We start from the raw sequence: 113,208 nt of genomic DNA on the forward strand, positions 1-113,208 counted from the left end.
TCTTCTGGAACGTCGGCCAGGGCGTCTGAGCTCACCCATCATCTTTGGAGGTCCGTGATGGGTGTGTGCGATGTTCCCGTCATCTCAACCGTCTGCGATACCGCGGGCGAAGCCGCTGCCAGCCTCATCTCGGCACCGTTCGACTGGCTCGCCCAGGCGATGGGCGAAGCGGCGGCGTGGCTGTTCGAGTCGGTCTGGACGGTGTTCGACACCACGACTCTGGTCGACGTCCAGCGCCCGGAGTACGTCGAGGTCTACAACCTCGTGTTCGGGATCGCCGCCTTTTTGATGCTGCTGTTCTTCTGCTTCCAGCTCATCACCGCCATGATCCGCCGAGAACCTGGTGGCCTGTCCCGCGCGGCCCTTGGGCTGGCGAAATCGGTGCTCGGGTCGTTCGTGGTGATCACGGTGACCGCGTTGGCCCTGGAGATTGTCGACCAGCTCTGTGTCGGGATCATCCAGGCCGCCGGAGAGACCACCGAGTCCCTGGGCGACAAGATCGCCGCGCTCGTCGTCGGCCTGACCGCGCTGAACATGGGCGCTCCGGGAGTCGCCGCGATCCTGACCATCTTCCTGGCCGGCCTGGCGATCGCGGCGGCCGCGATCGTGTGGCTGAGCCTGTTGGTGCGCAAAGCCTTGCTGCTGGTGACGATCGCCTTGGCCCCGTTGGCGTTCTCCGGCGCGTCCTGGGATGCCAGTCGCGGATGGATCAGCAAGTGGGCGATGTTCGTCATCGCCCTGGTGCTGTCCAAGCTCGTGTTGGTCGTGATCCTGTTGGTTGCGGTCACCCAGGTTGCCGCCCCTATCGACGGTGATCTGGCCTCGGTGAGCGATCCGCTGGCTGGGATCGTGCTGATGGCGATCGCCGGGTTCGCGCCCTACATGACCTATAAGTTCCTCTCCTTCATGGGCTTCGACCTGTATCACGCGATGGGCGCCGAGCAGGAGGCCAAGCAGGCACTCAACCGGCCCGTCCCGACGCCCGGCAAGCCCGGCGGCGATCAGCCCAAGAAGGTCCTCGACGGCGGCAAGGACGGCGGCGGCCCCGGCGACGGCGGAGGCGGTGGTGGTGGGGGTGGTGGTGGGCCCAAGCAGAGCCCGACCCCGGCGAAACCACCCGCGGGTACTCCCACCGGATCGAGCACCGCGACCGCCGGCACCAGCGGAGGCGCCACGGGTGGCACCGCGGCAGCAGCGGGCCCCGCCGCGGCGGTGGTCATCGGCGCGGAGGTCGCCAAGAAGGCCGCCACCGCGGGACCGAAGGCCGGCCAGGCCGTGGCCGGGCAGGCCGAGAGCGCCTCCGATGGCGCCGACCAGAACGGCCAGAACAACCAGGGCGGCCAGCCCCCGGCCTCCCAGCCGCCGTCCTCGCAGCCTCCAGCGCCCCAGCCGCCGCTGCCGACCAATCCGACTCCGCCGGCTGGCGGCGGATCGGCTCAGACGCCCTCGGGGAAGGAGTAGGCCATGTCCGCGAGTGATGACAGCTCGACGCCGGGCACCGAGCTGGTCCCGGTGAAGTTCTCCCGGTTGACGCGCAGGGGTGTCCTGCTGGGCCTGTCGGTCTCCCAGCTCGTCGCCCTGGGCATCGGCGGAGCCTCGCTGGTGTGGGCGTTCTACGCCGGTGGTGGCCTGCTGATCGCGATGACCGCGCCGATCTGGCTGGTCGCCGCGGCCATCACCTGGGTGCCCGTGGCCGGCCGGCCCCTGGTGGAGTGGCTGCCCGTCGTCATCTGGTGGGCCTGGCGCACGACCATCGGGCAGCTGGCCTACCGTCGCCGGATCGTCGTGCCGCGCCCGGAGGGCACGCTCGCCCTGCCCGGTGACATGGCCCGACTGCGCGAGTACGTCGACCCCGAGACCGGGGCGGGCATGATCCATGACCCGCACCAGTCCACGTTGACCGCGATCGTCGAGGTCACCCATCCAGCGTTCGTGCTCCTCGACCCGGCCGAGCAACAGCGCCGGGTCACCAGCTGGGGGCGGGCGCTGGCCACGGTCTGCCGCTCCGGACGGGTGGCGACGGTGCAGGTGCTGGAGCGCACCCTGCCCGACGCCGGGCAGGGGCTGGCCGAATGGTGGTCCGAACACGGCACCGATGACGGGTCCTGGCCGGCGAGGACCTACGCCGAGCTCATCGACCGGGCCGGACCCGCCGGTGAGCGGCACGCCTCGACGATCAGCCTGAGCCTGGACATGAAGGCCGCCGCCCGCCAGATACGCACCGCCGGCGGCGGTATCCGCGGGGCCGCTGCCGTGCTGCGCCAAGAGATGACCACCGTGACCGCGGCACTGCGGGCGGCGGACCTGAACCCCGGCGACTGGCTCGGCACCGGGCAGATCGCCGTCGTCCTGCGCTCGGCCTACGATCCGGCGATCGCAGCGACCCTGGAACGCCACGGCGAGCTCGGCCACGACCTGGCCACGGCCGGGCCGGTCGCGGTCACCGAGACCTGGACGCGGCTGCGGACCGACTCGGCCCACCACGCCGTGCTGTGGATCAGCGAATGGCCACGCTCGCAGGTGTATCCGGGCACGTTCCTGGCGCCGCTGCTGCTGACGACGGGCATCCAACGCTCGTTCTCGCTGATCTGCACGCCGATGCGCACCGACCAGGCCGTCCGCGACATCCGCAAGAAGAAGGTCGAATACGTCTCCGACGCCTCCCAGCGAGCCCGGATCGGACAGATCGAGGACGCCGGGCAAACCGCCGAATACCAGGACGTGCTGCGCCAGGAAAGCGACCTGACCGCAGGACACGGCGTGCTGCGCTACACGGGCCTGGTCTCGGTCTCCGCCGAGACCGTCGACGAGCTCGAAGCCGCCGTCTCCGCGATCGAGCAGGCCGCGATCCAGTCCTCCTGCGAGACCCGCCGCCTGGTCGGTCAGCAGGCCGTGGCGTTCACCGCCGCCGCGCTGCCGCTGTGCCGGCGCGTATGACACCCCACTCGTTCGTGGTCGCGGCACCGGGCCGTGACCGTCCCCACCACCGATCCCAGAAAGGGCCCATCATGCCGACGTTCTATGATCCCGCCGCCGACTCCACCGAGGCCGCCGAGGCCCTACGGGGGCTGGCGCACGCCTCCCGCCACTTCGACTACCCCCGCGACCTGCACCCGGTGATCGGCGACCTGCTGGCCAGCACACGCTCACTGCGCCAGACCCTCGACCAGCTCGCCGCCGCGCACATCGACCACCGCTCCCGCGCCCACGACGACGCCGGTGATCACCTCACCGGCGCTCACGACGCGCTGGCCGCCGCCGATGAGCTGCACCAGGCCGGCACCCTGCTCGACGACGTCACCGAGCGACTGGACGCCGGCTCCCAGGCCACCAGCCGCATCGCCTGGCACGATCCCCTCGGCCACGAAGCAGCCCAGACGCTGCCGCCGGTGCGCGAAGATCCCACCCACCAGGGGCCTGCTCACCGGTGGGTCAGCGTCGCGTTCCTCCAGGGCGAGGACGCCGACACGGTGCTCGACGTGATCGACCGCGACGGTGTCGAGGCAGGTCTGGACCACATGACCGGCTTCGACTACGGCACCGAGACCACCGACGCCGCGTTGGAGAACGGGCACGTCTACGACGATCCGCCCAGCGGGATGCTCGATCGTGAGGCCGACCGCGGCGACTACCGGATGGTCTACAACCCGCAGGCCGGGCACGTCGCCCTCTACCGCCAGCACACCATCGACCCGGCCGACCAGCTCCCGCCCGAACCGGGGCTCGGGACCCGCGAGCTGCTGAGCAGGCCAGCAGGTTCTGCTGGCGGCCCGGCAGTCGGGCAGGCTGGACTGGGCCGTGGGGCGGCTGCCTCGGCGTTCGCCCGTGAGAGCACGCACAAGACCACGACCGATCGCGGAGCCAGTGGACGGGACGGCTCATGGTTCGCCCATCGCGGTGTCGCCGCGGTCAAGCGCGATCGAGGGCTGGGACTGTGAACCGCGAGGAGCGTCTGCACACCGCGGTCCTGGTCGCCCCGGCCAGCGAGCGACGCAAGACCCGCAAGCAGCGCCGGGCCGCCGCGGCCCGGATCGCCGCCGAGCAACGAGAAGCCGACCGCGAGACTGCCCGGCAGGAGGCCCGCCAGCAGCGGGCCGAGCAGAAGGCCACCATCACCTTGCCCACGGCCGGGCAGCCCGGCCCGGCGGACCTGCGCACGCCGGGTCGGTTCCGGTTGCCGCGCCACCAGGACACCAGCGCCACCCTCGCGGCGAGCTATCCCTTCCTCGCCGAAGGCGGTCTGGGGCCACAGGGAGTGTTCGTGGGCCAAGACCTCTACAGCGGAGGATCATTCGTGTTCGACCCGTGGGTGCTCTACGCCCGCGGGATCATCACCGCCCCCAACGTCATCGTCGCCGGCATCGTCGGATCGGGAAAGTCCTCCTTGGCCAAGAGCTTGTATACGCGCAGTCTGCCGTTCGGGCGCCGCGTCTACATCCCGTGTGACCCCAAAGGGGAGCACACGCGAGTCGCCCGCGCGGTTGGCGGCAAGGCCATCGAGCTCGGCCACGGGATGCCCAGCCGGCTCAATCCGCTCGACGAGGGCTACCGGGCATCGACCATCTCCGATGAGGAATGGGCCGTGCAGGTCGCCTCACGCCGCCGTGACTTGATCGGGGCGCTGGCCGCGACCGTGCTGGAGCGGGCGCTGACGCCGCTGGAACACACCTGCGTCGACACCGCCCTGGCCGCGGCGGTGCGCGAGAACTCCACGCCGATCCTGCCGCAGGTGGTCGATCGCATCCTCGCCCCGTCCGACGACCCGGACGGGCGGCTGGCCGAGGACGGCCGCATGGTCGGCCACGGGCTGCGCAGACTCGTCGGCGGCGACCTCTCCGGGTTATTCGACGGGCCGAGCACCGAGACCTTCGACCCCACGTTGCCGATGATCAGTCTCGACCTGAGCCGGGTCACCGAGAACAGCACCTTGATCAGCGTGCTGATGACCTGCACGAGCGCGTGGATGGAAGCGGCCTTGCAGGACCCGGCCGGCGGGCAGCGGTGGGTCATCTACGACGAGGCCTGGCGTCTGATGAGCCATCCCGCCCTGCTCAAACGCATGGACTCCCATTGGAGGCTCGCCCGCCATTACGGCCTGGCCAACATGTTGATCTTCCACAAGCTCTCCGACTTGGAGACCGTTGGCGATGCAGGCTCAGCGGCCCGAGCCCTGGCGACCAGCCTGCTCGCCAACGCCGAGTGCCGCATCATCTACCGCCAGGAATCCGACCAGCTCGGCAGCACCGCCAAGACGTTGGGGCTGACGGGCACTGAGCGTCAACTGCTGCCCACGCTCTCGGTCGGGCAGGGGCTGTGGCGGATCAAGGAAAGAGCCTTCCTTTCTCAGCACCAACTCCATCCTGCCGAGCTTGAGCTGTTCGATACGAGCTCTCGGGCAGCAGCACGCGACTGACCCACGAGCCGTGATGGCAGGCTGGGCGCACCTTCGGCTCATGACGAGCAGCCATGAGAACCGCCGCCACCATCGGCGCCAGACCACCAGCCCGAAACCTCACCGCCAGGACCGTGAGGACGCGCCGCCGGTGCGTCTGCCGCACGTCGTGGTCACCGTCGACGAACCTGGCACGCTGAGGGTCACTGTCGATGGCATCGACCTCCCGGCACCCGAGGACGAGCAGTCGTGGACCCGTGCCCGGTTCGCCGACATGCTCGATCTGGTCACCGACGACCGCCGTGTCGCCGTGCGCGTCGAGGTCCACGAGAGCGACGGCAGCACCTTCACCGACCTCATCCACGCCATCCGCCGTCCGGCACCCGACCCCCTCGTCGAACTGGCGACTGAGGCGCCGGCACCAGGCGAGACACCGATGGAACCGGCCACGCCCGAAGGACCGGTGGAGGTCACGGCCGACGGTTTCACCGCCGGAGAAGAGATCACCGTCGCCCTGGCCATCGCCACCACCGCCGCTACTGCCGATGGTCGCGCCCGTGCCCAGGTCGACCCGTCCCAGACCGGTGCCGGCGAGGTCCTGCTGGTCGGGCGGGTCTCGGGCACCATCGCGGCAAGAGGCCTGTCATGAGCACCTCGCAAGGACGTCAGACCGGCGGATTCGGTGACGAGCTGACCAACGCGCTGATGATCGGACTGGTCGGGGTATTCGCCCTCGCGCTGATCTTGCGGGCGGCCGGGTCGGTGACGGCGTTCGTGACCGGTGCCGCGCAACCGGCGGCCGGGCCAGCAGCCGGAGCGCTGGTGCTGTTCGCCCCGAACGATCCCGGCCGAGTCCTGGAGGCCGAGGGGTTGAACCCGGTCGTGTACTGGATCGTCACGGTCGTTCTCCTGGCGGCGCTGACCGCCGCGATCGCCTGGGTGTGGACGCGGATGCGCCGCCACACCCGCAAGACCGAGACCGATCCGCGCCGCCTGGCCGGTGTCGCGACCCGGCACGAGGTCGCCCAGGCCGCCTCGGAGACGGCACTGATGCGCCGCGGCGGCAACCTGCGCCCGTCGCTGGAACACCCGAAGCCCGCCGACATCGGCTACCGGCTGGGCCGCTCACGCGGCCAGCAGGTCTGGGCCAGCGTCGAGGACTCGATGCTGTTGCTCGGCCCTCCTCGCAGCGGCAAGGGCCTGCATGTGGTCATCCCGTTCATCGTGGACGCACCGGGCGCGGTCGTGACCACCAGCACTCGCCCGGACAACCTGACCGCGACCCTGCGGGCTCGCGAACGGGTCGGCCCCGTCGCGGTCTTCGATCCGCAGCACCTGGCAGAGGGCGTGCCGGCGGGTATGCGCTGGTCACCGATCCGAGGATGCCAGTCGCCCCTGACGGCGATGATCCGCGCCACCGGCCTGGCCTCGGCGACGGGCCTGAGCGCTGGAGGTGTGGAGTCCGGAGGATTCTGGGAAGGCAAGACCCGTGCCGCGCTTCAAGCGCTCTTACACGCTGCCGCGCTCGACTCTCGTCCGCCTTCTGAGCTGTTCCGCTGGACACTGGACCCCACCGCCGCCAGCGACGCGGTGGCGATCCTGACCAACAGTCCGGACGCGGCCGCCGGGTGGGCCGAGTCGCTGGAGTCGATGATCGACGCCGACCCGCGCACCCGCGACTCGATCTGGCAGGGCGTGAGCCTGTCGCTGGCCGCACTGGCCGACCCTCGCGTCCTCGATGCCGTCTCACCGGACCAGGGTGAGGACTTCGACCCCGAAACGTTCATCCGCGACCGCGGCACCCTCTACCTGCTCGCGACCGGCGCCGGAGCAGGCGCATCGGCGGCGCTGGTGGCCGCGCTGGTGGAGGACCTGATCGAGACCGCCCGCCAGATGGCCGCCCGTTCACCGGGCGCGAGGCTCGACCCGCCCATGCTGCTCGCGCTGGATGAGATCGCCAATCTCAGTCCACTGCCGTCATTGCCGGTGCTCATGGCTGAGGGAGGCGGCACCGGGATCACCACCCTGCCGGTCTTGCAATCGTTGGCGCAGGCCCGCGACAAGTGGAACGAGAACCAGGCGAACGCGCTGTGGGATGCCGCGATCGTCAAGCTCATCCTCGGTGGCGCCTCCAACAGCAAGGATCTCCAAGACCTCAGCAGTCTCATCGGGGAGCGCGACGAGTACACCGACAGCGTCACCCTCGGAGACCACGGCACCCGCTCGAACCAGCGCTCGGTGCGCCGAATCGCTGTCCTGCCCCCGGACCGGATCAGGACGCTGCCGTTTGGCACCGCCGTGACCCTGCTGCGGTCGGCACCACCGATCATCACCGATCTGGCCGCCTGGCCCGATCGGCCCGACGGCGATCGGCTACGGGCCGACCGGACCGAGGTCGAGGCGCTGCTGCGCCGGCGCGATACGCCGTGATGCCGCGCCCGCGCACCTGACTGCACCAGCGGCCATCACCGGGGTGGTCGCGCGAGCAGGAGCACGTCGATGAGCACCGAAACCCCGACCGGCTTAGAGGTCAAGGACAGCATGTACGCCTTCGTGGCCTCCAAGCCGCGCCTGACCTACACCGAGAACGGCGACCCGCGCCTGTACTTCAAGGCCGGGCAGCGCCACCGCCACTACGACCCGGACAACGGGTGGACGAACTCGCCGACGACGTTCCACGACGTCGTGGCCTACAAGGGCGCTGCCAAGTTCGGGATCGAGAACCTGCGCGAGAAGGACCGCTTCATGGCCCAGGGCACCGTCGCGCCCTACGTCAACAAGCGGACCGGAGAAGCCGAGGAACAGTTCGAGGCCAGCCGCTTCCTCATCGCCAGGGCAACACCGAACACCACCACGGGCCGGGCCCCGGCCAGGAACCTCGGCCACGACGCCCAAGCCCAGGACGCCACCGGCCGCGCGGCCGCCGGCCCCAAACGCGCCGAACCGGCCCAGCCGGCCAGACGAGGTCTGCCGCAGTTCGACAACAGCGGCCCGCGACAGCAGCAGGCCAGCGGCCACTCGATGGGCCTGTAAGAGACGAGGAGGAGACCACCATGGACGAGTTCACGCCCGGCGAGCAGGCCCCCGACCCCGATGGCGAGGAGGCGCCCGCGTTTGATGAGGCCGATATGCACGCCGTGCCGCGACCGATCAACTGGAACCTGCTGAGCTCCGATGATCTGGAAGCCGAACTGCTCGCACTGAACGAGTGGGTCACCTGGCTACGGCGGACCTACGGGTTGCCCGCCTCGATCATCCCGCCGTACTGGCACCGCCACGAGGAGCTGATCTGGGAGCTCAGCGGGTTGCATCTGCACTGGCTGGGCGCCTACGACCCCGAGCAGGACGCATCAGCGCCGCTGGGCTGGCATCGAGACTTCGCCGATGCCCGCCAGCGGCTGCGCGAGTGGGTCTCCACCAGCGGCACCCGCCTGGATCGCGACCGGCCGACCCGGCAGACGACCTGGCCCGGCGAGGAGCCAGCCGCCCCGGTCGAGGACACCATCATCACCGACCGCGACGCGGACTTCGTGCAGTACGTCCTCGACGAGGTCGCGACCCGGCGTGAAGCCGAGGAAGCGTTCTTCGCCGGCATCGATCTGGACACTGGAGAACTGCGATGACCAGCAACACCAACAACCTGCCACCGCAGCGGATGCGCGACTACCGCATCGAGGCCGAGCTGCGAGACAGCCCCGATCTGCACAAGCTCGCCCAGGTCTTCATCGGCATGGCCCAGGCCCGCGCCGCCAACGAGCACCGCGCCCACACCGCACCGCAGAACCCGCCCGCTGTCGACGACGCTGATCACGACGTAGAATCGTAGACGTACCAAGCCAGTGGTCGCCCGCAACGGCGACCGTGGTGCGTTGTCTTATCTACTAGCCCTTCGTGGCCTACCCAGCCCGCCCCTCGCGGACGGCACGGGTCGTGTTCCTTTCCTACCTCGCACCGCACGAGCAGCCGCCCGTGCTGTCTCGTGTTGGCCCCACCTCTGTTGGGGAAGGAACGCGACCCATGACAACCACCAACGCGCCCGCTTCGCTGCACCGCAGCGCCACCCAGACCCGCACGGCCGGCTGCACCGAGCTCGATCAGGCACCCGAGCCCTCATCAGGATCGGCGTTCGGGCTGGACCAGATCGGGGAGACCACCACGCTGGCGGTCTCCTACCTGCGCGTCTCGACCAAGGAGCAGGCATCCAAGGGCGGCCGGGACGAAGGCTTCTCGATCCCCGCCCAGCGCGAGGCGAACCTGCGCAAAGCCCAGGGCCTGAACGCGATCATCATCGAGGAGTTCGTCGACGCGGGCGAGTCCGCCCGCAAGGCCGACCGTCCCGCGCTGATGGAGCTGATCGAGTACGTCAAGACCCACCCGGTCGCCTACTGCATCGTCCACAAGGTCGACCGGCTGGCTCGCAACCGCGCTGACGACGTGGCCATCCACCTCGCTCTCAAAGAGGCCGGGGTGTTGTTGGTCTCGGCCACGGAGAACATCGACGAGACCCCCTCCGGGATGCTCCTGCACGGCATCATGTCCACGATCGCGGAGTTCTACTCCCGCAACCTCGCCAACGAGGTCTCTAAGGGCATGACGCAGAAAGCCATCACGGGCGGCACCAACGGCAAGGCCCCGATGGGCTACCTCAACGTCACCCGCCGTGACGAGCTCGGCCGCGAGCTGCGCACCATTGAGGTCGACCCGCACCGCGGCCCGCTCATCCGCTGGGCATTCGAGGCCTACGCCACCGGCAACTACTCCACCGCCACCCTGCGCGAAGAACTCATCGACCGCGGGCTGACCACGGTGGCAACGCCGAAACGCCCCGCACGGCCACCGGCGCTGTCCTCGATCCAGCGGATGCTGTCCAGCCCGTACTACAAGGGCAACGTGCTGTTCAAAGGCGCCACCTACGACGGCCTGCACGAGCCCCTCGTCGCCCCGGAAATCTGGTATCGAGTCCAGACCGTGCTCGCCGCGCACCAGGTCTCCGGGGAGAAGACCCAGGCCCACGACCACTACTTGAAAGGGTCGGTGTTCTGCGGCATCTGCGGGTCCCGGCTGATCCTGACCAACGCCAAGAGCCGCCGCGGGGTGATCTACCCGTACTTCATCTGCTCGGGCCGGCACAAGAAGCGCACCAACTGCAACCGCAAGGCCATGTTCGTGCCCGATGTCGAGGCCGCCGTGGAGGACTACTACCGCACCGTGCAGATCCCCGCACACATCATCGGGCCTCTGCGCGAACTGATCCATGCCGAGTTCGACCGGCTCCACGCCACGGCCAAGACCGAGCGCAAGGCCCAGATCGCCGAACGCGACCGGCTCTACGACGAACGCCACAAACTGCTCCAGGCCCACTACGCCGGAGCCGTACCCCTTGACCTCTTGAAGTCCGAGCAGGACCGCATCGGCCGTCAGGTCGCGTTCCTCGACTCACGGATCGAGGCCAGCGAGGTCGAGTACGACCAAGCACGAGCCCACCTCGATGACTGCCTGGCGCTAGCCGGTGACGCGCACACGATCTACATGAGCCTGGACGACTCGCTGCGCCGGATCGCGAACCAGGCCTTCTTCAACCGGCTCGTCGTCACCGACGGCGACGTCGTTGAAGGGGAACCCGGAGTGCCGTTCAACATCTTCTTCGACCCCGGCGTACAAGCAACCGCCCTCGCCCGACAGGGCGAGGGCGGAAACGAGGCGGGTAAAACCGGAAACGTCGGTGGTTTGAACAACGACGCTCTGGTGGGCCCCGTGGGGATCGAACCCACGACCCGCGGATTAAAAGTCCGATGCTCTGCCGACTGAGCTAGAGGCCCGTGCCCGCCGAGCGGGCCCGTCCATCCTAGCCGGGAGAGAGCACAGCGGCCCCGCACCGAGCCGGTGCGGGGCCGCTGCTGTCGCGGGAACAGGCGCGTCAGGCGTTCTTGGCCTTGCTGCGGCCGACGAAGTACAGAATCAGCCCGATCACGAGCAGCACGAAGCCGAGCGTGCCGCCGAGGATGCCGAGAATGATCCCGCCGGCGGCGGCGAAGGCGCTGCCGATCGCGACAGGGGGCGCCACCATGATCTGCGCGTCGCTGGGCGTGCAGCTGATGGTGTACTCCTGCGTGGAACTGGAGGCGAAGCTCTGGAACGACACCCAGTTCTGCCCGTTCCACCCCACCGTGCTGCTCTGGCCGGTGCCGACCGTCGGCGAGAGTCCGTCGGCCCCCACCACCTCGCACGTCGGGACGCTCTGGCCCTCGAGAGCGTAGAGCTGGATGACGTTGCCGCTCTCCACCGTGACCGATGAGGTGCCGGAGAAGTACGTCGCCTCATCCACATCGCTGATAACCTTCCCGAAACCGACCACCGACAGGATGATCCCGCCGATCACGCTGAGCGCGAGGATGATCGCACCGAGGATCGAGAGGATCTTGCCCCACTTCCGCAGTCCCTTGCCGGCCTCGGGGTTCGACGGCGGGCTGTAGCTCCCGGGCGCGTGACTGCCCGAGCTCGGGAACGCGGAGGCGGCGGGTTCGAAACGGGGGGTCTCGTGGGAGGCGGGGGGCTGGGACGGGGTGCTCATGGGGTCTCCTTCGGCGGGGATGATGCCTGCAACGCTATCCCAGCGCCTGCGCCCGCTCAGCGCGCGTTCCTACACTGGCCTGCATGGCCGCGCACCCCGATCCCGTCGCGCGCACCCCGCGAGCGCCGGTGCTGACGCTGGCCGCGCCGATGGAGCACGAGCTGATCGAGCGGAAGTCCCGCTTCCTCGCTGCCCTGCACCCGGTCCGAAGCGTTGCGGAGGCCGACGCCGCCCTGCGCGCGATCCGCTCCGCCCACCCCGGTGCCCGCCACCACTGCACGGCGCTCGTGCTCGCCGAGCACATCCCCGGTGCGGGCGACCCTGCGGGCAGCGCCGTCACCCCTGCCCTGCACCGCTCGAGCGATGACGGGGAGCCGTCGGGAACAGCCGGGATGCCGATGCTGCAGTCGCTGCTGCGAGCGGATCTCGTCGACGTGGTCGCGGTCGTCACCCGGTACTTCGGGGGCGTGAAGCTCGGGGCGGGCGGCCTGCTGCGCGCCTACACCGCCGCGGTGGAGGAGGCGATCGCCGCCGCCGGCAGCGCCGGCCTGCTGCGCGAGCGCGTGGAGCTCGAGGAGTGGCAGATCGAGGTGCCCCTCGCCGAGTCCGGGATCGCGGAGAACGCGGTGCGGCGCTTCGCGGAGTCAGCCGGGCCCGACGGACGCGCAGAGGTGCTCCCCACCTCCTACTCGAGCACGTCCGCCCAGCTCGCCGTGCTGCTGTCTCCCCAGCTCGCAGCCCCTTTCGCGGCCGACGTCGCCGCCTGGTCGCAGGGGCGCGCGATGCCCGTCCAAGGCCCCTCCCGCTCTCGCGATCTGCCCGTTATCAGGTGAATTCTCGGTGACGAGGGATTCCTGGGTTGGGCGGGAGCCCGGCGGGGGCGCATGATTCCACCGTGACCGCTGAAATGATCATCCTGATCCTGCTGGTCGTGACCGCCGTCGGCTTCGACTTCACCAACGGCTTCCACGACACCGGCAACGCCATGGCGACTTCCATCGCCACCGGGGCCCTCAAGCCCAAGACCGCTGTCGCGCTGTCCGCGATCCTCAACCTCATCGGCGGATTCCTGTCGGTCGAGGTCGCGCTGACGGTGACGACATCGGTGCTCAACATCCAGGACCACGACTCGGGCGCGCTGCTGCCCGGCCTCGACGCCCAGACGGCGATGTTCATCATCTTCGCGGGGCTCGTCGGCGGCATCCTGTGGAACCTCCTCACCTGGCTGTTCGGCATCCCCTCGAGCTCCTCCCACGCCCTGTTCGGCGGACTGGTCGGAGCGGGCCTCGCCGCGCTCGGCACCTCCGGGATCAACTGGAACGGCCTCACCGGGAAGGTCATCATCCCGGCCCTGCTCTCCCCGTTCATCGCCGGCGCGATCGCGGCCGTGGGCGTGTGGCTCGTGTTCCGCGTGACGCGCGGGGTGAACGAGAAGCACCGCGAGAGCGGGTTCCGGGCCGGTCAGATCGCGACCGCCTCGCTCGTCTCCCTCGCCCACGGCACGGGCGATGCGCAGAAGACGATGGGCGTGATCGCGCTCGGCCTCATCGCCCACGGCACCCTCACCTCGCAGAGCATCGAGGAGAACGGCCTGCCGGTCTGGATCATCGTGGTCTGCGCAGGCGCGATCGGACTGGGCACCTACATGGGCGGCTGGCGCGTGATCCGTACCCTCGGCAAGGGCCTCGTGGAGCTCGACGCTCCCCAGGGCATGGCAGCCGAGGCCTCCTCGGCCGCCATCATCCTCACCTCCAGCCACCTCGGGATGGCCCTGTCCACCACGCATGTCGCGACCGGATCGATCATCGGCTCCGGCGTCGGGCGGCCCGGCGCGAAGGTCCGTTGGAACGTCGCCGGGCGCCTCGTCGTCGGCTGGGTGCTGACCCTGCCCGCCGCGGCGATCGTCGGCGCTCTGACGTACCTGCTGGGCGCCGGGATCGGCGGCATCGGCGGAGCCGTCGCCGTGTTCATCGTCCTCCTGGCCCTGGCCGGTTTCATCTACTACCGCTCGCAGCTGCAGAAGGTGCATGCGGGCAACGTCAACGAGGAGTGGGAGGGCGCCGACGCCGAGCTCACCCCCGCGAGCGATTCCCCCTCCCAGACCCGCCTCGAGAACGGAGCGAGCCGATGAGCATCGACCTGGCAGAGATCGCACTGAACACCGTCAAGGTCCTGGTGGTCGGGCTGCTGCTCGGCGCCGGGCTCCCCCTGCTCTTCTCGCTGGGGATCCGCCTGCAGGACATCGGCCACGGGGGCACCGGCCCCGACGGCGTCGCGCGCGCCCCGCAGCCCGCGGCGAAGGCCGGAGCCTGGGTGATCTTCGCGGCGGTGGGGCTCGTGGTCCTCTACGGGCTCCTGTTCATCACCAAGAAGTCGATCGCCCACTACCTGGGCATCGAGCTCCCGATCTGAGGCGGCCATGAGCAACCCGATCTCGGCAGTGCTGGGCTGGCTCCGCGCCGGCTACCCCGACGGCGTCCCGCCGAAGGACTTCTTCCCCCTGCTCGCGCTGCTCGAGAGCACGCTCAGCGAGGAGGAGCTGCGCAGCGTCACCGCGACGCTGATCCGCGAGAACCCCGAGGGCGAGATCCGCGAGGAGGACGTCTGGGAGGCGATCGCCCGCCGGACCGACTCCCCCGTCTCGTCGGCCGACGTCCGCGATGTCGCCTCCCGGCTCGCCGCCGCCGGCTGGCCCCTCAGCACCCTGCCCGACGCCGACGCTCCTCCGCACAGCGCCTCCGACGCCGGGGATGCCCCCGCGGAGAGCAGTGCGTTGGACGCCGACGGGGACGGAAGCGGAGAGGGCGAGGAGACGGACTCCCGCCGCATCCTCCAGCGGATCGTCGACTGGCTCGCCGTCGGCTACCCGCAGGGAGTGCCCCCGACCGACCGCGTGCCCCTGGTGGCGCTCCTGGGCCGGGCTCTCAGCGAGCAGGAGGCCGAGGAGATCGCCGCGATGCTCGTGCACCAGGCGCAGCGCGAGGGCGAGAGCATCGCACCGGCTGATGCAGGAGCCCTGATCACGCAGTTCATCGACCAGGATCCCTCCAAGGAGGACCTCGAGCGGGTCTCCGCCCGCCTCGCCGCGAAGGGCTGGCCCCTGCAGCGGTGATCGCGCCCCGACAATCCCCGGCATGACGAACGCGCCGCCTCCCCGAGGGGAGACGGCGCGTTCGCGCTGGTGCGGGGCGGATGCGCCCCGCGGCGTGGACTCAGACGCGCGAGTTGCGGGTCACGAGGCCGTAGATCGCCATGACGACGATGGCGCCGATGACGGACAGCACGATGGTGCCGAGGCTCCACGGGTTGTTGATGATGCCGTTGACGCCGGAGCCGCCGAAGAGGCCGCCGATGAAACCGCCGACGATCGCGCCGACGATGCCGAGGATGATCGTCATGCCCCAGGTCATAGCCTGGTTGCCCGGCATGATGGCGCGGGCGATGAGGCCGACGAGGGCGCCGATGATGATCCAGGAGATGATTGCCCAGAGAAGGCCCATGATGTGCTCCTTGTTGCTATCAGGTGGTGCGGACAGCGCGGATGCGCCATACCTCCATTTAACACTCAATCATCACAGCATCTGCACAAGGGCGCGCCGAACGTGGCCCATCCCACCAGATGGGCACGACTTGAAACCTCGCATGCCTGGTGCATCCCGACACTCGGGATGCCGCCGGGCATGCGCCGGGCAGGGCCCAGGAGCCCTCGAGGCTCAGAAATCCCAGTCGTCGTCCTGGGTGTCGACGGCCTTGCCCATGACGTAGCTCGAGCCGGAGCCCGAGAAGAAGTCATGGTTCTCATCCGCGTTCGGGGAGAGCGAGGCGAGGATCGCGGGGTTCACCTCGGTCTGGTCCTGCGGGAACAGGGGCTCGTAGCCCAGGTTCATAAGGGCCTTGTTCGCGTTGTACCGCAGGAACATCTTGACGTCCTCGGTCCAGCCGACCGGGTCGTAGAGGTCCTCGGTGTACTCCTCCTCGTTGTCGTACAGGTCGAGCAGGAGGGACATCGTGTAGTCCTTCATCTCGGCCTGGCGCTCGGGGGAGGCCTTCTCCATGGCCTTCTGGAACTTGTACCCGATGTAGTAGCCGTGCACGGCCTCGTCGCGGATGATCAGGCGGATCACGTCGGCGGTGTTGGTCAGCTCGCCGTGGCTGGACCAGTACATCGGCAGGTAGAAGCCCGAGTAGAAGAGGAAGGACTCCAGCAGCGTGGAGGCGACCTTGCGCTTCTCGGGGTCATCGCCCTGGTAGTAGCCCATGACGATCTGGGCCTTCTTCTGCAGCGCCTCGTTGTGCTCGCTCCAGCGGAACGCCTCGTCGATCTGCTTCGTGGTCGACAGCGTCGAGAAGATCTGCGAGTAGGACTTCGCGTGCACCGACTCCATGAAGGCGATGTTCGTGTAGACCGCCTCCTCGTGGGGGGTGATCGAATCCGGGATCAGGGAGACGGCGCCGACGGTCCCCTGCACGGTGTCCAGGAGCGTCAGGCCCGTGAACACGCGCATGGTGAGGGTCTGCTCGAGCTCGCTGAGGCGCCCCCAGGAGGGGATGTCGTTGGAGAGCGGCACCTTCTCGGGGAGCCAGAAGTTCCCGGTCAGGCGGTCCCAGACCTCGAGGTCCTTGGGGTCGGGGATCCGGTTCCAGTTGATGGCCTGGACCGATGTCTTCAGGTGCTCGGAGTTCACCGCTGCCTCGCGCTTTCACTGGGGATGAGTCGCTCGCCAGTCTAGCCAGCGCCCCGCGACCCCTGCCCGCTGGTGAGGTCTCTATCTCCCCTGCCCCGCGCGCCACTCCCGCACCCAGCTCCGCTCCGCCTGCCGCTCTTCGCGGAGCCAGCGAGGATAGAGCGGGGTCATGAGCAGGTTCACCCGCCCGGGGACGATGACCGGCGAGAACCGCGATGCGAGATGCAGGGCGGCGAGGAGGAGGATCGCGATCAGCCCACCGCCGAGGGCGAGAACCGCATCCAGGTTCGCGGGCCCGATCCCGCACAGCATCAGTACGGCCCCGATCCCCACTGCGCCGAGCCAGGCCCCGAGCACAGGCCACCAGAGCAAGAAGAAGGGCTCTGCATCCACTCGCCGGCGCGGCTGCTGAGCAGTCCAATCCCGCACCCAGAATCGTGATCGCGGCGACCTGCCCCGGCGCATCCAGAGCGCGAGCGCGAGCGCAGCGGCGCCGAGGGGCAGCGCGAGCGTCTCGAGCACGAGGTGCGGCGAGTCGGGCATGTCAGCTCCTGACGCATGAGGACCGGGCAGTTCGAGTATCGCGCACTGCAGCGCATCGACTGCGGGCGGCCGTACGCTTGCCGCGATGAGCACTCCCCCGTCCCTCCATCCCGGCGCCGTCGCCGCCGCTGCACCTCTCTTCGCGCGCTTCGACGACGCGCGCGGCGGGACGTCTCTCCGCTTCGGCGCACCGCAGCGCTGGATCATCGCCGAGACAGCCGCGGAGGTCGCTCCCGCCCTCGCCGCCATCGAAGCGGCTGTCGCGGGCGGGGCCTGGGCCGCAGGGATGATCACCTACGAAGCCGCCGCCGGGCTCGACCCCGATGCCCGCACGCACTCCCCGCTCCCGGGGCTGCCGCTGCTCGCGTTCGGGATCTGCGCCGCGCCCGTTCACGAGGAGAGCGCCGACTCCGCTGCCGAGCGCTCCCCCTCCGGCCCGGCCGCCGTCGTCGCCCGCCCCTACGACTGCGCTCCCTGGCGCATCGACTGGAGCCCATCCGAACACGCGCGGCGCGTAGAAGCAGTGCGGGCCGCGATCGCCGAGGGATTCACCTACCAGGCGAATCTCACCACGCGCCTGCGCAGCAGCATCACGGGCGACCTCGACGCCTGCTACGAGGACCTCATCGCCGCGCAGGACGGCGCCTTCGGCGCCTCTCTCGATCTCGGGCGCTGGCGGATCCTCTCGGCGAGCCCCGAGGCGTTCCTGGAGTGGGACGGGCGGCAGGTGCGGAGCCGACCGATGAAGGGGACCGCCCCGCGCGACCCCTCGGCTCCGCTGGCCGGTCGCGGGGCGCTGCTCGCGAGCGAGAAGGACCGCGCCGAGAACATCATGATCACGGATCTGCTGCGCAACGATCTCGCGCGCATCGCCGTGCCCGGGAGTGTCGGCGTCTCCGATCTGCTGCGCGCCGAGGAGTACCCGACGCTGTGGACCCTCACCTCGACCGTCTCGGCGGCCCCGCGCCCGGGCCTCACCCTCGCGGAGCTGCTCGCAGCGACCTTCCCCTGCGGCTCGATCACCGGCGCCCCGAAGCTCTCCACCATGGAGATCATCGAGAGCCTCGAGGACGACGCTCGCGGGATCTACTGCGGGGCGATCGGCTTCTTCGCCCCGGCCGGCGCAGTCGGCGCGAGCGCGCGGCTGAGCCTCAGCGTCGCGATCCGCACGATCCTCGTGGACACGGTCGACGGCTCAGCGACCTACGGCGTCGGCGGCGGGATCACGTGGGCATCGGATCCGGCGGCCGAGTACGCCGAGCTGCTGACGAAGGCGCGGATCCTCGATGCGATCACGGAGGAGCGCCCTGCGCTGCAGCCCCGGCCGGACGCACTTCCGATCGAGACGTTCGCGGTACGGGCCGGGGTGCCGCAGCACCTCGAGCTGCACCTGGACCGTCTGGAGCGGACGGCGCGGGAGCTGCTGCTGTCCTGGGACCGCGAACAGGTCCGCCGCGCGATCCTCGAGAGGCTGCCTGTCGCGCTCAGCGTGGTCGAGGGCGGCGGGGCCGACGCGATCATCCGGCTGACGCTGCAGGTGGACGGCACGATCGACCTCGCGGCCCGGCCCCTGCCGCCCGCCTCCCCCGGTCCCGTGCGCCTCGCGATCGACACGGTCCCGGTCTTCGCCGATGACCCCGCGCTGCGGCGGAAGACCACCGATCGGGCGCTCTACGAGGCGGCGCGCGCCCGCCATCCGGAGGCCGACGACGTCGTGCTCGTGAACTCTCGCGGGCACGTCACCGAGACCGCGATCGCGAACCTCCTGGTGAAGATCGACGGCCGGTGGTGGACTCCCCCGCTGGCGGACGGGCTCCTGCCGGGCGTCGGCCGCCGTCTCGCGCTCGCTGCCGGAGACGCCCGGGAGCGATCGATCACCGTGGCCGAGCTGCGGGCCGCGCAGGAGCTCGCTCTGGTCAGCTCCGTGCGCGGCCGCAGGCCCGCGATACTGCTGGACTGATCAGAAGCCGACTGCGCTCGCGAGCGCCCAGAGGCCGAGCGACAGGATGAAGCCGATGATCGCCATCGCGCCCTGGATCAGGGTCCAGGAGGCGAGGGTCTGCTTCATGCTGAGGCCGAAGAAGCGGCTCACGAGCCAGAAGCCCGAGTCGTTCACGTGCGAGAAGCCCACCGAGCCCGCGCTCATCGCCATCACCAGCGCGACGACCTGGAAATCCGTGTAGTGGCCGGCGGAGACGACCGCGACCATCAGGGAGGCGGCGGTGGTCAGGGCGACCGTGGCGGAGCCCTGGGCCAGGCGCACGATCTGCGCGATGAGGAACGCCGCGACGATCACGGGCAGGCCGATGTCGGACATCGAGTCGGCCACGGCCGTGCCGATGCCGGTCACGCGCAGCACGCCGCCGAACATGCCGCCCGCGCCGGTCACGAGGACCACCGAGCAGATCGGGCCGAGGGCAGAGTCGTTGATCTTCTCGATCAGGGTGCCGCGCTTGCCGGCGCCCCAGCCGAGCACGAACATCGAGACGAACACGGTGATGAGCAGCGCGATCGGCGTCTCGCCGAGGGCGCGCAGGATCATCACCCAGGTCTGGGACTTGAAGGCGTCAGCGTCGCCCGAGGCGGCGGCGAAGGTGTTCAGGCCGGTGTTCAGCAGGATCAGCACCAGCGGCAGGAGCAGCAGCATGATGATCGTGGAGACCTTCGGCGTGGACTCGAAGCCTGACTCCTCGCGCGTGGTGTCGAGGATCTCGGGCACGGGCACGTCGATGCGCGGGCCGATGATGCGGGCTGCGAGGGGCGCGACCACGGCCCAGATGATGATGGCGAACACGAGGCCCACCAGGAGCACCTGGCCGACGTCGGCGCCGAGCGTCGCGGAGGCGGCGACGGGGCCGGGGTGCGGCGGGGAGAAGATGTGCATCGCGGAGAACGCGATCGCCGAGGGCAGCGCGATCGAGAGGAACGATCCGCCCACCCGGCGGGCGACGGCGTAGATGATCGGCATCATGACCACGAGGCCGGCGTCGAAGAAGATCGGGAAGCCCATCATGAGGCTCGCGACGGAGAGCGCGAGTCCCGCGCGCTTCTCGCCGAAGATCCCGATCATGCGGTTCGCGAGGATCTGCGCGCCGCCCGAGGCCTCGATCATGCGGCCCAGCATCGCGCCGAGCGCGACGAGCAGCATGACGTTGCCGAGGGTCGGGTAGAAGCCGAAGCCGAGGGACTCGACCAGGCGGTTCGCGGGGATGCCGGCGACGAGCGCCGTGAGGATGCTGGTGACCATCAGGGCCAGGAACGCATGGACCTTGAAGGCCATGATGAGGACCAGGAGGAACGCCACCGCGGCGGTCGCCAGGATCAGCAGCCCTCCGGTGCCGAGCTCCCAGTTGAGAACGAGATCTTCCATGGCTGCGCCTTCGATCGGGGATTGGCGGCCGGTGCCGGCCGCGAGCGGGGAGGAGGGGGACGTGAAGTCGAAGTGACCTGGGTCATCTTACGTCCGCGTCGCGTCGGCCGGGCGACCTGCCCGCCGACGAGCGCGCCCGGGAACCCGAAGAGCCCCTCGCGCGTCCCAGGAGTGGGAGCGCGAGGGGCTCTTCGGATCTCGGCCGGTGGGCCGACGGGCTCAGGTCAGAGCATGCAGCTGACGCAGCCCTCGACCTCGGTGCCCTCGATCGCCATCTGCCGCAGGCGGATGTAGTAGAGGGTCTTGATGCCCTTGCGGAAGGCGTAGATCTGCGCCTTGTTGACGTCGCGCGTGGTCGCGGTGTCCGGGAAGAACAGCGTCAGCGACAGGCCCTGATCCACGTGCTGCGTGGCCTCGGCATAGGTGTCGATGATCTTCTCGTAGCCGATCTCGTACGCATCCTGGTAGTACTCCAGGTTGTCGTTGTCCATGAAGGGCGCCGGGTAGTAGACGCGTCCGATCTTGCCCTCCTTGCGGATCTCGATCTTGGAGACGATCGGGTGGATCGAGGACGTCGAGTGGTTGATGTAGGAGATCGAGCCGGTCGGCGGGACGGCCTGCAGGTACGCGTTGTACATGCCGTGCTCCTTCACCTCCGCGCGCAGCTCCTCCCAGTCCGAGCGGGTCGGCAGGTGCACCGAGGAGGCGGCGAACAGATCGCGCACCTTCTGGGTGCGCGGCTCCCACGTGCCGTCGATGTACTTGTCGAAGTACTCGCCGGTGCCGTACTTCGAGTTCTCGAAGTCGTAGAAGGTCTCCCCGCGCTCCTTCGCGATCGCTACCGAAGCCCTGATGGCCTGGTAGGTGACCGCGTAGAAGTACATGTTCGTGAAGTCCAGGCCCTCGTCGGACCCGTAGAACACGCGCTCGCGCGCCAGGTAGCCGTGCAGGTTCATCTGCCCCAGGCCGATCGCGTGCGAGCGGCGGTTGCCCTCGGCGATCGTCGGCACCGACTCGATGTCGGAGGTGTCCGAGACCGCGGTGAGGCCGCGGATCGCGGTCTCGATGGTGCGGCCGAAGTCCGGGGAGTCCATCGCCTTGGCGATGTTGAGCGAGCCCAGGTTGCAGGAGATGTCCCGGCCGAGGGTGTCGTAGGAGAGGTCCTGGTTCATGACCGACGGGGTCGCGACCTGCAGGATCTCCGAGCACAGGTTCGAGTGGGTGACCTTGCCGGCGATGGGGTTCGCGCGGTTCACCGTGTCCTCGAACATGATGTACGGGTAGCCCGACTCGAACTGGATCTCCGCGAGGGTCTGGAAGAACTCGCGCGCCTTGATCTTCTTCTTCGCGATGCGCGGGTTGTCGACCATGTCGCGGTAGTGCTCGGTCACCGAGATGTCGGCGTAGGGCTTGCCGTACTCGCGCTCGACGTCGTACGGCGAGAACAGGTACATCGGCTCGTTGTTCTTCGCGAGCTCGAAGGTGATGTCGGGGATGACCACGCCGAGCGAGAGGGTCTTGATCCGGATCTTCTCGTCGGCGTTCTCGCGCTTGGTGTCGAGGAAGCGCAGGATGTCCGGGTGGTGCGCGTGCAGGTACACGGCGCCCGCGCCCTGTCGCGCGCCGAGCTGGTTCGCGTAGGAGAAGGAGTCCTCGAGCAGCTTCATCACGGGGATGACGCCGCTGGACTGGTTCTCGATCTGCTTGATCGGGGCGCCGTACTCGCGCAGGTTGCTCAGCAGCAGGGCGACGCCGCCGCCGCGCTTGGACAGCTGCAGGGCGGAGTTGATGCCGCGGCCGATGGACTCCATGTTGTCCTCGATGCGCAGCAGGAAGCATGAGACGAGCTCGCCGCGCTGGGCCTTGCCGGCGTTGAGGAACGTGGGGGTCGCGGGCTGGAAGCGGCCGTCGAGGATCTCCTCCACGAGGTTCCGGGCGAGGTCCTCGTCGCCGCGGGCGAGGGTCAGCGCGGTCATCACCACGCGGTCCTCGAACCGCTCGAGGTAGCGCTTCCCGTCGAAGGTCTTCAGCGTGTACGAGGTGTAGTACTTGAACGCGCCGAGGAAGGTCGGGAAGCGGAACTTCTTGTCGTAGGCGCGCTCGGACAGGGCCTTCACGAACTCGAAGTCGTACTGGTCCAGGACCTCGGCCTCGTAGTACTGGTTCTCCACCAGGTAGTCGAGCTTCTCGCGCAGCGAGTGGAAGAACACCGTGTTGGGGTTCACGTGCTGCAGGAAGTACTCGCGGGCGGCGAGGCGGTCCTTGTCGAACTGGATCGACCCGTCGGGCCCGTAGAGGTTCAGCATCGCGTTCAGCGCGTGATAGTCCAGCTGCTTGTGATGCTCCAGCGGAGGCATCTCGGTCAGTGTTGCCACAGCGACTCCAATCCGTCATGCACCTGCTGCACGTCTCGCGGCGTGCCCAGGAGCTCGAATCTGTACATGTGCGGGACGCGGCACTTGGCGGAGATGATGTCCCCCGCCAGTCCGTACGCCTCGCCGAAGTTGGTGTTCCCCGCGCTGATCACGCCGCGGATGAGCCGGCGGTTGCGCTCGTCGTTGAGGAACTTGATGACCTGCTTGGGCACCGCCCCCCGCCCGTTGCCCCCGCCGTAGGTGGGGACGAGGAGCACGTACTCCTCGTCCACGACGAGGGGCTCCTCCTTGGGGAGGAGGGGGATGCGGGCGGCCGGCAGACCCAGCTTCTGGACGAAGCGGTGGGTGGTGCCGGAGGCAGAGGAGAAGTAGACGAGGATCCCCATCTCTATCGCCTCCTGCGGCGGATCAGACGGCTGCGGACTGCCGCACGGTCGCGCCGGCGGCGACGAGCGCCTTGATCTTGTCGGGGCGGAAGCCGGACCAGTGGTCCTCGCCGGCGATGACGACGGGGGCCTGCACGTAGCCGAGGGACTTCACGCGCTCGAGCGCGGCGGCGTCCTCGGTGATGTCGACGAGGTCGTACGCGATGCCGGCCTTGTTCATGGCGCGCTTGGTCGCGTCGCACTGGACGCACATGGGCTTCGAGTACACGGTGATAGCCATCGTCGGCGGGGCCTTTCTGCAGCTCGCGGCGCAGGGCGCAGCGAGGGTGTTCAGGGATGCTTCTGCGGTGTGATCAGGGGGTCTGCGGGGCAGCTCCCGGGGACCGGGGCCCGATCTGCGACGCTCTCGCGCCGGCTCCGCCAACACTACACCTAGTGGTCCACCCATCGGAGCACCACAAGATGTACTGACTTACACGAGTGTCATCCACATCGATGTGTGCAATGGGTGTGGACGAACCGCGCCCGCTGGGGACGAATGGCCGCCGCCTGCTGGGATGCTGTGGACAAGCCGGTGGACGGGCCCGCCGGACCGCATCCGGGCGGTGGATCCAGCACCGCCGAGAAGGGTGCGGGTGGCAAGGATCTCGCCCGGAATCCGTGCCGAGGACCTCTGCCGCCGGGCGTGTCGCCGGGCCCCGGAACGCACGAGCGCGGCGCCGCCCGGAGGCTGCGCCGCGCTGCGACGGGGCCCGGAGGATCCGGGCGGAGGGGGTTCAGTCCTCGCGCTCGGCGCGGGTCGAGCCGCCTGCGGGCTCTGCCGGCGCAGGGGGCGGGGCGGGCAGATCGTCTTCGGCGAGCTCCTCGGGGGTCAGCGGAGTCACCGTGCTGTCGCCCTGCACCTCGAACGACCAGGCGTCGGAAGCCGCGACCGCGAGGGACGGGTCGATCTCGAGGGGATCGAGATCGGCGAGCGCATTCGGCTCCGACGGCGTGCCGACGGGCTCGTCGGCGCTCGCGGCGGTCGTGCCGGCTGCGTCCCTTACGGGCGCGGACGGCGCGCTCGCCTCGGCAGCATCCGCCTGCGCGGCCGCCGGGCTCAGCGCGGGGTCAGCGGCCGGGACGCCCTCCGTGCTCGTCTCGCTCTCCCCCTCGGTCTCGCCCTCGGCGTCGTCGGCCGGCTCCGGGTCCAGCGAGCGCCCGTCGGCCCCGACGATCGCGGCGAGGACCTCGCGCAGCAGCGCGACCTCCGCCGCAGCCTCGGCCGCGCCCGACAGGGGCGCCTCTCCCTTGTCGACGAAGGCGTGGAAGGCCTCCCACATCGCCTCCGCGGCTCCGAGCGCGGAGCTGTGGGAGGTGGTGAGGATCTGGCCGTGGGACTTCTCGCGCACCGCCATGCTGGAGCGGGCGTCGAGGAACGAGGGCGGGGCGAGCTCGAGGTCGATGCGCTTGCGGGCCGAGAGCACCTCGTAGCGCTCCGAGTACTGCGGGGCGAAGGGCAGGTAGTGCCAGACCAGGCGCACGGGCTCTCCGCCCTCTAGCTCGCCGAGCAGCTCGATGGATCCCGGGATGACGCCCTTGGGCCAATGGCGCACCGCTTCGATGCGGGTGATCGGACCGTAGATCCGCTCGGTCACCGCGAGCTGGTGCGCGATGCCCGTCAGCAGGCCCTTCACGTAGAGATCGCGGTCGCGCTGGGTGGCGGCCTCCCCGGATCCCGCGATGACGGCATCCTGCAGGCCCTGGCGGCGCTCCGCGCGCGCCTCGGCGGGGAGGTCGTAGGCGGCGGCGGTGACATGGGAATGGCCGAACAGCGGCGCCGCCGCCGGCATCAGGATCTCGTGGTCGATCATGCGCACATCGCGCGCCCGCACCTCGCCTGCCACCTCTGAGACGACCTCGTCGTACTGCTGGGGGTAGGCCATCATCACCAGGCGCCGGCCCATCACGCGCTCGAAGGCGGTGATCCGCTCGACCTCCGCGCCCGAGTATCCCAGCGGCGGCTCGACGAGCGTAGGGATCCCCCGCTTCATCAGCGCCAGCAGGTCGTCGACGTGCAGGCCGTCGGTCGCGAGCACGGCGGCGTCCACCTTCACGGTCTTCGCGCGCACCCCGGCGATGAGATCGCCGACGGTCTCGAAGCGCTGCTCCTCGCCGATCCCCCAGACCTCGGCCGACTCCCGGCGGCGGCGCGGCGAGTGGTCCACGAGCGCCGTCACCGCGAAGCGGTCCCAGCGGCGCTTCAGCAGCGGCAGGTGGATCGACTGGGCCATCGTTCCGGCACCGATGACGGCGATGTTCAGGATGCTCGGCATCAGGGAGACTCTCCTCGCAGGGCTCGCAGGCGGGCGCGCCCGCAGGCACGTGGCTTGTTCTACCACACGGCGCTGATCTGCCCGGATGCTCGCTATCGTAGGGGCGTGCCCACGTTCTACTCTGCAGTCCGCACCACCGCGACCCCGCTGGTCCGCCTCATCTGGAGGCCCCGCGTGACCGGTCTCGAGCACTTCCCCCGCAGCGGCGGGGTCATCGTCGCCTCGAACCATCTGGCGAACGTCGACTCGTTCCTGATCCCGGTGATCGCCCCGCGGCACGTTCGCTTCGTCTCCAAGGACGACTTCTGGAAGCAGCCGGGCCTCAAGGGCCGCGCCCAGAAGTGGTTCATGAACACCGTGGGCACCATCCCGCTCGACCGCGCCACCATGAGCTCCGGCCAGGGCGTGCTGAAGGTGGCCCTGGAGGTGCTGAAGAGCGGCGAGGTGTTCGGCATCTACCCCGAGGGCCACCGCTCGAAGGACGGCCTGCTGCACAAGGGCCTGCCCGGTGCGGCCTGGCTCGCCCACGAGTCCGGTTGCCCCGTGATCCCGCTGGGCCTGAAGGGCACCGACAAGCTCTTCCGCGACGGCAGCATCCTGCCGTCGGCCCATCGCGCCGAAGCGCACTTCGGCGCACCCGTCGACTTCTCCGACATCCCCGCGGATCTTCCCGTCGGCGCGCGTCGGCGCCTGATGACCGAGCGGATCATGCAGGAGATCCAGAAGCTCTCCGGCCAGGAGCGCGCGCAGTCCTGAGCGCGCCGCGTAGCATGGAGCGGTCCGCATCCTGCCCGCGAGGAGGAACCATGGCCGTCGTCGTCGGCTTCATCCCCACCCCCGTGGGCTTCGAGGCGCTCGACGCCGCCCTCGCGGAGGCGACCCAGCGCGGCGGCCCCCTGATCGTGGTGAACGTTATCCGCCCTGGCGACGAGGCCGATCCGCGCCACGCGCACCCGGGCGATCTCGATGCCGCGGCCGACCGCCTGCGCGGCGCACCGGTGCGCGTGGACATCCGCCAGGAGCAGGCGCAGCACGACATCTCCGAGGTGCTCCTGGACCTGGTGGAGACCGAGCGCGCCGAGCTGCTCGTGCTCGGCATCCGGCGCGGCCGCGATCTCGGCGCGCACCTGCTGGGCATCACCTCGCAGAAGCTTCTGCTCTCGGTGCCCTGCGACGTGCTGGTCGTCTGACCGCACCCCCGCAGAGCACGACGGGCCGCCCACCGCGATGGTGGGCGGCCCGTCGGCCGTTCCCGGGGCCTCACGGCCCCGGGAGCCTCAGATCACTCGGCGATGGGGTCCGCTCCGGGGACCTGCTCGCCGGACTGCTCGCGGTACGAGCGCTCGATCGCCTCGCCGACCTCCTGGTCGATGTTCTTCCAGTACTGGAAGACATTCGAGAGCACGGGCTCCTCGACGCTGCCGAGCAGGGTGCCCGTCACGGTCTCCACGAGGCGCTCGCGGGCGGCCTCGTCCATGACCTCGCGCACCAGCGTGTGGGCCTGGCCGAAGTCGTCGTCCTCGGCGTGGAGGGTGTAGGCGGCGCGCACGAGCGTGCCGTCGGCCTCCCAGCCGTTGTCGACCCTCCCCTGCTCGTCCTGGTAGGCGCGGCCGTAGGAGTTCGGCGCGTACACCGGGGCGTCGCCCGTGTGGAAGAAGCTCATCGCCCCTTCCTTGTCGTACGAGTTGGTGTCGATGATCGGGCGGTTCACCGGCAGCTGGTTGTAGTTCGTGCCGAGACGGTTGCGCTGCGCATCCGGGTAGGAGAACACGCGGCCGATGAGCATCTTGTCGGGCGAGATGCCGGTGCCGGGCACCGTGTTCGCCGGCGAGAACGCCGCCTGCTCGATCTGCGCGAAGTGGTTGACCGGGTTCTGGTTCAGCGTGAAGCGGCCGACCTTGTGGCGCGGGTAGTCCTTCTTCGAGATCGTCTTGGTGAGATCGAAGGGGTTGAAGCGGTAGCCCTTCGCATCCTCGTAGGGCATGACCTGCACCTCGACGCTCCACGAGGGGAAGTCGCCGCCCGCGATCGCATCGAACAGGTCGCGGCGGTGGTGGTCCGCGTCCTTCCCGGCGAGCGCCTCGGCCTCATCGTTCGTCAGGAACTCGACGCCCTGCTCGGAGATGAAGTGGTACTTGACCCAGAACTTCTCCCCGGCCTCGTTGACCCACATGTAGGTGTGCGAGCCGTAGCCGTTCATGTGGCGCCAGGTCTTCGGCAGGCCGCGGTCGCCCATGAGGTAGGCGACCTGGTGGGCGCTCTCCGGGGAGAGGGTCCAGAAGTCCCACTGCATGTTGTTGTTGCGCAGGCCCGAATCGGGGGTGCGCTTCTGGCTGTGGATGAAGTCGGGGAACTTCATGGGGTCGCGCACGAAGAAGATCGGCGTGTTGTTGCCGACGATGTCGAAGTTCCCCTCCTGCGTATAGAACTTCAGCGAGAAGCCGCGCACGTCGCGCCAGGTGTCGGGCGAGCCCAGCTCGCCGGCGACGGTCGAGAACCGCGCGAGCATCGGGGTCTTCGCGCCCTTCTGGAAGACGCCGGCCTTGGTCCACTGCGAGACGTCCTCGGTGATCTCGAGCTCGCCGAAAGCGCCCGAGCCCTTGGCGTGGGGGCTGCGCTCCGGGATGCGCTCGCGGTCGAAGCGGGCGAGCTTCTCGACGAGCGCCACGTCGTGCAGCATCAGCGGGCCGTCGGCGCCGAGGCTCAGGGAGTTCGCGTCGCTCTCGCGGCGCGCGCCGGCCTCGGTGGTCGAGGGCTTGGTGGAGTCGTGGCCGGGAACGGCCGTGCGATCGAAGTCAGTCATTGTTCCTCCTGGGCGAATAGGGCGGATGGACGGGACGGGTCAACTCATGGGGCCGGGCTGGCGTGGGCCCGATCCGCGGGGGATCCGGCCTGCCGGCCCTGGCACGCGGGGCAGAGACCGCGGTAGATCACCTCGGCCTGGTCGATGGCGAAGCCGTGGCGGCCGACGGCGGGCGAGTCGAGGCAGGGGGCAGAGCCCTCTGCGCACGGCGCGTCCTCGAACCGGCCGCAGCCGCGGCACACCAGGTGGTGGTGGTTGTCGTGCTGCTCGAGCTCGAACAGGGCGCGCCTGCCGTCGAGGCTGATCGAGCGCACGAGGCCCGCGCCGACGAGCGCGCGCAGGGCGTCGTACACCCCCTGGCGCGAGACGCTGCCGAGCTGGGCGCGCACCGCTGCGATCACGCTCTCGGCGTCGAGGTGCCCGTGGCCGGCGAGCGCATCGAGCGTCGCGGCGCGCGATGCGGTGACCCGCAGACCGGCGCCGCGCAGGAGGGCGACGGAGTCCGGCCGGACCCCGCTCTCCTGAACCTGACGCTGCGTCATCATGGCTCCACCGTACTCACCTTTCCTGGACTGAGTCCAAGAAAGGTGGGCCGTACTGGGCGCGGAGGGGGACGGGGTGCGGGAGTGCGGGGCTGGGCGCGAGGAGTGCGCGGCGCGTCGGCCGACGGAAAATCGCTCGCCCTCCCTCGGCCGCCCCCGTAGCGTCGGCCCTCCGCCGCAATCGCGGCGACCGGCCGCGCGCCGGCATCACGGAAGGAATCTCCATGCCCACCCAGATCGCCCAGGGCCTGCTGTCCTGGGCCAGCATCCTCGATGAGAAGACCCGCGAGCAGGCCATCACCACCGCCTCGCTCCCCTTCATCCACCCGCACCTCGCCCTGATGCCCGACGCGCACCTCGGCAAGGGAGCGACGGTCGGCTCGGTGATCCCGACGCTCGGCACGATCATCCCCGCCGCCGTCGGCGTCGACATCGGCTGCGGGATGATCGCCGTGCGCACCCAGTTCGTCGCGAGCGACCTCCCTGCCGACCGCGCCGCTGTGCGCGAGCAGATCGAGCGGGCGGTGCCGCTGTCGGCCGGGGCGTACAACAAGAAGATCGTCGCGACCGCCGAGCCCCGCATCGCGGACCTCGAGGAGCGCGCAGAGCGGATCGGCCTGGATCCCGGCAGCTACGCGGGCAACTGGCGCCACCAGCTGGGCTCGCTCGGCTCCGGCAACCACTTCATCGAGATCTCCCTGGACGAGCAGGATCGGGTGTGGGCGTTCCTGCACTCGGGCTCGCGCGGGGTGGGCAACAAGATCGCCCAGCACCACATCAGGGTCGCTGCGCAGTACGCGAAGCGGAACTGGATCGCGCTGCCCGATCCCGATCTCGCGTACCTCGTGGAGGGCACGAGGGAGTTCACGGAGTACATCCGGGAGCTGCGCTGGGCCCAGCACTTCGCCCTGCTGAACCGCGAGGAGATGATGGATCGCGTGCTGCGGCAGATCTCCGAGTGGGTCGGCACGAGGGTCGAGGAGCAGGAGCGGATCAACTGCCACCACAACTTCACCGAGTCCGAGAAGCACGCGGGCAAGCAGGTGTGGGTCTCGCGGAAGGGAGCGATCCGCGCCGGCGAGGGCGAGATGGGGCTGATCCCCGGCTCCATGGGCACCGCCTCCTACATCGTGGAGGGCAAGGGCGACCGGGCCTCTCTCGAGTCCGCTCCGCACGGCGCGGGCAGGGTGCACTCGCGCTCCTCCGCGCGGCGCACCTTCACCCGGGAGCAGCTGCGCGCGGCGATGGAGGGCATCGAGTACCGCGACACCGACGCGTTCCTCGACGAGATCCCCGCGGCGTACAAGGACATCGACCAGGTCATGGCCGACGCCGCCGACCTGGTGCAGATCCGGCACACGCTGCGCCAGATCGTGAACGTGAAGGGCGACTGAGCGGGCCACGGAAGGCCATCCACCCGCCAACACCGTGCACGGACGCGCTCTCGGAGCGGAAGCGAGATGCGTCAGGTGAGACGAGACCACCCGGTCTCGTCTCGCCTGACGCGATTCGCGAGGCGGGGGGCATCGCTGCGTGGACGCGTACCGGGAGGGGGTTGCGCACTACCCGGGTTCTATGGTTAGTTACTCAAGTAATTAACCAGGGAGGCTCGATGGACTTCTCGTCCGACTCACCGATCTACCTCCAGATCGCCCAGGACGTGCGCACGCGCATCACCGACGGCGACCTGGGCCCAGGAGACCAGCTCATGTCCACCACCCAGTACGCGACCACCTATCGGATCAACCCCGCCACCGCGAACAAGGCCTTCGCCGCCCTCGTGCAGGAGGGACTCGTGGAGAAGCGGCGCGGCATCGGCATGTTCGTCACCGAGGACGCCCCCGAGATCCTGCGGGCGAGCGGGCGCTCCCGCTACCTCGACGACGTGCTCGGCCCCGCCATCCGGCGCGGACTGAGCCTCGGCCTCGCCCCATCCGCCATCCGCGACCACGTCGACTCGATCCTGGAGGACTCATGACCGCCGCCCACGACGCAGCCCCGACGGCCGGGAAGACCGGCTGGGGCGCGAGCATCCGCGACCTCGACTACGACTACCACCGACCGCTCTCCTCCCGCTCCCCCGCCCTGCGCTCACTCTCCGCGCAGATCCGACCGGGCACCATCACGGGCCTCCTCGGCCGCAACGGCGCCGGGAAGAGCACGCTCGCGAAGATCCTCGCCGGCCAGCTCCGCCCGACGCGCGGGACCGTGGAAGTGGACGGCTCCGCCCCCTGGGAGGACGCCGCGCGCATGGCCGGGACGGCCTACGTCGCCTCCGGCATGGGCTCCGGGGCCTCCATGAGGATCTACGACAGCGAGCCGCTGCGCAGCACGCTCGAGCTGTGGGAGGAGACCCGCGCCTGGGACGGCGAACTGGCCGACCGGCTCCTGCGCCTGTGGGAGCTCGATGCCGACAAGGACACCCCGGACAGCCTCTCCCAGGGCCAGCTCTCAGCGTTCTGCGCCGTGCTCGGCCTCGCCTCGGGCGCTCCGCTGACGATCTTCGACGAGGTCCATCTCGGGATGGACGCCGTCGTGCGGCGGCAGTTCTACGACGAGCTGCTGGCGGAGTACACGCGCACATCGCGCACCTTCGTGCTCTCCAGCCACCTGATCGAGGAGATCTCCGACCTCCTCGAGGACGTCATCTACGTGCATCGCGGCACCGTCGTCGAGCACGGCGACGTGGACGAGATCCGCGAGCGCCACCGGACGGGCGATTCCCTGCCCAGCCTGACCGACATCATGATCCGCATCGCAGAGGAGGCATCATGACCACCCGCACCAGCACCCTGACCAGCAGCACCCGCGCCTGGTGGCGCGAGATCCGCATGCTGATCCTCATCGGCCTGGCCGTCATCGCCATCGCCTACGCGATCCGCTACGCCCTCGTGCACATCGATGCCCTCGCCCGCCTGGTCGAGCAGGGCGAGCCCGGGCAGGACGGCACCGGGTGGAACGTCGGCCCGCTCTCGTCGACCTCCCTGTGGCGGGTGCCGCTCGGGCTGAGCGGGGCGGCCGCCGTCGCCGCGCTCGTCTACGGCATCGTCATCGGCAGCTCGAGCCGGGTATCGATCGCCGCCGGCATGACCCGCCGCGCCATCGTGCGCGCCGACGCGACGTTCCTCGGCACGGTGGTCCTCGCGCTGACCGCACTGATGGTGGTGGCCGTGCTGCCCGCGCTGATCCTCGAGCCCGCCCCTGAGCTGCGCGAGGGCTTCCTGCATCCCGCTGTCGCGCCGCTGCGCGTCCTCGTGACCGCCGCCGCGGCGGCGATGCTCGGGCAGATGATCGCGCTGATCTTCCTCCGCTTCCCGTGGTTCGTGGGGGTGCTGGTCTGCGTCGTGCTCCTCGGGCTGACGAACCTCTCGGGCCGCTTCGATGCGCTGCCGGCGCTCGCCGAGCTGCTGGTCAGCATCGGGATCGCCGCCCTGGTCGCCGCCCTGGCGCACTCGATCACCCGCCGCGTCGCTGCGGGACTGGAGGTCTGACACGCGCCTGGCGGAGCGAGTCGCATGAGGGGACCCGAGATCACCCGATCTCGGGTCCCCTCATGCGACTGACCGGAGGGACGGCGTGCGCGCGCAATCCGAATGGGTATCCAGATGTGCGTCCCGCACCCCGTCAACCCCCTCGCTCGGCAGTCTGTGCCATGCAAGAAGGCCCCTCACCACCGGGTGAGAGGCCTTCTGTGCTGCGGAGCCGCCTACCAGAATCGAACTGGTGACCTAATCATTACGAGTGATTCGCTCTACCGACTGAGCTAAGGCGGCACGCCTGCCCGCTAGGGCAGGCCGGTCCACTCTACGAGATCCCAGGCCGGGGGCGCAAAGCGAGCCGGTGAGCGGCTCGTCACTCTCAGCAGGTCAGCAGGTCAACAGGTCAGCACCTCAGCAGCTCAGCAGGTGAGCCCATCGGCAGGGGCGGTCCCCTGCAGGAAGTAGGCGTCGACCGCCGCCTCGATGCAGCCGCCGGAGCGGCCGTAGGCGGTGTGGCCGTCGCCCTCGAACGTCAGCAGCACGGAGTTGTCGAGCTGCGCATCCAGGCTCTGCGCCCACTGGTACGGCGTGGCAGGGTCGCCCGTGGTGCCGATGACGACGATCAGATCGCTGCCGGGGGCGTGGATCTCGGCCGGGGCCCGCAGCGGCTTCACGGGCCACTGGTCGCACATGGTCTGGCTGTAGGCGGTGATGCCGGCGGCCGGGTACTTCTCGAGCAGCCGCTCGGTCTCCTTCTGCTGCCACGCGAAGTCGGCGATGCCCGGATGGTCGAGGCAGTTCACGGCCAGGATCGAATACAGGGCGTTGCCGGTGTAGGTGCCGTCGTCGCTGCGCTCGGCGCCGAGGTCGGCGAACATCAGCAGCAGGGTGCCGTCACCGTTCGCGGCGGCGTTCAGTCCGGTGACGCCGAAGCTCCAGTTCTCGTCGCCGTACAGCAGCAGCGACAGTCCTGCGGAGGCGAGCGCGCCCGTGAGGGGGCGATCCGGGTCGGAGGTCTGGATCGGGTTCTCGGCGATCGAGTCCATGAGCGCCTCGAGCTGCTCCACGCCCTCCTCGACGCTCGGCCCGCGCAGGGCGCACTCCTGCTGCTCGAGGCAGAAGCCCACGAACTGCTCGATCGCATGCTGGAAGCCGCCGGCCTGGCCCTCCGTGAGCTCATCGCCCGTGATCGACGGGTCCATCACGCCGTCGAGCACGAAGCGGCCCACGCGCTCGGGGTAGAGATCGGCGAACGAGGAGCCGAGATAGGTGCCGTAGGAGTAGCCCAGGTAGTCGAGCTTCTCGGAGCCCACCGCGGAGCGCAGCACGTCCATGTCGCGCGCAGCGGAGTACGTGTCGAGATACGGGAGGACCGCCCCGGAGTGCTCCTCGCAGGCCGCCGCGATCTTCTTCATCCACTCGACCGAGCGCGCGAGCCCCTCGTCGGTGGAGCCGTCGTAGGTGTCGGCGCGGTACTCGTCGGTCTGGGCGTCATCGAGGCACTCGATGCCCGCGGAGCGGGAGATGCCGCGCGGGTCGAAGCCGATGATGTCGAACTCCTGCCGCATGGGCTGGCTGAAGATGTACGAGGCGTTCTGGGCGACGAAGTCGACGCCCGAGGCGCCGGGACCGCCCGGGTTCACGAACAGCGATCCCTTCGCCTCGCCTCCCGCCGCCACCCGCACGACGGCGAGATCGATGGTCTGGCCGGAGGGGTCGTTCCAGGCGAGCGGCACGCGCACCGTCCCGCACTCGACGGCCTGGCTCGCGTCGGCGGTGACGTCCGCCTCGCAGGGTCCCCACTGGACCCGCTGGGAGTAGAACGCCTCGTAGGCGGGGTCCGTCGCGGGATCCGTCGGCAGATCCATCGCGGCCGACGTTCCCAGCTCCGCGAGCGGCAGGTCGCTGCCGGAGCCGCCCGGGCTCGCGGTCGCGCTGGACGAGGCGGAGCCGCCGTCGGATGCGCCGTCGTCGCCCCCGCTCACGGGCAGCAGGTCGCAGCCCGCCAGCAGGAGCGCTCCGGCGATCGCGGCGGTCATCGCGCGCAGCGCGGCCCGTCCGTGAGATCGACGGTTTCGGGTGACAGGGCGCATGGCATCTCCTGGGGTCCTGGGCCGCCCGGGAGGGCGGGGCGGTGCGGATCGTGCAGGACTGTCGGCGCCGGGCGCCGGGCTCCTCATCCTAGGTGCCCGCCGCCCGCCGCGGGCGGCGGCTCAGCCCAGCTCGCGCCGGCTCCACCGCCAGGCTCCGATGGCCGACGGCACCACGAGCAGCAGCAGCACCGCGCCGAGGGCGGAGGGCTCCGCGCGGCCGGCGGCGAGGTCCCTCGCGGCCTGCGGGAGGTCGACCCACGCGACGGCGGAGACCAGCGACTCCACCCCGACGGCCGCGGCGATGCTCGCGATCAGCGGCACCATGAACGGCACCGAGATCGCGACCACGCAGGCCAGAGCCGTGCTCTGGAGCAGGATGGCGCAGGCGATCCCGAACAGCGCTCCCGCCAGCAGGTGCGCGCTGGAGGCGAGCAGGGTCTGCGCCCCGCCCTCCCAGCTCGGCGCGATGCGAGCGACCGCGGCGGTCAGCGCGGTGGCCCCCGCGGTGAGCAGAGCAGCCGCCGCGATGATCGCGGCGCTGAGGACCAGCGCGGCCAGCACCTTCGAGACGAGCACCCCGCCGCGGCGGGGCCGCTGCAGGAGCGTGGACTGCATGGCCCCGCTGCTCCACTCCCCGGCCACCGCCATCGCGGTGATGACCGCGAGCAGCACCGACAGCGGCAGGCTCAGCAGGGTGAGCGTGAGCGAGAAGTCGGCGATCGGGTCCGGGAGGAGAGTGACCTGCAGGACGGACGAGAGGGCGATGACGGCGAGCATGATCGCGGCGGTCACCAGCAGCACGGCCCGCATCGCGCGGGTGTCGACGCACTGGCGCAGGTCCAGCAGGGGCCGCAGGGAGCGGGTGGGCCGCACGGCGGAGGGTCGAGGGCCTGCGGAGGGCAGCGACGCGGAGTGCGGGGCGGCGGGGCGGGCGAGGGCAGTGCTCATGGGTCAGACCTCCAGGAGGGACGGGGCGGCGGGAGCGCCGACGGGAGAGCCGGCGTCACCGCGGGCGCCGTCGGTCAGGGTGAAGAAGACGTCCTCCAGGGAGCCGTCCTCGACGGGGTGCAGCGCGGTGAGGACGAGCTGGTGGTGCAGGGCCAGCCGGCCGACGTCGGCCGCATCGAGGGCCACGTCGAGTGCGCCGTCCCCATGGGGCGTGCACGCGGCGCCGACCGCGTCGATCGCCTGCCGCAGCCGCACGGGATCCGTGGCGGCCACGCGCGTGCCGCCGCCGGCGGTGACCTCGGCGAGCGCGCCCTCGCGCACGAGGCGTCCGCCCGCGATCACGAGCACGCGATCCGCGGTGGCCTGCACCTCGGAGAGCTGGTGGCTCGAGAGCAGCACGGTCCCGCCCGCGTCGGCGAAGGAGCGCAGCAGGCGGCGCATCCAGCGGATGCCGTCGGGATCCAGGCCGTTGGCGGGCTCGTCGAGGACGAGCGCGGCGGGGTCGCCGATCAGGGCGACGCCGATGCCGAGGCGCTGGCGCATCCCGTAGGAGTAGCCGCCCACCCGCTTGCGGCCGGCGCCCTCGAGGCCGACGAGCGCCAGCACCTCGTCGGCGCGGCCCCTGGGCATGCCCGCGGCGATCGCGGCCAGGCGCAGGGTCTCCAAGCCCGTGCGGCCGCTGTGCAGGGCGCGCGCGTCGAGCATCACGCCGATGCGGCGCCCGGGGGCGGGCAGATCCCGGTAGCGCACGCCGTCGATGAGCGCCTGCCCGCCGCTCGGCTCCGCGAGGCCGGTGAGGATGCGCAGAGTGGTCGACTTCCCCGCGCCGTTCGGGCCGAGGAACCCGGTCACGGTCCCCGGCTCGCAGGTGAAGCTCAGGCCCTCGACGGCGCGGTGCTCGCCGTAGCGCTTGCTGAGGTCGCGCACTTCGATGCGCACGGGGGCGGCCGCAGAGGGCGGCGCCGGGGTCACGGATGGGTTCTCGCTCATGCCATCACCCTCTCGCCCGCTCCGTCGCCCGGGGATCCGGCGCAGGTTCCGTCCCGGCGCGACTTTCGTCGGCTCCGCTGATCCCCCGGATCCGACGTTCGCCCGGATCCGCGGCGCCGAGGGTCGGCAGGTCCCGCTGCGGCCCCGGGCGCGCGAGTGCGCTGGATACAGTGGACGGCATGGAGCACAGCGCCGCACCGCCCCGCCGGCTCTGGGCCGAGATCGCCATCGCGATCGCCGCCGTGCTCGACGCGCTCCTCTCCTTCTGGGCCGCCGACTACTCCCCCGCGAGCCGGCTGCTGCCCGCCGCGATCGGTCTGTGGGTGACCCCGGTCGCGGGGCTCGCGTGCGGGCTCGCCCTCCTGCTGCGGCATCGGCACTGGCGCTGGCTGCTGCCGGCGCTCCTGGTCCTGAACGCGATCGGGTTCTCCTTCGTGGTGCTGACGGTCGCGACGTACGCCTTCGCCGATCGCGCGCGCTCGCGCGCGGCGATCTGGTCGGTCACCGCGCTCGGCGCCCTCAGCCTCGCACTGCCGACCCTGCTCCCGGCGAAGAGTGACCGGCTCCTCATCGGCTCGATCATCGTGGTGGCGGCGTTCTGCGCGACTGCGCTCGGCCTCTATGCACGGGCGCGCCGCGAGCTGCTCACCGAACTGCGCAATCGCGCGGAGGACGCCGAGCAGCATCGGGCCTCGGCCGAGGAGGCGGCGCGGCGCGAGGAGCGCACCCGCATCGCGCGCGAGATGCACGACATCGTCGCGCACAAGATCTCGCTGGTGGCCCTGCAGGCCGGTGCGCTCGAGGTCAATCCGCACCTGGCGCGCGAGGACGTCGTGCGCGCGGCGGGGCTCATCCGCTCCACCGCGGCCGATGCCCTGGCCGAGCTGCGCGAGGTGCTCGGCGTGCTGCGGGGCGACGGCGAGCAGGCTCCCCTGACACCCCAGCCCACCTGGGAGGACGTCCGCTCGCTCGTCGCGAGCAGCCGGGAGGCGGGGATCCAGGTGGAGCTGTTCGACTTCATCGACGCTCCCGTCCCCGACGCCCTGGCCCGCACGGCGTTCCGGGTCGTGCAGGAGGGGCTGACGAACGTCCACAAGCACGCGCGCCACACGAAGGCGCGGGTCGCGCTGATCGGCGAGCCGGGCGATGACCTGCTGGTGGAGATCAGCAATATGCTTCCCAAGGGGTACGCGAGCGATCTGCCCGGCGCCCGCATGGGGCTGTCGGGGATCGAAGCCCGCGTGACCCACACCGGAGGGACGATCACCTCCGGGCCGACCGACGATGGACGATTCACAGTGAGAGCGGTGATCCCGTGGCCGAAGCCGAGCGCATGAAGCGCATCGCCCTGATCGACGACGACTCCCTGGTGCGCGCGGGGCTCGCGATGATCCTCGGCGCCGACCCCGGGATCGAGGTGGTCGGGGAGGCGGCCGACGGCGCCGACGCCGTCACGCTGGTGCAGAAGCACCGCCCCGACGTGCTCCTCATGGATGTGCGGATGCCCCGGCTCGACGGCATCGCCGCGACCCGTGCGGTCGTGGCCGAGCCGAACCCGCCGAAGATCATCATGCTCACGACGTTCGACATGGACGAGTACGTCTTCCAGGCGCTCGAGGCGGGGGCGAGCGGGTTCCTGCTGAAGGACACTCCCCCGCAGGATCTGATCCGCGCCGTGCACGTGGTCGCGGGCGGCGATGCGATGCTCGCGCCGACGGTCACCCGCCGCATGCTCTCCCACTTCTCGAGCGCGAACCCCGGTGCGCGCGGCGGCGAGCACCCCGGCATCGCCCTGCTCACCGAGCGCGAGCGGGAGGTGCTCGCGAGCGTGGGGGGCGGGTTCTCCAACGCCCAGATCGGCCAGCGCCTGTTCATGAGCGAGGCCACCGTGAAGGCGCACATCTCGAAGATCTTCGCGAAGCTCGATTGCAGCAACCGCGTGCAGATCGCGATCATCGCGCACGAGGCCGGGCTCGCCGACAAGGACGACCCGGTTCTCTGAGGGGGCCCGGCGGAGCTGCCGGGAAGAGCTCAGCCCCAGCCGAGCTCGTGCAGCCGCGACTCCTCGATGCCGAACAGGTGCCCGAGCTCGTGCAGGACCGTCACGCGGATCTCCCGCACCAGGTGCTCCCTGCTCGTGGCGAGGCGCTGCAGGGGCCCGCGGAAGACGAGGATCCGGTCGGGCTCGGCGAAGCCGTCGAAGACGCTCCGCTGGTCGAGCGGGATGCCGTGGTAGACGCCGAGCAGCTCGGTCCCGCCCGGCAGGCCGGCGCCGTCGGCCTGCGGATCCGGCTCCTCCTGGACGAGGATCACGACGTTCGACTCGGCGATCGCCCGGGCGACCTCATCCGGGAGCGAGTCCAGGGCGTCATCGACCGCCTCCTCGAACTCGGCGGGGCTGATGGAGATCATGCGCCGGTCTCCCCCTCGGCGAGCGCGGCCAGGACCTCGCGGCCGCGCTCGGTCTCGCCGAAGCCCTCGATCAGCTCCCGCAGCGGGCCGGCGGCGGTCGCCGCCCCGAAGGCGCTGCTGAAGGGCTGCAGTCGCACCCCTTCGCGCAGCTCCCCGATGGGGAGCGCATCGAAGCCCATCTCCTCGACGAGGGCCGAGGCGACCTCCACCGCGCCGGCGGGGCCGGCGAGCGCGATCGCGAGGCGCTCGGGGTGCCCTGCGGGCCGACCCTTCTCGTCGAGATCGTGGTAGCCCATGTGGTTGAAGGCCTTCACGACCTGCGCGCCGGGCAGGTGCGCCTGGACGAGCTCGCTGGTGGAGGCGGCGGGGCCCGCGAGCTGAGGATCCTCGCCGTCGGTCTCCCACCAGTAGTTCATCGCGTCGATCACGACCTTCCCGGCAAGGTCCTCGGCCGGGAGGGTGCGAAGGCGGCTGAGCGGGAGCGCGAGGATGACGAGGTCCGCCTCGCGCGCGACCTCGGCGGTGGTGAGCGCGCGGGCGCCGGGCGCGAGCACGCTGATGATGAGTGAGATCTTCGCCGGGTCGCCGGAGCCGGAGATCAGCACCTCGTGGCCTGCGCCGAGCGCGAGGCGCGCGAGCACCGTGCCGACCTTCCCCGCGCCGATGATCCCGATGCGGGCGGGTACTCCAGCGGAGCCCGTGGCGGGTGCCTGGCCGCTCATGCGCGCGCGGTCCCGTCGGACTCGGCGAGCATCTCGCGCACCATCGGGATGACCTGCGTGCCGTACAGCTCGACGGCGGTGCGGCGGGCCTCCAGGGAGATCGGGCCCGCGGTGTGGATCAGGTCGAAGCGGTCCACGCCGAGCGCACGCACGTTGCGCGCGATCTTCTCGGCCACGGTCCGCGGCGAGCCGACGTAGAGGGCGCCGTCGCGCACCTCGGAGAGGTAGGCCTCCTTCGTCAGCGGCGGCCAGCCGCGCTGGCTGCCGATGCGATCCATCATCGTCTTGTACGTCGCGAAGTGCTGCGCGAGCGCGGCCTCGTCGGTCTCGGCGATGAGGCCGTGGGAGTGCATGCCGACGGCCTGGGGCTGCTGGCCGAGCTCGGTCGCGGCGCGCTTGTAAAGGTCGACGTAGGGCGCGAAGCGGGTGGGCTCGCCGCCGATGATCGCGAGCATGAGCGGCAGGCCGTAGCGGGCCGTGCGCACGACGGACTGCGGGGACCCGCCGACGCCGATCCACGTGGGCAGACCGTGCTCGTGCTCCGTGGTGGGGAACACCGAAGCGTTCGTGAGCGCGGGGCGGTGGCGGCCCTTCCACGTCACGGGCTCCTCGTCGAGCAGGCGCACGAAGAGGTCCAGCTTCTCCTCGAACAGCTCCTCGTAGTGGGCCATGTCGTAGCCGAACAGCGGGAAGGACTCGGTGAAGGAGCCGCGGCCGAGGATGACCTCCGCGCGACCGTTCGAGATCGCATCGACCGTCGCGAAGCGCTGGTAGACGCGCACGGGGTCGTCGCTGGACAGGACCGTCACGGCCGAGGCGAGGCGCACGCGCTCGGTGCGCGCGGCGATGCCCGCGAGCAGCGTCTCGGGGCTGGAGATCGCGAAGTCCTCGCGATGGTGCTCGCCGACGGCGAAGACATCCACCCCGGTCTGGTCGGCGATGACGCCCTCCTCGAGCACGGCGCGCAGGGCGGCGGCGTGGGAGATGAGCTCTCCCGAGGCATCGGCGGGGATATCGCCGAAGGTGTTCAGGCCGAAGGTCAGGGTGCCGGTCCCGGGCGCGGTGGTGGGGCCGGTGCCGGGGGCGGCGGCAGCGGGCTCGGTCTGGGACTGGCGCTGGTCGGAGGTGCTCATGGTTCCTCGATTCGGGAGGGTCGCGGCGGGCGGATCGCCTGCCAACAATGTAGTTGATCGATTCAACTATCGCGATGCGGGGTCTATTCCCGGCGCGGGGCGCTCAGCGGCGGGGTGCAGCCGGAGACGCACGCGTCGAGCGCGACGGGAAGACACCCGGCGAGCCTGTCGCATGCACCGCATCGGCACGTGAGAGTGAGGCCGCGGAGCGATCCTCCCGGTATGATCCCTGGCAGGCCCCCATCGTCTAGTGGCCTAGGACACCGCCCTTTCACGGCGGCGACACGGGTTCGAACCCCGTTGGGGGTACCGCGAGGCCCGCCCGCAGAGAATGCTCTGCAGGCGGGCCTCTTCTGCGCCCCGGGAGGCCGTCGGACCGCCCGCCGCGCACGCACCTGCGGCGTGCGATCTGTTTCACAGCCGATCTGGCGCGGGGCCCCCGAAACCTCCGGTAGAGTTATCGAGGTCGGAAACGCGCAAGCGAGTTCGACGGTTTGGCCCTGTAGCTCAGTTGGTTAGAGCGCCGCCCTGTCACGGCGGAGGTCGCCGGTTCAAGTCCGGTCAGGGTCGCACAGAGAAGGCCCCGGAGCGAGTGCTCCGGGGCCTTCTGCGTGGGCGAGCGCTTCGCGGGGCACGGCGCCCGGGCGCCGGACCGCGTCCCGCCGCGCGCGCAGCTCGCCCGACGCTGACGCCGATGCCGACGCCGTCGAGGTGGCCTCGCTCTCACTGGGCCGCCGGCGGTAGGCCAGGCCCCGCAGCGCTGGTACGATGATTCCCGGTCGCTGACGCGACCACGGCTCTGTAGCTCAGTTGGTAGAGCGTTCGACTGAAAATCGAAAGGTCACCGGATCGACGCCGGTCGGAGCCACTGAACCCCTTCCTAGCTTCTACATGGAAGGGGTTCTTCGCTGTCCGGGCCCGGTGCGCGCTCTCGCGCCCGCCCCTCAACCCGCGATCGCGAAGCCGCCGTCGGCTTCCGCCCCGCGCGCCGGCACCTCCCGCACCCGCACCCCGCTCACCCAAGCGGACACCGGGCCCTGGTGCGCCCACTCCACGAGCGCGTCGACCGCCGCATCCTCCCCTTCGGCCTCGAACTGCACGGAGCCGTCCAGCAGGTTCTTCACCCAGCCCTGCACCCCGAGCTCCCTGGCCTTCGCCTGCGTCGAGTACCGGAAGCCCACACCCTGCACCCGGCCGGTCACGTCGGCCCGCACCCGCTTCGCCATCGCGCTGCTCTCTCTCCGTAGAAGGTGGTGCCAGGCTACTCGGGCGGCTCCGGGAGCGGTCGAAGGGGCCGTCCACCCTCCGTTCACCCGGGCGTCACCGCCGGGTCCCCGATCTTTCGGGAATGTCGGCGCGCTCACTACGCTGAAGGCATCAGAGACGATCACCCACCTGGAGGGGGCCGGATGAGATCGAAGGCGACGGCCGGGATCATCGGCGGGGCGATCGTGATCGTCCTCGTGGTGCTGCTCGGCGTGGCGTACTTCAGCCGCTCCACGGGGTTCAACCCCTTCGGCGGCAGCACCGTCGAGGTGCGCGGGATCGTCGGCAGCGAGAAGGCCGACTTCTTCCGCGACCCCGAGGTGATCGCGCTGTTCGAGAAGCACGACCTCGCCGTCACCGTCGACACCGCGGGCTCCTGGGAGATGGGCCGCAAGCCCGGGCTGACCGAGACCTATGATTTCGCGTTCCCCGCCTCGGACGTCGCCGGCAGGCGCATCCAGCAGGAGAACCCGGATGCCACCCGATCGGTCTCCACGCCGTTCTTCTCCCCCATCGCGATCGCGACCTTCCAGCCCGTGCTCGACGTGCTCGCGCAGAACGGCGTCGCGACGAAGGTCGGCGATACCTGGCAGATCGACATGGACGCCTACCTCGCCCTCGTCTCCCAGGACACCCGCTGGAACCAGCTCGCCGGCAGCGAGGCCTACCCCTCCAGCCGCTCGGTGCTGTTCTCCTCCACCGACATCCGCTCCTCGAACTCAGCGGGCATGTACATGGCGCTGGCGAGCTACTCGCTGAACGGCGACGAGGTCGTCAGCACCCCTGAGCAGGCCTCCGCGCAGGTCGACCAGCTCAGCCGCCTGTTCATCGGGCAGGGCTACGCGCAGTCCTCCTCGGCCGGCCCCTTCGAGCGGTACCTCAGCCGCGGCGCGGGCGAAGCGCCGCTCGTCGTGATCTACGAGGGGCAGTTCTTCGCCGAGCAGGCACGGGAGAACTCGCGGATCACCGACCAGATGGTGCTCGCCTACCCCTCCCCCACGATCTTCTCCACCCACACCGGGGTCACGTTCTCCGAGGGCGGCGATGCGGTGATGCAGCTGCTCAGCGAGGATCCGGAGTTCGCGCGGCTGCTGGCCGAGCACGGCTTCCGCACCTCCGGCCCGAACGCCGGAGTGTTCGACCAGGTCGTCGCCGAGCACGGCCTGCAGGGCTCCTACCGCCCGGCCGGGGAGTTCGTCGACCTCGCCCAGATGCCCAGCTACGAGATCATGACCTACCTGCTCGAGACCATCGGGAGCCGCTATGAGATCCAGACGCCCTGAGCCCGCCCCGGTGCCATCGACCGCCGGGATCTCGCGCCGCAGCGTGCTGATGGCCGCCGCACCCGCCGCGGTGCTCCCGCTGGCGGCCTGCACCGGCGGGGGCGATGTGAGCGAGGAGAAGACCCTGACCGTGCTCGCGGGCTCCGAGATCCGCGATCTCGAGCCGCTCCTCGCGGAGATGGCCGAGTCCATCGGCTACGCCCTGGACATCACCTACCAGGGCACTCTCGACGGCACCGATGCTCTCGTCTCGGGCGGTCCGGGCGAGTACCAGGCGACATGGTTCCCCTCGAACTACTACCTCTCGCTCTTCCAGCAGTCCGCCGCGCTCATCGACCAGCAGAGCCCGATCATGAGCTCCCCGGTCGTCCTCGGCCTCACGTCCGAGGCCGCCGCCCGCCTCGGGTGGAGCGCCGCGCAGCCCCCCTCGTGGCAGGACCTCATCGAGGCGGTGCGCGCCGGGAGCCTCACCTTCGGGATGACGAGCCCGCTGTCCTCGAACTCCGGGTTCTCCACTCTGCTCGAGGCCGCGACGGCCCTCTCCGGCACGGGGACGGCCCTCGCCGCCGCCGACATCCCCGCCGTCGTCGAACCGCTGACCGCCTTCTCCGCCGGGCATGCGCTCACCGCCGGCAGCTCGGGCTGGCTCGCCGAGCGCTTCGCCGAGAACCCCGGCGCGGCCGACGGCATCTTCAACTACGAGAGCGTGCTGAGCGGGATGAGCATCGGCGGCCAGCCCCTGGTGCTCATCGCGCCGTCCGACGGCGTCGTCACCGCCGACTACCCCCTCACCCTGCTGAGCGGGGCGAGCGAGGAGGCGCGCACCGCATATCAGGCGATCGTCGCGCACCTGAGCAGCGAGGAGATCCAGCGCCGCATCGCCGAGACCACCCGGCGCCGCACCTCCACCACCACCGCCGGGGACGCCGTGGTCTTCGAAACCCCGTATCCCGCCTCGCTCGAGACCGTGCAGGCCCTGCTGCGCACCTGGTTCGAGCAGACCCGCAAGCCCTCGCGCATGTGGTTCCAGATCGACACCTCGGGGTCGATGGCCGGAGAGCGCCTGGAGGCGCTGAAGACCGCGCTCGGCGTGCTCACCGGTCGCGAGGCGCAATCGGCGAACGAGTCGCTACTGGCGCTGCAGCCCCGTGAGACCCTCACCATCCGCGAGTTCGACTCCGTGCTCGGTCCCGCGCACACCTTCAGCCTGAGCGAGGACCAGGACCCCGCCGGCGTGCACCGCGAGATGGACGCGATGATCGACTCCCTCGAGGCGGGCGGCGACACCGCCATCTACTCCTCCCTCGCGCAGATCCTCCAGGAGGCCGCCGGCGAGGCGACGCCCGAGACGTTCACCTCCGTGGTCGTCTTCACCGACGGCGAGAACACCGCCGGGATGGATCTGGCGGACTTCCGGAAGGCCTACAGCGCCGGTGAGTACAGTGCGGGAAGCTCCGACGGCGGCAGCATCCCGGTGTTCGCGATCGCCTTCGGCGAAGCGGATTCCCAGGAGCTCGCCGACCTGACGGAGCTCACCGGCGGGCGCGTGTTCGACGCCGGTGACGACCTGACCGCCGCCTTCCGAGAGATCCGCGGGTACCTGTGAGCACATCCCATCCAGAGCCGTCCGGCAGCGAGCCCGTGCGCCCGGGCGACCAGCCCCTGCCCTGGAAGGCGACCGACGAGAGCCGCGGGCACTGGGGGCCGCAGGGCGAGGCCGCCCGGGCCGGATCCTCCTCGCGCTCCCTCGCCGGCAGCGGCTCCCGCGCGCTCGTCGGCACCATCGAGGAGCCGACGTCAGGACCGGGAGTGCTGGGCGTCGGCGTGCCGATCGTCTCGGGCGGCCTCGCAGCGCTGACGAGCCTCGTGCTGGGCCTCGGCAACGTGTTCGCCGGCCCCATCGACACCGCGGTCGTCGCGGTGGCCGTCGGGTCGGCGATGGCGAGCGGCACGGCTCTGGTGATGCGGGCGCTGCGCCCGAAGCGCTCCGCGCTGGTCGCCTCGGCCGAGTCGATCACCGAGCAGACCCGCGCCGCGCTCGAGCAGGTCCTCCAGAACGTCACCGATGCCCGCGAGCGCGTGCGCACCCTGCGGGGCGCCTCCCCCGATCCGGTCGCCGCGCCCGTCCTCCAGGATGCCGACGCCCTGCTCGTGCGGATCGCCGCGCTCGTGAACACCGAAGGCATCCAGCAGCGCGAGCCGTTCGACGGCGACGTCATCATCCTCGGGGAGATGTCCGAGCGCTGGATCCCCGATCTCCTCGACTCCGCGAGCGACAACCTCAGATTCCTCGCCTCCTTCGCCGGCACCGCGCGCAGCGAGGCCATCGCGAACCTGGAGACCGTCCGTCGCGAGCTGCGCTCCCTCAGCGAGGGGCTCGAGGCGATCGAGCGCGACATCGTCAAGAGCGGCACTCGCGAGCTCGAGGTGCACAGCGAGTTCCTGCGCCGTCGGCTCGCGACCGAGGGCCCCGACCCCATCTTCGACGCCTGACCCGACCGATGATCCGCACTGTCCGTTCCGTCCGACCCGCCTGAGCCGTCGGCCGCCGACCTTCGCACCCACCGCACCGCCCACGAGGGCGGAAAGGAGATCCTCATGGACAAGCTCACCCCTCCCGCACCCGCGCCCGAGATCGTCCCCGCCGAGCCGGTCGAGCAGATCAGCGAGGAGAAGGCCGTCAAGCTGCTCTCCGACCTCCCCGCCTCCGAGCAGCAGGACCTCGAGGCGAAGGCCAGCACGTGGCTCGACACCGTGACCTCGATGAACCCGCACTCCCAGGAGTTCAAGGCGCAGGTCACCGCGATCGGGAACGTCGCCCGCCGCACCTTCGAGAGCACCGGCGGGACGTCCTCGCGCTTCATGTCGCAGTCGCTGCGCAGTGCGAAGGGCTCCGGCTCCGAGAGCCAGGCGAAGGTCGCCCAGGACCTGGTGAACCTCCGCACCACCATGGACGATCTCGCGCCGACGGAGGACACCTTCGCCCAGCGCGCCCTCTCCATCATCCCCGGCATGAACGCCGTCACGCGCTACTTCCGCGGCTACGAGTCCAATCAGAAGCAGCTCTCCCACGTGCTGACCTCTCTCGCCCACGGCCAGGAGATGCTCCTGCGCGACAACGCCGAGCTGGCCGTGGAGCGCCGCACCCTGTGGGAGGACCTCCACAACCTGCAGAAGGCCGCGCACCTGCTGAGCCTGCTGGACGACCAGGTGGTGCGCCGCGGTTCCGAGGCGCGCGCCGCGGGCAAGACCGAGGTGGCCGACGGGCTCGAGAAGGACGTCCTGTTCGCAGTGCGCCAGCGCCGCCAGGACATCACCACGCAGATCGCCGTGACCGTCCAGGCCTACATGGCGATGGGCCTCATCGAGGACAACAACACCAAGCTCATGCAGGGCGTCGAGCGGGCGCGCACCACCACGGTCACCGCTCTGCGCACCGCCGTGATGACCGCGCAGGCGCTCGAGAACCAGAAGATCGTCCTGGACCAGATCGACGCGATCAACGCGACCACGAACGACCTCATCAACCGCACCTCCGACATGCTCGCCTCGAACACGGTGCGCATCCAGGAGCAGGCCTCGAACCCGGGCGTCGCCACGGAGACCCTGCAGCGGGCCTTCGACTCGCTGTTCACCACCATGGACGGCATCGACGCGTTCCGCACGAAGGCGAACGAGAACTTCCTGATCACCGTCTCCGAGCTGGAGAAGCAGGTCGAGCGCGCACAGCCCTACATGCGCCGCATGCAGGGCACGGCCGATGAGCAGATCGGCCAGATCAGCTCCGCCTCCGACCTCCTCGAGATCGAGGACTGAGCCGGGGCCCATCGCGAGTGTCAGCTGGCGAGGCGAAATGGATCGTTCTCGCCTCGCCGGCTGGCACTCGCCGTTCCGAACGGGCCAGACTCACCGCCGGTTCTGGCGCAGGCTCTCCAGGAGGGGCTCGAGCTCGGCCTCGGTCTCGTCCTCGAGGTCGATGTCCACGGTGACGTCCACTTCCTCGGACTCGTGCTCCGGCTCGTCCCAGGCGCTGCGCATCGTGAGATCGGAGTCGCCGTGGCGGTGGGAGACGACGTTCGTGGGCACGGCGGAGTCCTCGTCCCGCCCGGTCCCGGAGTCGAGCTCGTCGACGAAGCCGTCGTCGTCGAGGTCCTCGTCCATGTCGTCGGCGAGCCTCGGGGTGAGGTCGTCGACCGCGTAGTGCAGCCCGCTGACGAAGCCGCGGCGGAACGCGGCGCGGCCCACCATCGTGCTGGAAATCGTCACGGTCACCATCTGCACCAGCACCACGACCAGGAGCATCCCCGCCACGGGCCAGCTGCCCGCGATGAGGGCCGCACCCGCCAGGATCAGCAGCAGCCCGAGCAGCTGGGTCTTCGACGCCGCGTGCATGCGCATCAGCACGTCGCGGAATCGCTGCACGCCGATCGAGGCGATGATCGCGAGGGTGACGCCCGCGCCCATGAGGACCAGGCCGATCACATCTGCTGCGTTCACAGGACTCCCTCCTCCTCGGACGCGCCGCGCACCGTGCCGCCGCGGGGCATCGGACCGCCGCTCGCGGCGTCCGCGCCGACTTCCTCCGAGGGCCCCGGCTCCGGGCCGGTGCGATGCGGTGCGTCCTCGGCCGATTCCGCGCCGTCGATCGGATCCGCCTCGCCGGCAACCTCCGCATCACCGGCCGCCTCCGACTGCTCGCCAGCCGCCTGCGCGTCAGCGAGATGCGCGGGATCCCCCGCGTCGCCGCGAGCGTCCTGCCCCTGGAACTCGCCGGGCGTCGCCTCACGGCCCACGAAGCGGGCGACGGCCAGGGTGCCGAGGAACCCGAGGCCCGTCAGCGAGAGCATCGCGGGGATCGCGTAGGCGGTGCCGCTCGCGGCCGTGTAGAGGCCGAGCGCGGCGACCACCAGCACCAGGATCATGTCGGAGCCGACGGCCCGGTCCAGGATCGTGGGCCCGGTGATCATGCGCGCCACGGTGATCACGGCGGCGATGCCGAGCCCGCAGGCCATGACGATGAGCCAGAAGGTCATGCTCATGCCAGACCCGCCTCCTTCAGGACGTCGCGGCGCGCGAGGGCCCGCAGCAGCCGGTGCTCCTGCTCCCGCACGCGCACGCGGGCGGCCTCCGCCTCCTCGGGCGTCTCGGCGCCGATCACGTGCAGGAAGATCGTGCCGGTGCCGCGCTGCGCCTCGACGACCACGGAGCCGGGGATCAGCGTGGAGAGGCCCGCGGTGATGGTGAGGAACAGATCGGAGCGCGAGGCCATCTGGACCGCGATCACGGACGCGCCCGGCTGCTCTCCCGGCCGGATCGCGTACCAGGCGATCTGCACGGCGGAGACGACCATGTCGAACAGGAACTTCGCGACGAACCAGATGAAGGCCAGCGGCCGCAGGCTCAGCTCGCGGCTGATCGAGGGCATCGGGAACAGGATGTGCACGATCGCGGTGGCGAGGAGGCCGCCGGCGATGTCCTGGAAGGAGAAGCCGCCCCACAGCAGGCACCAGAAGACGACCGCGATGAGGATGTCGAGCCAGTGATCGGCGAGGCGCCGTGCGCGCTGGATCATCGCTCCACCACCCGGCCGCCGTCATCGTCGATCCGGTACACGAGGTCGCCGGCCGCCTGGTCGCCGAGGACTGCACTCACGTAAGGGCTGCGGTCCATGATCGAGACGGCGGCGTCGTCGGCGAAGGACAGCAGGGGGCCGGCGGCGAAGGTGAAGACGAGGGACAGGCCCACCAGGGCCATGGTGGCGCCGTGCATGACCTTCGGGATCGGGGCGGGGTCGGAGGCCATGTCCTCGGGCGGGCTCTGCCAGAACGCGCGGTTCCAGACCTTCGCGATCGCGTACAGCGTGAGCAGGCTGGTGAGGACGCTGACGCCGACGAGGGTCCACGAGGCGGCGGTGCCGTTCTCGATGCCCGCCTCCACGAGGCCCACCTTGCCGATGAACCCGGACATCGGCGGGATGCCGGCGAGGTTCATGGCGGGGATCAAGAACAGGATCGCGATGAGCGGCGCCGTCTTCGCCAGGCCCCCCAGGCGCGCGAGGTTCGTGGTGCCGCCGCGCCGCTCGATCAGCCCGGCCGCGAGGAACAGCGTGGACTGCACGGTGATGTGGTGGGCGACGTAGAAGACCGTCGAGGCCATCGCGAGGCGGGTGCTCATGCCGATGCCGAACAGCATGAACCCCATGTGGGAGACCAGGGTGAAGGACAGCACGCGCTTGAGGTCGGTCTGCGCGACGGCGCCGAGGATCCCGACCACGAGGCTGAGCCCGGCGGCCGCCAGCAGCAGGTTCTCGAGCTGCGAGTAGGGGAACAGCAGGGTCTCCAGGCGGATGATCGCGTAGATGCCGACCTTCGTCAGCAGGCCCGCGAACACGGCGGTCACGGGCGCGGGGGCCGTCGGGTAGGAGTCGGGCAGCCAGGCGCTCAGGGGGAAGATCGCGGCCTTGATCGCGAACGCCAGGAGGAGCACGAGCTCCAGGGCCATGCGGGTGCCGTCGGGCAGCTGGTCCAGCCTCACCGCGGCGAGCGCCATGTTCACGGTGCCGACCGCCGCGTACACCGCCGCGACGCCCACCAGGAAGATCACCGAGCTGATGAGCGAGACGATGACGTAGGTCGTCGCCGCGCGGATGCGGCTCGCGGAGCCGCCGACGGTGAGCAGCACATAGCTCGCTGCCAGCAGGATCTCGAAGCTGACGTAGAGGTTGAACAGGTCGCCGGCGAGGAAGGCGTTGCTCACCCCCGCCACGAGCACCAGATAGGTGGGGTGGAAGACCGCGACGGGCGCCTTGTCGGAGCTCTCGGAGACCGCCTGCGCGCTCGAGTAGATGAGCACTGCGAGGGTGACGGCGCTGGAGATGACCAGCATCAGCGCGGTGAGGCGGTCGGCGACCAGCACGATCCCGAGCTGCGGGGTCCAGGTGCCGATCTGCAGCACCATCGTGCCGACGTCCGCGATGTGGAAGGCGAGCACGAGGGACACCGCGAGGATCGCGGCGAGGGTGAGGATCGTCAGCCACAGCTGCACGCGCACGTGGTGGCGCAGCAGGAGCGCGAAGGCGGCGCCGCCGAGCGGGAGGAGGGTGGGCAGGGCGAGCAGCATCTCGATGCTCATGGGCGCTCCTCCTCCTTCTGGGCGGCGATGGCCGGATCGGCCGTGGCGGGGTGCTCGTCGAGGGTCTCGATCTCGTCGATCTCCTCCTCGTGGTCGCCGGCGTCGGTCGCCGGGCCGGTCCCCGGGAGGATCCCGTGCTGGGTCTCGGCGGCCGCCGGGCCGGAGCCGTGCCACTGGGCCGAGGGGTCCTCGAAGCCGTCGGCGGGATCGTCGGGGCCGTCGTCCTCCCACTCGTCGGCCTCGGTGGCGTCCTGGGGGGCGTCCTCGGGGCTCGAGAGGTCCGAGGACAGAGGATCGTCGTCGTCCCCGTCGCCGCCCGTCGGGCGCCCGAGGCCCTGGCTCACGGCCAGGGCGCCGCGGCGGGCGTCCTCGTCGAGGGCGTCGGCCCAGCCGACGGACTGTCCGCGGCCCCCGTTGCGGCGGCGCGAGCGGCGCAGCACCCGGCGGTCCTCGACGTCGTCGGGCACCTCGTCATGGCCGAACAGCTGCCAGGCGCGGTACGCGAGCGCCATCACCAGCGCCGTCACGCCGAGGGTGATGACGATGGCGGTGAGGACCATCGCGAAGGGCAGAGGGTCCGACATCTCCGAGGGGTCCCCGGTGCCCTCGAACGGCGGGAGACCGCGCGGGCCCGCGGCGATGATGTAGAGCAGGTTGACCCCGTTGCCCAGCAGCACGAAGCCGATGATGATGCGCGTCAGGGTGCGCTCGAGCATGAGGTAGATGCCGCAGGCGATCATCACGCCGGCGGTCAGAATGAGGGCGAGGCTAACGGGCATCGAGCTCGGCCTCCTGGTGCTTGTCGATCTGGGAGCCGAGGCTGCGGAGGATGTCGAGCATGAGGCCGACCACCACGAGGTACACGCCGGCGTCGAACACGAGGGCGCTCGGCAGGTGCACCTCGCCCAGCAGCGCCACGTGCAGCACGGGCGTCGCGGTGGTGAAGATGTTGCCGCCGAGCAGCAGCGGCAGCACTGCCGAGACCACGGCGAGCGCCATCCCGCTGCCGAGGATCAGTCCCGGCTGCAGGGGCATGGCCTCGTTGAGCTCGTAGCGGCCGCCGGCGAGGTAGCGCAGGGTCAGGCCGAGGCCGGCGACGAGGCCGCCGGCGAACCCGCCGCCGGGGGCGTTGTGCCCGGCCATCAGCAGGTAGATCGACAGCATCATGATCAGCGGGAACGCGATGCGGGTGAGGACCTCGAGGATCACCATGCGGCGCTCGGGCGCGAGGGTGCGGCCGGCCGACAGCCACGTGCGCCAGCGGTTGCCGGTGACCTCCTCGGGCCGGATATCGAAGTCCAGGACGTTGCGGGGCAGGTTCTCGCGGGCGGTGCGGCGCCAGATGCCTCCGTTGCCCGCGATCTTGACGTCGCGGGCGCGGGCCACGCGGGTCTCGCGCTGGGTGACGAACACGAGCGAGGCGATGCCGGTGGCGACCACCAGCAGCACGGAGATCTCCCCCATCGTGTCCCACACGCGCGCATCCACCAGGGTCACGTTGACGACGTTGTGGCCGCCGCCGATCGTGTACGCCGGCTCGATCATCTGCGGGCCCATGGGGGCGGCGGTGCGGGCCGCGGCCGCATACACGGTCACGCCGACGAGCGCCGCCGCGGTGCCGATCGCGATGACCCAGCGCACCCAGCGGTCCAGTCGCAGCGGGCGGCGGGAGAAGTGCACGGGCAGTCGGCGCAGCACCAGCACCAGCACGACCGTCATGATCGCCTCCACCAGCACCTGGGTGGTGGCGACGTCGGGAGCGCCCCAGAGCATGAAGTAGATCGCGGCCACGAAGCCGGTCACGGTCACCAGCAGCACGGCGCGCAGGCGCCGGCGCGAGCGGGCGGTGCCGATCGCCGCGATCGCCGCGATCACGAGCAGCAGCCATTCCACCGGCGAGCTGTGGGCGACGATGTTCGCGGGCAGCGGGGCCTGGCTGAGCAGGATCGGAGCGGTCAGCGCGATCAGCACCACGAACGCGGTGCCGAGGGTGAAGGGCAGCGATCCGCGCTGGTACAGCGGGGTGATCGTCACGGCCACGAGGTCGACCCCGCGCATGAGGCGGCGGAATCCGCGCTCGGCGTCGGTCCACTCCGCGAGGCGGCCGCCGGCCCAGCGGTCCGGGGTCACGGCGCGCTGGAGCTTCTCGAACGGCCGCGCGAGCGCGATCAGCGCGGCGCCTGCGCCGAGGGTGACGGCGCTCAGCAGCAGCGGCACTCCCCAGTGCGGGATCACGGCGAGATGCACGCCGTTGTCGGGGCCGGGCACTGCGCCCGCGATCTCGCGCAGCACCTCCTCGAGCGGATGCGCGAGGGCCAGCAGGCCCAGGGTCGCCGCGGCGATCGCCGCCGGCGGCAGCCAGAACCCGGCGGGGATCGCGGCGGCCCGCACCGGGGCGGCTCCGCGTGCGGACCCGAAGGCGCCGTTCACGAAGCGCCACGAGTAGGCCACCGTCAGCACCGAGCCGGCGACGAGCACGCCGAGCAGCACGCGCTGCCAGGTGCCGCCGTACCAGAGCGCCGTGTAGATGCTCTCCTTGGCGAGGAAGCCGTACAGGGGCGGCACCGCGGCCATGGAGGCGGCGGAGAGGATGCCGATGCCGGCGACCACGGGGGCGACGCGCCCGACGCCCGCGAGCATGCGCAGATCGCGGGTGCCGAACTTCTTGTCGATGGTGCCGACCACCATGAACAGCGGCGCCTTGAAGACCGCATGGGCGATGAGCATCGCCGTCGCGGCGAGCACCGCATCATGCGTGGCGAGGCCCGCGACCGCCATGAGGAATCCGAGCTGGGAGACGGTGCCGTAGGCGAGCAGGAGCTTGATGTCGGTCTGCCGCAGGGCGCGCCAGCCGCCGAGCAGCATCGTCGCCCCGCCGAGCACGCAGAGGATGATCTGCACGCTCGGCAGATGCGCGATACCCGGGGCGAGGCGCAGGATCAGGTAGATGCCGGCCTTCACCATCGCTGCCGCGTGGAGGTAGGAGGAGACGGGGGTGGGCGCGGCCATCGCCCCGGGGAGCCAGAAGTGCGTGGGCACCATCGCCGATTTGCTCACCGCGCCGGCGACGACCAGCAGCGTCGCGATGAGCACGTAGGCGTCGGCCCCGCTCCACATGCCGGAGTCGAGGATTCCCGAGATGCGCAGGGTCCCTGCGCGCTCCCCCAGCATCAGCAGGCCGACGAACATCGCGAGCCCGCCCGCGGTCGTCGAGATCAGGGCGTTCATCGCGGCGCGGCGCGAGGACTGCTTCTCGGCGTAGTGGCCGATCAGGAGGTAGGAGAAGATCGTCGTGAGCTCCCAGAACAGGTAGAGCATCATGACGTCGTCGGCCAGCACGAGGCCGACCATCGCCCCGGCGAAGGCCGTCAGCACGGCGGCGAATCGGCCGAGCCCCGGCTCGGAGTCCTTGAAGTAGCGGGCGCAGTACGCGAGGACCAGGGCGCCGATGCCGGTCGCGATCAGCGCGAGCACCCAGCTCAGGGGGTCGAGGCGGAAGGCGAGCTCGATGTCGAACACGGGGATCCATGGGACCGCGGTCTCCAGCGGCGCATGGGCGAGCGCGAAGGGGTTCTGCACGGCGAGCCAGAGCGCGCTCACGGCGGGCACGAGGGCCAGGATGTAGAAGGCATTGCGTCCCAGAGCCCGCACCAGCGGCGCGCCGATCAGGGCGGCCGCGAAGTGGGCGAACAGGACAGCAAGCACGGAGTCTCCATCCGAGACGGCGTAGGGGGATGAGGCGAGTTTATCGTGCCCGCCTGGACGCCCTTGGCCCGCCCGGGACCGGCGGTGCCTAGAGTGTGCGCATGTCCTCCCTCTCCGCCGCGCCGGCCCCTGCCCCGCGCCGCGCCGTCGTCTCCTTCGCCCTGTGGGACGGCGGGATGTCCGCCTTCAGCTCGGTGATCCTCACGTTCGTCTTCGCCACCTACGTCACCAGCGGCGTCGCCGCGGCGGGCATCGAGGGCGAGGCCGCGATCACGGCCGCGCAGGCCCACGGCGCGCAGGTCCTCTCGAGCTGGCAGGCCGCGGGCGCCGTCGTCATCGCCCTGCTCGCTCCGCTCCTGGGCAATCTGGCCGACGCGCGCGGCGCGCGCAACACGCTCCTGCGCATCACCACGCTCGCGACCGTGGCGGCGGTCGCGCTGATGCCCCTCGTGGCCTACGACCGCGCCTACCTCGGGCTCGGCGCCGCGCTGATCGCGCTCGCGCTCGTCTTCTCCGAGCTCGCGGGCGTGTTCGTGAACTCGGTGCTGCCGGAGATCTCCACGCCCCAGAACCGCGGCCGGGTCTCCGGGACCGCGTGGGCGGTCGGGTACTGGGGCTCGATCGGGTGCCTCGCCCTCGTGCTCGTGCTGTTCGTGATGCCCGGCACCGGGCTGCTCGGCATCACGTCCGACAACGGCTGGAACCTGCGGGCGATCCCGATCTTCGTCGCGCTGTGGATCCTCGCGGGCACGCTCCCGCTCATGCTGTGGGCCCCGCGGCATCCCCCGCGCGCGGGCGGCCCGCAGCGCTGGACCCCGTGGCAGGGCTACGCCCAGATCGGCCGACGCGCCGCGCGCGCTCTGCGCGAGGAACCCGTGATGCTCGCCTACCTCGTGGCCTCGGCGATCTACCGCGACGGCCTCGGCGCGGTGTTCAGCGTCGCCGGCGTGCTCGCCGCCGTGTCCTACGGCTTCTCCACCACGGAGGTGATCGTCTTCGGCATCGCCGCGAACCTCGTGGCCGGGTTCGGCGTGTTCCTGGGCGGCCGGGCCGACGACCGCTTCGGCCCGCGGCGCATCATCATCGCGGGCTGCGCGGGCATCATCGCCGTCGGCTCGCTGATCCTGGCGTTCGACTCGAAGGCGGTGTTCTGGGCGGCCGGTCTCGCGATCTGCCTGTTCGTCGGGCCCGTGCAGTCCTCCTCGCGCACCCTCCTCACCCGCCTCTCGCAGCCGGGCCGGGAGACCGAGAACTTCGGGCTCTACGCGACCACGGGCCGGGCCCTCGGGTTCCTCGGCACTGCCGCGTTCGCGATCACCGTGGGGCTCTTCGGGGACACCCGCATGGGCATCCTCGGCATTCTCATCGTGATCATGCTCGGGCTGATCGCCTTCGTGCCGATCCGGCTGGGCGCAGCGGGCCGGGCCGGGGATCCCGCGGCCGACGGGGCGCTCGTGCGCTGAGGCTCCGGCCGGGCCGCTCAGACGAGGTCGGCGGGGTCCACCAGGAACCCCTCGAGATCCACCACGTAGCCGCCGACGGCCTCGACGATGACGCCCGCGATGCGCCCGGCCCGTCGGTAGACCTGCTCCCAGCGCGCCGCGATCTCGGGCGAGGGCCGCTCGAGGGACTCCTCGGGCTCGTCGGCCAGCAGGTGCACGATCTGGTAGTCCACGGCCCTGCGCAGCCAGGGGACGGCGGCGAGCGCCACCGGCTTCACGCTGGGGCCGAGGCGCACGAGCAGCTCATCGTCCTCGCGCTCGTCGGCGGGCAGGCCGATCTGCGTGGGATCGGTGCCGAAGCTCAGGGCCGCGTCGTCCTGCGCGCGCAGGGAGAGCGGGATCGCGATCACGTAGCCGGTGGTGTCCACCCCGGGCGGCGGGACCTCCAGGTGCGCCTCCGGCTCGATGGCCTGCAGCAGCGCCAGGAGATCCCCCGCGATCAGCGGATTCGGGCTGACGACGCTCAGGTCGCGCACCGAGAACGGGTGCGGGGCCAGGCGCTCCCCGCCGTCCGTCACCACTGCACCCCGGAAGCGGCGTGCGAGCGACACGGCGAGGTCCAGCAGCTCGCGCTCCTCGCCGAAGGGGATGCCGAGCGGGAAGGCACGAGCGTAGCCGCGGGAGTCGGGCGGAGGGTGCGGATCCTGGGCCTCGCGCGAGCGGGGAGCGTGCAGGGTCCAGACGCTGGGCGTCGCCGCGTCCTGCACGAGCCGCGCTCCCCCGCCGAGGTCGATCCCCTCGAGATCCTCGCGTGCATCCGGGCGCACGCTGCGGATCATGGCGAGCACCGCTGCGGGATCGGTGCCTGCGGGAAGCTCGAGGCGGTGCTGGGCGATCTCCGCAGCCGCGCCGCTCACCCGCGGTCCGCTTCGATGCGGGTGCGGTGGAAGTTCAGGTGCGAGCGCGAGGCCGTCGGGCCGCGCTGGCCGCTGTAGCGGTTGAGGTTCCCGGCGCTGCCGTAGGGGTTCTCGGCGGCCGAGGACAGCCGGAAGAAGCACAGCTGGCCGATCTTCATCCCGGGCCACAGCGCCACCGGGAGGGTCGCCATGTTGGAGAGCTCGAGAGTGATGTGGCCCGTGAAACCGGGGTCGATGAACCCCGCGGTCGAGTGGGTCAGCAGTCCGAGGCGGCCCAGCGAGCTCTTGCCCTCGAGGCGCGCGGCGACGTCATCCGGCAGCGAGACCTGCTCGTACGTCGAGGCGAGCACGAACTCCCCGGGGTGCAGCATGTACGGCTCGTCGGGCTCCACCGCGACCTCGCGGGTGAGGTCTGCCTGCTCGACGGCGGGGTCGATGAAGGCGTGCTTGTGGTTGTCGAACTGCCGGAAGAACCTGTCGATCCGCACATCCACGGACGCAGGCTGGATCATCGCGGCGTCGAAGGGGTCCAGTCGGACCCTCCCGGCCTCGATCTGGGCACGGATGTCGCGATCGCTGAGCAGCACGCGGCCACTGTAGCGCCCGGAGCCGCAACGGGCCTGCGGCCAGCGGGTTTCCGTCTCCCAGGCCGGGCGCGCTATGCTGGCCGAGCACATCACGCGGATGTAGTTCAATGGTAGAACTTCAGCTTCCCAAGCTGATAGCGCGGGTTCGATTCCCGTCATCCGCTCTCGCTGACCTGGGCCGCGGCTCCCTCTCCGGAGGGGCCGCGGCCCAGGTCGTTCTGCGGTGCGGGCAGGGTCATGGGCGGGGGCGGGGGCGATGGCGGTGAGGCCGGCCGCCCGCCTGCCCAAGCGGCAGGCGATGGGCAGAGATGTCGGCATAGCGACCGACAGGTCCGTACAGCGCTCGCCGATCGCTATGCCGACGTTCCTACCCACGGGGCGCGGGCGCCCCCGGATGCCATCCCCTCGCGGACCCCGCCGCCCCTCGCACTGCCCCTCCCCCTGCAACCCCTCGGCGTCCGCTCGGCACCGCGCACCTTCGCGCCCGGGCGTCCGGATCACATCCGATGGTGGTGCGGCGTTCCCACCGCGTGCTCAGCCTGCTTGAGCGCTTCGTCGACGAGAACTGCTGCGTGCTCATCGGTCAGCCGGTAGAAGACGCGAGTCCCCTCCTGGCGCGCGGTGACCACGCGCGCGAGCCGCATCTTCGCCAGGTGCTGCGAGACGGCGGTCGCGGGCTTGTCCACACGTTCGGCGAGATGGCCGACGGACAGCTCGCCGTCACGCAGCGCGAGGATGAGCCGGACTCGGGTGGCATCGGCGAGCATCGCGAAGATCTCCACTGCGAGCTCCACGAAGGGGCTGTCGGGTTGGGAGGCGCCGGCATGGTCGGAGGTGGTCATGGGGCCATCCTCCCCTGCCCCGCCGCCTCGAGCGCTCTCGATCCGCCTCGCCGCCCGCGCGATCCTCCCCGCCGCTCGCTCCGGGCGGCGACTCCTCCCGCGATCGCGATGGCGGCGAGGACGGCGGCCGCGGCCGTCAGGCTCTCAGCGCCGATCCATCCCGCCAGCGGGTAGGTGAGGAGGAAGCAGGCGTGGGAGAGGGAGAACTGGGCCGTGTAGAGCGAGGAGCGGGTGGAATCGTCGGATGCGCGGGCGAGCAGTCGGCCCGAGGGCGTGCCGATCATCGAATTCCCTGCACCGATTGCCAGCCAGAGCGGCAGCAGGAGCCACCAGGCGCCGTCTCCGCGCCCTGAGGCAGCCCACGCCGTCATGCCGACCGCGCCGATCAGGGCGGCCGAGCTGAGCCCGGCTCCCACGAGCATGAGCCGGCGATCGCTGACGCGCTCCAGGAGCCGCGGCACAGCGAGCGCGACCAGGAGAGACCCGGTGCCGCAGCAGGCCAGCGCGAATCCGAGACTGCTGCTGCCGAGGTGGAACACGTCCCGGACATAGACCACCGAGTTCACGACGACGAGGGCGGTGCCAGCGGCGACCACCAGGTTCATCGCCATCAGGAAGCGCAGGCTCGGCGTCCTGGCGAAGATCCTGGCGCCGAGCGTGGTCCTGTGCCACACCGAGCCTGCCGCCGCGACGGGAGTGCGTGCGGGCAGAGGTGTCGCGAGCACGCACACCGCGGAGAGCGCGAAGCCGACGGCTGTGCCCGCGAACAGCAGATCGAACTCGATCACGCTCAGGAGCGCGGCGGCCAGCAGCGGGCTCACCAGCGATTCGAGGTCGTAGGCGAGTCGCGACAGCGAGAGCGCCTTCGTGTAGTCCTTCTCATCGGGCAGGACCACCGGGATCAGCGACTGGAATGCGGGGGTGAACGTCGCCGACGCGGACTGGAGGACGAACACCAGCACATAGATCTGCCAGATGTCGGTCAGGAACGGGAGGGAGGCCGCGACCGCGAGCCGGATGAGGTCGGCTCCGACCAGCACGGCTTTCGTCGGCAGCCTGCTCACGACGGCGGCGATCACGGGCGCGACGGCCACGTACGCGACCATCTTGATCGTCAGAGCCGTCCCGAGCACTGCCCCCGCCCTGGGACCCGCGATGTCGTAGGCGAGGAGCCCGAGGGCGACGGTCAAGAGGCCGGTCCCCACGAGCGCCACCGCCTGGGCAGCGAACAGGTTCCGATAGCGGGGGTCCCGCAGCACGCTGAGCACGACCAGCCTCCTTATCTGCATGACTGCGCAGATACGCAATTGCGAGCAGACCGTACCACGCACCTTCGTGGGTGCCGCGCACCCCGGCACAATGGACCGATGCGCTCCCCCTCCCCCTCTGAGCCTGCGCCCTCGTCGGCCCCCTCGTTCCACTCCCTGTTCGAGACCCTCACGGCGACGACCAATGCGGGCGACTGGTGGCCGGCGCGCACGCGCTTCGAGATCATCGTGGGGGCGGTGCTCGTGCAGAACACCAACTGGCGGAACGTCGAGACCTCCCTCGCGCGCCTCGATGCCGCCGGGATGCTGGAGCCGCAGGCGCTGGCCGCGGCGAGCGGCGCTGAGATCGAAGAGCTGATCCGCCCCTCGGGGTTCATGCGCGCGAAGGCCGCGAACCTGCAGGGCCTCGCCGCGTGGTTCCTCGAACACGACGAGGAGGCGGCGAACTGGAGCGACGCGGAGCTGCGCACCCGGCTGCTCGCGCTGCGCGGGGTCGGCGAGGAGACGGCCGACGCTCTCCTGCTCTACGTCTACGAGCGCCCCGCGTTCCTCTTCGACGCCTACGCCCGCCGCGTGCTCGCGGCCGCCGGCTTCGGCGCATACCCCTCGTATGCCGCCGCGCGGAAGGCGCTGAACGCGCGCGTGCACACCGAGGGCTTCACGGTCGCCGAGCTCGCCGCTTTCCACGGGCTGATCGTGGAGGCGGGGAAGAAGGCCCGCGACGCCGGGGGCTGGGACAACCACTGGCCCCACCTCGAGGCCGCCGCCGGCACGGCGCTGCGTCCGCTGCGGGAGAAGGACAGCCCGGCGCTCGAGACCGCGACCCTCGCCACGATGAACTGGTGCGGGGATCGCTTCACCCGCGAGGACATCCGCGCGAACCCGGCGTTCTCGCACTACACGCGCATGGACGCCTCCCGCGGCGACTTCGGGGTAGTGGCGGTCGCGGCCAGGGCGAAGAGCGCCGCGGAGAGCGCCGCGGAAGGCACCCCGGAGGGTGCCGCGGACACCGCCGACGAGCAGGTCGCGGGCATCGCCTGGGCGCTTCTGCTGCCGGAATCGGATCGCGGCTACGGCTGGATGGGCGCGGACGTCCCCGAGGTGAGCCTCTGGGTCGCCTCCGCCCAGCGGGGCCGGGGGCTCGGGCGGCGCCTGCTGCGGGCTCTGCTCGCCGAGGCGGACGCCCGCGGCATCGCGCGCGTGAGCCTCTCCGTGGAGGAGGGCAACCCCGCGCGCGATCTGTACCTGCGCGAGGGCTTCGTGCCGGTCGCGGGCCGCGAGGCCGACGGGGTCATGCTGCGCACGGCCCCCGCCGCTCGCTCCTGAGGATCCAGCGCGCCTCGCGGGCGCCACCTGCTCCTCGCATGGCCGTCGGGACCGCGCCTCGCGCAGCGGATCGTCGGGACCGCCCGCGGTGCAAGAATGTGCGCATGCCCAAGATCATCGGCGCCTCCCTGGGCGAGCACCGGGAGCGCACTCGCGAGAAGGTGTTCGCCGCCCTCGGAGCGCTCATGGAGCACGACGCCTTCGAGGACATCACCTTCTCGCGCATCGCCGAGGCCGCGGGGGTGGGGCGCACCGCGATGTACAACCACTTCCCCGACAAGGCGACGCTGCTGGTGGAGTACACCATGCACGAGACCAGCGACTATCTCGAGCGCCTGCGCGCCGGGATCGACGGCGCCGATTCGCCCGTGCAGGCGATCGAGCTGTACGTGCGCACCCAGCTGGACCTCACCACGTCCTTCCACATGCCCAGCACCCGCGGCCGCGTGACCCTCGACCCGCAGATCGCCGCGAAGATGCGCGAGCACGTGGTGATGATCGAGGACGTCCTGCGCACGATCCTCGAGGCCGGCGTCGCCTCGGGCGATTTCGCCGCCGATCTCGACGTCGACTCCACGGTGCGCATCCTCAACGCCGCCCTCATCGGGCGCGCGCTCCCGCCGGGCACCGATCCGCTCGCGCTGGTCCGCTTCGTGCAGCGGGGGCTCGGCGCGCGGGTCTGACGCCGACGAGCGCCGGGGGGGCTGAACCGCCCCGCAGCGCTGGGTGCCCCGCGCCCGCACTGCAGGCGCGGGGGCCCCAGCCTTCAGCGCCGGGTGCGCTTCTCCCGGCCGGCCCGCCCGCCGCGACCACCGCGCCCGCGCGGGGCGGCGCCCTCGTCATCGCCCTCGTCGTCGGCCCAGTCCTCGAGCAGCGCGCCCGCAGGCGCCTCCTCGGCGCGACGGGAGAACAGCGGCGCCGACTCCTCGCCGAGGTCGTCCTCGAGGTCGGGCTCCGGGGCGGTCAGCGCGTAGAGCCAGCAGCCGCCCGCGACGAGCAGGGCGAGGATCGCCGCCCCCCACCGCAGCGCCGGCTCGGTGCCGTCGAGCATCGCGTTGACCATCGGGGAGGCCGTCAGCACGCTGATCAGCGCGCCCAGCACGGCGGCGAGCGCGATCATCGTGCCGAGGGCCCCGCGCAGGGCGTCGCCGAGGGCCGCGGCGCCGAGCGCTCCGGAGTGGGCCCAGGAGCCGCGGCCGCCGTAGCGCCCGGACTCGATCACCTCGAGGGCGGCGCGCGAGGAGCCCGCGAAGACCGTGCTGCCCACGGCGAGCACGGCGCCTGCGCCCAGCAGCGTCACCACGAACGCCGGGAGGGCCGACGGGCCCAGACCGAAGCCCGCGACGATCGGCATGAGCGCGGCGGTCGCGACGGGCGCGAGGGCTGCGCGCTTCGCGGCGGCGGGGAGGTCGGAGAAGTCGACGGCGCTCTCCCCTGCGAGCAGAGCGGCGCGGGTCTCGACCACGGAGGCCGCCCCGAGCCGGCGCTGCGCGGTGAGCATGCCGGCTGCGACGAGGGCCGTCGCGACGAGGGCGAGCGCGATGCCGCCGGCGACCGGGAGGGCCGACGGGGTCAGCGCGTGCAGGGCGCGGTCCTCCCAGACGGTCCCGGCTCGACCGGCTGCCTGCATCGCGCCGATCATCGGCAGGATCAGGGGCAGCGCCGTCATCGCGAGGGCGAGCTGGAGGCTGACGGCCGTCTCCGCGGCGCCGCCGCGACCGGCCGCGCGCACAGCCGCGTCGGTGCCGGGGCGGTCGGCGAGGAGCTCGGAGGTGTGGAACGCGGCGCTCGCGGCGATCACGAGCAGGGCGCCGAGGCCCGCGAACGCGAGCAGCGCGAGCATCAGCTCGGGGACTCCCCTGCCGATCACGGAGAGCACGAGCAGCACCGCGCTCAGCGCGCCAAGACCGCCCGCGGCCGCGAGCAGCGCCGAGCCTCCGGACGCAGCGATGCCGAGCACCCCGCCCGTGCGGTGGGTGCGGGCGGCGCGCAGGGCCGAGCCTCCCGCCGGGTTCAGCACGCGGGCGGCGAGGAGCTGCGCGGCGAGAGCGGCGAGCGCGCCGAGCGCGAGGGCGGCGGCCACCACGGCGTTCGGGTGGATGCCATAGAGCGTGAGCAGGTCGAGGAACGCGCTCGCGTAGCGGGACTCGTCGGTCACGTCGATCCACTGCGTCATGTCCCCGATGGACTGCAGGATCTGCGGCTCGAGGTTCGCGCGGGGAACGGGATCGCTGCCGCCGGTGAGCGCCGGGTCGGTGAAGCTGTCCATGCCGACGGCCGCGAAACGCAGCGACTGGTAGGCAGAGGGCAGCCACAGGGAGATCGCCGCGGCGGCGGTGCCGACGGCCAGCAGGGCCGGGACCAGCGCGCCGATGCGCAGGGAGGTGCGCTCGCGGTCCGCGCGCCCGATCGGCGGGATCACGGCGACGAGCAGGGCGATGAGGATCGCGACGACCAGCACGAACAGGGGCACGAGGATGCCCTCGGCGCCGAAGACGGGCACGCCGACCCGGATCGAGGCAGCGACGAGGGTCGCGGTGAGCGCCACGAGAGCGGCGGCGCGGGCGGGGCCGCGGCGCAGGAGCTGGGCGAGCTGCAGGTGCGCGGCGCCGGGGTTCTCCTCACCTTCGAGCGGCAGTCCCTTCTCGTCGGCCCCGGCGAGCAGCGCGGAGCTGGTGCCGACGGAGCCCGCGAGCCCGGCCACCGCATGCAGCACCAGCGCGAACAGGGCCGCACCGGCGGCGTAGGCGATCATCGGCGAGGCGGCGGCCTCGCGCATGAAGTACACGGCGGGCACGATCGGCAGCGCGGCGATGCCGAAGGCGCTGGCGACGAACAGTCCGCCGAAGCGGGGCAGGGAGCGGGCGCGGTCGGCCGGGGCGATGGCGAGGCCGCCCAGGAGCATGCTGCCGGCGCGCCAGGCCGCCAGGGCGCCTGCGACCAGGCCGACCAGCACGAACCCGACGCGCAGGATCCGCACGTCGGTCGAGCCGGGCACGAGGGCGAGCAGCAGCATCATCGGCACGCCGACGCTCGCGGCGATCGTGGTCGCGGTGGTGACGAGCCCGCCGAGCCGGGAGCCGAGGTGGGCGTCGAGCTCCGCATCGCCCGTGTCGGTGACCTCGGCCAGCTCGGCCTCATCCTCGTCCTCGATCTCGTCGAGCTCCGCCGCGTGGGAGCCGTCGGCCCCGTCGGCCCCCTTCGCGCGGCGGCGCGCGCCTCCCGTCTCCGCGCGGCGGCGCGCGAGCGCGGCGCCGCGCCGAGCGAGGCGCGGGGGGATCAGCACGCCGAGAGCGATCGCCGCGAGGGCTGCCACCCCCAGCACGAGGAGCAGGACGGCGATGTCATCGCCGAGGGCGAACTGCGTGATGAGGTCCACGGGGGTCTCCTGGGGCGTCCGTCAGCAGGGCCGACGGTCTTCGGGGGTCAGGGCCGGGGCGGCGCCGCGAGTCGGCGCCGGGGCGTCAGCCGAGCAGCGAGAGGTCCAGCGTCGTGCTCGCACCGGGGGCGATGCGGATCGGCACGCCCCAGTCCTGCTGGTGCATGTGGCAGGCGGGGAACTCGACGGAGGGATCCGCATCGCACGAGGCGGCGCGCGCGCTGACGTGCAGCACGCCCTCGCGGTAAGCGGGATCCAGCGTAATCGCCCGCTCGAGGTCCGTGCGCATGCCGCCGCCGTCCGTGAGCATCGCGCTCGGCGTGGTGGAGATCGTGACCTGCGTGGACGGGCCGAGGGTGTCGTCGAGCTTGTGGCCCGGCGGCGGGGTGAAGACGACGCGCACGGTGAGCGGGCCTTCGCCGACGTCGGTCACGGGCCGGGAGGTGCGCTGCTGGCCCTCGTCGATGATGCGCTCGGCGGCCTTCGCCACCGGCACCCAGGTGACGCGGTGCGCCCCGGACTCCACGACGATCAGCTGGCCGATGCCGTCCACCGGAACGCCGACGATCACGTCGGAGGGCTCGGCGAGATCCGTGGCGACGGTGACGACACTCGCGGGGGCGTCGCCGCTCTCGCCGCCGGTGGCGTCGATGATGCGGATCGCGCCGTTGTAGGTGTCGGCGACGGCGATGCGGCCGTCGGGCAGGCCGGTCACGCCGAGGGGGTGCTGGAGGCGCGCGCGGTCGGCCGGGCCGTCCACGTGGCCGAAGTCGAACAGGCCTTCGCCCACGAGCGTGCGCACCGTGAATGTGCGGGGGTCGAGGATGCGGATCGCTGAGGTCTCGGAGTCGGCGATCGCGAGGGTTCCGTCGGCCAGCTCCGCGACGCCCGAGGGCTGCGCCCACCAGGAGCGCACGAGGGCGCCGTCGACGAGGCCCTCATTCGTGGTGCCGGCGAGCACGGCGAGCTCGCGGCTGCGCGGCTCGAAGGACCACATCTGGTGGATGCCGGCCATCGCGATCACGGCGCGGCCCAGCACGTGCGACCAGGCGAGATCCCAGGGCGTCGACATCGCGTACGTCAGCGGATCGGCGCCGCCGGTCGCGAGCGGCTGGCCCTGCATCCACTGCGCGCCGGTGCCGGCGACGGTGCCGACGACGGTCGGCGTGCGGCCGCGCAGGAGGCGGGAGTGGCCGAGCTCGACGGAGCGCAGCAGGTGGTTGGCGCTGTCGGCGACGAGCAGGTCGTAGCCGACGGCGTCGGCGACCTCTTCGGGCAGCACGAGCACGCCGTTGGGCTCGGCGAAGGAGGCCTGGTCGGCCTCGCCGTCGGCCGCGCCGCGGGCGCCGGAGCCGATGATCTCGGAGACGCTCACGCCGTCGGGCTCGAAGATCACGAGGCGGTGCTGGCCGGCGTCGGAGACGACGTAGCGGCCATCCGGCAGCGCCTGGATCTTCGAGGGGTAGCGGAGGGTCTGGGGGACGCGCTCGGCGAGGACCGTCGGCGCGGGGCCGCGGCGCAGGGAGCCGTCGGCCTCGGCTTCTGCGATCAGTCGGCCGATGAGCGCGTCGAGGTTCGCGGCGTGGCCCTCCCCGGAGAGGTTCGCGGCGATGCGGCCGTGAGTGTCGAGCACCATCAGGGTGGGCCAGGCGCGGGCGCCGTACTCGGTCCACGTGGTGAGCTCGGGATCATCGAGCACGGGGTGGGTGACCTCGTAGCGCTCGATGTTCGCGCGCAGGGCGTCGGCGTCCTTCTCGAACTCGAACTTCGGGGAGTGGACGCCGATGACGACGAGCTCCTGCTCGTACTTCTCCTCGAGCGGGCGCAGCTCGTCGAGGACGTGCAGGCAGTTCACGCAGCAGAAGGTCCAGAAGTCCAGCAGCACGATCTTGCCGCGCAGATCGGGGAGGTCCAGATCGACCCCGCCCGTGTTCAGCCAGCTGCGGCCGCGCAGCGGGCTCGCATGCACGCGGACGTCCAGCGTGCCCTCCCGCCCGGTGGGCTGGTCGGGGCGAGGCTCGTGCGCGGAGGTGCTGCCGGAGTGCGTCATGGGTTCAGTGAACACCGCACGCCGTGGTCGCGCCACTCATCTGCACGCACGGGCCTGGGTTCTCACATGGGCGCGCCGGGCGCGGCGGCAGACTCACCAGGTCGCGATCCACTCCAGCAGGCCCTCGTCCTCCAGCGTCGCGATGCGCAGGTCGGCCTCATCGACGTCGCCGCCGTGCGGGGGCACGGCGAGCAGTCGCAGACCGGCCGCGACCGCGGCGCGGGCGCCGACTGCGGAGTCCTCGAGCGCCAGGCACTCCCCCGGCGCGACTCCGAGTTCGCGCGCGGCCTTCGCGTACATATCCGGGGCAGGCTTGCCGTTCTCGACGGTGTCGGTGGACTGCAGGTTCGCGAACAGGTCGATGATCCCGGCGCGGGTCAGCTTGTCCTGCAGCGCCTCGTGCCAGGAGTTCGAGGCGCAGGCGATCGGCACGCGCGCGGCAGCGGCGCGCACGATCGCGATCGCCCCCGGCATCGGGTGCAGCTCCTCGCCGAGGTCCGTCAGGAACTGCTCGCGCGCCGCGGCGAGCACCTCCCCGTAGTCGGCGCCTGCGGCGCGCGCGATGACCTCGGCGGCCTGCTCGAGGGTCGCGCCGATGATGGAGTCGTCCTGCTCGGGGGTGAGGGTCGCGCCGTAGCGGGCGAGCATCGTCTGCTGGGTGCCATCCCAGACGGATTCCGTGTCCAGGATCAGTCCGTCGCAGTCGAAGACGACGCCCTTCGGGGTCCAGTCGCCGAATGCGTCGAGGTAGCGATCGATGTCGCTCATGCGCGTGCCTCCCAGGTGGCGATCCAGGCCTGCAGCACCGGATCTTCGAGCGTGGTGATGGTGCGGTGCGCGCGGGGCGACTGCCCCGGCAGCGAGGGGACGGCGATGACCTGCAGTCCCGCGTCATACGCGGCGCGGGCGCCGGTTTCGGAGTCCTCGAAGGCGAGGGCGCGTGCGGGATCGACACCGAGGCGCCGGGCGGCCTCGACATAGATGTCGGGGGCGGGCTTCGGATGGGCGACGTCGTTCTCGCTCACCGAGGCGGTGAGCACGTCGGCCACACCGATCTGCGCGATCGCGGCGTCGAGCAGGTCGCGCGGGGAGTTCGAGGCGATGGCGACGGGCACCTTCGCGGCGACCGCGCGGACAGTGTCGACGGCGCCCGGCATGAGCACCGGGGCCGCGCTCTGGCGCTCGATGTGCATCTGCTTCAGCTCGTCGCCCGCGGCGTACGGATCCTGCCCGGTGATCTCCGCGAGGGACCGCACGACGGTCTCGATGGTGCGGCCGGCGAGTCCGCGCCACTGCTCATCCGTGACGACGGCGCCGCGGCGTGCGATGTAGTCCTTCTGCGTGAGGACCCATTCGGCCTCGGTGTCGATCAGCAGTCCGTCGCAGTCGAAGACGACTGCGCGCGGGGTCCACTGCGGAGGCCAGGTCGAGAGCGGGCTGATGAGCGGGTTCGGGTCCTGTGCGCGCATGATGTCCTCAGCGTATCCGGCAGGGATGCGAGGACATCGAGAGGGAGACGGGTCATGGCGGGGCGACTGGGACAGGCGACGTGGCTGGAGTACCTCACGGGGAGCCTCGAGAGCGGCGCTGCGTTCTATCGGCGCCTCGCCGGGTGGGAGATCGCCGAGGGCGAGGGCGCAGCTTCTGCGCGGCAGCTTCTCGCCACGGCCGACGGGGAAGCCGTCGCGAGCCTCCTCGACACCACCGGCATGCTGTGCCCGATGGGCCGCACGATCCCGACGAAGTGGGAGGTCTACCTGCAGGTCGACGATCTCGATGCGCGGCTCGAGCGGGCACGTGCCGCCGGTGGCGAGGTGATCGATGGTCCGCGCGAGGCGATCGGCGGGGCGCGCCTGGCGGTCGTCGCCGACCCCACGGGCTGCCCCGTCGGGCTCTGGGAGGGCGAGGGCTTCGCGGGCCGCGAGAGCGTCGGGGCGCCGGGGACACCGGTGTGGTTCGAGCTGATGAGCATGGACACGCGCGCATCCCGCGACTTCTACCAGGCGGTGCTCGACTTCGACTACCAGGGGATGCCGGGGTCGGAGAGCGAGCCGGGCGGTGAGCCCGGCTACTTCACGAACGCGGGCGGCCAGGAGGCGACCTCCGGGCTGTGCAGCGCGAAGGAGTGGTTCCCCGCGGGCACCTCGTCCTTCTGGCGCTGGTACCTCGCGGTCGACTCGATGGAGGAGGCCGTTGCCGTGGTGCGCGAGATGGGCGGGAAGGTGCTCGACGGGCCGATGGACTCCCCCTTCGGCATCGTCGCGACGATCGAGGATCCCGATGGTGCGACGCTGCAGATCCTGGAGGGGCCGCGGGGCTGATCGCCGGGCAGGGCGGCTGACGGGGCATTGCCCCCACTCAACCGAACGCCGTCGTCCTCGCTTCGACCACATGATGGATCTTCGCGCGATCGGCATCGACAGCCGTCCAGGCGATGACCCACTGGCGGGGGCCATGGACGATATAGATCATCCATCCCCGGACGGTCCCACCATCGACAGCAAGCTCATAGGGGCCGCGCTTCGCTCTCGCTGCCCCCACCTCGATCGCATCGAAGGCGTCGTCGAGCTTGTCGAGGAGGTTCTGGTCGCCGACCTTCTCCAGTTCAGTGAGGGCGCGATCGGCGGCATCGCTGAAGATCAGCGTCCGGCGGCTTGCCATGGCCGTTCAGCGAGCCTTGAGCTTGCGGCGAGGATGACCCTCATCGAGCCGTTCGCTTGACTCCTCGATCGCCACCCGCAATTCCGTGTTCACGTAGATCTCAAGCTCCGCTCGCGTAAGAATCCGGGCCGGTTCGAGCAGGAGGCTACCGTCTTCGAGGGTTGTCATCTTGAATGTCGTGTCCTTGGCACCGAGGGGCGCGCGACCTCGGCTGTCGGTGGTGATCGTGGTCGTCCCGTTCATGCGGTCGAGCCTAACACCCACGGGGGGCAAGTGGGTATTGCCCACTTGCCCTTGGCGAACCGGCCATGAGCTCCTCGTTGCGGGCGTGCAGACCAGCCCTCCTCCGGCCCCTCCCCCACCAACATCACACCGGCCACAGCCCCCTGCGGCCGGTAGAGTGGACGACGGCCTTCGGGCCGCACAACGGCGTATTCGACGACACGACACATGTGGTGGCGCGGGGATCCTCTGGGTCCCGGCGGCGCGTAAATCTGATCACGGCACAGGATCGAGTGCCTCGCCGTGCCCACTCGTCGTCGATCCCTGGAGCACCCATGCCCTCCGCGCCTTCTGCGCCCCACGCCGCCCGAAAGCCCGGCCCGATGATCGCGGTCGCCGCTGCGGCCGCCTTCCTCGCCACCTTCAACGAGACGTTCCTGAACGTCGCCCTCGCGCCGATCATGGCCGACTTCGGCATCGGGGTCGCCACCGCCCAGTGGCTCGCCACCGGCTACATGCTGACCGCCGCCGTGTTCGTTCCGGTCTCCGGCTTCTTCTACCGGCGCTTCCCCACGCGCGCCCTGTTCGCAGGCGTCGTCGGCCTGATGCTGCTCGGCAGCCTCATCGGCGCTCTCGCCCCCACCTTCCCGATCCTGCTCGGGGGCCGGCTGCTGCAGGCCATCGGCACGGGCCTGCTGATCCCCATCGGCATGAACATCACCGTCGCCGCCTCGCCCCGCGAGAAGCTCGGCCTCTACATGGGCATCATGGGCGCGATGACGACGATCGGGCCGTCGGTCTCGATCCTCGTCTCGGGCGCACTGCTCGAGGTGACCACCTGGCGCACCCTGATGTGGGTGTTCGCCGCGCTCTGCGCGATCGTGCTGTTCGCCGGAGCCGCCGTGCTGCGCACCCTGATCACCCTCGGCCGCCCCCGGCTCGACGTCCTCTCCGCGGCGCTCATCGCGATCGGCCTCGTGGGACTGCTCTACGGCGTCTCCACCGCCTTCTCCGGAGCCCTCGCGATGGCGTTCGTCTCGATGCTCGTCGGCATCGCCGCGATCGTGCTGTTCGCTCTGCGCCAGCTGCGCGCGAGCGATCCCCTGCTGAACCTCTCCCCCTTCGCGAATCCCCGCTTCACCCTCGGCGTGCTGATGGTGATGGCGACCCTCACGATCGTGTTCGCGATGAACATCGCGATCCCGATCTTCCTGCAGTCCGCACAGGGCCAGTCCTCCCTGGACGCCGCCCTCACCGTCGCCCCCGCGATCCTGCTCTCCGCAGTCGTCGCCCCGTTCGCGGGTCGTGCCTTCGACCGCAGCGGCATCCGCCCGCTCGCGGCCACCGGCTTCGTGCTCATCGGCGCGTTCGCGCTGCTCGTCGCCTGGGCCGCGGGCGGCTCCTCGCTGCTGCTGATCGCCGCCCTGTACGTGCCGCTGATCGCGGGCACCGCGCTCGTCGTCGGCCCTGTGCAGACCTTCGCCCTCTCGCAGCTCAGCCGTGAGCAGAGCCCCCACGGCGTCACCGTGTTCGGCACCGGCTTCCAGGTCGCCGGCTGCGTGGGCACGGCGATCGCCACCGGCGTCTACGGCGCCGTCACCGCCGCGCGGGCCAGCTCGGGAATCGCTGCCGCCGACGCCGCCGTGACCGGCTTCCGGTCCGTCGGCCTCCTGGTCGCGATCATCGCGCTCGCGGGCGTGGTCATGGCCTTCGCCGCCGTGCGCAGCGCCGCTCGCGCGTCCGCCGCTCCTGTTGCGCCCGCGGCGCTCGCTTCGGCCGACGGAGGAGCCGGTGCCCTCGCCCCGCTGATCGCGCGCGACGTCTTCACCCTCTCGCCCGAGCAGACGGTCCTCGAGGCGCTGCAGATGTTCGCCGTGCGCGGCATCTCCGGCGCTCCGATCGCTGATCGGAACGGCCGCCTCGTCGGCTTCTTGTCCGACGGCGACGTGATGCGCTACCTCGCGGCCGAGCACTCCCTCGCCCGCGGCATGTTCACCGTGGCCGCGAGCACCGGCGGCGCCCCGGGCGCGAGCGAGGACGACGCGCTCTCAGTCGCGATGCGCGACCTCATGCAGCTGCCCGTGATGCGTCTCGGCGAGCGGCGGGTCATCACGATCCCCGCGGATGCCTCGATGACCGAGGCCGTCGCGGCCCTCGCAGACGCGCACCTCAAGAAGGTGCCGGTCGTGGATGGCAAGCGCATGGTCGGGATCGTCTCCCGCTCGGCGATCAACCGCAGCGCCGTGGCCGCCTACCTCGAGCAGAAGCTGCCCCAGCTGGTCTGAGCGGCGAATGCATAGCGACGGGCGGGTCGGGGAGGGATCCCCCGGGCCGCCCGGCTGCGATCCGGCATAGAGCGAGAGCGCGTGGATGCGGTCCGGGGAGCCGGTCTGCTTCTTGCAGGTGCGGCGGTCACCGCAGGCAGCAGCGGGCTTACCGGTGCAGCCCCGGCTGTATTCTGCACAGCAGCCACGCACCGCCGCGTCCTCCCTCGCAGCGAGCCCCCCCCCTGCAGCGAAGGATCCCCCATGTCGTCCGTCCCGCCTTCTTCGGGCTCTTCCGCCGCCCGCCTCCTCGGCGCCACGAAGTCCCTCGGCACCCGCGGCAAGCTCGGGATCGGCGCGGCGGGCTGCTGCAGCCTCGGCTGTCTCGGCTTCGTCCTGCTGCTGCTCCTCGGCGCGTGCGGCGCGATGCTGCCGCCGACGCCCGCACCCACGCCCTCGCCTTCACCGGCGAAGCCCGTCGGGATCGTCTCGGCCCCGGCGACCACCCCTGCGCCGACCACGCTCGCTCCGGCCCCGACAACGGTGCCGCCGACAACTCCCCCGCCGACCCCCGAGCCCGCGCCGACCACGGAGACGCCGACTCCCACTCCGGAGCCCGCACCCGCGCCCTCCCCGGAACCGGAGCCCGCACCAGATCCGGCACCGGCTCCAGAGCCTGCGCCCGCCCCCACGACCCCTCCGCCCGCTCCTGAACCTGATCCGGCGCCGGCCAAGGCTCCTGCAGCCGGCGTCTACTACAAGAACTGCACCGAGGTACGCGAGGCAGGTGCCGCCCCGATCCGCCCGGGGGATCCCGGCTGGCAGGACAAGTTCGATCGGGACGGCGACGGCCAGGCCTGCGGAGACGACTGACCCCAGTTCCTGCAGCGACGGGCGGCCGGGGGAGGGATCCCCGAGCCGCCCGGCACTGCATCTGCTGAACCACAGCTCGCTCTTTCTCGGTGCGATAACTCTCGCGGGAGGGAGGGATCTACTCGGCACCGCCGCCACCGTCGCCGTCGCCGTCGCCGTCGCCGACCAATGAAGAGGCGGCTTCTATGAACATCGCCTTCATGGAGTCGGTGCAGTTGGACGCCTACTTGAAGATCTCCCCGACGCTCCCGACCGCGAATCAGATCGACGAGGCTCACGGGTCGGATGCCTTCCTGTACTACTCGAACTTCTACTTGCCGATGTACCACTCCGGCCACTGCGAGGCAGCCTGCACCACCAACCAGTTGCCCGTGGCCATCTGTGATGAGGCTGCACACGGCTACTACATCGAGTACAAGTTCCAGAAGTTCATGGAGGAGGCCTTCGCCAAGGCCTAGCCCCAGATGAAGAACTACATGATGCCGCTCATCATCATCCTGCGCGACAACGAGGAGGATTACACCGAGGACCACTCTGACCAGCCAAATCGAACTCCGATCCCTGCTTGGTCGAACCTCGATCCGAGACCCCATCCACGCAGGTCAAGCCCAGCGGCCCCCAGCATCGTGGCCTTGACGCCCTCCACCCTCCTTCGCAAGAACGCTCCCGATTTTCTGCGAGCGAACGGCTCCAGCATGCCCTGCAGTGCTCCCACCACGGCGCCCCCAGCACTCGCGGCACGAGTCTCGGAAAGCGCGATCGTGTAATTCCGCGTGTCGGATCCGCTGACGGCGCTCCGTAGGATCGGCTCACCGCTCATTCGGAGCGCTCGTGCCAGCCGCGGCTGGCTCCGTCGGTCACTGAAACGAACGACGGACAATCAGGGAAGAAGGTTGGATGACTGCGGCCAATTCACCTCGGAGAGGGTCGTGCAATTGTGAGCGACCGATGATTGGAGCCACGAGAGCCACGGGCGCTGCCTCCCGCGTGAACGGTTGGATGCAACTGCTCGCGGCTCTCGTGAATATCTCCACTGCGATCATCCGCCTGCTGACTCCTCAGTGAGCAGGTAGCTCCACAAGGAGCCTGGGCCCTGTCCTCGCTGCAACGAGGGCGGGGCCCATCCTTGTCTGCGCACCCGAACGCATGAGCGGACCGGCGGAAATCCCAGTCTAGGTCGAGGGGTGAATGGTGGGCCCGCAGTTGGCGAGCGCCTGGTCAGGGCTTCGTGGCGTAGACCCGGAACCTGCGCTGGGTCACGACGATCGGTGCCGACGCCTCCAGGTCGAGCAGGCGCTGTGCGTGGGCGCGCACGGTGAACCCCGGAGCGTCCCAGGGCACCAGGCCGATGTAGGTGACGAGCGCGCGAGCATCGCGGAAGCGCATCGTGCCGTGCCAGCTGTCAGCAGTGTCGATGCGCAGCCCTGCATCCTGCAGAGCTTGCGCGTATCCCGCCAGCGTCACGTCGGGGTGGAGGAACTCCCCGCCGAACCATTCGTGGATCTCGGGGGCGTCGAGGCCGTCCACCTGCTGCGTGAGGACCCTGCCGCCGGGAGCGAGGACCCGGGCGATCTCGCCCGCGTCGTAGACCTCGTGGCGCGACATCACCAGATCCTGGCTCGCATCGGGGAGGTCGAGGGGCTCCCCCACCTCGGCGTCGTATTCGAGCACCGTCACGCCGTGGGCCGCGAGAGTCTCTCTCGCAACGGGGACGTTCGGCGCCCAGCCCTCCGTCGCAACGACATGGGGCGGACGCACCTGCTCCTGCGCGAGCGACTCCAGCAGCGCCGACAGCCGCTCACCGCCGCCGGTACCCAGATCCACAGCGCCGATCCTCGAGCCCCGCAGGGCGCTGCGGCAGTCGTCCTCGAAGTCCCACCACGGACTGTCCGAGACCATCGCGTCATCCAGGCGCGAGAAGTCCCAGCCGACCATCTCCGCGTCGGCGTGCGCCTTCTCGAGGCTCCCCAGCAGATCCATGAGTGCTCCTTTGCAGGGTGGGGCGCGACGACTGAGCGACGCTGGTCGTGCGGAGCGGCACTCGCAGCGCGCCCGTAGGGCTTCAGGCATCGACCCTAGTGCGCCGCCCCCGTTCACTCACCTGAATGACGCCATCACCCGATCGCTGCGAACCCCTTCTCCAGATCCGCGAGGATGTCGTCGATGTGCTCGAGCCCGACGGAGAGGCGCACGAATCCGGGCTCGACGCCCGCGGCGCGCTGCTCGTCCGCGCTCAGCTGCGAGTGGGTGGTGGAGGCGGGGTGGATGACGAGGCTGCGCACATCGCCGATGTTCGCGACGTTCGAGTGCAGCTCGAGGGCGTCCACGAACCGCTTGCCGGCGTCGGCCCCGCCGGCGAGCACGAACCCGAGCACGGAGCCGGCGCCTCGCGGCAGGTACTCCTGGGCGCGGTCGAAGTAGGGGGAGCTCGGCAGGCCCGCCCAGGCCACGGACTCCACGGCCCCCTGGCCCTCGAGGAACGCGGCGACCTTCCGGGCGTTCTCGAGGTGGCGGTCCATGCGCAGCGGCAGCGTCTCCAGGCCCTGCGCGATGAGGAACGCGTTGAACGGCGAGACGGCAGGTCCCAGGTCGCGCAGCAGCTGCACGCGGGCCTTGATGATGAACGGCGGGAGCGAGGGCGGCAGCTGCGTGTACACGAGGCCGTTGTAGGAGGCGTCGGGCTCGTTGAAGCTCGGGAAGCGTGCGGGATCGGCGGCGAAGTCGAAGGAGTTGCCGTCCACGATCACGCCCGCGATCGAGGTGCCGTGGCCGCCGAGGAACTTCGTGGCGGAATGGACGACGATGTCGGCCCCGTGCTCGAGCGGGCGCAGCAGGTAGGGCGTCGCGACCGTGTTGTCGACGATCAGCGGCACGCCGGCCTCGTGAGCGATCTGCGCGACCTCGCGGATGCGCAGCACGTCCTGGCGGGGGTTCGGGATGGTCTCGGCGAAGAACGCCTTCGTGCTCTCCTTCGCCGCGGCGCGCCAGGACTCCAGATCATCGGGATCCGCCACGAAGATCGGCTCGATGCCCAGGCGCGCCAGGGTGTGCTTGAACAGGTTGAACGTGCCGCCGTACAGGCTCGGCGAGATGACGATCGAGTCGCCCGCGCCCGCGACGTTCAGGATCGCGAGCGTGATCGCGCTCTGCCCGGAGGCGACCAGCAGCCCCGCCGCGCCGCCCTCGAGCGCGGCGATGCGATCCTCCACCACCGCCTGCGTGGGGTTCGTGATGCGCGTGTAGATCGGGCCGAGATCCGCGAGGGCGAAGCGATTCGCGGCGGTCTCGGCGTCGGGGAACACGAAGCTCGTGGTCTGGTAGAGCGGGAGGGCCCGCGCGCCGGTGGCCGGGTCGGGCTCCTGGCCGGCGTGGATCGCGAGGGTCTCGAAGCGGGGGGACTGCTCGGTCATGGTGCTGCCTTCCGACGGGAGGGATCCGCTCTGCGGGATCCGCGGGCTGGTGAGAGACCCGCCGGGGGGCTGCGCAGCGCGGGGAGCGCGTGCGCACGGCGAGGAGTGACCGGGACCAGGATTCGGCGCGGCCCGCGCCCCTGCCAAGGTTCGTGAACACGCATGTCCGGACTCTGCTGACGAGCAGCTCGTGACATCGGCTGCCGGAATGCCCCGATTTCTCGGCTTTCCTGAGCGCGCTGCTCGTCTCCTGCAGGCGCGGTGGAAGCGCTCAGCTCGGCGCGCCAGCTGCCGCGGCCGATGCCGGGCATGCACTCATGCCCCCAACGAGAGCGAGCTCATGACCGACAGCACGAACCCCCGCCCCACCCCCTCGATGACCCGCCGCGGCCTCACAAAGGGCGCCGCCTGGACCCTGCCCGCCGTCGCAGTGGCCTCCGCGGCACCCGCCTTCGCTGCCAGCATCAGCGACTGCCCGACGAACGCCCGGATCGACCAGTTCTTCGCGCAGCGCCGCACCGAGGTCGCGAACTACGACGGCTGCGCCGGCACCACCTCGCCGACCTTCACCATCTGGTACGACGGCGGGGGCGGCGCGAACGTCGCCCTGCAGAACAGCTTCATCAACGTGCGCAACCAGAACAGCTGCACGATCGACCTGCGGGCGTACCCTCTCGCCTTCCGCATCGACATCGCGAACAGCGCCGGCGCTGACGTCGCTGCCGACAGGCCCGGCGTGCTGCGTCGCAGCATGACCTCGACCAACTCCTACGGGTACCTCTCCCGCCTCAGCGCCCCGGGAGTCGAGCGCTGCGGCATCAAGAACGAGACCTACTGGGAGCCCAACGGCACCGAACAGGTGCAGATGTCGGACGGGTCCACGGCGACCCGCACCATCTACAGCGCCCGCTGGAACACCGTCCGCGCCGCGACCGTGGTCTCGGGCGAAGACATCGACATCCAGTTCTCCTGGGCCGACGGGCTCGCCGCCGGCGGCCGCCTCAACAACATCTATCGCCTGGTGCCGCTCGGCATGGCGGCCCCGCAATGGGCCGACCTCACCACTGCCGATTCGGGTGCCTGCGCCGACGCCTACGCGTACTACTCCGCGAAGGTCGCCGAGTGGTACCGGAACGGCTACGGCTGCAACCCGAACATCCGCTGGAGGTGGGGACGGACGTGACCGCCACCAGCTTCCGCACCACCTCGAGCTACACCCGCACCCCCATCACCTGCGGCACCGGGATGTGGTCGAACGTGTCCCGGGACTTCACCCCCTCGCACGACGGCATCTACTGACCGAGGCGGGCCCGGGAGCGGCTGCTCCGGGGCCCGTGCACTCGCGCAGGGCAGGGGCGGCACGGCGGTCGGAACCGGGGCATGGCATGCTCATCCGATGCGCCGTGTCGTCCTCCTCTGCGGTCCCTCCGGGTCCGGCAAGACCACCTATGCCCGCGGTCTCGAGGCCGACGGGTTCACCCGGCTGTCCTTCGACCAGGAAGCCTGGGCGCTGGGCCTCGCGCCGCTGGACCTGACCCGCGCGCAGCTCGCGCAGATCGACGCGGAGCTGCGCTCCCGCCTGCACGACCTGCTGCGCGCCGGGCGCGACGTCGTCCTGGACTTCTCGTTCTCGACCCGCTCCCTCCGCGAGGAATGGCGGGCATTGGCCGCTGCCGATGGCGGCAGCACCCTCACGATCCATCTCGCGACGCCGCGCGAGGTGTGCCTGGCGCGGATGCGGGAGCGCCGCGGCGCGCACGCCGATGACGTCATCCTCGACGAGTCGGCGGCCGCCCATCACATCGACACCTTCGAGGCGCCGACGGCCGACGAGGGCCCGCTGCGGGTGATCCGCGGCGGTTGACCCCGCAGCCTGCCCCGGCCAGGCCCGGCTGGCGAGGGCGCGGCTCGCGAAGCGCCTCGTCCCTCAGCCCTCAGCGGCCCCGAGGTCGATCCGCCGCCCCTCCCACCGCGCCCGCAGCCAGCGGTCGTGGGAGGCGATGACGACGGTCCCGCCCCAGTCCAGCACGGCCCGCTCGAGGCGGGTGGCGAGATCGAGGCTGAGGTGGTTCGTCGGCTCATCCAGCAGCAGCACCGAGGGCGGGCTCTGCAGCAGGCGGGCGAGCTCCGCGCGGCGCTGCTGGCCGCGGGAGAGCTCGTGCAGGGGGCGGTCGAGATCCTTCTCGTGGACCAGGCCCATCAGGTCCGGCGCCTCGGCGTCGTCGGCCCTGCGGCCGAGGAGTGTGCGCACGGAGATATCGGGGTCCAGCAGCTCGTCCTGCGCGAGCACGCCGAGTTCGGCCGCGACCTCGACGCTCCCGCCGGTGGGCGCGAGCACCCCGGCCAGCACGCTCAGCAGTGTCGACTTCCCCGAGCCGTTCGGGCCCGTGATCAGGAGCTTCTCCCCTGCCTGGACCTCGAGAGAGATCGGGGCCAGGCGCCCCGTGACGGCGACCTCCCGGGCGGTGATCACCGGCTGCCCGGTCTCCACGCTCCTGCCGGGGATCCCGGTGAAGTGCAGCTCCGCAGGGGGCTGGCGCACCTGTGTGCGCTCGAGGATCTCCAGGCGCTGAGCGGCGTTGCGCACCCGGCGGGAGACGACGCTCGCGTTGCGGTCGGCGTAGAACTTCTTCGAAGCGCGCGCCTCGGTGCGCGGGGGGCGCTCGGCATACCCGACCTCGTGCGCATCCTCCACGAGCTGGCGCAGCCGCACCAGCTCCTCCTGCTCCAGGCGGTATTTCTTCTCCCAGCGCTCACGGGCGTCGAGCCTCGCCATGAAGTAGTCGGTGAAGGTGCCCGTGAAGGCCGTCAGCCCGCCCTCGTTCGCGTCGATCCGCGAGGCCGACGGGTCCAGATCGAGCTGCGCGCGGGTCGCGTCGTCGAGAAAGGCGCGATCGTGGCTCGCCACGAGCACCGGCCCGGGATGCTCGCCGAGGATCCGGGCGAGGAACTGCGCACCAGTCTCGTCCAGGTGGTTGGTCGGCTCATCGAGCAGCAGGGTCGTGGGCCGGGCGATCAGCAGGTGCGCGAGCGCCAGGCGCCCGCGCTGCCCGCCGGAGATCTCCGCGAGCAGCCGCTCCCGGGGCACGTCGGCGAGGCCGAGGCCGTGGAGGATCTCGTCGGCGCGCGAATCCGCGTTCCACGCATCGGCGATGCGGGCGCGGGCGAGCAGCTGGTCGTAGCGCGCGCTCGCGGCGGGCGAGGGATCGGTCTCGAGCGCCTCCCCCGCCTCGGCGAGCAGCCGCTCGAGCCGCCGGGATTCCGCGAGCGCCTCCTCCACGACCATCGCGATCGTGGTGGTGCGCGGATCGTGCGGGAGGTCCTGGCGCAGAAAGCCCAGTGGCTTCGGCGTCTTCACGACGCCCTGGGTGGGCTTCTCGATCCCCGCGATGATCCGCAGCAGAGTGGACTTGCCCGAGCCGTTCTCGCCCAGCAGTCCCGTCGGCCGGCCGGCGGGGACGACGAGGTTGATGTTCGTCAGCACGCGCAGGGTGCCGTAGGAGTGGGAGACGCCGTCGACCCGCAGGTGCATGCCCTTCGGCGGGGCGCTGCCGGCGGGGGCGTCCGGGTTCCAGCGCGCGGTGCTCGTGGGGCGCGGGCGGGAGGCAGGCGCGGGCTGCAGGGGGGCCGACGGGGCGCCCGGCGACGGGGCGGACGGCTGCTCAGCAGAGGAATGGGGCATGGATCAGCTCCGGGTTTCGCAGAAGGACAGGCAGGGCGGGGCGCGGGGCTGATCAGATGCTCATCCGCCCACGGTACCGCGCCCGCGCCTCTGCCCTCGGGACGCCCTGCCCTGGACTCGGGCCGACTCAGCAGGAAGAGTGGTCGCATGACCCTCACGAGCAGCCCCGACGCCCCTCGCACCCGCGCCGCCCAGTCCGCCCGCTCCACGAAGCTCGCCGTGATCGGCGCGGGCGCCGTCGGCAGCTCCGTCGCCTATGCCGCCATGCTCCGCGGCAGCGCTCGCACGATCGCGCTGTATGACCTGAAGACCGACAAGGTGCGCGCGGAGGTGCTCGACCTCGCCCACGGCTCCCCGCTCGCCTCGGGCACTCGGATCATCGGCGGGGACGACATCTCCTGCGTCGCCGGGGCCGACGTCGTCGTCATCACCGCGGGCGCCGCCCAGCAGCCCGGACAGACCCGCCTGGACCTCGCGGGAGTGAACGTCGGGATCCTCCGCTCGCTGCTGCCGCAGCTGCTCGAGCAGGCGCCGGACGCCGTCTACGTGCTGGTCACGAACCCCTGCGACGTGCTCACGGTCGCCGCGCAGCAGATCGTCCGCGCGTACGACCCCGCTTTCCCGGACGGCAGGATCCTCTCCTCCGGCACGGTCCTGGACACCTCCCGCCTGCGGAACCTGCTGTCCTGGATGACCGGAGTCGATGCCCGTTCGATCCACGCCACGATCGTCGGCGAGCACGGCGACTCGGAGTTCGGCCTGTGGTCGAGCGCGAACATCGGTCAGGTGCCGCTCGCGGACTGGGCCGACGAGAACGGCGAGCGCCCCTTCGACCTGGACCGCCTCCACGCCCTGGAGCAGGAGGTCGCGGGCGCGGCCTACGAGGTCATCCGCGGGAAGGGCGCCACGAACCTCGCCATCGGCGTCGCCGCCGCCCGCATCGTCGAGGCGATCCTGCGCGATGAGCGGGCGGTGCTGCCGGTCTCCACGCCGCTCACGGACTACCACGGCGTCAGCGGCGTCGCGATGAGCGTGCCCTCGGTCGTCGGCCGCCATGGCGTGGAGCGCACGCTCGACGTCCCGATGGACGAGCGCGAGCTCGCCGCCTTCGCGCGCTCGGCCGACGCCCTGCGCGCGGTGCAGGAGTCGCTGGGGCTCTGAGGGACGCCGCCTCAGCCCACCCGCCGCGTCCCGATCGCGGCGCGCGTGCGGGCGAGCGCGTCGCGGCCGAAGTCCGGCAGGCGGGCGGCGACCGCGACGAACACGCAGTCCACGACCGTGAGCTGCGCGATCCGCGAGGCCGTCGCGCCCGAGCGCAGGGTTGATTCCACTGCCGAGGTGGCCAGGACGTCGTCGGCGAGCTGCGCGAGGGGACTGCCGACGGATCCGGTCACCGCGATCAGCCGAGCGCCGCCTTCGCGGGCCAGCCGCGCGGCCTCGAGGATCTCGGCAGTGCGACCCGTGTGGGAGAAGACCAGCATCGCGTCGCCCGCGCCCAGCAGCGCCGCGGCCGGCAGGGCACTGTGCGAGTCGGTGAAGGCGATCGCGTGCAGCCCCACGCGGGAGAGCTTCTGCTGCTCATCCATCGCGGCGAGGCCCGAGGCGCCGACGCCGAACAGCACGATCTTCCGGGCACTCGCGATCGCCTCCGCCGCGCGCGCGAGGACGGCCAGGTCGAGCCCCTGGACGGTGTCCTGGACGGCGCGGGCGTCGGCGGCGGCGATCTTCGCGATCATCGTCGCGAGGTCATCGGCCGGGTCGATGTCCCCCTCCTCCTCGGCGCCGTCCGTGCGCGCGGCGGCGGTCTCGGCGGCGACCGCCTCCTCGTGCAGGCGGAAGCGGAGGTCGCGGTAGCCGCGGAAGCCCAGCTCGCGCGCGAAGCGCACGACGGTGGCCTCGGAGCATCCGGCCTCCTGCGCGAGCTCCCCGATGGTCATGCCCGCGATGCGCGCGGGCGAATCGGCGATGAGATCCGCGATCCGGCCGAGCGCCGGCTGCAGCTCCCCCCGCATCCCGCGCAGGCGCAGGACCAGCGGCGGCGTGCTCATCGGCCCGCGCTCTGCTCTCGCAGCTGCCCGGCGTTCTCCGCGCGCAGCAGCGCGACGGCGCTGCGGATCCCGGCGGGATCGCCCGTGCGCGCCGGATCCTTCGGGAAGCTCTCGAGCGCCGCCGCGGCGGCGGTCGCGTCGGCCCCGGCGAGGAGGGCGACCAGCGCGGTGCGCACGGATCCGCCGGCTGCCTCGAGCACCGCGGCGGCGTGCTCGGCATCGGCGCCGCTCGCCTGCACGAGCATGCGCACGGTGCGGGCGACGAGCTTCCGGTTCGTGGGGCGCACGTCGATCATGAGGTTCCCGAACGTCGTGCCCAGGCGCACCATCGTCGCCGTGGACAGGGCGTTCAGCGTGAGCTTCTGGGCAGTGGCGGCCTTCATCCGCGTGGAGCCGGTGACGACCTCCGGGCCGACGGCGAGCAGGATCGCGACGTCGGCCTCCGGGGCGAGGGCCGCCTGCGGGTTCGCGGCGATCAGCCCCGTCGCCAGTCCGCGTGCACGGGCGGCGCGCAGGGCCCCGCCGACGAACGGGGTGCGGCCGCTCGCGGCGAGGCCGATGACGACGTCCCCCTCCCCGCAGTGCTCGCGCACGAGGGCGGCACCCGCCTCCTCGTCGTCCTCGGCACCCTCGACGGCGCGCAGCATGGCGTCCGCTCCGCCGGCGAGATGGGCGGTGACCATCTGCTCGGTCGCGCTGTATGTGGGGACGAGCTCGACCGCGTCCAGCACACCGAGCCTGCCCGAGGTGCCCGCGCCGACGTAGTGGACGGTCGAGCCCGCGGCGATCGCGGCGACGCAGAGGTCCACGAGCTGCGCGATCTCCGGGGAGACGGTCTGCACGGCGGCGGCGACCTGGGCATCCTCGGCGAGGATCGTCGCGACGAGATCCGCGGAATCCAGGGTGTCGAGGTCCATCGTGCGCGGGTTGCGCTCCTCGGTGGGCGAGGCGAGGTCGACCAGCTCGCGCCAGTCCTGGGTGGTCGCGCTCATCGGGAACCTCCTGGAGGGGTGGACTGCGGGGCGACGGGGTGCACGCGCAGGGCGCGCACGGGGACGAAATGGAGCGATTCTCCCGGTTCTCCCGCCGCCAGCGGAATCGGCGGGGCGAGGGAGCCGAGCACCACGGGCCGGCGCGCACCGGTGACGGTGCGCTGCGAGCCCGTGCAGGGATCGGCGCGCGGGACCGCGGGCAGGCCGTGGGCGCTGAGGTATCCGATCAGTGCCATCAGCAGCGCCTCCTTCGCATCCGGCGGCACGCCGATCTCCTCGCTGGTCACGAGCGGGATCGGGTCCAGATGCGCGGCGAGGCGCTCCCGCAGGGCGGGGTTGCGCATCCCGCCCCCGGAGCCGACGACGCGCGCGACCGCGGCGGGCGTGCGTTCACTCGCCGCCCCGCCCGCGCCCGCCCCCGCGCCGACGATCGCGTCGGCGACAGTGCGCGCGGTGAGCTCCGTGAGCGTCGCGGCGAGATCCTCCAGACGCAGATCTGCCGCACCCGGGGCGCGGCGCAGCACGTAGCCGGCATCGAAGTGCTCGCGGCCCGTGGATCGCGGCAGGGGCCGCGCGTAGAACGGAACGGCGAGCAGCGCCCCGAGCACCTCCTGGTCCACGCGGCCCGCGCGGGCGAGGGCGCCGTCGATGTCGGCGCTGCGGGCACCGCCCGTCGCCGCGTGCACAGCGGCATCGAGCAGGCAGTTCGCGGGGCCCGTGTCCCCCGCGCGCACCGATCCGTCCGCCCCGATCAGGGTCACGTTCGCGATGCCGCCGAGGTTCAGGAACGCGACCCTCTCCCCGCCTGCGAGCAGCACATCGAGCACCGGGGCGAGCGGTGCCCCCTGGCCCCCGGCGGCGACGTCGGCGGCGCGCACGTCGTGCAGCACCGGTGTGCTGGTCGCCGCGGCGATGCGGGCGGAATCGCCGATCTGCAGGGTGCCGCGCGCGGCTCCGGTCTCATCGATCCAGTGGAAGAGGGTCTGCCCGTGGCTGACGATGAGGTCCGCTGCCCCGCAGCGCTCGAGCACCTCGGCCGCGGCGTTCGCGAACTCCTCGCCGACGGCCGCGTGGAGGCGGGTCCACTGCGCGGGGCCGCCGGGGTCGACGGGACCGCTGGCGGCGCCGTCCTGAGCCGTGGCAGCGGGCGCCCCGACGGCGGCAGGACCGACGGGGGCCGCCTCGCCCGTCGGCAGCACCGCGAGCAGGTCTCGTCGCAGGTCATCGGGCCATTCGTGCTCGGCGGCATCGAGCAGCGCGGCGTGCAGCACGGACGGATCCGCCGGATCGCGCGTGAACTCCACCAGCGCGGTGTCGATCCCGTCGATGCTCGTGCCGGACATCATCCCGAGGATCCTCATGGGCGCGATCCGCTCCCCGCGCCCGCTGCGAGCATCCGGCCGACGGCCGCGCGCATCATGGCCAGTCCGCTGCCGAGAGTGCGCACCTGCCGGCGGGATTCCGGAGCGGCGCCGGGGACGCCGACGTGCACGACGATCGCGTCGGGCCGCGCCGCGAGCACCGCGGCGAGGCGCTCGCCCTCCTCCGGGGATGCCTTCGGCAGGCGCGTCACCACGAGCACCTCCCGGCCCTCCATGTCCTGCGGATAGTCGGCGAGGATCGCGTCGATCCCGCGCTCGCGCAGGGCGGGCACCAGGAGCGCGGGCCGGGTGCCCGAGGCGTGGTCGGCCCGCGCCCGCGCATCGACCACGCAGACGGGCCCGCCGCTGAGCGCGGCCTGGCGCAGCGTGATAGCGCGCTCTGCCGCCGCGGCGCCGAGCTGCGCGATCTGCTCCAGCGCCTGCTCCAGGGAGCGTCGGCCCTCCTCGCGCTCGCGCGTCGATGCCGCGCCGCGGCGCACGCGCAGGGCGCGGATCTGCCGGGCGGCGTCGGCAGCGCGACGTGCGACGAGATCGCGGGGCAGTCGGCCGCTCTCGATCGCGGCGCAGATCGCGTCGTGCGCCTCGCGGAGCATCTGCTCGTCATCGCGGCGCAGCGAGGTGCCCAGGCACAGCAGGTGCGCGCCGGCCTCGACGGCCCGCACGGCGGCCTCCCCGTATCCGGGGTCCTCGGCCACCGCGGCCATGTCCAGGGCGTCGGTGATGACGAGCCCCCGGTATCCGCCGTAGACCATCTCGTCCAGCAGCGCGCGCGACCAGGGGGCGAGCGAGGCGGGACCCTCGCCGAGCGCGGGCACGAGGATGTGCGCGGTCATCACCGCGTCCAGCCGCGGCGCGATCTCCCACGGCGCCAGGTGCTGCTCCCGCAGCTGCGCGCGGTCCAGGTCGATCAGCGGCAGGGCGGTGTGCGAGTCCACGGAGGTGGCCCCGTGGCCGGGGAAGTGCTTCCCGCACACGCCCACGCCGGCCGCGCGCAGCCCGTCGGCGAAGGCGCGGCCGTGGCGGGCGACGAGGTCCGGGTCGTCCCCGAAGGCGCGGGTGCCGATGACGGGGTTCCCCGGATCGGTGGAGACGTCGAGCACCGGGGCCAGCGCGAGGTCGATGTCGCAGGCGGCGATCAGAAGGCCGAGGGCCTCCCCCGCGCGCAGCGTGAGGGCGGGATCGTCGATGGCGCCGAGCGCCCAGGCCGTCGGCAGGGAGGAGCCGGTCGCGGCCTGCAGGCGGGTCACGTCCCCGCCCTCCTCGTCGATCGCGATGAGCGCCTGCGGGGCGCGGGCATGGATCGAGCGGGAGAGGTCGCGGGCGGTCTGGGCATCGGGGGTGTTGTGGCCGAACAGGATGATCGAGGCGAGCCCCGCATCGAGCGCATCCCCCGCCCAGCCGGGCAGGTCGGTGCCGTCGATGGGGGCCATCATCAGCCCCAGGACGTCCCGGTCCCACTCCCGTGCGGCGGCGCTCATCCCTTCACTGCTCCCTGGGTGAGACCGCTGGCGAGGTTGCGCTGGACGAGCACGAAGAAGATCACCACGGGCAGGGCGATGATCGTGGAGGCGGCCATCACCGCCCCCCAGTTCGCCGTGTTCTGCGTGAAGAAGGTGCGCAGCCCGACGCCGACGGTGTACTTCGAGCTCTCCTGCATGAACGTCAGGGCGAAGATGAACTCGTTCCAGGCGGTGATGAAGCTGAAGACCGACGTCGCCACCAGGCCCGGCGCGACCAGCGGCAGCAGGATCGAGCGGAATATGCGGAACCAGCTCGCGCCGTCGACGTAGGCGGCCTCCTCGAGCTCGCGCGGCACGGCCGCGACGAAGCCGCGCAGGTTCCAGATCGCGAACGGCAGGGAGAAGGCGAGGTAGACGACCACGAGCCCCCACACGGAGTTCAGCATGTGCAGGGTGCGGGCCTGCAGGAACAGCGGGATCACGAGCGCCTCGAGCGGGACCATCTGCACCAGCAGCACCAGGATCAGCACCTGCGTGCGCAGGCGGAACCGGAAGCGGGCGACGGCCACGGCCGCGAGCAGCGCGACCGCGGCGGAGATCAGCACGGTGGCGACCGCGATGACGGCCGAGTTCTTCACGTAGTCGAGGAATCCGGCATCCACCAGCACGTAGCGGAAGTGCTCGAGGGTGAAGCCCGAGGGCAGCAGGCGCGCTCCGCGGGACAGGGGGCTCGAGTCCACGGCGGTGGAGAGCATCCAGTAGAAGGGGAACAGGCTCCCCACCAGGAGCGCCACCACACCCAGTGCCTTCAGCACTGTGAGGACGGGATGGCGCTGCAGAGCGCTGCGGTTGCGGGGCACGGGCGCTGTGCTCACAGCTCGTCCTCCTTCATCAGGGTGCGCATGTAGACCACGGAGATCGCCAGCAGCAGGACCGTCAGCAGCACGGCGATCGCGGAGCCCATGCCGTACATGCCCTGGCTGAACGACTCGGAGTAGGACCACACGCCGAGGTTCATCACGGAGCGGTTGGAGCCGTCGCCGCCGGGCATCAGGTAGATCTGCGTGAACACCTTGAAGTCCCAGATCGTCGAGAGGATCACGCAGACTGCGAGGATCGGGCGGATCCCGGGGATCGTCACGTTCGCGAAGCGCTTCCAGGGGCCGGCGCCGTCCAGCGCGGCCGCCTCATAGAGCTCCTTCGGGACCGTGAGCAGGCCCGCGAGGACCGTCACCGCGATGAACGGGAAGCCGTGGTAGACGACGTTGAGGGTCGCGATCGCGTAGAACGCCCAGCGGTTCGTGAACCAGTTCCACGATCCCGCATCCAGGATCCCCGCGCTGTCGAGCACGGTCGCGACCAGCCCGTTCAGCGGGTCGAACAGCCACACGAACACGTACGTGCCGGTCATCGCCGGGATCGCCCAGGCGATCATGATCGCGGTGGTGCACACGGCCCGCCAGAACCCGGAGAGCGAGTTGAGGAAGAGCGCGACCGCGACGCCGACGATCATCGTCAGCGCCACGCACACGACCGCGAAGCCGACGGTGTTCGGGAGCACGGTCTTCCACAGGAAGCCGTTGCCGAGGATGTCGGTGTAGTTCGCGAGGCCCACATAGTTCGTGTCGCCGCGCAGCAGGTTCCGCAGCCGGTACTCCTGCAGGGACAGGTCCACCACGCGCACGAGCGGCCAGATCAGGAGGACGCCGAGCAGGATCAGGGAGGGGGCGAGGAGCAGCCACGGGGCTGCCCCGCGAGCGGCGCGACGGCGCAGGGGCGCCGTGCGCCGCTCGAGGGGTGCGGTGCTCACTTCGCGGCGGCGAAGATCTCGTCCATCTCCGCGGCGGCGGCATCGGCCGCCTGTTGGACGGGGGTGCCGCCGAGGATGGTGCCGAGCAGCGTGGACATCGTCTTCTTGCCCTCGATCTGGCCCCAGGCCGGGGTGACAGGGACGGTCGTGCCGGCCTCGGTCATCTGCTGGGCGAAGACCTTCGTGAGATCGTCGCCCGCGGCGATGACCTCATCGAGCGCCTTCTGCTCGCCGGGGAAGAAGTTGGTCTCCTGCGCCCACTTGGTGGCGAACTCGCCCGTGGTCATGAGCTGGATCAGCGCGAAGGCGAGCTCGGGCTCCTCGCAGTCCGCGAAGCGCGCGAGCGCCGAGCCGCCGAGGAACGACGGCGCGATGGCGTTGTCCTTCGCGGGGATGGTGAAGGCGACGAGCTTCTCGTGGAGCTCGGGGTTGTCGGCCTTGATGGTGGCGGGCACCCACGAGCCGGTCACGAACATCGCGACCTGGCCCTGCTGGAAGGCGGCGAGGGAGTCCGTCTCCTTCCAGGTGGAGGCGGCGGCCGTCGAGGAGTTGTGCTTCAGCGCGAGGTCGGAGTACCAGGTGAGGCCCTCGACCGACTCGGGCGTGTTGATCGCGGCCTTCCAGGCGCCGCCGGACTCCTCGGCGATCTTGCCGCCCGCTCCCCACACGAACGGCATCATCGCGAACAGGCTCGCGCCGGGGACGGGGAAGGGGATGAGGTTCGGATCGTGGGCCTTGAGCGCCTCGATCATCGCGAGGAGATCCTCCCAGCTGGAGGGCTGCTGGTTCACGCCGGCCGCATCGAGGATCTCGCGGTTGCCGAGGATCGAGCGCACGCCCGCGTACCAGGGCATGCCGTACATCTCGCCGTCCAGGGTCACCGCGTCCACGAGGCCCTGGATGAGGCCGTCCTGCAGGCCGGCATCGGAGATGTCGGCGGTGAGGGTGTCCAGGCCCCCGGCGTCGGCGAACTCGGGGACCCAGGTGGTGCCGACCTCGGCGACATCGGGGCCGGTGCCGCCGGACATCGCGGTCACGAACTTGTCGTGCGCGCCGTCCCAGGGCTGGACCTGGACGTCGAGGGTCGCGCCCGTCTGCTCGGTGAAGGCGGTCTTCAGCTCCTCGATGTAGGCGTCGGCCTTGGCATTGGTGCCCTGCATGATCCACAGGGTGATGGTCTTGCCCTCGCCGTCGACGGCCGCGCCGCCGTCGGACCCGCCCGAGGTGCTGCTGCCGCCTCCGCCGCAGGCTGCGAGGCCCAGGGCTGCGGAGCCGGCGGCGCCGGCGGCGATGACACTGCGTCGTGTGATCATGGGAATGCTCCTCCACGCTGTCTCTCGGCGCGGGCCCGGGGGCCGCATCAAGGAGGTCCCATCGCCTCGATGCGATGGAGGAAACTTCCCTGGCCGACTATGTTCATTGAAGTTAGCACGCTCTGAGAGGCGACGACCAGATGACCGACCATCGTGACGCACCTGTGACCTCCGGCCCCACCCCCCTCGACCTGGTGCTCGCGGGAGATCTCGGCGCGACGCGCAGCCGGATCCTGCTGGCCCCCGTGGACCCCTCGGCCGCGCACCTCATGGCCGAGCCCCTGCTCGGGCCGGGCGCGAACCTCCGCTCGAGCGGACCGGACGCCCTCGACTCCCTCGTGGAGACGGTGCGGGGCGCGCTCGCCGCGGGCGGGGAGGGCGCGGCGAGCCGCGTGGGAGCGGTCGTGCTCGGCATCGCCGGGGCCGGCCCCGCGCGCCACCAGGAGGTCGAACGGGCCGTGCGCGAGGCGCTCGCACCGCTCGGGATCCCGCCGCAGCGGGTGCTCGTGTGCGATGACCTGCGCACCGCGTTCCTCAGCGCCGACGTCGGCAGCGGTGACGGAGGAGAGGACGGCATCCTCCTGCTCGCGGGCACCGGGGCCGTCGCCGTGCGCTATGCGGGCGGCGTCGCCGTGGAGCGCTGCGACGGGATGGGGTGGCTGCTCGGCGACATCGGCTCCGCCGTGTGGCTCGGCACGCAGGTGCTGCGCGCCGTCGCCTCCGACATCGACCGCCGCGGCCCCCGCACAGCCCTCACCGATCGCGTGGGCGACCTGCTGGACCTGGACCTGCGCGACGGCCTCGTGCCGCCCTCCCCCACCGGCGATCCGCGCCAGGACCTGATCCGCGCGATCGACGGGCTCAGCCCCGCGCAGCTCGGCCGCTTCGCGCCCCTGCCCGCCACCGCCCCGGGAGACGAGGTCGCCCGGGAGATCCTCGATACGGCCTCGCGCCACTTCGCGCGCACGGTGCGGCGCCTGGACCCGGAGGCCGAACTGCCGGTCGTGCTCGCCGGATCGGTGCTCGCGACTCCCGGCCCGCTGCACGAGCACCTGGTGTCCTGGCTCGAATCCGTCGGCCATCCCGTCGCGGTGGTCGCCGACGGGATGCCCGGGGCGCTGCGGCTCGCGCGCGAGCACGCCCGCGCGCTCGCAGGCGAGCGATGAGCACCGCCGCTCCGACACCCGGGCCCCAGCCCGCAGCCGCGAGGATTCCGGATCCCGCACCTGCACCGGCACCCGCCCGTCGGCCCGGCACCGGAGGCCGGCCCCGCCCCGCACGGAAGCGGATTCCGCTCGAGATGCGCCTGCGTTCCGAGCGCCTGCGGTTAGGGCTCGCGATGGCCGCCGCCATTCCGGTCACCCTTGCGGTGGTGTGGGTGCCGCTGCTGCTCGATGCCGACCTCGCCCAGGGCGTCGGCACCGCAGCACTGCTCATGATCATCGGGATCGTCGCGGGCGGATCGTCCTACGCCGCGGCCTATGCGGGGCTGACCCACTGGACCTTCCTGCGCCTGTCCCGGCGCGAGGTCGTGATCTCGGCGCGGCACTCGCGGGCCGCGCCCCGCGGGTTCGCCGCGCGCTGGCTCATGGGGCGGGGATCCGCGACGTCCGAGATCTTCTCGCTGCTGCTGATCGCCGTGAGCGGAGTGCTCGTGCTGCTGACGGTCGATGATGAGCGCCTCCGTCCGCTCCTGCTGCTGTGGGCGATCGCGGCGATCCTCGCGACCTGGTACAGCAGCGTCATCACCTTCGCGATGGAGTACGCGGCGGCCGACGCCCACAGCGACGCCTTCGAGATGGTGGGCGCCGATCGCGACTTCGAGGACTACGTCTACCTCTCGCTCCTGCTGCAGGTCTCTGCGGCGCCGAGCGACATCGTGCCCAGGGTGCGCCGGGCGCGCCGGGCGGTGCGCACCCAGGCGGTCCTCGCGCACATCATGAACACGGTGGTCATCTCGCTCGGCGTCTCCGTCGTGCTGTCGGCGCTCTGACGCTCAGCGCTCTGCGCTGCCTGACTCTCAGCGCTCTGCGCTGCGCGGGCTGGATCGCGCTGTTCGCGCTGTGAATCGTGCGCATGGGCCGCGGCTAGGATGACTGCGCCCCTCACCCCGACGTGGAAGGCTCCGCAATGAACCACGCCTCCGATCTCCCGGAGATCCCGTTCGACGCCCCGGCGATCTCCTTCGCCGACGTGCCCACGCGGGAGAAGGTGCTCATCGTGGGAGCCGGACCGGCGGGCCTCGCCGCGGCTGCATCGCTGAAGGCGGCCCGCGTGCCCTTCGACCTGGTCGACTCCGCGAGCGACGTCGGCGGGATTTGGAACACCGAGCGCGCCGACTCCCCCGTCTGGCCTTCCCTCGAGATGGTCTCCTCGACGCAGTTCACGCAGTTCGAGGACCTCCTGCAGCCGGTCTCGTTCCCCGCGTACCTGAACCCCGCGCAGATGGCGAAGTACCTGCGCGCCTACGCCGCCCGCTACGACCTCACCGACCAGTTCATCCCCCGCACGACCGTGCGCTACGCCCGCCCCTTCGAGGAGGGCGTGTGGCAGGTGGAGACCTCCGACGGCGCCGTCTCGGTGTACCGGGGCCTGATCGCCGCGCACGGCATCTCCTCCCGCCCGCACCTGCCCGAGTGGGCGGGCTCCGTGCCCGCCGGGATCCGCACGCTCCACTCCTCGCAATGGGAGGGCGCCGCGGGCCTCGAGGGCAAGCGCGTGCTCGTGGTCGGCTCCGGGCAGTCGGCGGCCGACATCGCCGTGGACGCCGCCCGCCGCGCCCTCGAGGTGCGCTGGTCGGTGCGCACGGGCCACTGGATCGTGCCCCGCACGGTCGCCGGCACCCCCGGTGACGTCGCCGCCGCTCGCGAGCCCGCTGTGCTGGGGTCGCTGAACGAGCGGATCGCCGAGCAGGTCATCACCCGGGCCGTCGGCACCCCCGAGGCGCTTGGACTGCCGCGGCCGGCTAAGCCGCTGCTCGAGGATCGCGTGATCGTCTCCGACGAGCTCTCCCCGCGGATCCGCGACGGCCGCATCGCCCCGGTGGGCGCGGTGAGCGAGGTGCGGGAGGACGGCTCCGTCTCCTTCGCGCGGGGTGCGGACTACCTGCCCGACGTGATCGTCTTCGCGACCGGCTACGAGGGCGGCGCCGACTACCTGCCGGGCGACATCCTGCCCCGCACCGCGAGCGGCGCCCCGGACCTGTTCCTCGGCACCTTCCCCCGCACGCGCGACGACCTCGTGCTGCTGGGCCAGGCGCGCGTGAACGGCGGCGTGCTGCCGCTGCTCACCCAGCAGGCCGACCTCGCCGCCTACTTCTTCCAGGCGCAGCTCTCCGGCTCCCCGAAGGCCGACGTGTTCCGCCGCGTGCGCGACGGGGCCGACGAGTCCGTGGACCGCACTCCCGATCCCGGACTGCGCGAGCGCGTCTCCGCGCTGCTGCCCGCGGCCGGGGCTCTGCGCGGCCGGCGCGCCCACCCCTCCGCAGTGGGAGCGTCCTTCCCGGGGGCGCATGCCCCCGGTGCGGTCAGCGCGGCGCCGACGGGCCGCGGTGCCCGGGCGGCGCTGCCGCTCGGTGAGGGGGAGGATCAGGCCACGCTGGTCCCCTTCGTGGACCGCGACCAGCTCGTGGAGCGACTGCAGCGGGTGCGCTCGATCTTCGAGTGAGGGACTGAGGCAGTGCGCGGCGGGCGGCGATCCTGGGGACGGGGTCGCCGCCCGTTGTGCTTCTATGCCGCCGCCCGCGGTTGGGCCGCCGCTGCCCTTGAATCCCCCCTCATCGAGTCGTCTCCGCGCACCGCACTGTCGTCCCACCATCGAGGTGCGTGGAAACGTCGAATGCCACGCCACATTCCGACGTCGCCACGCACCTCGATCGCCTCAACCGCCTTATTCCGACAGTTGCGCGCACCTCGTCAGCGATCAATACCGAGGCGTACGTCCACGTCAGATAGCGCGCCCATTCCGACGCGGGCGTACGCGTCGATCGCAGGAGCAGCGTCATTCCGACGGTCGTGTACGCGCCGATCCGCGAGCGGAGCCTCAGCGAGGGGAGCCGGTGGTCGAGCCGCCACGCGCACACCAGGCGAGCACCAGACCCTGCACCACCGCGAGCCCCGCGATGACCCAGCCGGCGTCCCGCTGATCGGCGAGGGTGTCTGCTCGCCAGGTGCGGCCAGTGGCGCCGAACCAGCTCGGCAGCAGGGCGGTATCGCCGAGGATGAGCACGATCCCGCAGGCCAGGAGCCCGGCCGCGGGAAGGGCGACCGCCAGCACCGCCGTGACTGGGCCGACTGCCATATCCCGGCGCGCTGCTGCCGAGATCCACACCTGCACGGCCCCGAGCACTGCCGCCCCGACCATCAGCACCAGGTGCATGACGTGCCCTTCCATCGCAGCGCGCAGCAGGGGCGGATACGCGTACGCCGCCGCAAGCAGCGCCACAGGCACCACCGACAGGACCGGTAGCAGCCAGCGCGAGCGAGCGCACACGCCCGCCAGGATCCTGGGCGGTGCGAACGCCGCACCGATCAGCGGGCCCGCCACCGCGAACAGCAGCACGTGCTCGATCAGATGCGCGGAGGCGAGCACCTTCGCGTACACCGCGAGCGGACCGCACGTGACCAGCAGCGCCAGCGCCACCCCCGCGAGGAGCAGAGCGCTCGCCCAGCGCTCTCGGCGCGGACTAGCAGGCCTCCACCACACGAGCACCAGCGCCGCCGCTGCAGCGAGCGCGAACGCATCCACCCGCCAGGAGCCCAGCACAGCGCCGAAGCTAGGGGCAGGCGGCATCGGATAGCCGGTCAGAAGCTCCGCGATCGAGCCCGGCACCGGAGTGGCATCGGCCGGGGGCGGGGAGCTGCTCATGGCGGCGGCGAGCGCGATCGCGATTGTCATCAGTCCGAGCTCGAGCAGCGCGAGGCGGCGGTAGAGCCCGAGGCCCGCTCCCCCGCCCGTCGACACGGCCGCCGCATCTGCGAGCACTCGCCGCTGCTGCCAGCCGATCATCCCGAGCACGAGTAGCAGCACGGCCTTCGCGACGCCGAGCTGCACATACGGGCTGGTGAGGATCTCTGCGGGGGTGTTCATGCGCAGCGCGAGCGCCCACACCCCGCTCACGGCGAGCGCGATCCAGGAGATGAGGGCGAGATGGGAGTAGCCGCGCACTACTGCCGCGTCATCGCGGTCCGCTACCCCGTGCGCTGCGCCCCCGCGGGTCCCGCCGGCCGTGTGATCCGCGCGAGGCCCGTCGGCCGCCGCGCTCACACTCCCGCGCGCCCCGACCGGCAGGAGCTGCAGCACTCCGAGCGCCCCCGCCCAGGCGCCCACGGCGAGCAGGTGCACGAGCATCGTGGAGGTCGCGGCCTCGTGCGCGGAGGCGCCGGAAGCGTGCCCGGTCATGGCTTTCGCGAACAGCGTCAGCGTCGCCATCACCGTGAGGATCCGGGCGAGGCGCCGGCTGCTGCCGAGCACAGCCACGGTGGTGGTGCCGGCGGCGAGCACCGTTCCCGCGAGCAGCCACAGCCCGAGCTCCGTGCCGAGGTAGACGTGCAGGTCGGAGCCGAATCGCGGGTCGCCGACGGGCTGCCCGGTCGCGAGCGCATAGGAGAGCAGCAGGGAGGCGAGCTGGGCGAGGGTCCAGATGCCCGCGGTGATCGCGGCGAGGCCCAAGGCGCGCACGCGGTCGGCGTCGCGGCGCAGGATCCAGCCGCCCAGCACCGCCGCCCCGAGGGTCAGTGCCCCGCCGAGGTCGGCGAGGAGCGAGGCGATGGGTGCGCCGCGCCGTGCGATCGCGCCCGCGTTCAGCAGGACCGTGTTCCCGGCTCCTGCGGCCTGGGCTGCGAGCACGGCAAGGCCAGCGGCGAGCAGGAGCCCTGCGCCAGCGGCGATCCAGCCGCTCGGCCTCACGGCGAGGGCGGAGGGACGCTCATGCCCCTGCCGATCCTGCCGGGGCTCGTCGGCCCGCCGGGACTCGTCGGCTCGTCGTGACTCGTCGGCCCGCCGCGACTTAGGCCCAGCACTGCTCACGGGGCGAGCACTCCCCCGAAGAGCTGCGCCGTCATGAGTCCGCTCCACAGAGCCGCCATGCCGATGCCGACGCTCACCATCAGGTATCCGGCGGCGATCACGGGCGCCCCTCGGCGCACCAGCGAGACGACGTCCATCGCGGCGGTCGAGAGGGTCGACAGACCCCCGCAGAATCCTGCGGAGAGCAGCAGGAACAGGGCGCGCGCCGAGCCTTCGGTAGCAGCCCCGAACTCGGTGACGACGATGCCCAGCAGGAAGCAGGCGAGGATGTTCGCGAAGATCGTCGGCCACGGGATCAGCTCTGCCGCGATCGACGTGGCGCCGCGGCGGGCGAGGCGCCGCAGCCAGGCCTCCTTGATCGCCCAGCGCAGCACGCTGCCAGCCGCTCCGCCGACGCCGACGGCGAGCAGCAGGACCACCAGGGTGCTCATGCGCGCACCTCCGCCGCCGTGCGCTCCGTGCCGCCGCGACCCCCGAGCCACAGGCCCAGCAGCAGACCGGCGACCGCCCCGCCGATCGCGCCGAGCGCCGTGGTCACCCCGTACGCGAAGGACAGCGCCGGGAAGTTCGCGCCTATCATCGCCGAACTCTCCAGCACCACCGCCGAGAACGTCGTGAACCCGCCGAGCAGCCCCGCGCCGACGAGCGGGTGCACCCACTGCGGGGTCTCCGGGCGCTTCTCGAGGATGCCCGTCAGCACCCCGAGACCCATGCAGCCCAGCACGTTGACCAGCAGCGTCGCGCGCGGCAGCTCGATCAGGGTGGGGGTGGTGAGCGTCGTCATCGCGAGCGCGATCCCCTGGCGGGCCATCGCGCCGATCGCGCCGCCGAGGGCGACGAGCAGCACGATCTTCCACATCGGAAGCGGCTTCCGCACGGGCCCGGAGCCGAAGCTGAGCTCCGCCTCCAGCAGATCCGAGAGCCCGAGGGCCTCCATCTCGACCGTGTGCATGCGCGGGTCGTCGCGGCGGCGGGGCTCCGGGGGGATGGTCACTCCCCCAGGGTACCGACGGCGGGCATCAGCCCCACACGAGGCCGAGCTGCGGCTGCTCGAGCACCGCCGAGATGTCGCGCAGCAGCTCGGAGCCGAGAGCGCCGTCGATCAGGCGATGGTCGAAGCTCACCGCGAGCTGCGCGACCTGGCGCACCTCGATGCGCCCGTCCACCACCCACGGTTTCTCCTTGACGGCGCCCATCCCGAGGATCACGGACTCCCCCGGGTTCAGGATCGGGGTGCCGGAGTCGATGCCGAACACACCGAAGTTCGTGATGGTGATGGTGCCGCCGCGCGTGGCAGACAGGGGCGTGGCGCCGGCGCGCGCGGTCTTCGCGAGGTCGCCGATCTGCTCGGCCAGCTCCTTCAGGGTGAGCAGGTGCGCGTCCTTGATGTTCGGCACGATCAGCCCGCGCGGGGTGGCCGCGGCGATGCCGAGGTTCACGAAGTGCTTGTAGACGATCTCCCCTGCCGCCTCGTCCCACGAGGCGTTGACCTCGGGGTTCCGACGGATCGCGACCAGCAGCGCCTTCGCGACCACCGCGAGCGGGGAGATGCGCACGTCGGCCCACTCGCGCGATCCGCGCAGCTGCGCCACGAGCGCCATCGTCGCGGTCATGTCGACCTCGTTGAACACCGTCACGTGCGGGGCGGTGAAGGCGCTGGAGACCATGGCCTCGGCGGTGCGCTTGCGCACCGAGCGGATCGGCACGCGCGTGGTGCGGTCATCCCGGGTCACGCCCGCGAAGGACTGCCCGGAGGAGCTCGCGCTCTGGGGTGCGGCCGACGGGGTCATCGGCTGCGTGCGCGCCGAACCCATCGCGGAGGCCAGATCCTCCGGGGCCTGCGGCGACTCGTCGGGGAAGTAGTCCCCCTCGGCGGGAGCGACGGCGGGGCGGGAGGCACCGGCGGAGCGGGGATCGCCGGTGGCGCGCTGCTGGGCCTGCAGGACGTCCTCGCGGGTGACGACCCCGCCGGGGCCGGTGGCGAGCACGTCGGCGAGCGCGATGCCGAGGTCCCGGGCGAGCTTGCGCACCGGCGGCTTCGCGAGGATGCGGTCGATCGGCACCTGGGTGTCGGCATCGCCGAGCGCGGTCGCCCGGCGGCGCCGGCGCACGGAGTCCTCGCGGGCGCCGTAGCCGACGAGGTTCTTCGGCTGCTCCTCGGCGGGCTCGTCGGCAGCTTCAGCCGACGCGGCCGCGGGCTCGTCGGCAGCGGGCGCCTGCTCGGCGAGCTCCTCGGCGGAGGGGTCGGGCTGCGCGGCGGCTCCGTCGGCCGACGCGGCGCCGTCGGCAGAAGCCGTGCCAGCGCTCTCGTCGGCCTGCACGTCAGCGGTGCCCGCCGGAGCAGACGGGGCAGCGGCGGAGGCATCGGGGTCCGTGTCGATCTCGATCAGCGGGGCGCCGATCAGCACCTCCTGGCCGGGCTCGACCATGATCCGCGTGACGCGGCCCGCGATGTGGCTGGGCAGCTCGACGGCCGACTTCGCGGTCTCCACCTCGATGACGGGATCGTTGATGGCGACCATGTCGCCGACGTTCACCTTGATATCGAGGATCTCGGCCTCGGTGAGACCCTCACCGGGGTCGGTGAGGGTGATCATCACCAGGGTGCTCATGGCGGTCCTTCCGTGGACGGTCAGCAGCGGCGGGCGCCGGAGTGTCAGTGGCCGTGGTGTCAGTATGCGAGGGAGCGATCCACCGCGTCGAGCACGCGATCCAGATCCGGCAGGTAGTGCTCCTCGAGGCGGGCCGGCGGGTAGGGCGTGTGGTAGCCGCCCACCCGGATCACCGGGGCCTCCAGGTGGTAGAAGCAGCGCTCCGTGATGCGCGCGGCGATCTCGCCGCCGATCCCGCCGAACACGGGCGCCTCGTGCACGATCACGAGCCGGCCCGTGCGCTGCACGGACGCCTCGATCGTGTCGAAATCCAGCGGAGAGATCGACCGCGCGTCGATCACCTCGAGGGAGATGCCGTCCTTCGCGGCGACCTGGGCGGCCTCCTGGATCAGGCCGACGCTCGGGCCCCACGCGAGCAGCGTCGCATCACGCCCCTCGCGCAGCACGGCGGCCTGGTGCAGGCCGAGCTGCGGGCGGGCGCCGGTGTCGACGTCGCCCTTGATCCAGTAGCGCCGCTTCGGCTCGAAGACGATCACCGGATCCTCCGACTCGATGGCCTGGCGGGTCATCCAGTAGGCGTCGTTCGCGTTCGAGGGCGTGATGATCCGCAGTCCGGCGGTGTGCGCGAACAGCGCCTCCGGGCTCTCCGAATGGTGCTCGACCGCGCCGATGCCGCCGCCGTAGGGGATGCGGATGACCATCGGCACGTTCACGCGGCCACGGGTGCGGTAATGCATCTTCGCGAGCTGCGTGGTGATCTGGTTGAACGCGGGGAAGACGAACCCGTCGAACTGGATCTCCGCCACCGGCCGATAGCCGCGGAAGCACAGGCCGATCCCGGTGCCGATGATGCTGGCTTCCGCGAGCGGTGTGTCGACCACGCGCAGCGCGCCGAACTCGTCGAAGAGCCCGTCGGTCACGCGGAACACGCCGCCGAGCACGCCGACGTCCTCGCCCATGATGAGGACCTTCTCGTCGGCGCGCATCGCGTCGGCGAGGCCCTGGGTGATGGCCTTGGCGATGGGAAGCTTCACGGTGCTCACTTGCCGGCCTCCTCGGTGTCGTCGGCGGCCTCGTCCTCGAACTGCGCCTGGTAGCGCAGGAACTGCTCGCGCTCCTCCTGGACCAGGGCGTGCGGCTCGGCGTAGACCTCGTGGAAGATCTCGACGGGGTCGGGATCGGGCAGGCCGTGGATGTGGTGGTGCAGCTGCATGGAGAGATCGTGGCCCTCCTCGTCGCAGCGCGCCATGAACGCGTCATCGATCTCGTCGATCGCGCGCAGGTGCAGGGCGAGGCGCGCGATCGGGTCGCGGCCCTTCCACGTGCTCAGCTCGTCGGCGCTGCGGTAGCGGCCGTCGTCATCGCTCGTGGTGTGCGCGGCCATGCGATACGTGAGCGCCTCGATGTAACGGGGGCCGCCGCCGGAGCGCGCGGCATCCAGCGCCAGGCGCACCGTCGCGTAGACCGCGAGGACATCGTTGCCGTCGATCCGGACGCTCGGGATGCCCCAGCCGCGCGAGCGCTGCGCGAGCGGCACTCGCGACTGCACCGTGCTCGGCACGGAGATCGCCCACTGGTTGTTCTGCGTGTAGAAGACGGTCGGCGTCTGGAACGAGGCGGCAAAGGTGAAGCCCTCGCTGGTCTCGCCCTCGGAGCTCGTGCCGTCGCCGAAGAGGGTGAGCACGGCGGTGTCGGTCTCGACATCCCCGGTGCCGACGAGCCCGTCGCGCTGCAGCCCCATCGCATAGCCGACGGCCTGCGGCACCTGCGCGCCGAGCACCAGCATGTAGGGGTGGGTGCGCAGCTCGTAGGGGTCGTAGCTCGAGTGCGAGATGCCGCGCCAGATGTCCAGCAGGTGCCAGGGCTCGATGCCGCGGGCCCACGCGATGCCGTGCTCGCGGTAGGTCGGGACGAGGTAGTCCTGCGTGCGCGCGGCGTGGCCCGCGCCGATCTGGGCCGCCTCCTGGCCGAGCGCGCTCGCCCACAGGCCGAGCTGGCCCTGGCGCTGCAGGGACGTGGCCTCGATGTCGGCCGCGCGGATCATCACCATGTCGCGGTAGTAGGCGCGCAGGTCCTCCGCGGTGAGATGCGCGAGCGCGGCATCGAGCTCGTCATGGGGCGTGCGGGTGCCGTCCGGCGCGATGAGCTGGACCATCGGCTCGTCGTCGGCGTTCTCAGGGATGGTGGTGCGGAAGACGCTCACGCCAGCGAGCCTAACCTACGGTGCCGTAGGTTCCAAGGAGGGGGTGGGGCGGCGGGGTCGTGGGGCGGAGGGGGTGCACCCTTCGACGCACGAACCTGGACCCGCGCCCAGCTCGCACCCGCGCCCGGCTCGCACCCGCGCCCGGCTCGCACCCGCGGCAGCGAACCCGGAGAGGTGAGTCGCGTCTGACGTGACGAGAGCGCCCGTTCTCGTCTCCTGGGACGCGACTCGGTGGAGCGGATCGCGCGCGGCCTCGTCGAGATCCACGTGAGGAGCCGAGATCGGGGCATCTCGGCTCCTCACGTGAATCTCGAGGCGGGGCAGGATCGAGCCGGGAGCTCAGAGCTCCCGCACGCTCCCCGCCTCCACGTGCCAGCGGCGGTTCGTGCGCACGGTCTCGAGCATCCGGCGGTCGTGGGTGACCAGCAGCAGCGTGCCCTCGTAGCTCTCGAGGGCCTGCTCGAGCTGCTCGATCGCGGGCAGGTCGAGGTGATTGGTGGGCTCATCGAGCACCAGCAGGTTCACTCCGCGCGCCTGCAGCAGCGCGAGGGCCGCGCGCGTGCGCTCCCCGGGCGAGAGCTCTGCGGCGGGCCTGCCGACGTGGTCGGCGCGCAGGGCGAACTTCGCGAGCAGCGTGCGCACCTCCGCGGGCGTCATCTCCGGCACCTCGGCCTCGAAGGCGTCGGCGAGCGCGGCTTCCCCCTCGAACAGAGAGCGGGCCTGGTCGATCTCCCCGATCTGCACGCTCGCGCCGAGCGAGGCCGAGCCCTCGTCGGGCTCCCGTCGTCCGAGCAGCGTGCGCAGCAGCGTCGATTTCCCGGCACCGTTCGGGCCGGTGATGCCGATCCGGTCCCCGGCGCTGACCTGCAGCGACACCGGGCCGAGCGTGAACGGGCCCTGCCGCACGACTGCGCCCGACAGCGTCGCCACCACGCTGCTGGAGCGCGGGGCGGCGCCGATCGTGAACTGGAGCTGCCATTCCTTGCGGGGCTCCTCGACCTCCTCGAGCCGCGCGATGCGCGATTCCATCTGCCGCACCTTCTGGGCCTGCTTCTCGCTGGACTCCGACTGCGCGCGGCGGCGGATCTTGTCGTTGTCGGGAGACTTCTTCATCGCGTTGCGCACGCCCTGGCTGGACCATTCGCGCTGGGTGCGGGCGCGGGAGACCAGGTCAGACTTCGTGGCGGCGAACTCCTCGTACTGCTCCCGGGCGTGGCGGCGCACGGTCTCGCGCTCCTCGAGATAGGCCTCGTAGCCGCCGCCGTAGAGGCGGTGCGAGTTCTGCGCGAGGTCGAGCTCGAGCACGCGGGTCACGCAGCGGGCGAGGAACTCGCGATCGTGGCTGATGATCACCGCTCCCCCGCGCAGCCCCTGCACGAACGCCTCGAGCTTCGCGAGCCCGGCGAGGTCGAGGTCGTTGGTCGGCTCGTCCAGCAGCACGAGGTCGAAGCGCGAGAGCAGCAGGGCCGCGAGCCCCACGCGCGCGGCCTGCCCGCCGGAGAGGGAGGTCATCATGGTCGCCTCCGCCTCGCGCGCATCGAACGGGAGCCCGAGATCCGCGAGGACAGCGGGGATGCGCTCCTCGAGGTCGGCGGCGCCGCTGGCCATCCAGCGGTCCAGCGCGGCGGAGTAGACGTCGGCCGGATCCGGACCGCCGGCGGGGGCGGGCTCCCCGAGCGCGATCGCGGCGGCGTCCATGTCGGCGCTCGCCTGCGCGCAGCCCGTGCGGCGGGCGATGTACGCGGTGATCGATTCGCCCTCACGGCGCTCGTGCTCCTGCGGGAGCCAGCCGACGAAGGCGTCCGACGGGGACAGCGTCACTCTGCCCTCGTGGGGCTGCGCGGCGCCGGCGAGCAGCTGCAGCAGGGTCGACTTCCCGGCGCCGTTCGCGCCCACGATGCCGACCACATCGCCCGGGCCGACCGTCAGGTCGAGCCCCTCGAACAGGATGCGGTGGCCATGGCCGCCGGCGAGATCATGGGCGACGAGGGTTGCAGTCATGGGGACATCGTCGCACCGGGGCCCTCCCGCGGTGCGACCATGGACCCTGTGACCTCCCCTGATGCGCCCTCCGCCACTCTCACCTTCTCCGGCCTGCCCGCCGAGATCCTGCCCGACGGGTTCAGCGCGACCGGCTGGGCACTGCGCATCGGCGGGATCGAGCAGTCCCACGTCGACCTCGCCGACCCCCGCACCGTGCGCCACGAGTACCTGCGGCGCGTCGCGAACGTGCTCGACACCGCCGCCGCACCGGGCGAGCCGCTGTCAGTGCTGCACCTCGGCGGCGGCGCGCTGACCCTCGTGCGGTACGTGCAGGCCACCCGCCCCGGCTCCGAGCAGACCGTCGTGGAGATCGAACCGGAGCTGATCGACCTGGTCACCGGCGCACTGCCCCTGCCGGAGGGGACGCGGATGCGCGCGCTCATCGGCGACGCCGAGGAGCAGCTCGCCCTGCTCGCGGAGGCCGACGCGCGCTTCGACGCGATCGTGCTGGACGTCTTCAACGGCTCCGACTCACCCCCGCACCTGGCCCGCGAGCGCTTCTACGCGCGCTGCCTCGAGCGCCTCACCGAGCGCGGGATCCTGCTGGTGAACATCGGGGACGACGACGGCCTGCGGTTCTTCGCCGACCAGGTGCGCGAGGTGCGAGGCGCCGCCGCGCAGGCGAGGATGGCGGGCCCGTGGACGCTCACCGACTCCGTTGTCGCGGGGATCCTCGAGGAGGGGAACCTCGTGCTCGCGCTCGGCCCGGGCGTGGAGGCCGGGGATCTCGATAGCCGACGGGAAGCCTGGCTCGAGGCCGGCCCGCACCCCGTCGCCGTGCTGGACCCGGCGCAGACCGAGGTGCTGCTGCGACGCATCCCGGAAGATGATCTCGAGGCCGACGAGGAGAGTTGAGTCGCCGGTTACGGCGCCGCTCAGCGGCGGGAGCTCCGGCGACTGCCCCGCGCGGGAGGAGGCTGCGCGACGTCCCAGCGCCCGTCAGCCCAGGTCGCGCCCGCTCTCGACCCAGGCTGCCGCGATCTCCAGCAGGCGGTCGTTCGCCGCGGCCTCGCCGATCGTGACGCGGACCCCGTCGGCCCCGTAGGCGCGCACGACGAGCCCGCGGGCGTCGGCGAAAGCGGCGAACTCTCCGCTGCGCTCCCCGAGCGGGAAGAACACGAAGTTGCCCTGGGAGGCCGGGAGGGCGTCGGCCGCACCCACCGCATCGGCCTCACCGCGCGCGTCGGCCCCGCTCGCGCCCGTCCCTCCACCCGCGCGCGCCGCCCCGGCGATCCGCGCGAGCCCCTCCTGCACCCGGGCCCGCTCGGCGCGGATCCACGCGGCGCGCTCTTCGAGCTCACGGGCGGCATCGGGTGCGAAGGTCGCGAGCGCCGCCGCCTGGCCCAGCGAGCTCGCGCCGAAGGGCACGGTGACCTGGCCGAGCGCGCGGGCGAGCCGGGGGTGCGCGATCGCGTAGCCGAGCCGCAGCCCGGCGAGGCCCTGGAGCTTGGAGAAGGTGCGCAGGATGACCACGTTCGGGTGCTCGGCGAACAGACGCGCGGTGTCGGGCCGCAGCTCGGGGTCCACGAACTCCCGGTAGGCCTCGTCGATCGCGACGGCCACATGCGCCGGCACCTTCTGGAGGAACTCCGAGATCTCTTCGGTCGAGAGCGCGGGGCCGGTCGGGTTGTTCGGCGTGCACAGGATCACGAGCTTCGTGCGCGCGGTGATCGCCACGGCCATCGCGTCCAGATCGTGCTCGAACGTGCTGGTCAGCGGCACCGGAACGCTCACGCCGCCGTGGGAGCCGACGACGATCGGGTACGCCTCGAAGCTGCGCCAGGCGAAGACGACCTCGTCTCCCGCGTCCACCAGCGCGCGCACCAGATCTCCTGTGACGGCCACCGATCCCGTGCCGAGCACGATCGCCTCGGGGGCGAGGTCGAAGCCGCTCTCGCGGTGGTGCGCGGCGATCGCCTCCCGCAGCTGCACGGCGCCCATGTCGGGATAGAGGTGGGAGGTCTCCATCGCGCGCGCCACGGCCTGCTGCACGGCGGGCAGGGGTGGGAAGGGCGACTCGTTGGAGGAGACCTTGAAGCGGTGCACGCCGTCGTCTGGTGCAGGCCGGCCGGGCACGTACGCGGGCAGGGCGTCCAGGGCCGCGCGCAGGCGGATCTGCTCGTCGGCCGGACCGTGGGCGCTCGCGTTCTCAGGCATGCTGCCAGCGTAGACGCGCGGGGCCCACCCCGCCCGGCCGTCCCAGCGCCGCTCCTGGCCCCGCCCGCCAGGCCCCGTCGGCCGCTCCCCCCGGCCTGCCGGCCCGGCCCTGTCGGGCCCGCCCTGCCGACCCTGCCCCAGGCCGCTGCAATCTCCTCTTGGCACAATCGGCCCCATGATGCGCTTCCTCGGATACCTCGTCATCGTCGCCGCTGCCCTGTGGCTGACCTCCCTCATCCTCCCCGGCATGCACCTCGGAGACGGCGGGGAGAGCCTCCTCTCCCAGGCCCTCACCGTGCTCGCGATCGCCCTGATCTTCGCGATCGTCGACGCCGTCGTGCGCCCGATCCTCTCCCTGCTGACCCTCCCCATCACGTGCCTGACCCTCGGGCTGTTCATCCTCGTGATCAACGCGCTCATGCTGCTGCTGACCTCGTGGGTCGCGGGCCTCATGGGCCTGCCGCTCGCCTTCGACAGCTTCTGGTGGGCGCTGCTGGCCGGCATCATCGTCGGCATCCTGTCCTCGATCTTCGAGTCGATCGTCGGCGCAGCGTCGCGCGAGGACGCCCGCGCCTGAGCGTCGACTGCCTGAGCGTCGACTGTCTGAGCGCCTGAGCGCGGCCTGTCTGTCTGGCCGCCCGGTTCCCACTTCTCGGCGCTACCAGGGCTGATGCGCGGGGCATCCGGAACGTGAGACGCCCCCTTCCTCGAGGGCGGACGAAGGCCGGCGGAATGTCCGCTCGGAGGGCTACTGTGACCGTGATCCCCCGCACCGCGGGGGTCACGGTCTGGCGCAGTGAAGCGTCGTTCGACGTCATCCCTGCGCTCCCGGCCAGCCCTGCCGACGGCCCTCCCGTCGGTCGCCCCGAGGAAGGCAGCACGCGCAATGACGACGACCCAGCCCAGCGATCGACCCTCGACCGGTACCGAGGCGCCCCGGGAGAGCAGTGCCGACGGCACCCACCCCGAGGGCGGCACCTACGTCTATCCCTTCACCGTCGGCTCAAGGACCAGAAGGACCTCCTCGGCGGCAAGGGCGCGAACCTCGCCGAGATGACCCGCCTGGGCCTGCCGGTGCCCCCCCCCGGATTCACGATCACCACCGACGCCTGCCGCTACTGCATGCACCACGGCGAGAACCCCGCTGAGCTCGCCGACCAGGTGGACGAGGCGCTCGCGGACGTCGAGAAGGAGCTCGGTCGGCGCTTCGGCGACTCCGAGGAGCCGCTGCTCGTCTCCGTGCGCTCGGGCGCGAAGATGTCGATGCCCGGCATGATGGAGACGGTCCTGAACGTCGGCCTCAACGACGAGACCGTGCGGGCGCTCGCCGAGAAATCGGGCTCCGAGCGCTTCGCGCAGGACTCCTACCGCCGCCTGCTGCAGATGTTCGGCCGCACGGTGCAGGACATCGACGCCGAGAAGCTCGAGCACGTCATGGACACCGCCAAGAAGGACAAGGGCGTGGCCAGCGACGTCGAGCTGGACGCAGAGGATCTCGCCAAGGTCGTCGAGCGGATGAAGGCGATCATCCTCGACGAGACCGGCGAGCCGTTCCCCCAGGATCCGCGCGAGCAGCTGCGCCAGTCGATCCGCGCGGTCTTCGACTCGTGGAACGCGCCGCGCGCGATCATCTACCGCAACGCCGAGCGCATCGATCACGACATGGGCACCGCCGTGAACGTCTGCTCGATGGTCTTCGGCAACCTCGACGACCGCTCCGCGACGCGCGTCTGCTTCACGCGCGATCCCTCCACCGGCCACCCGGGCGTCTACGGCGACTTCCTCGTCAACGCCCAGGGCGAGGACGTCGTCGCCGGCATCCGCAACACCCGCTCCCTCCCCGAGCTCGAGGAGGTGCTGCCCGAGTGCTACGCCGAGCTGACGGACATCATGAACCGCCTCGAGGAGCACTACAAGGATCTGTGCGACATCGAGTTCACCATCGAGTCGGGCAAGCTGTGGATGCTGCAGACCCGCGTCGGCAAGCGCACCGCCGCCGCCGCGTTCCGCATCGCCACCACCCTGCTGGACGAGGGCACCATCGACGAGCAGGAGGCCCTGCGCCGCGTCGACGGCGAGCAGCTCACGCGACTGATGTTCCCGCGCTTCGACGACGCCGGCGAGAAGGACCTCATCACCCGCGGCATGAACGCCTCCCCCGGCGCGGCCGTCGGCAAGGTCGCCTTCGACACCCCGACCGTCGTCTCCTGGGCTCGCGAGGGCACCCCCTCGATCCTCGTGCGCCGCGAGACGAACCCCGATGACCTGCAGGGCATGCTGTCGGCCGCGGGAGTGCTCACCTCGCGCGGCGGCAAGACGTCCCACGCGGCCGTCGTCGCCCGCGGCCTCGGCCGCACGTGCGTGTGCGGAGTGGAGGCGCTCGAGGTCGACGAGAAGGCCAAGGAGATCCGCATGGGCGGCGAGGTCATCGCCCGCGAGGGCGACATGATCTCGATCGACGGCTCCACCGGCGAGGTATTCCGCGGGGAGGTCCCCGTGGTCCCCAGCGAGGTCGCCCAGTACCTCACGGGCGAGGTCGACCCCGAGAAGGACGAGGTCAGCGACCTCGTGCACTCGGTGCACCGCCTGATGCGCATCGCCGACTCCACGCGCCGCCTGAAGGTGCGCGCCAACGCCGACACCCCGGGCGACGCCGAGCGCGCGGTGAAGATGGGCGCCGAGGGCATCGGCCTGGTGCGCACCGAGCACATGTTCCTCGGGGACCGCCGCGTGCTCGTCGAGAACCTCGTGCTCGCCGCCAACGCGAAGCAGCGCAAGAAGGCGCTGAAGGCGCTCATGGAGCCGCAGCGCGACGACTTCATCGGGATCATGGAGGCGATGGGCGACCTGCCCATGACGATCCGCCTGCTCGACCCGCCGCTGCACGAGTTCCTGCCCGACATCACCGAGCTCAGCGTGAAGGTCGCCCGCGCCGAGGAGTCCGGGGAGGACAGCGACTCCCGCGACCGGATGGTGCTCGGGGCGGTGCGCCGACTGCACGAGCAGAACCCCATGCTGGGCCTGCGCGGCGTGCGCCTGGGCCTGACGATCCCGGGCCTGTTCGGCACGCAGACCCGCGCGATCCTCGAGGCTGTGCTCGAGGTCCGCAAGCGGGGCGGGGACCCGAAGGTCGAGATCATGATCCCGCTGGTCTCCTCGATCCGCGAGCTCTGGGAGATCAAGGCCGAGATCGAGGGCGTCATCAAGGACGTGTGCGAGGAGAGCGGCGAGAGCATCGACGCGCCGATCGGCACGATGATCGAGCTGCCGCGCGCCGCCCTGCGCGCCGACGAGATCGCCGAGGACGCCGACTTCTTCTCCTTCGGCACCAACGACCTCACGCAGACCACCTGGGGCTTCTCGCGCGATGACGTCGAGGGCGGGTTCTTCTTCACCTACAAGGACCGCGGCATCCTCACGCACTCCCCCTTCGAGACCCTCGACCAGTACGGCGTGGGCGAGCTGGTGCGCATCGGCGCCGAACGAGGGCGCCGCACCAAGCCCGACCTCAAGCTCGGCGTGTGCGGCGAGCACGGCGGCGACCCGGACTCCATCCACTTCTTCCACTGGGTGGGACTGGACTACGTCTCCTGCTCCCCGTTCCGCGTGCCGGTCGCCCGACTCGAGGCGGGCCGCGCGAAGCTGCTGGAGAAGGACTTCACGCCGCACCACTGATCCGGTGATCGGCTGAGCGGATGACGACGGCCGACGGGGCGGGTGCCCCGTCGGCCGTCGTGCGTCCGCCGCCGGCCCGCTCCCCCATCTGGGACAATGGCCCCATGCCTCTCGAGACGCCCCAGTCCCCCGCCTTCCAGAGCTTCGCCGACCTCACGCCGCCCATCGCGCTGACCCCGCTCGACGGCCGCTACCGCCCGCAGGTCGCGCCGCTGGTGGACCACCTGTCCGAGGCGGCCCTGAACCGGGCGCGCCTGGTGGTGGAGACCGAGTGGATGATCCACCTCCTGGACCGCGAGGCCATCCCGGGCCTGCGCACCCTCACCGATGAGGAGCGCGCCCTGCTGCGCGCGATCCCCGCCGAGTTCGGCGCCGACGGCATCGCCGAGCACGCCGAGATCGAGCGGGAGACGATCCACGACGTCAAGGCCGTGGAGTACTACATCAAGCGCCGCCTCTCGGGCACGAGCCTGGAGCCGCTCGCCGAGATCGTGCACATCTACTGCACCAGCGAGGACATCAACAACCTCTCCTACGCGCTCATGATCCGCGGCGCTGTGCACGACGTCTGGCTGCCCGCGCTGCGGGAGGTCACCGCGCAGATCACGCAGATCGCGCGCGATGCCGCAGGCGTCCCGATGCTCTCGCGCACCCACGGCCAGCCCGCGACCCCGACCACGCTCGGCAAGGAGCTCGGCGTCTTCTCCTACCGCCTCGGCCGCCAGATCCGCCGCATCGAGGCCGACGAGATCCTCGGCAAGATCAACGGCGCCACCGGAACCTACGCCGCGCACGCCGTCTCCGTTCCGGGCACCGACTGGCAGGAGGTCTCGCGCACGTTCGTCGAGCACCTCGGCCTCACCTGGAACCCGCTGACCACGCAGATCGAGTCCCACGACTGGCAGGCGGAGCTCTACTCGGACATCGCCCGCGCCGGCCGCATCCTGCACAACCTCGCCACCGACGTGTGGACCTACATCTCGCTGGGCTACTTCCGCCAGCGGCTGTCGGCCCAGGGCGGCACCGGCTCCTCGACGATGCCGCACAAGGTGAACCCGATCCGCTTCGAGAACGCCGAGGCGAACCTCGAGATCTCCGGTGCGCTCCTGGACGTGCTCGCCCAGACCCTCGTCACCACGCGCCTGCAGCGCGACCTCACCGACTCCACCACCCAGCGCAACGTCGGCCCCGCCGTCGGCCATTCGCTGCTGGCGATCCGGAACCTGCAGAAGGGCCTCGCGGGCCTGGACGTCGACGCGGATGCCATGGCTGCAGATCTCGAGGGCAACTGGGAGGTCCTCGGCGAGGCCGTCCAGTCGGTCATGCGCACCCTCGGCGTGCAGGGCGTCGAGGGGCTCGACAGCCCGTACGAGCGGCTCAAGGAGCTCACCCGCGGCCAGCGGGTGGACGGGGCGGGCATGCGCGCCTTCATCGAGGGCCTCGGGCTGCCGGACGCCGAGCGGGAGCGCCTGCTCGCCCTCACTCCGGCGACCTACGTCGGGTACGCGCCGCAGCTGCTCGCGCACCTGGAGGGCTGAGCCCCGCTGGGCACTGGCCCGGCAGCGGTGTCAGACCGCCGCTGCCGGGACCTGCTCCCGCCCTGCGCGGCGCGGGATCGTCAGCACGAGCGCGGCCGCGCCTGCGCAGAGCATGGCCGCCGTGATCCAGGCCCACTCGTAGCTGCCGGTGCTCTCGCGCAGCGCTCCCGCGACGCTCGCGCCGATGCCCGCCCCGACCATGTGGGCCGCGAACACCCAGCCGAACACGACGCCTGAGCGCTGGATCCCGAAGTGCGTGCGGCACAGCGTGACCGTCGGCGGGACGGTCGCCACCCAGTCGAGGCCGTAGAAGACGATGAACGCCCACTTCGGCGGCGCGATGCTGGGACCGAGCAGGCTGTGCAGGAACAGCAGGGACAGCCCGCGCAGGGCGTAGTAGGCCATGAGCAGCAGGCGCGGATCCACGCGATCGGTGAGCCAGCCCGAGAGCAGCGTGCCCACGATGTCGAAGATCCCGACGACAGCCAGCAGCGAGGCGGCGGTCGTCGCGGGCATCCCGTGGTCGTGCGCGGCGGGCACGAAATGGGTCTGGATCAGCCCGTTCGTCGACCACCCGCACACGAAGAACGTGGCCGCGAGCGCCCAGAACGTCCATCGCGTCGCGGCGATGCGCAGCACTCCGAGGGCCGACGGCGCCGGCGGGTCGGCTGAGGCCCGGGCGGCGGGGACAGCATCGTCAGCCGTCTCAGCGCTCGAGTCCGGCGCCGCTCTGACTGTGCGCGCGTTCGCCGCCGCGCCGCCGCCCTCGAGCGCTGCCGCCCCGTACGCCTCGACCCCGAGGTCGGCCGGGCGGTCCCGCAGCACCGCCCACGCGGCGAGCGCCATCAGAGCGGCGAGGGCCACCGTCACGCCGGTCGCCCACCGCCAGCCCGGCCCCTCGGCCGCCGCAGCGATGAGCGGCAGGAACAGCAGCTGACCGGTCGCGTTCGCCGCGGAGAAGATGCCCATGACCAGGCCCCGGTGCGCCACGAACCACCGGTTCGCGATGATCGCCCCGAACACGAGCGCCATCGCTCCGGTGCCGGTCCCCACGCCGATCCCCCACAGCGCCCACAGCTGCCACGGGGCGGTCATCACCAGGGTGAGGCCGCTGGACAGCGCGATCAGCACGAGCGCAATGGTCGCCACGCGCCGCACGCCCCAGGTCTCCATGAGCGCCGCCGCGAACGGCGCGACCAACCCGTAGATGACGAGGTTCGCGGTGACCGCGCCGGAGGTGACCATGCGCGACCAGCCGAACTCGTGCTCGATCGGGCCCATCAGCACGCCGGTCGAGGAGCGGAACGCGGAGGCCGCCACGAGAGCGCCGAGCGTCACCGCCGCGACGATCCAGGCCGGGTGGATGCGGGCGGGGCGGGGGGACGGCGCGGAGGGGATCACCTGCGGATCCTAGGCAGTCGCGCAGGTCGCGCGCGCGGATGTCCGGATCGCCGCTTACTCTGTCGCGGTGAGCACCGCCGTCTCCCTCCCCCTCGCCCCGGCGCGCATCTCCCCTGCGCAGCGCCTGCGCCGTCTGATCGACCCGCCCCGCATCACGGGCCTGGATGTCGCCCGAGCGCTTGCGATCATCGGCATGATCGGCGCGCACGTCGGGAACATCCCGGAGTTCTCCTTCAACGATCCCCTCTCCTACCTCGGCATCGTGCATGGGAACTCCGCGATCCTCTTCGCGGTTCTCGCCGGGATCTCGATCTCCCTGCTCACCGGGCGCATGCGCATCCCGGAGCCGGCCGACCTTCCCCGGCTGCGGCTCGCTCTCGTCGGCCGCGGGGCGTGCATCTTCCTGATCGGGCTGGGCCTCGAGATGCTCGGCACCGTGGTCGCCGTGATCCTCACGTTCTGGGGCGTGCTCTACATCGCGGCGCTGCCCGCGCTGCGCTGGCCGGCGAAGCGCCTGCTCCTGGTGGCCGTCGGCATCGCGCTGCTGGGGCCGGTCCTCGCGGAGGCCGCGAACCTCCTCGCGCTGCAGGCGGGCGGCGCCGGCTCGAATCTCGTGCTGACGGGCATCTACCGCGTCACCACGTGGGTGCCGCTGCTGCTGGTCGGCATGGCGCTCGGCCGCATGGACCTCACGCGCACGCGCGTCGCAGTGTGGATCGCGGCGGCCGGGGTCGCCGTCAGCACCGCCGCGCACGTGATCATCACGCTGGTGGTGGGCGTGCTCGCGATGGTCGCCCCGGTGTACGCGCAGGCCATCGTGCAGGGCACGTACAGCCTCTCCGGATCGCAGGTGTATTCGGGGTCCGGGTGGAGTGCGGTCGTGGGCGGCGGAGCCGGGACCAGCGCCTCTGATGCCGGCGGATCCGTGTCGGGGTCGGCATCGTCCGCTGGGGCCGACGGCCTCGTCCCCGCCTCGTCCATCGATATGGACGGTCTGGTGTGCTACCCGCCGATGTCGCACGAGGACTTGGTGAGCTGCGCTCCGCCGGACGTCTTCGGAGGCTCCACCAGCTCCTCCGGCTCAGGCATGGGGATGATGGGCGGCTGGGCCGACTACCCCGCATCCTTCTGGGAGCAGCAGCCCGGCCCGATGCTCGCGCACGCGTTCTTCGGCAGCTCTCCGCACTCGGGCGCGACCATGGAGATCTTCGGCTCCGGGGGCCTCGCACTGGTCGTCATCGGGGTGATGCTGGTACTGGCGCCCCTGCTGCGCTGGGCGCTGCTGCCGCTCGCGGCGATGGGTTCGATGCCGCTGACCTCCTACGCGCTGCATGTGCTTGTGATCCTGGTGGTCGGCGGGCCGATGTCGATGATCGCGAGCAACGGGGTGTGGGCTGGCATGGTGGCGGGGCTGCTGGTGCTCACCACGGCGTGGGCCGCGCTGCGCGGGCGCGGGCCGCTCGAGCAGCTCACCGCGTGGGCGGCGCGGCGCGCGGCCGCCGGCGCCGGGGCGGGCAGTGCGGGGCCGAGCACGCTGCCGACCGATTCCCTCAGCGGGGGCGGACCGAGATGACGTCGAGGCTCGCGTCGTCGCTCGCGCGCACGGCGAGGCCGACGGCGGTCGCGACGGACTGCGGGCGCAGGTAGTTCTCCGCCTCGTAGTCGCCGTCCTCATAGGCACGCAGCTCGTGCTGCATGTCGGTGTCCACTCGGCCCGGGTGCACGGAGCTGACGCGCACGCCGTGCTCGCGCTCCTCCTCGCGCAGGGCATCCGTCAGCGCCCGGAGCGCGAACTTCGAGGCCGAATAGGCGCCCCCGCCCGCGCCGGAGGTGAAGCCGGAGCCCGAGTTGATCGTGACGATCGTGCCGCCCGCGCGGCGCAGCTCCGGGAGGAGCTGGCGGGTGAGGTCGGCGACCGCGACCACGTTCGTCGCGAGGGAGCGGGTCCAGTCGGCGGCGCTGAGCTCGGCGACCGTGCCCGAGACGAGGATGCCGGCGCTGTGCACGAGAGCGTCGAGCCCGCCCGGAAGGTCCAGGCTGTCGACCGCCGCGGCAACGCTGCGCGGGTCGGTGAGATCGGCCGAGAACGCCTGGGCGCTCGGGAAGCGGGCGGCGAGCTCGCGCAGCTGCTCCCGGCCCCGGCCGCCGAGCAGGAGGCGGTGATCGGGGGCGAGCTCCTCGGCGATCGCGAGGCCGATGCCGCGCGAGGCGCCGGTGATGAGAGCAGTGGGGCGCGGGGCAGCGGAGTTCGTGTCAGCCATGCCAGCAGTATCCCGCGCGCACCGGCGGCCTCCCTGACCGGGGCCCGCCGCAGCAGGGTGTTCTCCCGTCTGTCGCCCTCGCGTCACCGCAGCGCGCCCACCGGTTCAGGAGCGCGCCGGCTCAGGAGCGCGCCGGTTCAGGAGCGCGCCGAGCGCAGTGCCAGCAGATTCGTCGGCCCAGGAGCCGGTCACGTGCAACGGTGCACGTGGGCGGCCCCTGAACCGACGACTCTGCGCGCCGCCCTCGCCGAGCCTCTGTCACCCCGCCGCAAGCAGGGCGGCCCAGGCAGCAGGAGCCCGCCGGGTCGTGGCAGCCACGCACTCTGTACTTCGCACCACGCGCACCGAACTCCGCCCCCGCGCACCGCACTCGCAACCGCAGCCGTAGCCGCAGCCGCGCCCTTTCCCCGTCCCCTCAGCAAAAACATCGCTCCCAGAGCCGCTCACCTGGACCAGTCCACGCGACCGGCTCTGACACCGAGGACTTTGCGGTGAGGCAGAGGCGAGAAGCCCCAGGGCCACCCGGCTGCCCGCGCCGCCGGCTGCCCGCAGCGCCGGCACCGGCGGGCGCGCAGGCCGCACAGGCCGGGCGGGCCGGCCGCCCTTAGCACCGGCGCAGGCGCACAGGCTGCTCAGACCAGGCGGGTGGGCTAGGCGCGCAGGCCGGGCAGGCCGGGCGCGCGGGCCGGGCGCCTCGATACGCTGGCTGCATGCCTTTCGCACTCCCGCCCCGCGCCGCTCTCGAGGCGCGCGCCAACAATTGGGGCGGCAACCACCGCTTCACGCCTGCCGTGACCGTCTCCGCCGAAAGCGCCGCCGACGTCGCCGCGGCTGTGCGCTGGGCGATCGCCCACCGCCTGCCGGTGCGGCCGATGGGAACGGGCCATTCGTTCTCCGCCCTCGTTCCCACCGGCGGGGTGCTCGTGCGCACGCCAGACCTCAGCGGCATCACGGGGGTCGACTCCCGGACCGGGCGCGTGCGCGTCGGCGCGGGGACACCGCTCGCACAGCTGAACGAAGAGCTCTGGGAGCACGGCCTCGCCCTGCCCACCCTCGGGGATGCCGACAAGCAGCAGGTCGCCGGGGCGCTCGCGACCGCGACCCACGGCACGGGCCTCGCCACCGGATCCCTCTCCAGCCTCATGACGGGGATCCGTCTCATCACCGGGACGGGCGAGGAGGCGTGGATCGATGAGTCCGCGCCCGAGCAGCTGCGCGC

Annotated in this window: 99 protein-coding genes, 6 tRNA genes and 2 pseudogenes (2 of these 107 cut by a window edge); 51 read left to right on the forward strand and 56 right to left on the reverse strand. The window is 71.4% G+C overall.

Features of this window, described 5'->3' with window-relative positions; genetic code table 11:
* The 11 genes and pseudogenes from Bequi_RS02595 to Bequi_RS02645 form a co-directional block, all read left to right on the forward strand.
* Positions 1-29, forward strand: the 3' end of a protein-coding gene (locus Bequi_RS02595) for a DUF6112 family protein (RefSeq protein WP_075866909.1). 241 nt of this gene lie to the left of the window's left edge; only the last 29 of its 270 coding nucleotides appear in the window; its start codon lies off the left edge, out of view; it ends in the stop codon at positions 27-29.
* Between the two features lie 28 nt (positions 30-57).
* Positions 58-1,461, forward strand: coding sequence for a conjugal transfer protein TrbL (locus Bequi_RS02600; RefSeq protein WP_084451510.1), 1,404 nt, complete (start codon positions 58-60; stop codon positions 1,459-1,461).
* 3 nt (positions 1,462-1,464) lie between these two features.
* Positions 1,465-2,937 carry an SCO6880 family protein gene (locus Bequi_RS02605; protein ID WP_075866910.1) on the forward strand — a complete coding sequence of 491 codons (1,473 nt, stop codon included), beginning with the start codon at positions 1,465-1,467 and terminating at the stop codon, positions 2,935-2,937.
* Positions 2,938-3,008: 71 nt separating this feature from the next.
* Positions 3,009-3,938, forward strand: coding sequence for a hypothetical protein (locus Bequi_RS02610; RefSeq protein WP_084451509.1), 930 nt, complete (start codon positions 3,009-3,011; stop codon positions 3,936-3,938).
* Entirely contained in the window at positions 3,935-5,413 is a 1,479-nt protein-coding gene (locus tag Bequi_RS02615; protein ID WP_249736403.1) for an ATP-binding protein, read from the forward strand. The genes Bequi_RS02610 and Bequi_RS02615 overlap by 4 nt, the downstream gene beginning before the upstream one ends.
* A 40-nt stretch (positions 5,414-5,453) precedes the next feature.
* Entirely contained in the window at positions 5,454-6,041 is a 588-nt protein-coding gene (locus Bequi_RS02620; RefSeq protein WP_234993849.1) for a hypothetical protein, read from the forward strand.
* Entirely contained in the window at positions 6,038-7,822 is a 1,785-nt protein-coding gene (locus Bequi_RS02625; RefSeq protein WP_075866913.1) for a type IV secretory system conjugative DNA transfer family protein, read from the forward strand. The genes Bequi_RS02620 and Bequi_RS02625 overlap by 4 nt, the downstream gene beginning before the upstream one ends.
* A 69-nt stretch (positions 7,823-7,891) precedes the next feature.
* Positions 7,892-8,425, forward strand: a complete 534-nt coding sequence (locus Bequi_RS02630; RefSeq protein WP_083669151.1) for a single-stranded DNA-binding protein — start codon at positions 7,892-7,894, stop codon at positions 8,423-8,425.
* A 20-nt stretch (positions 8,426-8,445) separates the two neighbouring features.
* Complete coding sequence (locus tag Bequi_RS02635) at positions 8,446-9,015, forward strand: hypothetical protein (RefSeq protein WP_075866915.1); 570 nt, start codon at positions 8,446-8,448, stop codon at positions 9,013-9,015.
* Positions 9,012-9,218 (forward strand): hypothetical protein, encoded by a 207-nt coding sequence (locus Bequi_RS02640; RefSeq protein ID WP_075866916.1) that lies wholly within the window; start codon positions 9,012-9,014, stop codon positions 9,216-9,218. The genes Bequi_RS02635 and Bequi_RS02640 overlap by 4 nt, the downstream gene beginning before the upstream one ends.
* 191 nt (positions 9,219-9,409) lie before the next feature.
* Positions 9,410-10,537 (forward strand): annotated as a pseudogene (locus Bequi_RS02645) (recombinase family protein); the annotation flags it as partial.
* 598 nt (positions 10,538-11,135) lie between these two features.
* Here the strand turns inward: Bequi_RS02645 and Bequi_RS02650 are convergent.
* Both Bequi_RS02650 and Bequi_RS02655 read right to left on the reverse strand, forming a co-directional pair.
* Positions 11,136-11,211: transfer RNA gene (locus Bequi_RS02650), tRNA-Lys, on the reverse strand.
* Between the two features lie 98 nt (positions 11,212-11,309).
* Positions 11,310-11,963, reverse strand: a complete 654-nt coding sequence (locus Bequi_RS02655) for a hypothetical protein (RefSeq protein WP_249736404.1) — start codon at positions 11,961-11,963, stop codon at positions 11,310-11,312.
* Between the two features lie 83 nt (positions 11,964-12,046).
* Between Bequi_RS02655 and Bequi_RS02660 the strand changes: the two genes are divergently transcribed.
* From Bequi_RS02660 to Bequi_RS02675, 4 genes are all read left to right on the forward strand, one after another.
* Complete coding sequence (locus Bequi_RS02660) at positions 12,047-12,796, forward strand: IMPACT family protein (protein WP_249736405.1); 750 nt, start codon at positions 12,047-12,049, stop codon at positions 12,794-12,796.
* A 62-nt stretch (positions 12,797-12,858) separates the two neighbouring features.
* On the forward strand, positions 12,859-14,094 hold the full coding sequence (locus Bequi_RS02665; protein WP_249736406.1) for an inorganic phosphate transporter: 1,236 nt from the start codon (positions 12,859-12,861) through the stop codon (positions 14,092-14,094).
* Positions 14,091-14,375: a hypothetical protein gene (locus Bequi_RS02670; protein ID WP_249736407.1), complete on the forward strand. Its 285-nt coding sequence runs from the start codon at positions 14,091-14,093 to the stop codon at positions 14,373-14,375. Before Bequi_RS02665 ends, Bequi_RS02670 begins: the two co-directional genes overlap by 4 nt.
* A 7-nt stretch (positions 14,376-14,382) precedes the next feature.
* Complete coding sequence (locus Bequi_RS02675) at positions 14,383-15,075, forward strand: DUF3349 domain-containing protein (RefSeq protein WP_249736408.1); 693 nt, start codon at positions 14,383-14,385, stop codon at positions 15,073-15,075.
* A 100-nt stretch (positions 15,076-15,175) separates the two neighbouring features.
* Here Bequi_RS02675 and Bequi_RS02680 read toward each other — a convergent pair whose 3' ends face one another.
* The 3 genes from Bequi_RS02680 to Bequi_RS02690 all read right to left on the reverse strand — a co-directional run bounded on the left by Bequi_RS02680 (position 15,176) and on the right by Bequi_RS02690 (position 17,191).
* Complete coding sequence (locus Bequi_RS02680) at positions 15,176-15,463, reverse strand: GlsB/YeaQ/YmgE family stress response membrane protein (RefSeq protein WP_249736409.1); 288 nt, start codon at positions 15,461-15,463, stop codon at positions 15,176-15,178.
* 213 nt (positions 15,464-15,676) lie between these two features.
* The gene (nrdF, locus tag Bequi_RS02685) at positions 15,677-16,648 is read right to left on the reverse strand and encodes a class 1b ribonucleoside-diphosphate reductase subunit beta (protein WP_249736410.1); all 972 of its coding nucleotides are present in this window, start codon (positions 16,646-16,648) and stop codon (positions 15,677-15,679) included.
* An 81-nt stretch (positions 16,649-16,729) separates the two neighbouring features.
* Positions 16,730-17,191 (reverse strand): hypothetical protein, encoded by a 462-nt coding sequence (locus Bequi_RS02690; RefSeq protein ID WP_249736411.1) that lies wholly within the window; start codon positions 17,189-17,191, stop codon positions 16,730-16,732.
* 85 nt (positions 17,192-17,276) lie between these two features.
* Here Bequi_RS02690 and Bequi_RS02695 point away from each other — a divergent pair, with 85 nt between their 5' ends.
* Positions 17,277-19,151 (forward strand): chorismate-binding protein, encoded by a 1,875-nt coding sequence (locus tag Bequi_RS02695; RefSeq protein WP_249736412.1) that lies wholly within the window; start codon positions 17,277-17,279, stop codon positions 19,149-19,151.
* Here Bequi_RS02695 and Bequi_RS02700 read toward each other — a convergent pair whose 3' ends face one another.
* The 5 genes from Bequi_RS02700 to Bequi_RS02720 form a co-directional block, all read right to left on the reverse strand.
* Positions 19,152-20,561, reverse strand: a complete 1,410-nt coding sequence (locus tag Bequi_RS02700; protein ID WP_249736413.1) for a GntP family permease — start codon at positions 20,559-20,561, stop codon at positions 19,152-19,154.
* A 224-nt stretch (positions 20,562-20,785) separates the two neighbouring features.
* A complete protein-coding gene (gene nrdE, locus Bequi_RS02705) occupies positions 20,786-22,918 on the reverse strand; it encodes a class 1b ribonucleoside-diphosphate reductase subunit alpha (protein WP_249736756.1) in 2,133 nt (710 codons plus the stop codon).
* 5 nt (positions 22,919-22,923) lie between these two features.
* A complete protein-coding gene (gene nrdI, locus Bequi_RS02710) occupies positions 22,924-23,322 on the reverse strand; it encodes a class Ib ribonucleoside-diphosphate reductase assembly flavoprotein NrdI (protein ID WP_249736414.1) in 399 nt (132 codons plus the stop codon).
* A gap of 22 nt (positions 23,323-23,344) precedes the next feature.
* Positions 23,345-23,602, reverse strand: coding sequence for a glutaredoxin-like protein NrdH (gene nrdH, locus Bequi_RS02715; protein WP_249736415.1), 258 nt, complete (start codon positions 23,600-23,602; stop codon positions 23,345-23,347).
* A gap of 496 nt (positions 23,603-24,098) precedes the next feature.
* Positions 24,099-25,637 (reverse strand): Gfo/Idh/MocA family oxidoreductase, encoded by a 1,539-nt coding sequence (locus Bequi_RS02720; RefSeq protein ID WP_249736416.1) that lies wholly within the window; start codon positions 25,635-25,637, stop codon positions 24,099-24,101.
* Positions 25,638-25,742: 105 nt separating this feature from the next.
* On the opposite strand from Bequi_RS02720, the gene Bequi_RS02725 reads away from it, so the two are divergent.
* Together Bequi_RS02725 and Bequi_RS02730 are read left to right on the forward strand one after the other, a co-directional pair.
* Positions 25,743-26,393: a lysophospholipid acyltransferase family protein gene (locus tag Bequi_RS02725; protein WP_249736417.1), complete on the forward strand. Its 651-nt coding sequence runs from the start codon at positions 25,743-25,745 to the stop codon at positions 26,391-26,393.
* A 50-nt stretch (positions 26,394-26,443) separates the two neighbouring features.
* Positions 26,444-26,827: a universal stress protein gene (locus tag Bequi_RS02730; protein ID WP_249736418.1), complete on the forward strand. Its 384-nt coding sequence runs from the start codon at positions 26,444-26,446 to the stop codon at positions 26,825-26,827.
* Between the two features lie 92 nt (positions 26,828-26,919).
* On the opposite strand, the gene Bequi_RS02735 is transcribed toward Bequi_RS02730, so the two are convergent.
* Both Bequi_RS02735 and Bequi_RS02740 read right to left on the reverse strand, forming a co-directional pair.
* The gene (locus Bequi_RS02735; protein WP_249736419.1) at positions 26,920-28,440 is read right to left on the reverse strand and encodes a catalase; all 1,521 of its coding nucleotides are present in this window, start codon (positions 28,438-28,440) and stop codon (positions 26,920-26,922) included.
* Positions 28,441-28,484: 44 nt separating this feature from the next.
* Entirely contained in the window at positions 28,485-28,985 is a 501-nt protein-coding gene (locus tag Bequi_RS02740) for a Fur family transcriptional regulator (RefSeq protein ID WP_283774560.1), read from the reverse strand.
* A 221-nt stretch (positions 28,986-29,206) separates the two neighbouring features.
* Between Bequi_RS02740 and Bequi_RS02745 the strand changes: the two genes are divergently transcribed.
* The 4 genes from Bequi_RS02745 to Bequi_RS02760 all read left to right on the forward strand — a co-directional run bounded on the left by Bequi_RS02745 (position 29,207) and on the right by Bequi_RS02760 (position 32,473).
* Entirely contained in the window at positions 29,207-30,376 is a 1,170-nt protein-coding gene (locus tag Bequi_RS02745) for an RtcB family protein (protein WP_249736420.1), read from the forward strand.
* A gap of 218 nt (positions 30,377-30,594) precedes the next feature.
* The gene (locus Bequi_RS02750) at positions 30,595-30,960 is read left to right on the forward strand and encodes a GntR family transcriptional regulator (protein ID WP_249736421.1); all 366 of its coding nucleotides are present in this window, start codon (positions 30,595-30,597) and stop codon (positions 30,958-30,960) included.
* Positions 30,957-31,757, forward strand: a complete 801-nt coding sequence (locus Bequi_RS02755; RefSeq protein ID WP_249736422.1) for an ATP-binding cassette domain-containing protein — start codon at positions 30,957-30,959, stop codon at positions 31,755-31,757. The genes Bequi_RS02750 and Bequi_RS02755 overlap by 4 nt, the downstream gene beginning before the upstream one ends.
* Positions 31,754-32,473, forward strand: a complete 720-nt coding sequence (locus tag Bequi_RS02760; RefSeq protein WP_249736423.1) for a hypothetical protein — start codon at positions 31,754-31,756, stop codon at positions 32,471-32,473. The genes Bequi_RS02755 and Bequi_RS02760 overlap by 4 nt, the downstream gene beginning before the upstream one ends.
* Before the next feature lie 209 nt (positions 32,474-32,682).
* On the opposite strand, the gene Bequi_RS02765 is transcribed toward Bequi_RS02760, so the two are convergent.
* From Bequi_RS02765 to Bequi_RS02780, 4 genes are all read right to left on the reverse strand, one after another.
* A tRNA-Thr gene (locus tag Bequi_RS02765) sits at positions 32,683-32,755 on the reverse strand.
* A gap of 125 nt (positions 32,756-32,880) precedes the next feature.
* A complete protein-coding gene (locus Bequi_RS02770; RefSeq protein ID WP_249736424.1) occupies positions 32,881-34,554 on the reverse strand; it encodes an alpha/beta hydrolase in 1,674 nt (557 codons plus the stop codon).
* A gap of 120 nt (positions 34,555-34,674) precedes the next feature.
* Entirely contained in the window at positions 34,675-35,502 is an 828-nt protein-coding gene (locus tag Bequi_RS02775) for an ABC transporter permease subunit (protein ID WP_249736425.1), read from the reverse strand.
* 3 nt (positions 35,503-35,505) lie between these two features.
* Positions 35,506-36,492: an ABC transporter ATP-binding protein gene (locus Bequi_RS02780; protein ID WP_249736426.1), complete on the reverse strand. Its 987-nt coding sequence runs from the start codon at positions 36,490-36,492 to the stop codon at positions 35,506-35,508.
* A 179-nt stretch (positions 36,493-36,671) separates the two neighbouring features.
* Between Bequi_RS02780 and Bequi_RS02785 the strand changes: the two genes are divergently transcribed.
* Together Bequi_RS02785 and Bequi_RS02790 are read left to right on the forward strand one after the other, a co-directional pair.
* Positions 36,672-37,829 (forward strand): sensor histidine kinase, encoded by a 1,158-nt coding sequence (locus Bequi_RS02785; protein ID WP_249736427.1) that lies wholly within the window; start codon positions 36,672-36,674, stop codon positions 37,827-37,829.
* Entirely contained in the window at positions 37,826-38,494 is a 669-nt protein-coding gene (locus Bequi_RS02790) for a response regulator transcription factor (protein ID WP_249736428.1), read from the forward strand. The genes Bequi_RS02785 and Bequi_RS02790 overlap by 4 nt, the downstream gene beginning before the upstream one ends.
* Before the next feature lie 29 nt (positions 38,495-38,523).
* Here the strand turns inward: Bequi_RS02790 and Bequi_RS02795 are convergent, their stop codons facing one another.
* Genes Bequi_RS02795 through Bequi_RS02805 form a run of 3 tightly spaced genes read right to left on the reverse strand, consistent with a single transcriptional unit; the run spans position 38,524 to position 40,759 of the window.
* Complete coding sequence (locus Bequi_RS02795) at positions 38,524-38,904, reverse strand: metallopeptidase family protein (protein ID WP_249736429.1); 381 nt, start codon at positions 38,902-38,904, stop codon at positions 38,524-38,526.
* The gene (locus Bequi_RS02800) at positions 38,901-39,626 is read right to left on the reverse strand and encodes an NADPH-dependent F420 reductase (protein ID WP_249736430.1); all 726 of its coding nucleotides are present in this window, start codon (positions 39,624-39,626) and stop codon (positions 38,901-38,903) included. Before Bequi_RS02800 ends, Bequi_RS02795 begins: the two co-directional genes overlap by 4 nt.
* Positions 39,623-40,759, reverse strand: a complete 1,137-nt coding sequence (locus Bequi_RS02805) for an LLM class flavin-dependent oxidoreductase (protein ID WP_249736431.1) — start codon at positions 40,757-40,759, stop codon at positions 39,623-39,625. Before Bequi_RS02805 ends, Bequi_RS02800 begins: the two co-directional genes overlap by 4 nt.
* Before the next feature lie 236 nt (positions 40,760-40,995).
* Between Bequi_RS02805 and Bequi_RS02810 the strand changes: the two genes are divergently transcribed.
* From Bequi_RS02810 to Bequi_RS02820, 3 genes are all read left to right on the forward strand, one after another.
* A tRNA-Glu gene (locus tag Bequi_RS02810) sits at positions 40,996-41,068 on the forward strand.
* Between the two features lie 187 nt (positions 41,069-41,255).
* Positions 41,256-41,329: transfer RNA gene (locus Bequi_RS02815), tRNA-Asp, on the forward strand.
* Positions 41,330-41,554: 225 nt separating this feature from the next.
* Positions 41,555-41,627: transfer RNA gene (locus Bequi_RS02820), tRNA-Phe, on the forward strand.
* A 76-nt stretch (positions 41,628-41,703) separates the two neighbouring features.
* On the opposite strand, the gene Bequi_RS02825 is transcribed toward Bequi_RS02820, so the two are convergent.
* Positions 41,704-41,985 (reverse strand): acylphosphatase, encoded by a 282-nt coding sequence (locus Bequi_RS02825; protein ID WP_249736432.1) that lies wholly within the window; start codon positions 41,983-41,985, stop codon positions 41,704-41,706.
* A 183-nt stretch (positions 41,986-42,168) separates the two neighbouring features.
* Here Bequi_RS02825 and Bequi_RS02830 point away from each other — a divergent pair, with 183 nt between their 5' ends.
* The 4 genes from Bequi_RS02830 (at position 42,169) to Bequi_RS02845 (ending at position 47,124) form a co-directional block, all read left to right on the forward strand.
* The gene (locus Bequi_RS02830) at positions 42,169-43,308 is read left to right on the forward strand and encodes a hypothetical protein (RefSeq protein WP_249736433.1); all 1,140 of its coding nucleotides are present in this window, start codon (positions 42,169-42,171) and stop codon (positions 43,306-43,308) included.
* Positions 43,309-43,318: 10 nt separating this feature from the next.
* The gene (locus Bequi_RS02835) at positions 43,319-44,914 is read left to right on the forward strand and encodes a VWA domain-containing protein (RefSeq protein WP_249736434.1); all 1,596 of its coding nucleotides are present in this window, start codon (positions 43,319-43,321) and stop codon (positions 44,912-44,914) included.
* The gene (locus Bequi_RS02840) at positions 44,911-45,801 is read left to right on the forward strand and encodes a hypothetical protein (protein WP_249736435.1); all 891 of its coding nucleotides are present in this window, start codon (positions 44,911-44,913) and stop codon (positions 45,799-45,801) included. Before Bequi_RS02835 ends, Bequi_RS02840 begins: the two co-directional genes overlap by 4 nt.
* 105 nt (positions 45,802-45,906) lie before the next feature.
* Positions 45,907-47,124, forward strand: a complete 1,218-nt coding sequence (locus Bequi_RS02845; RefSeq protein WP_249736436.1) for a toxic anion resistance protein — start codon at positions 45,907-45,909, stop codon at positions 47,122-47,124.
* Between the two features lie 90 nt (positions 47,125-47,214).
* Here the strand turns inward: Bequi_RS02845 and Bequi_RS02850 are convergent, their stop codons facing one another.
* From Bequi_RS02850 to Bequi_RS02875, 6 genes are read right to left on the reverse strand one after another with little or no spacing between them, the layout of a single operon-like run.
* Positions 47,215-47,805 carry a cation:proton antiporter gene (locus tag Bequi_RS02850; protein WP_249736437.1) on the reverse strand — a complete coding sequence of 197 codons (591 nt, stop codon included), beginning with the start codon at positions 47,803-47,805 and terminating at the stop codon, positions 47,215-47,217.
* A complete protein-coding gene (locus Bequi_RS02855; RefSeq protein WP_249736438.1) occupies positions 47,802-48,347 on the reverse strand; it encodes an MrpF/PhaF family protein in 546 nt (181 codons plus the stop codon). The genes Bequi_RS02850 and Bequi_RS02855 overlap by 4 nt, the downstream gene beginning before the upstream one ends.
* A complete protein-coding gene (locus tag Bequi_RS02860; RefSeq protein WP_249736439.1) occupies positions 48,344-48,880 on the reverse strand; it encodes a Na+/H+ antiporter subunit E in 537 nt (178 codons plus the stop codon). The genes Bequi_RS02855 and Bequi_RS02860 overlap by 4 nt, the downstream gene beginning before the upstream one ends.
* The gene (locus tag Bequi_RS02865) at positions 48,877-50,439 is read right to left on the reverse strand and encodes a Na+/H+ antiporter subunit D (protein WP_249736440.1); all 1,563 of its coding nucleotides are present in this window, start codon (positions 50,437-50,439) and stop codon (positions 48,877-48,879) included. Before Bequi_RS02865 ends, Bequi_RS02860 begins: the two co-directional genes overlap by 4 nt.
* Positions 50,436-51,218 (reverse strand): Na(+)/H(+) antiporter subunit C, encoded by a 783-nt coding sequence (locus tag Bequi_RS14345; RefSeq protein ID WP_347271961.1) that lies wholly within the window; start codon positions 51,216-51,218, stop codon positions 50,436-50,438. The genes Bequi_RS02865 and Bequi_RS14345 overlap by 4 nt, the downstream gene beginning before the upstream one ends.
* The gene (locus Bequi_RS02875) at positions 51,208-54,144 is read right to left on the reverse strand and encodes a Na+/H+ antiporter subunit A (RefSeq protein WP_249736441.1); all 2,937 of its coding nucleotides are present in this window, start codon (positions 54,142-54,144) and stop codon (positions 51,208-51,210) included. Before Bequi_RS02875 ends, Bequi_RS14345 begins: the two co-directional genes overlap by 11 nt.
* Before the next feature lie 101 nt (positions 54,145-54,245).
* On the opposite strand from Bequi_RS02875, the gene Bequi_RS02880 reads away from it, so the two are divergent.
* Positions 54,246-55,607, forward strand: coding sequence for an MFS transporter (locus Bequi_RS02880; protein WP_249736442.1), 1,362 nt, complete (start codon positions 54,246-54,248; stop codon positions 55,605-55,607).
* Between the two features lie 17 nt (positions 55,608-55,624).
* On the opposite strand, the gene Bequi_RS02885 is transcribed toward Bequi_RS02880, so the two are convergent.
* On the reverse strand, positions 55,625-56,503 hold the full coding sequence (locus tag Bequi_RS02885; RefSeq protein ID WP_249736443.1) for a hypothetical protein: 879 nt from the start codon (positions 56,501-56,503) through the stop codon (positions 55,625-55,627).
* The gene (gene dcd, locus Bequi_RS02890) at positions 56,500-57,090 is read right to left on the reverse strand and encodes a dCTP deaminase (protein ID WP_249736444.1); all 591 of its coding nucleotides are present in this window, start codon (positions 57,088-57,090) and stop codon (positions 56,500-56,502) included. The genes Bequi_RS02885 and dcd overlap by 4 nt, the downstream gene beginning before the upstream one ends.
* Before the next feature lie 93 nt (positions 57,091-57,183).
* On the opposite strand from dcd, the gene Bequi_RS02895 reads away from it, so the two are divergent.
* Positions 57,184-57,254 (forward strand) — tRNA-Gly (locus Bequi_RS02895).
* 333 nt (positions 57,255-57,587) lie between these two features.
* Here the strand turns inward: Bequi_RS02895 and Bequi_RS02900 are convergent.
* Together Bequi_RS02900 and Bequi_RS02905 are read right to left on the reverse strand one after the other, a co-directional pair.
* The gene (locus tag Bequi_RS02900) at positions 57,588-57,932 is read right to left on the reverse strand and encodes an ArsR/SmtB family transcription factor (RefSeq protein ID WP_249736445.1); all 345 of its coding nucleotides are present in this window, start codon (positions 57,930-57,932) and stop codon (positions 57,588-57,590) included.
* Complete coding sequence (locus Bequi_RS02905; protein ID WP_249736446.1) at positions 57,929-59,200, reverse strand: MFS transporter; 1,272 nt, start codon at positions 59,198-59,200, stop codon at positions 57,929-57,931. Before Bequi_RS02905 ends, Bequi_RS02900 begins: the two co-directional genes overlap by 4 nt.
* Before the next feature lie 99 nt (positions 59,201-59,299).
* On the opposite strand from Bequi_RS02905, the gene Bequi_RS02910 reads away from it, so the two are divergent.
* Positions 59,300-60,526, forward strand: a complete 1,227-nt coding sequence (locus Bequi_RS02910) for an endonuclease III domain-containing protein (RefSeq protein WP_249736447.1) — start codon at positions 59,300-59,302, stop codon at positions 60,524-60,526.
* A gap of 104 nt (positions 60,527-60,630) precedes the next feature.
* Complete coding sequence (locus Bequi_RS02915; protein WP_249736448.1) at positions 60,631-61,209, forward strand: TetR/AcrR family transcriptional regulator; 579 nt, start codon at positions 60,631-60,633, stop codon at positions 61,207-61,209.
* Positions 61,210-61,292: 83 nt separating this feature from the next.
* On the opposite strand, the gene Bequi_RS02920 is transcribed toward Bequi_RS02915, so the two are convergent.
* The 4 genes from Bequi_RS02920 to Bequi_RS02935 all read right to left on the reverse strand — a co-directional run bounded on the left by Bequi_RS02920 (position 61,293) and on the right by Bequi_RS02935 (position 67,424).
* Positions 61,293-63,905, reverse strand: coding sequence for a pyrophosphatase (locus Bequi_RS02920; RefSeq protein ID WP_249736449.1), 2,613 nt, complete (start codon positions 63,903-63,905; stop codon positions 61,293-61,295).
* 85 nt (positions 63,906-63,990) lie between these two features.
* On the reverse strand, positions 63,991-65,955 hold the full coding sequence (locus Bequi_RS02925) for a thioredoxin-like domain-containing protein (protein ID WP_249736450.1): 1,965 nt from the start codon (positions 65,953-65,955) through the stop codon (positions 63,991-63,993).
* Between the two features lie 93 nt (positions 65,956-66,048).
* Positions 66,049-66,723, reverse strand: coding sequence for an HAD-IA family hydrolase (locus tag Bequi_RS02930; RefSeq protein WP_249736451.1), 675 nt, complete (start codon positions 66,721-66,723; stop codon positions 66,049-66,051).
* Entirely contained in the window at positions 66,720-67,424 is a 705-nt protein-coding gene (locus tag Bequi_RS02935; RefSeq protein WP_249736452.1) for an HAD family hydrolase, read from the reverse strand. Before Bequi_RS02935 ends, Bequi_RS02930 begins: the two co-directional genes overlap by 4 nt.
* Before the next feature lie 54 nt (positions 67,425-67,478).
* Here Bequi_RS02935 and Bequi_RS02940 point away from each other — a divergent pair, with 54 nt between their 5' ends.
* Positions 67,479-68,276, forward strand: a complete 798-nt coding sequence (locus Bequi_RS02940; RefSeq protein WP_249736453.1) for a VOC family protein — start codon at positions 67,479-67,481, stop codon at positions 68,274-68,276.
* A gap of 37 nt (positions 68,277-68,313) precedes the next feature.
* On the opposite strand, the gene Bequi_RS02945 is transcribed toward Bequi_RS02940, so the two are convergent.
* On the reverse strand, positions 68,314-68,616 hold the full coding sequence (locus tag Bequi_RS02945; protein WP_249736454.1) for a hypothetical protein: 303 nt from the start codon (positions 68,614-68,616) through the stop codon (positions 68,314-68,316).
* Positions 68,617-68,622: 6 nt separating this feature from the next.
* The gene (locus Bequi_RS02950; protein WP_249736455.1) at positions 68,623-68,859 is read right to left on the reverse strand and encodes a hypothetical protein; all 237 of its coding nucleotides are present in this window, start codon (positions 68,857-68,859) and stop codon (positions 68,623-68,625) included.
* Positions 68,860-69,173: 314 nt separating this feature from the next.
* Between Bequi_RS02950 and Bequi_RS02955 the strand changes: the two genes are divergently transcribed.
* The 3 genes from Bequi_RS02955 (at position 69,174) to Bequi_RS02965 (ending at position 72,433) form a co-directional block, all read left to right on the forward strand.
* The gene (locus Bequi_RS02955; RefSeq protein WP_249736456.1) at positions 69,174-71,123 is read left to right on the forward strand and encodes an MFS transporter; all 1,950 of its coding nucleotides are present in this window, start codon (positions 69,174-69,176) and stop codon (positions 71,121-71,123) included.
* A 243-nt stretch (positions 71,124-71,366) separates the two neighbouring features.
* Complete coding sequence (locus Bequi_RS02960) at positions 71,367-71,975, forward strand: excalibur calcium-binding domain-containing protein (RefSeq protein ID WP_249736457.1); 609 nt, start codon at positions 71,367-71,369, stop codon at positions 71,973-71,975.
* Between the two features lie 185 nt (positions 71,976-72,160).
* Entirely contained in the window at positions 72,161-72,433 is a 273-nt protein-coding gene (locus Bequi_RS02965; RefSeq protein WP_249736458.1) for a ferritin family protein, read from the forward strand.
* A gap of 760 nt (positions 72,434-73,193) precedes the next feature.
* Here the strand turns inward: Bequi_RS02965 and Bequi_RS02970 are convergent.
* Together Bequi_RS02970 and Bequi_RS02975 are read right to left on the reverse strand one after the other, a co-directional pair.
* Entirely contained in the window at positions 73,194-73,955 is a 762-nt protein-coding gene (locus tag Bequi_RS02970) for a class I SAM-dependent methyltransferase (RefSeq protein ID WP_249736459.1), read from the reverse strand.
* 134 nt (positions 73,956-74,089) lie between these two features.
* A complete protein-coding gene (locus Bequi_RS02975; RefSeq protein ID WP_249736460.1) occupies positions 74,090-75,385 on the reverse strand; it encodes a bifunctional o-acetylhomoserine/o-acetylserine sulfhydrylase in 1,296 nt (431 codons plus the stop codon).
* A gap of 340 nt (positions 75,386-75,725) precedes the next feature.
* Here Bequi_RS02975 and Bequi_RS02980 point away from each other — a divergent pair, with 340 nt between their 5' ends.
* Positions 75,726-76,568, forward strand: a complete 843-nt coding sequence (locus Bequi_RS02980) for a hypothetical protein (RefSeq protein WP_249736461.1) — start codon at positions 75,726-75,728, stop codon at positions 76,566-76,568.
* A 213-nt stretch (positions 76,569-76,781) separates the two neighbouring features.
* Entirely contained in the window at positions 76,782-77,249 is a 468-nt protein-coding gene (locus Bequi_RS02985) for a P-loop nucleotide/nucleoside kinase family protein (RefSeq protein ID WP_249736462.1), read from the forward strand.
* Between the two features lie 63 nt (positions 77,250-77,312).
* Here the strand turns inward: Bequi_RS02985 and Bequi_RS02990 are convergent, their stop codons facing one another.
* The gene (locus tag Bequi_RS02990; protein ID WP_249736463.1) at positions 77,313-79,067 is read right to left on the reverse strand and encodes an ABC-F family ATP-binding cassette domain-containing protein; all 1,755 of its coding nucleotides are present in this window, start codon (positions 79,065-79,067) and stop codon (positions 77,313-77,315) included.
* Between the two features lie 147 nt (positions 79,068-79,214).
* Here Bequi_RS02990 and Bequi_RS02995 point away from each other — a divergent pair, with 147 nt between their 5' ends.
* Positions 79,215-80,228, forward strand: a complete 1,014-nt coding sequence (locus tag Bequi_RS02995) for an L-lactate dehydrogenase (protein ID WP_249736464.1) — start codon at positions 79,215-79,217, stop codon at positions 80,226-80,228.
* 11 nt (positions 80,229-80,239) lie between these two features.
* On the opposite strand, the gene Bequi_RS03000 is transcribed toward Bequi_RS02995, so the two are convergent.
* The 7 genes from Bequi_RS03000 to Bequi_RS03030 are packed head-to-tail and all read right to left on the reverse strand — an operon-like array spanning position 80,240 to position 88,072.
* Positions 80,240-81,115, reverse strand: a complete 876-nt coding sequence (locus Bequi_RS03000) for a MurR/RpiR family transcriptional regulator (RefSeq protein WP_249736465.1) — start codon at positions 81,113-81,115, stop codon at positions 80,240-80,242.
* Positions 81,112-82,107 (reverse strand): N-acetylmuramic acid 6-phosphate etherase, encoded by a 996-nt coding sequence (locus Bequi_RS03005; protein WP_249736466.1) that lies wholly within the window; start codon positions 82,105-82,107, stop codon positions 81,112-81,114. The genes Bequi_RS03000 and Bequi_RS03005 overlap by 4 nt, the downstream gene beginning before the upstream one ends.
* Positions 82,104-83,468 carry an anhydro-N-acetylmuramic acid kinase gene (locus Bequi_RS03010; protein WP_249736467.1) on the reverse strand — a complete coding sequence of 455 codons (1,365 nt, stop codon included), beginning with the start codon at positions 83,466-83,468 and terminating at the stop codon, positions 82,104-82,106. The genes Bequi_RS03005 and Bequi_RS03010 overlap by 4 nt, the downstream gene beginning before the upstream one ends.
* Positions 83,465-84,967, reverse strand: coding sequence for a glycoside hydrolase family 3 N-terminal domain-containing protein (locus Bequi_RS03015; RefSeq protein ID WP_249736468.1), 1,503 nt, complete (start codon positions 84,965-84,967; stop codon positions 83,465-83,467). Before Bequi_RS03015 ends, Bequi_RS03010 begins: the two co-directional genes overlap by 4 nt.
* Positions 84,964-85,788, reverse strand: a complete 825-nt coding sequence (locus Bequi_RS03020) for a carbohydrate ABC transporter permease (protein WP_249736758.1) — start codon at positions 85,786-85,788, stop codon at positions 84,964-84,966. Before Bequi_RS03020 ends, Bequi_RS03015 begins: the two co-directional genes overlap by 4 nt.
* Before the next feature lie 32 nt (positions 85,789-85,820).
* Complete coding sequence (locus tag Bequi_RS03025; RefSeq protein WP_249736469.1) at positions 85,821-86,759, reverse strand: carbohydrate ABC transporter permease; 939 nt, start codon at positions 86,757-86,759, stop codon at positions 85,821-85,823.
* The gene (locus Bequi_RS03030) at positions 86,756-88,072 is read right to left on the reverse strand and encodes an extracellular solute-binding protein (protein ID WP_249736470.1); all 1,317 of its coding nucleotides are present in this window, start codon (positions 88,070-88,072) and stop codon (positions 86,756-86,758) included. Before Bequi_RS03030 ends, Bequi_RS03025 begins: the two co-directional genes overlap by 4 nt.
* A 140-nt stretch (positions 88,073-88,212) precedes the next feature.
* Between Bequi_RS03030 and Bequi_RS03035 the strand changes: the two genes are divergently transcribed.
* From Bequi_RS03035 to Bequi_RS03045, 3 genes are all read left to right on the forward strand, one after another.
* Positions 88,213-89,238 carry an N-acetylglucosamine kinase gene (locus tag Bequi_RS03035; protein ID WP_249736471.1) on the forward strand — a complete coding sequence of 342 codons (1,026 nt, stop codon included), beginning with the start codon at positions 88,213-88,215 and terminating at the stop codon, positions 89,236-89,238.
* Positions 89,235-90,065: a DUF1345 domain-containing protein gene (locus Bequi_RS03040; protein ID WP_249736472.1), complete on the forward strand. Its 831-nt coding sequence runs from the start codon at positions 89,235-89,237 to the stop codon at positions 90,063-90,065. Before Bequi_RS03035 ends, Bequi_RS03040 begins: the two co-directional genes overlap by 4 nt.
* A 137-nt stretch (positions 90,066-90,202) precedes the next feature.
* Positions 90,203-91,738: a flavin-containing monooxygenase gene (locus tag Bequi_RS03045; protein ID WP_249736473.1), complete on the forward strand. Its 1,536-nt coding sequence runs from the start codon at positions 90,203-90,205 to the stop codon at positions 91,736-91,738.
* A gap of 375 nt (positions 91,739-92,113) precedes the next feature.
* On the opposite strand, the gene Bequi_RS03050 is transcribed toward Bequi_RS03045, so the two are convergent.
* From Bequi_RS03050 to Bequi_RS03080, 7 genes are all read right to left on the reverse strand, one after another.
* The gene (locus tag Bequi_RS03050; RefSeq protein ID WP_249736474.1) at positions 92,114-93,979 is read right to left on the reverse strand and encodes a cytochrome c oxidase assembly protein; all 1,866 of its coding nucleotides are present in this window, start codon (positions 93,977-93,979) and stop codon (positions 92,114-92,116) included.
* 116 nt (positions 93,980-94,095) lie between these two features.
* Complete coding sequence (locus Bequi_RS03055; protein WP_249736475.1) at positions 94,096-94,530, reverse strand: fluoride efflux transporter FluC; 435 nt, start codon at positions 94,528-94,530, stop codon at positions 94,096-94,098.
* Positions 94,527-95,093, reverse strand: coding sequence for a fluoride efflux transporter FluC (locus tag Bequi_RS03060; RefSeq protein ID WP_249736476.1), 567 nt, complete (start codon positions 95,091-95,093; stop codon positions 94,527-94,529). The genes Bequi_RS03055 and Bequi_RS03060 overlap by 4 nt, the downstream gene beginning before the upstream one ends.
* A 25-nt stretch (positions 95,094-95,118) precedes the next feature.
* Positions 95,119-96,711 (reverse strand): dihydrolipoamide acetyltransferase family protein, encoded by a 1,593-nt coding sequence (locus Bequi_RS03065; protein ID WP_249736477.1) that lies wholly within the window; start codon positions 96,709-96,711, stop codon positions 95,119-95,121.
* Between the two features lie 59 nt (positions 96,712-96,770).
* Positions 96,771-97,754 (reverse strand): alpha-ketoacid dehydrogenase subunit beta, encoded by a 984-nt coding sequence (locus Bequi_RS03070; RefSeq protein ID WP_347271962.1) that lies wholly within the window; start codon positions 97,752-97,754, stop codon positions 96,771-96,773.
* Positions 97,751-98,914, reverse strand: coding sequence for a thiamine pyrophosphate-dependent enzyme (locus Bequi_RS03075; protein WP_249736478.1), 1,164 nt, complete (start codon positions 98,912-98,914; stop codon positions 97,751-97,753). The genes Bequi_RS03070 and Bequi_RS03075 overlap by 4 nt, the downstream gene beginning before the upstream one ends.
* 339 nt (positions 98,915-99,253) lie before the next feature.
* Positions 99,254-100,915: an ABC-F family ATP-binding cassette domain-containing protein gene (locus Bequi_RS03080; RefSeq protein WP_249736479.1), complete on the reverse strand. Its 1,662-nt coding sequence runs from the start codon at positions 100,913-100,915 to the stop codon at positions 99,254-99,256.
* Between the two features lie 39 nt (positions 100,916-100,954).
* On the opposite strand from Bequi_RS03080, the gene Bequi_RS03085 reads away from it, so the two are divergent.
* Positions 100,955-101,812 carry a spermidine synthase gene (locus Bequi_RS03085; protein ID WP_430623091.1) on the forward strand — a complete coding sequence of 286 codons (858 nt, stop codon included), beginning with the start codon at positions 100,955-100,957 and terminating at the stop codon, positions 101,810-101,812.
* Positions 101,813-101,896: 84 nt separating this feature from the next.
* Here the strand turns inward: Bequi_RS03085 and Bequi_RS03090 are convergent, their stop codons facing one another.
* The gene (locus Bequi_RS03090; RefSeq protein ID WP_249736481.1) at positions 101,897-103,114 is read right to left on the reverse strand and encodes an aminotransferase class I/II-fold pyridoxal phosphate-dependent enzyme; all 1,218 of its coding nucleotides are present in this window, start codon (positions 103,112-103,114) and stop codon (positions 101,897-101,899) included.
* A gap of 175 nt (positions 103,115-103,289) precedes the next feature.
* Between Bequi_RS03090 and Bequi_RS03095 the strand changes: the two genes are divergently transcribed.
* From Bequi_RS03095 to purB, 3 genes and pseudogenes are all read left to right on the forward strand, one after another.
* Positions 103,290-103,691, forward strand: coding sequence for a phage holin family protein (locus Bequi_RS03095; protein ID WP_249736482.1), 402 nt, complete (start codon positions 103,290-103,292; stop codon positions 103,689-103,691).
* 428 nt (positions 103,692-104,119) lie between these two features.
* Positions 104,120-106,789 (forward strand): annotated as a pseudogene (ppdK, locus tag Bequi_RS03100) (pyruvate, phosphate dikinase); the annotation flags it as partial.
* Positions 106,790-106,893: 104 nt separating this feature from the next.
* Entirely contained in the window at positions 106,894-108,327 is a 1,434-nt protein-coding gene (gene purB, locus Bequi_RS03105) for an adenylosuccinate lyase (RefSeq protein WP_249736483.1), read from the forward strand.
* A 30-nt stretch (positions 108,328-108,357) separates the two neighbouring features.
* Here the strand turns inward: purB and Bequi_RS03110 are convergent, their stop codons facing one another.
* Positions 108,358-109,728 carry an MFS transporter gene (locus tag Bequi_RS03110; protein WP_249736484.1) on the reverse strand — a complete coding sequence of 457 codons (1,371 nt, stop codon included), beginning with the start codon at positions 109,726-109,728 and terminating at the stop codon, positions 108,358-108,360.
* A gap of 67 nt (positions 109,729-109,795) precedes the next feature.
* On the opposite strand from Bequi_RS03110, the gene Bequi_RS03115 reads away from it, so the two are divergent.
* Positions 109,796-111,301 carry a heparan-alpha-glucosaminide N-acetyltransferase domain-containing protein gene (locus Bequi_RS03115; RefSeq protein ID WP_249736485.1) on the forward strand — a complete coding sequence of 502 codons (1,506 nt, stop codon included), beginning with the start codon at positions 109,796-109,798 and terminating at the stop codon, positions 111,299-111,301.
* Here Bequi_RS03115 and Bequi_RS03120 read toward each other — a convergent pair.
* Entirely contained in the window at positions 111,279-111,989 is a 711-nt protein-coding gene (locus Bequi_RS03120; protein ID WP_249736486.1) for an SDR family oxidoreductase, read from the reverse strand. The two genes, Bequi_RS03115 and Bequi_RS03120, sit on opposite strands and share 23 nt — an antisense overlap.
* Positions 111,990-112,699: 710 nt before the next feature.
* On the opposite strand from Bequi_RS03120, the gene Bequi_RS03125 reads away from it, so the two are divergent.
* Positions 112,700-113,208: the beginning of a D-arabinono-1,4-lactone oxidase gene (locus Bequi_RS03125; protein ID WP_249736487.1), read on the forward strand. It continues 793 nt past the right edge of the window; 509 of the gene's 1,302 nt are visible here — the first part of the coding sequence; it begins with the start codon at positions 112,700-112,702; the stop codon falls past the right edge of the window.

It is taken from the genome of Brachybacterium equifaecis, from assembly GCF_023509525.1.
GTDB classification, from domain to species: Bacteria; Actinomycetota; Actinomycetes; order Actinomycetales; family Dermabacteraceae; genus Brachybacterium; species Brachybacterium equifaecis.

Bases quoted from the DNA above. Each gene is read 5' to 3' on its own strand.
- Bequi_RS02600 (WP_084451510.1), top strand. From the start codon at position 58: ATGGGTGTGTGCGATGTTCCCGTCATCTCAACCGTCTGCGATACCGCG.
- Bequi_RS02605 (WP_075866910.1), top strand. From the start codon at position 1,465: ATGTCCGCGAGTGATGACAGCTCGACGCCGGGCACCGAGCTGGTCCCG.
- Bequi_RS02610 (WP_084451509.1), top strand. From the start codon at position 3,009: ATGCCGACGTTCTATGATCCCGCCGCCGACTCCACCGAGGCCGCCGAG.
- Bequi_RS02620 (WP_234993849.1), top strand. From the start codon at position 5,454: ATGACGAGCAGCCATGAGAACCGCCGCCACCATCGGCGCCAGACCACC.
- Bequi_RS02625 (WP_075866913.1), top strand. From the start codon at position 6,038: ATGAGCACCTCGCAAGGACGTCAGACCGGCGGATTCGGTGACGAGCTG.
- Bequi_RS02630 (WP_083669151.1), top strand. From the start codon at position 7,892: ATGAGCACCGAAACCCCGACCGGCTTAGAGGTCAAGGACAGCATGTAC.
- Bequi_RS02635 (WP_075866915.1), top strand. From the start codon at position 8,446: ATGGACGAGTTCACGCCCGGCGAGCAGGCCCCCGACCCCGATGGCGAG.
- Bequi_RS02640 (WP_075866916.1), top strand. From the start codon at position 9,012: ATGACCAGCAACACCAACAACCTGCCACCGCAGCGGATGCGCGACTAC.
- Bequi_RS02655 (WP_249736404.1), bottom strand. From the start codon at position 11,963: ATGAGCACCCCGTCCCAGCCCCCCGCCTCCCACGAGACCCCCCGTTTC.
- Bequi_RS02660 (WP_249736405.1), top strand. From the start codon at position 12,047: ATGGCCGCGCACCCCGATCCCGTCGCGCGCACCCCGCGAGCGCCGGTG.
- Bequi_RS02670 (WP_249736407.1), top strand. From the start codon at position 14,091: ATGAGCATCGACCTGGCAGAGATCGCACTGAACACCGTCAAGGTCCTG.
- Bequi_RS02675 (WP_249736408.1), top strand. From the start codon at position 14,383: ATGAGCAACCCGATCTCGGCAGTGCTGGGCTGGCTCCGCGCCGGCTAC.
- Bequi_RS02680 (WP_249736409.1), bottom strand. From the start codon at position 15,463: ATGGGCCTTCTCTGGGCAATCATCTCCTGGATCATCATCGGCGCCCTC.
- Bequi_RS02690 (WP_249736411.1), bottom strand. From the start codon at position 17,191: ATGCCCGACTCGCCGCACCTCGTGCTCGAGACGCTCGCGCTGCCCCTC.
- Bequi_RS02695 (WP_249736412.1), top strand. From the start codon at position 17,277: ATGAGCACTCCCCCGTCCCTCCATCCCGGCGCCGTCGCCGCCGCTGCA.
- Bequi_RS02700 (WP_249736413.1), bottom strand. From the start codon at position 20,561: ATGGAAGATCTCGTTCTCAACTGGGAGCTCGGCACCGGAGGGCTGCTG.
- nrdE (WP_249736756.1), bottom strand. From the start codon at position 22,918: ATGCCTCCGCTGGAGCATCACAAGCAGCTGGACTATCACGCGCTGAAC.
- nrdI (WP_249736414.1), bottom strand. From the start codon at position 23,322: ATGGGGATCCTCGTCTACTTCTCCTCTGCCTCCGGCACCACCCACCGC.
- nrdH (WP_249736415.1), bottom strand. From the start codon at position 23,602: ATGGCTATCACCGTGTACTCGAAGCCCATGTGCGTCCAGTGCGACGCG.
- Bequi_RS02720 (WP_249736416.1), bottom strand. From the start codon at position 25,637: ATGCCGAGCATCCTGAACATCGCCGTCATCGGTGCCGGAACGATGGCC.
- Bequi_RS02730 (WP_249736418.1), top strand. From the start codon at position 26,444: ATGGCCGTCGTCGTCGGCTTCATCCCCACCCCCGTGGGCTTCGAGGCG.
- Bequi_RS02735 (WP_249736419.1), bottom strand. From the start codon at position 28,440: ATGACTGACTTCGATCGCACGGCCGTTCCCGGCCACGACTCCACCAAG.
- Bequi_RS02740 (WP_283774560.1), bottom strand. From the start codon at position 28,985: ATGATGACGCAGCGTCAGGTTCAGGAGAGCGGGGTCCGGCCGGACTCC.
- Bequi_RS02745 (WP_249736420.1), top strand. From the start codon at position 29,207: ATGCCCACCCAGATCGCCCAGGGCCTGCTGTCCTGGGCCAGCATCCTC.
- Bequi_RS02750 (WP_249736421.1), top strand. From the start codon at position 30,595: ATGGACTTCTCGTCCGACTCACCGATCTACCTCCAGATCGCCCAGGAC.
- Bequi_RS02755 (WP_249736422.1), top strand. From the start codon at position 30,957: ATGACCGCCGCCCACGACGCAGCCCCGACGGCCGGGAAGACCGGCTGG.
- Bequi_RS02760 (WP_249736423.1), top strand. From the start codon at position 31,754: ATGACCACCCGCACCAGCACCCTGACCAGCAGCACCCGCGCCTGGTGG.
- Bequi_RS02770 (WP_249736424.1), bottom strand. From the start codon at position 34,554: ATGCGCCCTGTCACCCGAAACCGTCGATCTCACGGACGGGCCGCGCTG.
- Bequi_RS02775 (WP_249736425.1), bottom strand. From the start codon at position 35,502: ATGAGCACTGCCCTCGCCCGCCCCGCCGCCCCGCACTCCGCGTCGCTG.
- Bequi_RS02780 (WP_249736426.1), bottom strand. From the start codon at position 36,492: ATGAGCGAGAACCCATCCGTGACCCCGGCGCCGCCCTCTGCGGCCGCC.
- Bequi_RS02785 (WP_249736427.1), top strand. From the start codon at position 36,672: ATGGAGCACAGCGCCGCACCGCCCCGCCGGCTCTGGGCCGAGATCGCC.
- Bequi_RS02790 (WP_249736428.1), top strand. From the start codon at position 37,826: ATGAAGCGCATCGCCCTGATCGACGACGACTCCCTGGTGCGCGCGGGG.
- Bequi_RS02795 (WP_249736429.1), bottom strand. From the start codon at position 38,904: ATGATCTCCATCAGCCCCGCCGAGTTCGAGGAGGCGGTCGATGACGCC.
- Bequi_RS02800 (WP_249736430.1), bottom strand. From the start codon at position 39,626: ATGAGCGGCCAGGCACCCGCCACGGGCTCCGCTGGAGTACCCGCCCGC.
- Bequi_RS02805 (WP_249736431.1), bottom strand. From the start codon at position 40,759: ATGAGCACCTCCGACCAGCGCCAGTCCCAGACCGAGCCCGCTGCCGCC.
- Bequi_RS02825 (WP_249736432.1), bottom strand. From the start codon at position 41,985: ATGGCGAAGCGGGTGCGGGCCGACGTGACCGGCCGGGTGCAGGGTGTG.
- Bequi_RS02830 (WP_249736433.1), top strand. From the start codon at position 42,169: ATGAGATCGAAGGCGACGGCCGGGATCATCGGCGGGGCGATCGTGATC.
- Bequi_RS02845 (WP_249736436.1), top strand. From the start codon at position 45,907: ATGGACAAGCTCACCCCTCCCGCACCCGCGCCCGAGATCGTCCCCGCC.
- Bequi_RS02855 (WP_249736438.1), bottom strand. From the start codon at position 48,347: ATGAGCATGACCTTCTGGCTCATCGTCATGGCCTGCGGGCTCGGCATC.
- Bequi_RS02860 (WP_249736439.1), bottom strand. From the start codon at position 48,880: ATGATCCAGCGCGCACGGCGCCTCGCCGATCACTGGCTCGACATCCTC.
- Bequi_RS02865 (WP_249736440.1), bottom strand. From the start codon at position 50,439: ATGAGCATCGAGATGCTGCTCGCCCTGCCCACCCTCCTCCCGCTCGGC.
- Bequi_RS14345 (WP_347271961.1), bottom strand. From the start codon at position 51,218: ATGCCCGTTAGCCTCGCCCTCATTCTGACCGCCGGCGTGATGATCGCC.
- Bequi_RS02880 (WP_249736442.1), top strand. From the start codon at position 54,246: ATGTCCTCCCTCTCCGCCGCGCCGGCCCCTGCCCCGCGCCGCGCCGTC.
- Bequi_RS02900 (WP_249736445.1), bottom strand. From the start codon at position 57,932: ATGACCACCTCCGACCATGCCGGCGCCTCCCAACCCGACAGCCCCTTC.
- Bequi_RS02910 (WP_249736447.1), top strand. From the start codon at position 59,300: ATGCGCTCCCCCTCCCCCTCTGAGCCTGCGCCCTCGTCGGCCCCCTCG.
- Bequi_RS02915 (WP_249736448.1), top strand. From the start codon at position 60,631: ATGCCCAAGATCATCGGCGCCTCCCTGGGCGAGCACCGGGAGCGCACT.
- Bequi_RS02925 (WP_249736450.1), bottom strand. From the start codon at position 65,955: ATGACGCACTCCGGCAGCACCTCCGCGCACGAGCCTCGCCCCGACCAG.
- Bequi_RS02930 (WP_249736451.1), bottom strand. From the start codon at position 66,723: ATGAGCGACATCGATCGCTACCTCGACGCATTCGGCGACTGGACCCCG.
- Bequi_RS02935 (WP_249736452.1), bottom strand. From the start codon at position 67,424: ATGCGCGCACAGGACCCGAACCCGCTCATCAGCCCGCTCTCGACCTGG.
- Bequi_RS02940 (WP_249736453.1), top strand. From the start codon at position 67,479: ATGGCGGGGCGACTGGGACAGGCGACGTGGCTGGAGTACCTCACGGGG.
- Bequi_RS02945 (WP_249736454.1), bottom strand. From the start codon at position 68,616: ATGGCAAGCCGCCGGACGCTGATCTTCAGCGATGCCGCCGATCGCGCC.
- Bequi_RS02950 (WP_249736455.1), bottom strand. From the start codon at position 68,859: ATGAACGGGACGACCACGATCACCACCGACAGCCGAGGTCGCGCGCCC.
- Bequi_RS02955 (WP_249736456.1), top strand. From the start codon at position 69,174: ATGCCCTCCGCGCCTTCTGCGCCCCACGCCGCCCGAAAGCCCGGCCCG.
- Bequi_RS02960 (WP_249736457.1), top strand. From the start codon at position 71,367: ATGTCGTCCGTCCCGCCTTCTTCGGGCTCTTCCGCCGCCCGCCTCCTC.
- Bequi_RS02965 (WP_249736458.1), top strand. From the start codon at position 72,161: ATGAACATCGCCTTCATGGAGTCGGTGCAGTTGGACGCCTACTTGAAG.
- Bequi_RS02970 (WP_249736459.1), bottom strand. From the start codon at position 73,955: ATGGATCTGCTGGGGAGCCTCGAGAAGGCGCACGCCGACGCGGAGATG.
- Bequi_RS02975 (WP_249736460.1), bottom strand. From the start codon at position 75,385: ATGACCGAGCAGTCCCCCCGCTTCGAGACCCTCGCGATCCACGCCGGC.
- Bequi_RS02980 (WP_249736461.1), top strand. From the start codon at position 75,726: ATGACCGACAGCACGAACCCCCGCCCCACCCCCTCGATGACCCGCCGC.
- Bequi_RS02985 (WP_249736462.1), top strand. From the start codon at position 76,782: ATGCGCCGTGTCGTCCTCCTCTGCGGTCCCTCCGGGTCCGGCAAGACC.
- Bequi_RS02990 (WP_249736463.1), bottom strand. From the start codon at position 79,067: ATGCCCCATTCCTCTGCTGAGCAGCCGTCCGCCCCGTCGCCGGGCGCC.
- Bequi_RS02995 (WP_249736464.1), top strand. From the start codon at position 79,215: ATGACCCTCACGAGCAGCCCCGACGCCCCTCGCACCCGCGCCGCCCAG.
- Bequi_RS03000 (WP_249736465.1), bottom strand. From the start codon at position 81,115: ATGAGCACGCCGCCGCTGGTCCTGCGCCTGCGCGGGATGCGGGGGGAG.
- Bequi_RS03005 (WP_249736466.1), bottom strand. From the start codon at position 82,107: ATGAGCGCGACCACCCAGGACTGGCGCGAGCTGGTCGACCTCGCCTCG.
- Bequi_RS03010 (WP_249736467.1), bottom strand. From the start codon at position 83,468: ATGAGGATCCTCGGGATGATGTCCGGCACGAGCATCGACGGGATCGAC.
- Bequi_RS03015 (WP_249736468.1), bottom strand. From the start codon at position 84,967: ATGAGCGCCGCCGCACGGGAGTGGGACCGGGACGTCCTGGGGCTGATG.
- Bequi_RS03030 (WP_249736470.1), bottom strand. From the start codon at position 88,072: ATGATCACACGACGCAGTGTCATCGCCGCCGGCGCCGCCGGCTCCGCA.
- Bequi_RS03035 (WP_249736471.1), top strand. From the start codon at position 88,213: ATGACCGACCATCGTGACGCACCTGTGACCTCCGGCCCCACCCCCCTC.
- Bequi_RS03040 (WP_249736472.1), top strand. From the start codon at position 89,235: ATGAGCACCGCCGCTCCGACACCCGGGCCCCAGCCCGCAGCCGCGAGG.
- Bequi_RS03045 (WP_249736473.1), top strand. From the start codon at position 90,203: ATGAACCACGCCTCCGATCTCCCGGAGATCCCGTTCGACGCCCCGGCG.
- Bequi_RS03055 (WP_249736475.1), bottom strand. From the start codon at position 94,530: ATGAGCACCCTGGTGGTCCTGCTGCTCGCCGTCGGCGTCGGCGGAGCG.
- Bequi_RS03065 (WP_249736477.1), bottom strand. From the start codon at position 96,711: ATGAGCACCCTGGTGATGATCACCCTCACCGACCCCGGTGAGGGTCTC.
- Bequi_RS03080 (WP_249736479.1), bottom strand. From the start codon at position 100,915: ATGACTGCAACCCTCGTCGCCCATGATCTCGCCGGCGGCCATGGCCAC.
- Bequi_RS03085 (WP_430623091.1), top strand. From the start codon at position 100,955: ATGGACCCTGTGACCTCCCCTGATGCGCCCTCCGCCACTCTCACCTTC.
- Bequi_RS03090 (WP_249736481.1), bottom strand. From the start codon at position 103,114: ATGCCTGAGAACGCGAGCGCCCACGGTCCGGCCGACGAGCAGATCCGC.
- Bequi_RS03095 (WP_249736482.1), top strand. From the start codon at position 103,290: ATGATGCGCTTCCTCGGATACCTCGTCATCGTCGCCGCTGCCCTGTGG.
- purB (WP_249736483.1), top strand. From the start codon at position 106,894: ATGCCTCTCGAGACGCCCCAGTCCCCCGCCTTCCAGAGCTTCGCCGAC.
- Bequi_RS03120 (WP_249736486.1), bottom strand. From the start codon at position 111,989: ATGGCTGACACGAACTCCGCTGCCCCGCGCCCCACTGCTCTCATCACC.